The following is a 112,037-nucleotide window of genomic DNA, read 5'->3' as shown; positions in this document are numbered from 1 at the left end:
GGGCCCGGGGCGCCCTGGCTGGCACGCCGAGTGCGCGGCGATGGCGCTCGCCACGTCCGGCGGCGTCGTCGACGTCCTGGCCGGGGGCGCCGACCTGGCCTTCCCGCACCACGCCTACCAGTCCGCGATGGTCGCCGCCGCCACCGGCGCCGGCCTGTTCGCCCGGCGCGGCTTCCGGGCCGGCGTCGTGTCGGTGGACGGCGCGAAGATGGCGAAGTCCACCGGCAACCTGGTGCTGGTGCAGGACCTGCTCGGGACCGCGCCGGGTGCCGCGCTGCGCCTGCTGCTGCTCGACCGCCCGTGGTCGCAGCCGTGGGAGTACCGCGCGGAGGACGTCGACGTGGCGAGCGGGCGGCTGGACGAGCTCTACACCGCCGCCGGTCGCAGGCCCGGGTCGGTCGCGGCGGCCGACGCGGTGCGGGACGCGCTGCTCGCCGACCTGGACGTACCGACGGCGCTGGGGACCGCGCTGGAGGCCGGCGGGGACGCAGCCCGGTCGGTCATCCGGACCCTCGCCCTCCAGTAGCGTCCCCCGGTCCGCACCCCGCGTTGTGGAGCCCTCACGCGAGCTTCGGGCGGGATCAGGCGCCGGCCGGCTGCTCCACCGGGCGGTCGGCGGCCGGCTGGTGCACGGGGCGGTCGCCGGCCGCCCAGGCCGCGAAGCCGCCGAGAAGGTCGTCCACCCGGACGAAGCCCCGCGCGCGCAGCAGTGACGCCGCGATCGACGACCGGTAGCCGCCCGCGCAGTAGACGACGGTCGGTGCGGCCGGGTCGAGCTCGCCGAGCCGGGATGCCAGGGCCGCGAGGGGCACCGATACCGCACCGGGGACCAGGCCGGAGCCGGCGACCTCACCGGGCCCGCGGACGTCGACGACCCGGACCGTGTCACCCAGGCCCGCGAGGCGGTCGGCGGTGATCCGTCCGGCGGCCCGCAGCCGATCCGGCGGTGCAGCGGTCACGCCACCGTCGAGGAAGCCCAGGACCCGGTCGAAACCGATCCGCGCCAGCCGGTTGCGTGCCTCGGTCGCGGTGTCCCCGTCACCGACCAGGACCAGGTCGGTCCCCGCAGCGACGACCTGTCCGGTCATCTCGGCGAACCGTCCGCCGAGACCAACGTTCACCGCGCCCGGCAGGTGTGCGGCCGCGAAGTCCTGCGGGTCCCGGGTGTCGAGCAGCAGGGCGCCGGCCCCGGCCGCCACATCGGCCTCGGCCAGGGTGAGGGCCCGCACCGGGGCCGACTCGTCCAGGACGGGACGGTCCTCCCGGTTGCGGTGCGAGGCGTAGGTGAAGTACGTCGGCGCGGCCGACTGGCCCTCGGTCACGGCCGCGACGAAGGCGTCCTCGGTCATCGGCGCCAGCGCGTAGTTGGTGCGCCGCTGCTCGCCGATCGTGCTCGACGTCTCGGTCGACAGGTTCTTGCCGCAGGCCGATCCGGCGCCGTGCGCGGGGAAGACCCGGGTCGCGTCCGGCAGCGGGAGCAGGCGCTCGCGGGTGGAGCGATAGAGCGCGCGGGCCAGCTCGTCGGCCGACCAGCCGACGCCGCCGAGCAGGTCGGGCCGGCCGACGTCGCCGATGAACAGGGTGTCCCCGGTCAGGACGCCCCACGGTGCGGCGCCGGGCGCATCCCGGATCACCAGGCAGATCGACTCCGGGGTGTGGCCGGGTGTGTACAGCGCCTCCAGGCTCACCGACCCGAGGTCGAGCACCCGGCCGTCGGCGAGCGGCTCGATCGGGAACTCGACCTCGGCCGCGTCACCGTAGGAGATCAGGGCGCCGGTCGCGGCGGCCAGCTCCAGGTGGCCGGACACGAAGTCCGCATGGACGTGTGTCTCCAGCACGCGCTCGATCCGGAGTCCCGCGGTCCCGGCGTCGGCGAGGTACTGCGCGACGTCCCGCTGCGGGTCGACGACGACCGCGCGACCGCTTCCCCGGTCACCGACCAGGTACGAGGCGTGCGACAGGCACCCCAGGTAGTACTGGCGGAACACCAGATCGCCGCTGTACTGCCACGTGCCTGCCTCGACCGGACCCTGCGGCATGACGTCCTCCCGATGGGACGAAGCGACGACATGACGGTATCGGGAGGCGGGTGGCCGGACGAGGGCCGGACGGACGCATTTCGCGCCGTCCGCGCACCCCGAACCGCCGACCGGTCAGACCAGCGACCACGACTCGGTCAGGGTGTGCCGCAGGATCTGCTCCATCTCGTCGAACTCGGCCTGCCCGGCGATCAGCGGCGGCGCGAGCTGGATGACGACGTCGCCCCGGTCGTCCGGGCGGCAGTACAGGCCGTTGCCGAGCAGCGCCCCGGGCAGGAACTGCTTGACCAGCCGCTCGCGGTCGGCGGCGTCGAAGGTCTCCCGGGTCGCGGAGTCGCGGACCAGCTCGACCGCCCAGAAGTACCCGTCGCCGCGGACGTCCCCGACGATCGGCAGGTCCAGCAGCTTCGCGAGGGTCGCGCCGAACGCGTCCTGGTGATCCAGCACCCGCTGGTTGAGCCCCTCGCGCTCCATCAGGTCCAGGTTGGCCAGCGCGACCGCCGCCGAGACCGGGTGCCCGCCCCAGGTGTAGCCGTGCGGGAAGGTCACGCCCGGCTCCAGGAACGGCTCGATCACCTTCTCCGAGGCGATCATCGCCCCGAGCGGCCCGTAGCCCGAGGTCATGCCCTTCGCGCAGGTGATCAGGTCCGGGACGTAGCCGAACTTCTCGCAGGCGAACGTGTGCCCGTGCCGGCCGAACGCGTTGATCACCTCGTCGGAGACCAGCAGCACGTCGTACCGGTCGCAGATCTCCCGCACCCGGGCGAAGTAGGACGCCGGCGCGGTCAGGCAGCCACCCGAGTTCTGCACCGGCTCCAGCACCACCGCGGCGACGGTGTCGGCGCCCTCGAACAGGATCGCCTCCTCGATCCGGTCCGCGGCCCAGCGGCCGAGCGCCTCGGCGTCGCCGTCGAACTCGGGGTGCCGGTAGAGGTTGGTGTTCGGCACCCGGAACCCGCCCGGCGCGAGCGGCTCGAAGTCCTTCTTCATCGCCGGCAGGCCGGTGATCGCCATCGCCCCGTGCGGGGTCCCGTGGTACGCCGTCATCCGGCTGATGACCTTGTGCTTGAGCGGGCGGCCGCGCAGCTTGAAGTACTGCTTGGCCACCTTCCACGCCGACTCGACGGCCTCGCCGCCACCGGAGGTGAAGAAGACCCGGTTCAGGTCACCGGGCGCCAGGTGGGCGAGGCGCTCGGCCAGCTCCGCGGCCGGCGGGGTGGCGTAGCCCCACACCGGGAAGTAGGCCAGCTCGGACGCCTGCTTCGCGGCCGCCTCGGCGAGCTCGCGGCGCCCGTGCCCGGCCTGCACCACGAACAGCCCGGCCAGGCCGTCCAGGATCCGTCGGCCGCGGTCGTCCCACAGGTGCACGCCCTCGCCCCTGGTGATCACCGGGATCGGGTTGTCGCCGTCCCGGCCGTGCATCCGGGCGAAGTGCATCCAGAGGTGCTTGCCGGCGGCCTCGGCAGCCGGTGACCGGGCCCCGTCCGGGGTGCCGCCGGCCTCGCTGCCTGCGGTGACGTCGTCGAGTGCGGTCATGTCCGTCCCCTTCCGGTCCGGGCGTTCAGTGTGGATGTTCGCTCCGCAAGCTCCGCTCAGGAGTTCTGCGGGAAGCCCAGGTCGACACCGCCGTGGCTCGGGTCGAGCCAGCGGGTGGTGACGACCTTGCCCCGGGTGAAGAAGTGCACACCCTCGGTGCCGTGCGCGTGGGTGTCGCCGAACAGCGAGCTCTTCCAGCCGCCGAAGCTGTAGTAGGCCATCGGCACCGGTACCGGCACGTTGATGCCGACCATCCCGACCTCCACCTCGTTGCGGAAGCGGCGGGCGGCGCCGCCGTCGTTGGTGAAGATCGCGGTGCCGTTGCCGTACGGGTTGGCGTTGACCAGGTCGAGCGCCTCGTCGTAGGTATCCACCCGCAGCACCGAGAGGACCGGGCCGAAGATCTCGTCGGTGTAGACGCTCATGCCCGTCCGCACGTGGTCGAACAGCGTGGGGCCGACGAAGAACCCCTCCCCCTCGGCGTCGAACACACCGGTGCGGCCGTCGACGACCAGCGAGGCGCCCTCGTCGACGCCGGCGTCGACGTAGCCGCTGACCCGGTCCCGGGCCGCGGCGGTGACCAGCGGCCCCATGTCGCAGCCGCGCCGCCCGTCCCCGGTGCGCAGTGCGCGGGCCCGCTCGGCGATCTTCTCGACCAGGGTGTCCCCGGCCGCCCCCACCGCGACGACGGCCGAGATCGCCATGCAGCGCTCCCCCGCCGACCCGAACCCGGCGTTGACGGCCTGGTCGGCGGCCAGATCCAGGTCGGCGTCCGGGAGCACGACCATGTGGTTCTTCGCCCCACCCAGGGCCTGCACCCGCTTGCCGTGCGCGGTGCCGGTCTCGTAGACGTGCCGTGCGATCGGGGTGGACCCCACGAAACTCACCGACTTCACGTCGGGGTGGGTCAGCACGGCGTCGACGGCCTCCCCGTCGCCGTGCACCACGTTGAACACGCCGTCCGGCAGCCCGGCCTCGCGCCACAGCTCGGCCATCCACAGCGCGGCCGATGGCACCTTCTCCGAGGGCTTGAGCACCACCGCGTTGCCGGCGGCGATCGCGATCGGGAAGAACCACATCGGGACCATCGCCGGGAAGTTGAACGGGCTCACGATCCCGACGACGCCGAGCGGCTGCCGGATCGAGGCCACGTCCACCCCGGTCGAGGCGTTCTCGGTGGCTGACCCCTTGATCAGGTGCGGGATCCCGCACGCGAACTCGACGACCTCCTGGCCGCGGGCGACCTCGCCGGCGGCGTCACCGAGCACCTTGCCGTGCTCGGCGGTGATCAGCTCGGCCAGCTCCGGGGCACGGGCGTCGAGCAGCTCGCGGAACCGGAACAGGACCTGCGTGCGCCGCGCCAGCGAGGTGTCCCGCCAGCCCGGGAACGCGGCCGAGGCCGCCGCGACGACGTCGCCGACCTCGTCGGCCGACGCGAACGGGACCCGGGCGGTCACCGCGCCGGTGGCCGGATCGGTGACGTCGCCGTACCGGGCGCTGCCGCCGGGACGGGGCGCTCCCGCCGCCCAGTGGTGCAGGGTCCGGACATGGGTGGGCGCGGTCGCGGTCATGGACCGATCGTCGGTGCTGCGCCGTCCACGCGGAGCGATACGATCCGTATCCATAGCCGCCTCGATCAAGACGTTCCGTTCGCAGGAGAGCCGTGTACCCCTCGATCGCCGACGTCCTCGCCCTCCCCGCTGTGCGTGCCGGCGCGCCGGCGGTGCGGGCCGGGCGCCCGGAGCTGGACACCGAGGTGCGCTGGGTGCACGTCAGCGAGCTCGCCGAGCCGGCCGGGACGCTGCCGCCGGGGGTGCTGGTGCTCTCGGTCGGGCTGGCGCTGTCCGACCCGACGACCGACCCGGCCCGCTACCTCGGCGCGCTGCGCGCCGCCGGCGCCGTCGGGCTGCTCGTCGAGCTCGGGCAGCAGCTGACCGCGCTGCCCGCGGACCTGGTCCAGGCCGCGCGCAGCGCCCGGTTCCCGCTGGTCGAGGTCCGCCGCACGGTCCGCTACGCGGAGATCATCGAGACGGTGCTCGGCCGGATCCTGAACTCCCAGCACGACCGGGCGTCGTTCGCCGAGCGCGCCGGCGGTGCCTTCCGCACGCTCGCCCTGCACGGCGCGGGCGCGGACCGGATCGTCGCCGAGGCCGCGGCGCTGCTCGGCCGGCCGGTGGTGCTGGAGGACCTCGCACACCGGGTGCCGGCCGTCGCCGGCGCCGACCCGGAGACCGACCTGCGGGACTGGGCGACCCGGTCCCGGCTCGCCCCGACCGGCGACGACGCCGGTCCCGAGGGCTGGACCGTCCGCCCGGTCGGAACGCCCGAATCGCCATGGGGACGGATCGTCGTCCCGGCCCGGCCGGCGCCGGACCCGGCGGCGCGGGAGGCGACCGTGCTCGCGCTCGCGGCGGACGCGTTGACCCTGAGCGGGCACGCGGACCCGGTCACGCTCCTCGCGGCGGCGCGCGCCGCCCTGCTGCGTGAGCTGGCCGGGGCCACCCAGGCCGACGTGGCCCGGCTCGCGGCCCGGATCCGGGCCGCGGGCGTGGACACCACGGGCACGTTCGAAGTCCTGGCGCTGGCCCAGGCCTCCGGGACACCGGTGGCCGGGCTGCGGGACGCGGTGACCGGGCCGGGCGCCGACGCAGTCGCGGGCGGCGGCCCGGCGCCGGTGGCCGGGGACTGCGGCGACCGGCTGCTCGTGCTCGTCCCGGGATCCGGGCGGGCCGGTGACCTGCTGCGGGAGCTGCCCGCAGCGCTGGTCGGCACGGCCGCGGCGGCCGGGCCGGCCGGGTTCGACCGGGTGCCCGAGCTGATGCGGGAGGCACAGGCGGTGCTCGCGGCCCGGGCCGCGACCACGCCCCCGGGGGAGCGCCCCGGGGTCGCGGTGGCGCCGTCCACCGGGGCGGCACCGCACGCGCACCGGCGGTCGGAGCTCGGTGTCCGGGAGCTGGTGTGGCGACTGCGCGACGACCCCCGGCTGCTCGGCTTCGTCGCCGACCAGCTCGGCCCGGTGCTCGGGCTGGATCCGGCGGAACGCGACCGCGCCCTGACCGGCCTGCGGGCGTGGGCCTGCTCCGGCGGGGTGGTCGCCGACTTCGCCCGCCGGATCGGCGTCGGCCGGCCGGCGGCCTACGCGCGGCTGGCCCGGCTGTCCGAACTGGTCGGCGCCGACCTGACCGACCCCGAGGTCCGGACGTCACTGCACGTGGCACTGCTCGCGGCTCCCGGCTGAACCGGCCACGCCAGGCCGCCGGGACGCGCCGGCGCCGCGGACCCGTCCGACGAGCCGGGACCGCCGGCGGCACCGCTGCGGATCAGGCGTCCGGCAGGTCCGCGCAGAGCAGCTCCACCCGGCCCATGTGGGCCGCGACCTCCGTCGGCAGCGGGCGCCGGTACCCCTCGGCGAGCTCGCGTGCCTGGGTGGACCCGACCGACCAGCCGGTGCGGCGCAGCCGGGCGTCCGGGGTCTCGGGGCGGCGTTCGTCGAAGAACAGCGCCCGCAGGTCGGTGCCCATCAGCCGCTCGGCCATGCCGCGGAACCGCGGGTCGCTCGCGATCGCGTCCACGGCGTCCCCGAAGTGCTCGACGGCGATCCGGCTGCTCGGGGCGGAGAGCTCCTGCACCCGGTCGAACAGCAGGGTCTCGGCGTCGGCGGGCAGGTAGGGCAGCAAGCCCTCGGCGAGCCACACCGTCGGCCGGGACGGGTCGAACCCGGCCGCGCGCAGCGCTCCCGGCCAGTCGTGGCGCAGGTCGACCGGAACCGGGACGCGGTCGGGACCGGGCTCGGCGCCCCACCCCTGCTCGGCGACCACCCGGTCCTTGAAATCGAGCACCTGCGGCTGGTCGACCTCGTACACCGTGGTCCCGCCCGGCCAGTCCAGGCGCAGCCCGCGGACGTCCAGGCCCGCGGCGAGCAGCACGACCTGCCGGACGCCGGTGTCGGCGGCGGCGAGCAGCGCCTCGTCGAAGAAGCGCGAACGGACCCCCAGGTAGGTGGACTGGAGCTGCCAGTCCTCGTCGTCCCACGGGCGTTCGGGCAGCACGTCGCCTCCGGCCGCCTCGACGAAGGCCGCGGCGAGCGGGTCGTCGACGAGACCGTCGTGCCGCCGGGTCTCCACCGCCCGGCCGGCCGCCACCGCGAGTGCCGTCGCGCCGACGCTGCTGGTGATGTCCCACTGGTCGTCGATGGTGCGCATGATCGCGACCGTAGGCGCCACATCATTAGGATTGCTCACTGAAACGCAATGATCACTCGCGCGGCCGAGGACAGACCGGACACCCGGCCGACAACCACGCCGGACGGGCCGGGCCAGGCCGGGCGGATCAGCCGGAGCGCCGCTCCTCGGCGTACATCGCCCTCACCCCGACGACGACGGTCGCCACCGTCGACAGGTTCGACAGCCAGGCCTCCTCGCGCAACGACCGGTCCCGGCGGCTCTCCCAGAAGCTGTTGTCGAAGATCAGGCAGGCGGTCATCCCGGCCATCGCCAGCAACAGCACGACGACCTGGCGGCCGTCCTCCCGGACCCGGTCGGCCACCGGCTCGGGGAGGCGCGCCCACGGCGTCGAATCCCCGACCGTTCGGTCCCGGGACGGGATTGACGGCCGTCCGACCGGGTAGCCGGGGTGACAACAGAACGGAGGCCCCGAGTGTCCACACAGCCCCCACGCGTCGTCGTGCTCGGCGGCGGGTTCGCCGGGTTCCATGCCGCACGCCTGCTCGCCCGCCGGTTGCGCGACAAGGCCGACATCGTGCTGGTGAACTCCACCGACTACTTCCTGTACCTGCCGCTGCTGCCGCAGGTGTCCTCCGGCGTGCTCGACCCGCGCCGGATCACGGTGTCGCTGGCGGCGGCGCTGCGCGGGGTGCGGGTGAAGCTCGGCGAGGTCGGTCGGGTTGACCTGACCGATCACATCGTCTCCTACACCGATCCCGAGGGCGGCGAGCACGAGATCGGCTACGACCGGCTCGTCGTGGCCGTGGGCAGCGTGAACAAGCTGCTCCCGGTGCCCGGCGTCGCCGAACACGCGCACGGTTTCCGCGGCATGCCCGAGGCGCTGTTCCTCCGTGACCACATCGTGGGCCAGCTCGAGATGGCCGGTGACGTTGAGGACCCGGTCGAGCGGGCCGCGCGCTGCACGTTCGTGGTGGTGGGCGCGGGTTACACCGGCACCGAGGTGGCCGCGCAGGGCGCGTTGCTGACCGAGAAGGTGGCCCGGGACCACCCCGAGCTGGAGGGGCAACCGATCCGCTGGCTGCTGCTCGACGTGCAGTCCCGGGTGCTGCCCGAACTCGACGTCCGGCTGGCCCGGACCGCGACGAAGGTGCTGCGCCGGCGCGGGGTGGAGGTCCGCACCGGCACCTCGGTCGCCGAGGCCACCGCCGAGGGGGTACGGCTGAGCACCGGCGAGTCGCTGCCGACCCGCTCGTTGATCTGGTGCGTCGGCGTGCGCCCCGATCCGCTGGTGGAGGACCTCGGCCTGCCGACCGAGCACGGGCGGATCGCGGTGGACTCCGAGCTGCAGGTACAGGGTCACGAGAACGTGTACGCCTGCGGCGACGCCGCTGCGGTGCCCGATCCCGCGCACCCCGGCTCGTCCACACCGATGACCGCTCAGCACGCCGTGCGGCACGGCAAGACGGTCGCGCGAAACGTCGCCGCGTCACTCGGGTACGGCACCCCGGCGTCGTACCGGCACCGGGATCTGGGGTTCGTGGTCGACCTGGGCGGGCGGGACGCCGCCGCCAACCCGCTGCAGGTGCCGCTCGGCGGCGCGCCGGCCCGGGTCGTGACGAGCTGGTACCACCTGATGGCGATGCCGGGCAACCGGATCCGCACCGGCGTCGAGTGGATGCTGGACCGGGTGCTGCCCCGCCAGCGGGTGCAGCTCGGGCTGGTACAGCCGGAGGAGGTGCCGCTGGACACCGCCTCGCCCGAGCTCGCGACCCTGGACGACCGGGGAACGTCCGGGTAACGCGCCGGACGGTGCGGTCGAGTCCGCGGCATGGACCTGCGCCGGGTCACCGGCTACATCGCGCTCGCCCTGCTCGCGGGGTACTGGCTCTGGGTGCTCTCGCGGAGCGCACCCGAGCTGCGCAAGGGTGCCCGGAACCGAGGGGTCCGCGGGCAGGTCCTGCTGGTCAAGACCGCGGCCCTGGCGCTCACCGCGCTGTTCGTCGGAACCGTGCACTTCTGGGCGTCCGCGTGGTGGCAGGTCGTGGTGGCGGTGCCGGTGACGCTGGTGGCCGCGGTCGCGCTGCGCCGCGTGTACCGGCGGCTGGTGGCACCGCCCCGGCACCGGGTCGCGCTCGCCCAGCGGGTGCGCCGGACCGGGCACTTCCAGGTCATCCCGACGCCGGACCCGCCGGCCCCGCACCGGCACGCCGCGACCGGCGACGGCGGGATCCCGGGCACCGTTCCGTTCGTGGTGCCCGGTGCGTTCGTGAAGCCCGATTCGCTCGTGGAGCCGGAGCCGGATGCCGTAGCCGGCACCGGCGGCCCGGCGAGGCTCGACGGCGACCGGAACGAGGGCGGAGACGCCGACCCGGGCGGGGATCCGGCCGCGGACCCGGCCGGCGGACCGATCGTCGGCTCGGGCGAGGACCGGGCCGGGAACGGCGACCGGCCGGACACACCGACGACCTGAGCGCTCGCGACCGGCCCGGTTCAGCCGGGCAGACCGGCGGGCTCGGCCTCGGTGGCGGTCTCCGGGTCGTCCGGACCATCGGCCGCCGCGACCGGGACGAGCTCGGAGTAGACCGCGACCAGCGCGTCAGCGATCCGGGCCCGGTCGAACCGGGAGCAGGCCCGGTCTCGGCCGGCGATCCCGTAACCGATCCGCATCGCGTCGTCGGCGAGCAGCTCCCGCACGGCGGCGGCCAGCTCGACCGGGGTCCCGGGGCGCACGTGCAGTCCGGTGACCCGGTCGACCACCGCGTCCCGGAACCCGCCGACGGCGGCGGCGACCACCGGCCGCGCGCAGGCCATCGCCTGCAGAACCGCGGTGGCGGGAACGTCCCGCTTCGCCGCGGCCACCACGACGTCGGCGGATCGCAGCAGGCGCGGCAGGAGATCGGCCCCGACCGGGCCGAGGAACCGGACCCGACCGGCGACGCCGAGGTCCTCGGCGGCGGCGAACAGCCGCTCCCGGTCCGGGTCGTCGGCCGGGTCGCCACCGGTGATCAGCAGTTCGGCCGCGGGCACCCGGGACAGCGCGACGATCGCACTCGCCACCCCGGACCCGTGCTCCAGCGGGCCGGTCGCCACCAGCCGCGGGTGCTCGCCCCGGCGCAACGAGGGGCCGTCCGGTGCGTACGCGTCGGTGTCCACACCCGCCGGAACGGTGCGTAGCAGCGCCCGCGGGACGCCGTGGCCGAGCAGCGCGGTGTGCTGATCCTCGCTCGCGGCAAGCACCCGGGCCACCCCGGCGGGCAGCGGCGGCCGCGGACCATGCGTCCCCGGCGGGACCGCCACGACGACCGGCACCCCGGTGCCGGCGGCCGCCGCCGTGGCCATCGGGCCGACCGCGTGCACGACGTCGGGGGGCTCGTCGGCCCAGGCGGCGGTCAGGTCCTCCGGGCCGGTCACCGCCGCCGGCTGCACCCGCAGTGCACCGGGGCCGGAGCGCGGCGCCACGAGTTCCGGTGCATCGGGGGCGTCGGTCACCATCCGAACCCGGTGCCCGGCCGCGGCCAGCGCGCTCGCGACGAGCGCGGCACCGCAGCCGATCGGGACGTCGGGGGTACGGATGACGGTGATGCGCAACGCGAGCCTCCTCGTTCGTGCCCCGCGGGGGCGGCACGCGCAAGTGGCTTTACGCGTCTCGTCCAGATCGTACCCCGTTCGGGCACGCCGCGGTATCGGAACGCGGACCGCTCACGCACGTGGGGAAGGCGGGCCCAGTTCGACGGCGTCCTCCTCTCGCGGCGTCTCGGTCGCCGGAGCGCCCGGCGGGTAACGGTAGCGCCCCATCGTCAGCGCGAGAGCACTCGATACGGCCAATCCGACACCGAAGGCGACAAAGGCCGGATTGTACGAGCCGGTGACGTCGTACGTCACCGCGAAGGCGAATGGGCCGAATGCATACCCGAAGGCCAGAACGGCCATGAAGATGCCGTAGATCTGGCCGAAGCACTTGATGCCCATGTACCGCGACACCATGTAGGACACGATGTCGCCTTCTGCACCGAGCGCCGTTCCGATCAACAGCGCACCTGCCACCGCGAAACCGAATCCTCCGTTGGCGAGTAGGAGGAACCCGAGGATCGGCGAGGCGAAGACGATGGCCGCGACCAGCGGAGCCTGCACGAGGTCCAGGACGAATCCGCCGACCAGCCGACCGAGCATCGTCCCGACACTCATCAGGGACACGATGCCGATGGCCGCCTCGACGGAGACACCGCGGTCCGTCAGGAGCGGGGTCATCTGCACCATCACACCCGGGATGGCCGACCCCATCAGCAGCACGGCGACGAAGAGCTGCCAGAACCTCGGCGAGCGCAGGGCTTCGCGCAGCTCCATCCCGGGCACGTCGCCGACCTCGTGGCGACCCTCCGGCTGTGGCAGCTCATGGTGGCGGGGCTCGCGCAGTACGGTGCCGGCGAGGGGCAGGACCACCACGAGCAGCAGGGCGCCGAGCCCGAGGAAGGCGAGGCGCCAGTCTACCCACTGGAGCAGTGCCCCCACGTAGTGCGGCACCAGGGCGATGCCGACGGCACCGCCGGTCCCGATGATGCCCATGGCCAGACCCCGACGGCGGTCCAGCCATTGGGCGGCGAGTTTGTAGTAGGGAACGCCGTTCTGCGGGGTGGTCACGATGCCGAGCAGCCCCATGAGGACGAACCACACCACGATCGACGCGGGTGCGACGGCGAGCAGGCACAACAGGATCCCGCTGATGACGACTCCGGGGATCACGACCTTCCGGAAGCCGTACCTGTCCAGCAGGCCACCCATCAGGGGCATGACCAGTGCCGCGGTGAGCGCGTAGAGGCTCAGGGCAGCCGTGACCGTGGATCGTGACCACCCGAATTCGTCGCCGATGGGCTTGATCAGAATTCCGTACGGTGTCAGGACGAGCGCGTTGACCGACAATGTCATGGCCAGAGTGGATGACCCGACGATGAACCACGCACGACGTTGTGTCGTGGTTGTAGCCATGATCCCTCCCGGGATGATGAGATGGGACCGAACATCCATTCTCGGTTGCTCAGACGTCCGGTTCGTTCGGGTCGGACTTCTGGTGCCCCCACACGCTGGGAACGTCGTAGCGGGACGGGGTCCAGGTCGTGTCGTCGATGAGCTTGCCGCCGTATCCGTACTCGATCTGGAACCCGGACGGCGATACCACGTAGAAGGAGAGCATCTCGTCGTTCGAATGCTTGCCGAAGGTGGATGCCACCGGAGCGGCACCGCCCAACACCTTGTCCCAGGCCCGGCCGACGAAGTCGATGTCGGTGGTCTCGAACATGAGGTGTCCGACGCCCCTCGGCGCGTCCGGCAGCGGCGCCCACGCGAACGAATGGTGCCGCGGGTTCACGTGCGTGAAGGTGCCGTAGGCACCCGGGCCGAAATCGATGTAGTCGCTGATCCGGAACCCCAGGACATCGAGATACAGGGCGCTGTAGGCATCGTCGTCACTGACGAGCTGGAAGGCGTGCCCCAGGCCACCGGTGCCGGTGACGAAGCTGACGCCGTTCGGCGACACGAAGCGATTCCGGTCGTTCTTCATCCCGTAGTAGAGCTCGATGCGCTGCTCGTCCGGATCGTCGAAGGCCACGAGTCCGCTGACCATGCGTTCGCCGACGAGTTCCGCGCTCTCGTGCTTCACGGCGTAGCCGGCGCCCTCGAGGGACGTCGCCAGCTCCGCCAGATCACCCGGCCCCGTGACCTCCCACCCCAGTGCGGACACCTCGTCCCTGTCGCTGCGCCGGATGTCGAGGCGATAGGCCTTCTCGTCCATCCGCAGGAGCAGCCGGTCGTCGGTCTTCTCGGCGATCTGCAGTCCGAGCAGGTCGACCGCGAACTCCTCCCAGGCAACGAGGTCGGTCGCCGACACGATCGCGTATCCCAAGCTTCTTACGGCAGCCATGACAAGCCTTTCGCGTGTAGTGCGCGGTCGCTCAGTTGCTGGTGAGGAAGTTGTCGACGAGCCGGTTGAACTCGTCGGCGTGCTCGAGCTGGGCCCAGTGGCCGCACCGGTTCAGCAGCACCAGCCAGGCATCGGGAAGGCAGGAGACGAGCTTCAACGAGTGCTCGAAGTGCACCACCCGGTCGTCACGTCCGTGGAACAGCAGGGCAGGGATCTCGACGTCCAGCAGCGCGGAGAGGTCGAGGAAGGGACGCCCACGGGACATGCCGGCGATGAAGCTCGCCAGATGGTCGGGCCGGCTGCGGGCGGCGTCCGACCGCTGCTGCGCGAGCGATTCGCTCGCGAATGCCGGATCGAAGGTCATGATGCGGACGAGCTCGAGCATCGTCTCCGGCGACGGGTCGCGGTAACCCTCCTGCAAGATCTTGATGCCCTCGGTCGGGCCGTCCCCGAACCCGAAGAGCAGCGGTCCCGGGGACCCGGCGCCCATCGTGATCAGGTGCGACATGCGGTCCGGGTGTTCCGTGGCGAAGCGCAGGGTCGTCATGCCGCCCATCGAGTTGCCGACGAACGCCGCCTTCTCGATCTCGAGGGCGTCCAGGAGCTGCAGGGTCGCCTCGACGTGATCGCGCTCGTCGAACGAGACCGCATCGGACTTTCCCCATCCGGGCATGTCCACGGCCAGCACCCGGTACTTCTCGGCGAGTGCTCCCATGTTCGGACCGAAGTTGCTCCAGCCGGTTGCGCCCGGGCCGCTTCCGTGCAGCAGCAGCACGGGGTGGCCCTCGCCGGCCTCGTTGTAGTGGATCTTCCAGTCCGTGGTCCGCACCGTGCGGCTGGTGCTCTTCTCGGTGAGGTCGAGTGTCATGTCGTGTCCCTTCGTTTCCGGAGACGGGCGGTTGGTGGACGCGCCGGCGGCGCTCACCAACTGGACGGGTCGGGTTCGAATCCGAAGAGGTCGAGCCCGTAGGCCTGGTACATGGGGTCCGCCACGTTGCAGATGTGGTTCATGCCGGCGTGCAGATCGCGCCAGAAACGCTGCAACGGACGGCTGCGGTGGAGTGATCCGCCCCCGGCGTGGGCGAAGAGCCGGTCGACGGCGTCGACGGAGCGGCGCACCGCACGGACCCCGTTGCGCCGCAGCGCCAGGCGCATCGGGTCGGTGATCATCCCGCCGGCGGCGACGACGTCGTACATCCGGTTCCAGTCGTCGAGGAACTGGGTCCGGCTCGCGGCGATGTCGGCCGCGGCGGCGCCGAGCGCGGACAGGTGCGCCGGGTCCTTGGCGGTCGTCGTGCCCTTCACCGTGACCCGGGTCCGCGAGTACTCCACGAACGCACCGAGCGCGCCTTCGGCCATGGCGAGGGTCGAGCAGTTGATGGCCGACGGGAAGATCGAGTCGAACGGGAGCTGATAGAGCGGCTGGTCCCGGCCGACCACCCGAGCCTGGATCCCGTTCTGGAAGCTCGACTGCTTCTTGACCCGGTAGTCGGGCACGAAGGCGTGGCCGATCGACACGTCCTTGCTCCCCGACCCGGAAAGGCCCATGACCTCCCACGAGTCGTGGTGGATCGTGTAATCCGAGCGCGGAAGCACGAAGTTGTACGGCTCGGGCTCGATCACCTCACCGTTCCCGTCGGCCATGAGTCCACCGAGGATGATCCAGTCGCAGTTGTCGGTCCCGGACGAGAACGGCCAGCGACCGCGGAACCAGTAGCCGCCGTCGCCCCGCCGGGCCCGGCCCATGGGGGCATACGGCGAGGCGATCCAGGTGTCGGGATCCGCGCCCCAGAGCTCCTCCTGCATCCGCTTGTCCCACTGGCCCAGCTGCCAGGGGTGCACGCCGACCACACCGGACACCCAGCCCGCGGATCCGCAGTACGAGCCGATCTCCAGCACCGCCTCGAAGAACTCGACCGGATGCGCCTCGTAGCCGCCGTACTCGACAGGTTGCAGCATCCGGATCACGCCTGCGTCGCGCAGCTTCCGGGCGGTGGCATCCGGCAGCCGTCCCGCCTCCTCGGCCTCGGCGGCGTGGTCGCGGAAGTAGTCCGCCAGCTTCTCGACGCGCTCCAGAACCTTGTGCATCGCTACGTCCTTCCGACGCTGGAAAGCCTTCCGAGTGACTGCAGCCCGATCGTCATGGCGCGCCCGGGCTCGCACCTAGCGATCGGTGCCGGAGACCGGAACAGGCCCGATCGAGAATCAGCGCCGGGGCGAGGCGTACGGCATCGCCTCGGGACCGGGCACGCCGCCGGCTGCCGTGATCTCGTCGAGCTCGGCGACGGTGTCCGCGTCGAGCACCCACGAGCAGCCGGCGACGTTGGACCGCAACTGCTCGACGCTGCTCACGCCGGCGATGACCGAGCAGACGGTGGACCGGCCGGCGAGCCAGGCCAGCGCCAGCTCGCTGAGCGGCCGGCCGAACCGGTCGGCGACCGCCCGAAGCCGGGACACGGCGGCGTGCTGCTCCGGCACGTCCATCGTGTCGATGATCCGGCTGCCTGCGGCTCCCCTCGTGCCGTCGGGACGGGCCCGACCGGCGACGTACTTGCCGCTGAGGAAGCCACCGGCCAGCGGGTGGTAGGGCAGCAGTCCGACCCCGGTCCGCTCCGCGTACGGCACGACCTCGGCCTCCACCGCGCGCGCGAGCAGGTGGTAGTAGTTCTGCACCGTGGCGATGGGCGTGAGGCCGTGCGCGTCGACCAGGTGGAGCGCCTCGCTGAGCCGCCAGGCGCTGACGTTGCACAAGCCCAGCGCCCGCACCTTGCCCTCTCGCGCCAGGTCGTCGAGCACCTGCACCAGATCGCACATCTCGATGTCGTCGCTCGGGAAGTGCAGCTGACAGAGGTCGATGTAGTCGGTGCGCAGCCGACGGAGGCTGTCCTCCACCTGCCGGCGCACGTGCGCCGCCACCGGGGTGCCGCCGAGCTCCCGCAGGTTGAACTTGCTCGCGATGACCATCTGCCCGCGCCGGTGGCCGAGCGCCTCGCCGATGAGGACCTCGGACTGCCCCTGTCCGTACGTGTTCGCCGTGTCGACGAAGGTGACGCCGAGGTCGAGCGCCGCGGCCAGCACCTCCCGGGTGGCAGCCACGTCGAGGCGGGGCGGGCCGAACACGTTCCCACCGAGCCCGCAGAGCGAGACCTCGATGTCGCTGGCACCGAGGCGCCGACGGGGCGGCGAGGAGAGGACGGTCATGGGTGCCTCCGGGCTCTGTATCGATTGCTACGGGCTGTATCGATTGCTACAGTGACGATGCGTGACCGAGTTCACAGACACCCCCGCCGCTGCCGCGTCCGGCCGCTTGTACCGCTCGCAGAGAAGGGATCTGTTCATGTCGACGACGACGAGCGCAGCCGTCTCCCCCACGGTCCCGGCCGTCGCCCCCTCGTCCCCGCCGTCCGGCTCGGACAAGCAGGCCTCGAGCACGTCGGTGAACAAGTCCCTCCAGCTGCTCGACTCGTTCACCTCGGCCGATCTGAGCCTGGGGGTGAGCGAGCTCGCCCGCCGTGCGCACATCCCGAAGTCCACGGCCTTCCGGCTGCTGTCCTACTTGGAGGAGGGCGGCTACGTGGAGCGGGTGGGTACCGACTACCGCCTCGGGTGGCGGCTGTTCGAGCTCGGCAACCGGGTTCAACACTGCCGACCGCAGGGCCTGCGCGACATCGCCCTTCCCTACCTCAGCGAGCTGTACGCCAGTACCCGGCACGTCGCCCACCTCGGCGTGCTGGAAGGGAAGGACGTCGTGTACCTGGAGAAGATCCACGGCCACCACGCGGTCCGGACACCGACCACGGTGGGAAGCCGCCTGCCGGCCGCCTGCGTGGGCCTCGGCAAGGCGATGCTGGCGTTCTCCGCTCCGGACGTCGTCCGCACCGTGCTGACCGCGGGGCTGCAGCGACGTACCCGCTACTCGATCTCCGAGTCCGGCCGCCTGCTCCGGGAACTGGCACGGACACGCTCCGACGGGCTGGCGGTGGACCGCGAGGAGGCCGCCCTGGGACTCACCTGTGTGGCGGCGCCGATCCTCGTCGGCGGACGCCCGGTCGCGGCGATCTCGGTCTCCGGCGGGACGTCCCGCTTCAACTCGAACTCGAACGCGTCGCTCGTGCACCGGGCGGCCACCCAGATCTCCGCCGAGTACCGGAAGAGCCTGGAGCAGGAGTAGCTCCACGTTCGACACTCGACGCTGCTGCGGAACGAGGCTCGGCTCAGGCGTTGACCACGAAGTCGGCGACGAGGCGGTTGAACTCCGCAGCGTGCTCCAGCTGCGCCCAGTGCCCGCAACGGTTGAACAGCACCAGCCGCGCATCGGGGATCATCGCGACCAGCCGCAGCGAGTGCTCGAAATGCACCACACGGTCGTCCCGACCGTGCACGAGCAGGGCCGGCGCGGTGATCGAGGCGACCTGCTCGGGCGTGGCGGCAGTGGGCACCGGTCCGCGGGTACCGAACCCGGCGAGGAAGTTCGCCAGGTGGTCGGGGCGCGCGGCGGCGTTGTCGGCACGCTGCCTGGCGAGCTCGTCCGTGGCGAACTCGGCCGAGAACGTCATGATCTCGACGAGGCGCTTCATGACCTCGGGGGTGGGGTTTCGGTACCCCTCCGCGAGGATCTTCAGCCCCTCGGACGGGCCGTCGCCGGGGCCGAACATGGTCGGCATCTGCGGGAAGCTGCCCGGACCCATCGTGATCAGGTGCGAGATGCGGTCCGGGTAGCGGGCGGCGAAGGTCATCGCCGTCATACCGCCCATCGAGTTGCCGACGAGCGCCGCCTTCTCGATCTCCAGCTCGTCCAGGAACTCCAGAAGGGCCTTCGGGTGGTCGTACACATCGGACGTTGCAGGGTCGGATCGGCCCCAGCCGGGTGCGTCGACGGCGAGCACCCGGAACCGCTCGGACAGCGCACCGATGTTCGGGCGGAAGTTGCTCCACCCGGTCGCACCCGCGCCGCTGCCGTGCAGCAGGACCAGCGGATGGCCCTGCCCGGCCTCGTTGTAGTGGATCTTCCAGCTCCGGGTCTGCACGAACCGGCTGGTGTCCTCGTCGGTCAACTGCGCGGCCATCTCGGCGGCTCCCTGATCTCGGTGACGTGCTACCGGGATGACCCAACCGTCGGGCGATCGAGCGGTAAAGGCTCGCGTGCCGCCGGCCGGGACACCGGCCGGGGCCGGGCCCGACCGCCTTCCGCCCGGCTTCGCGACACTGCCCCGGGCGGCGTCTCCCCTATCCTGGTCCCGGACGCGTCGGCGGCTCGGCGCCGTACGGTCGGGCGTCGACATCGGGCTGGAGAGCATGGGTAGGAAGACGGCGCGCAGGCACGCGCAGGGCGAGGAGTCCCGGCGGCGCATCCTGGAGGCGACGCTGGCCATCGCGGCCCGCCGTGGCTACGACGGCACCACGGTGGCCCAGGTCACCGCGGCGACCGGACTGCCTGCCAGCTCCATCTACTGGCACTTCGGCAGCAAGGACGAGCTCCTCGCCGACGTGCTGGAACACAGCTTCCAGCAGCGGACCGCGATGCCGATCTGGTCGGTGGGTCCCGGCGACGAACCCCGCCGCGAACAGCTCGAGAACCGCCTGCGGCAGGCGATCATCAGCCTCGCCACCCAGCCCGAGTACTGGCGGCTCGGCCTGATGCTCGCGCTCGAGCGTCGCCCACGCGAACCCGCCGCCCGGCGCCGGTTCCTGCAGCTGCGCGCCGAGGCCGAACACCACATCGGCGGCTGGTGGCGGCAGATGCTGGGCCCCGAGCGGCCGCCGTCCGACGTCGACGTGCCGCTGCTGATGGCGCAGTTCACGCTGGCCGGGCTCGACGGATTGTTCGTGGCCTGGCAGTCCGATCCGGACCTCGGGGCGGCGGACCGGCTGGCACGGGTGCTGGCCCACGGGCTCGACGCCATCGCCGACCGCCTGCTCGGTGGCGCCCGGCCCCGTTCGGAGGTGCCGGCACCGGCGCCGGCGCAGGAAGAGGCAGCCGGGTCCGGCCGCGACCGCATCCTGCTCTCGGCCGCCGCCGTCGCTGCGGAGCGGGGATACGACGGCGCGACCATCTCGCGGATCTGCGCCCGGGCCCGCCTGCCCGCGAGCTCGCTCTACTGGTTCTACCGGGACAAGGACGACCTGCTCGCCGCGGTGGTGGAGCACAGCTACCAGGAGTGGCAGTCCCGCCAACCGGGCTGGAAGCCGGTCCCGCCCGGAGCGACCTGGCAGGGCGCGCTGCGATCCCGGCTGACCAGCAGCATCGAGAGCCTCGCCGCGTCGCCGAACTTCCTGCGCATCGGGCACATGCTCGCCCTGGAACGGCGGGAGACCCCGCCCTCCGGCCGCGACCTCTTCCTGCAGGTGCGCAGGCACGCCCGCGGCCTGAGCGGCGACTGGTTCGCCGACGTGCTCGCCGCCGATCTGCCGGCCCGCGGCCCCGACCTGCCAGCATTGCTGTCGCAGCTGCTGATGGCGTTCACCGACGGGCTGTTCCTCGCCCACCAGATGGGCACCCCCGAGTGGGACGCCGATCTCGCCGGCGCCATGCTCGTCGTCCTCCTGGAGGAGGCGGTGCACGATCACCCCAGTCCGAGCACCACGAGCAGCAGCCACGGCACGAGGGAGCCGAACACCAGCATCGCACCCGCGTAGTAGAGCAACTGCCGGAAGTAGACCTGCTTGTCGCGGTTGCGGACGTTCGCCAGCAGCATCGCGCCGGAGGGTGACGTAGGGCTGACGTCGACCACGCTCGCGGCCACCCCGAATCCGGCCACGGCCCCGGGGATGTGCGGGAAGTTCGCGGCCTCCAGCGGCGGGATCAGGATCGGGAAGGTGGCTCCCAGGGTCGCCGTCGTGGAGGCGAAGGCCGACACCACTCCCCCGATCACGAAGGCCAGGAGCGTGGTGATCAGAGGATTGCCCAGGCTGCCGATCGCGGCGGAGGCGTAGTCGATCGCCCCGACCTGCGTCGCGACCCCGACGAAGACGAACAACCCCGAGGTCAGAAGGATCACGCTCCAGGACACTCCCCTGACCGCATCGTCGCCCCGCTGCGGGAAGAGCAGCGTCAGAAGGGCGCCGAGCCCGAAGGCGGTGATCCCCACGTCGAGACCGAAGCCCAGCGCCAGCACCACCAGCGCCCCGATCGCCACCAGGGTCACCTTCTGCTCGCGGGTGACCGCCGACCGCTCGACGACCGCCTCGACGCCGTCGACCTGCGGTTCGCGGCCCCGGCCGTGTCGAATCAGGTGCAGACCGCCGAAGGCGACGTAGACCACGGTCATCAGGAGCGCCTACATCCCGGACCTTCGTGGCGTCAAGCCCACCCGGACGACGCTCCGACCGACGCCGAGACCCGGGCCTTGACCGCCGCACCATCCTGGACAGTATTCTTCGGTATACAGTCGCGTACCGTCCGCCAACGACGATCACCCACGGAGCCGAGCCCATGACCAACCCCAGCTACCGGATGCTCATCGGCGGACAGCGGGTCGGAGCCTCCACCGGAGACGAGCTGCCCGCGGTGAACCCGTTCACGGCACGGCCGTTCGCGAGCGTCCCCGACGCCTCCGCCGCGGACGTCGACGCCGCTGTCACCGCGGCCCGCGACGCGTTCGAGGGCGGGTGGTCGAGCACCCCCGGCCTGCGCCGTGCCGAACTGATGCACCGGCTCGCCACGCTGATGGAGGAGCATGCCGAGGAGCTGGGGCGGCTGGAGTCCACCGACAACGGCAAGCTGCTGCGCGAGACCACCGGCCAGGCCCGCTTCGCCGCCCGCAACTACCGGTTCTTCGCCGGCTACGCCGACAAGCTCTACGGGCGCACCATCCCGCTCGACGCCCCCGAGATCCTCGACTACACGATCGCCGAGCCGGTCGGCGTCGCGGCCCTGGTCACCGCGTGGAACTCGCCGATGCAGCTGCTGGCCAACAAGCTCGCGCCCGCGCTGGCCGCCGGCTGCACCGTCGTCGTCAAGCCATCCGAGCACGCCTCGGCCACCACCCTGCGAATGGCCGAGCTCGTCGAGCAGGCCGGGTTCCCGGCGGGAGTCGTCAACATCGTCACGGGGGGCCCGCAGGCCGGTGTCGCGCTCACCGGGCACCGCGGGCTGGACCGGATCAGCTTCACCGGCAGCGTCGCCACCGGGCAGGCGATCGCCGCCGCGGCGGCCCGGAACCTCGTCCCGGTCACCCTGGAGCTCGGGGGCAAGTCGCCGAACATCGTCTTCGACGACGCCGACCTGGATCGCGCGGTCACCGGCGCCGTCGCGGGGATCTTCGCGGCGGGCGGGCAGACCTGCATCGCCGGAAGCCGCCTCCTGGTGCAGGAGTCGGTCTACGAGCGGGTCGTCGAGGCCGTTGCGGCCCGTGCCGCCCAGATCCGTCTCGGGGACCCGATGGACCCGGCCACCCAGATGGGGCCGGTCGCCAACGAACCCCAGCGCGACCGCATCCGCGACGCCGTCCGGGCCGGGATGGCCGCCGGAGCACGGGGCGTCACCGGAACCGGACCGGTCGACGATCCGACGCTGGGCGACGGCCTGTTCGTGCGCCCCACCGTGTTCGCCGACGTCGCCAACGACTCCGTCCTGGCCCGGGAGGAGATCTTCGGCCCGGTGCTCAGCGCCATCCCGTTCTCGGACGACGACGACGCAGCCGCGATCGCCAACGACAGCGACTTCGGCCTGGCGTCGGGGGTCTGGACCGACGACCTCACCCGTGCACACCGGATGGCGAAGCGACTGCGGGCAGGCACGGTCTGGATCAATACCTACCGGGCCAGTGCGGCCCAGGCACCGTTCGGCGGGACCCGCCGTTCCGGCTACGGCCGTGAGCGGGGCGAGGAGGCACTGCACGAGTACCTCACCACCAAGAACGTCATGGTGGATCTCACCGGCCGCACCCCCGACCCGTTCTCCATCCGTGTCTGAGCCCACGGCCGGGAAGAGCGGCGCCGTCGTTCGAGGAAAGGAAGGCATCCGGTGACCGACACCGTCTCGCTGTGCGGGCTGGGGAACATGGGGGCGGCGCTCGCCGGCCGCCTGGCCCGGCACGGACCGCTCCACGTGTACGACCTCGACGCCGAGCGGGTCGCCGCGGCGACGACCGGCCCCGGGGTGACGGCGGCGACCTCGTCGGCCGAGCTGGCCGACGCGGACGTCGTGCTGCTGTCGCTGCCGAGCCCGAAGGCCTCGCTGCAGGTGATCGCCGAGCTCGCCCCGCGGATGCGGCAGGGCAGCGTGCTGGTGGAGACCGGCACGGTCAACCCGGCGGACGTCCTCGAGGAGCAGAAGCTCTGTGCCGCACACGGTGTGGGGATCGTGGACGCCGCGATCCTGTCCGGCGTCGCGCAGATGGCCGGTGGGACCGCGACCCTGCTGGTCGGCGGCGACGACCGCGACGTGGACGCGGTCGCCGGGGTACTGCACGCGATCAGTGCCTCGGTCCGGCGGTTCGGCGAGGTCGGCAGCGGCATGGCCGCCAAGGTGATCAACAACGCCGTGGCACACGCCGTGATGGTGATCCTCGCCGAGGCCGGGGCGCTGGGGGCTGCCAGCGGGGTCTCCGGCTCGGCGCTGGCCGACCTGCTGTCCGGACCGGAGGCCGGGCTCACCCGCCCGCTGACCCACCGCTTCGCCGAGCGCATCCTGCGTGCCGACTACGAGGGCGGCATGCCCACCGAGGCCGCCCGCAAGGACTCCACGCTGGCGCTGGCGATGGCCCAGGACACCGGAGTTCCGCTGTTCGGCATCCAGGCCACCCACACCGTGTACGAGCTCGCCGTCGCCGACGGCCTCGGCCGCCTCGACTACGCCGCCGTCGCCACGCTCTGGGAACGCTGGACCGGGCGCCCGCTGTCCGAGAACGACGCCGAGGGAGACCGCTGACGTGACCGCCCCCCAGACCGACCGGTTCGACGTCGTGGTCGTCGGCGCGGGCAACGCCGGGTTCGCCGCCGCGCACTCCGCCATCGAGCAGGGTGCCTCGGTCCTGCTGCTGGAGAAGGCCCCCGAGACCGCCGCCGGCGGCAACTCCTTCTACACCGCCGGTGCCTTCCGGTTCGCCTTCGACGACATCGCCGACGTCGCCGACCTGCTCGAACCCGACGAGCGTCATGCCGACTCGGTGGTGCCCGCCTACCCGCAGAGCGCGTTCGAGGCCGACATGCAGCGGGCCACCGACGACCGCTGCGACCCGGCCCTGACCAGGACGCTGGTGTCCCGCTCCGCGGACACCGTGCGTTGGCTGGCCGGCAAGGGCCTGCGGTGGCGGCTGATGTACGAGCGGCAGGCCTACCTCTCGGACGGCAGGTGGGTCTTCTCCGGCGGCCTGTCCGTCGGCACCGTGGACGGCGGAAAGGGCCTCATCGCCGAGCACACCCGCGCGGCACTCGCCGAGGGCGCGGCGATCCGCTACGGCGCCGAGGTCACCGCACTGCACCTGGACGACCCGGCCGGCCGCGGGGTCACCTACCGGGACCCGGACGGCGTCGAGCACCGGGTCGGCGCCGGCGCCGTCGTGCTCTCCGCCGGTGGTTTCGAAGCGGACCCGCAGCGCCGTGCGAAGTACCTGGGACAGGGCTGGGAGCGTGCCCTCGTGCGGGGCACGCCCACCAACACCGGCGACGTCCTGGAGCTGGCCCTGGCGGCCGGTGCGGCCCCGCACGGCGACTGGGGCTCCTGCCACAGCGTCGCGTGGGACGCCGACGGCAGCCCCACCGGCGGCAACCGCACGCTCACGAACCAGCTGACCCGGCAGAGCTACCCGATCGGCATCGTGGTCAACGTCGACGGCGAGCGGTTCGTCGACGAGGGCGCCGACTTCCGCAACTACACCTACGCCAAGTACGGCCGCGAGATCCTGCGCCAGCCCCGGGGCCTGGCGTTCCAGCTGTTCGACGCCACGACCCGGCCGCTGCTGCGCAAGGAGGAGTATGACTCCCGGCCGATCGCCGGTGCGCAGGCCGACAGCCTCACCGAGCTGGCTGCGGCCCTCGGCATCGACGCCACCGGCCTGGAACGCACCGTCGCGGAGTTCAACGCCGCCATCGAGGACACGCCGTTCGATCCCGCTGTCAAAGACGGCCGCGCCGCCCGAGTCGATCCGCCGAAGTCGAACTGGGCGCAGGCGTTGGACACCGCGCCCTACTACGGGTACGCGGTCAGCTGCGGTGTCACCTTCACCTTCGGCGGCCTGCACGTCGACGGGAACGCGCAGGTGCTCGACGGTTCCGGCGACCCGGTCGACGGCCTCTACGCGGCCGGGGAGATGGTCGGCGGCCTGTTCTCCGGGAACTACCCGGGGGGCAGCGGATTGACCTCGGGCGCGGTCTTCGGCCGGTTGGCCGGTGCCGCAGCGGGGCGGGGCGTCCGCCGTGGCTGAGCCCGCCGTGACCGAGCCCGCCGTGATTGAGCCCGCCGTGATTGAGCCCTTCCGGGTCTACGCCCTGCGCTTCGCCCATCGCGAGGCATCGGTGCGCGGCGAGCACTTCTACGGCCACGACCCGTGTGCCCTCGACGCGTACCCGATCTCCTACTACGTCTGGCTCGCGGTTTCGGATGCGCACGCCGTACTGGTCGACGCCGGGTTCACCCCCGGGACCGCGGCGCGCCGGGGCGGCCGCGACTACCTGCGGTCCCCGATGGACACCATGCGCGCGCTCGGCGTCGACCCGGACCGGATCGAGCACCTGGTCCTCAGCCACCTGCACTACGACCACACCGGGCACGTGGCCGACTTCCCTCGAGCCAGGATCGTGGTGCAGGAAGCCGAGCTCGCCTTCTGGACGTCGCGGCACGCCGCGCGCCCTGGCATCGCGCACTTCGTCGAGCCGGCCGACGTGGCCCACCTGGTGGAGCAGAACTTCGCCGGGCAGGTCCGGCAGGTCGACGGGGAGCACGAGGTGGTCCCGGGGGTGACGGTGCACCGGGTCGGCGGGCACACCCCCGGCCTGCAGGTCGTCCGGATCGCGACCGCCGCGGGGCACGTGGTGCTGGCGGCCGACGCGTCCCACTTCTACGAGAACGTGGAACGCGGGCAGCCCTACGGGGTGGTGACCTTCCTGCCCGCCATGTACGACGCGTTCGACACCCTGGCCACGTTGGCTTCCGAGCCCGAGCTGGTCGTGCCCGGGCACGACCCCGCGGTGCTGGACCGCTTCCCCGCGGTCCCCGGCCTGGAGGGGCTCGCCGTACGGGTCGCGTGAGCACAGTGGATACACAGGTATACTGCTGTGTCGCTGTCTGCTATGTCGCTGTCGGAGGAGGTGGTGGCGTTGCTGTCCGAGGTGTACGACCGGCTGCGCGGTGAGATCGTCGACGGCTCGCTCGACGCCGGTGCCCCGCTCGTCGAGCTCACCGTGGCCGAGCGGTACGGCACCAGCCGCACTCCCGTCCGGGAGGCGCTGCGCCGCCTCGAGCAGGACGGGCTCGTCGAGCGCGGCGACCGGGGGATGCGGGTACGCACCCGCAGCCCGGAGGAGATCCTCGAGATCTACGAGGCGCGGATCTCGCTCGAGGCCACCGCCGCCGCGGCGGCCGCGCAACGGCACACCGAGTTCGACCTCATCCGGATCCGGCACGCCCAGACGGCGATGGAGGCCACCCCCGATGACGACCCGCGGGCGATGGCCGCGGCGAACCGCGCGGTCCACGAGGCGATCTGGTCGGCCGGCCACAACGGCACCATCGTCGACCTGCTCACCCGGCTGAACAACCACCTCACCCGCTATCCGGCGACCACCCTGAAGGCGCACGGGCGCTGGGGGGAAGCGCTCAGCGAGCACCGGACGCTGATCGCGGCGATCGAGGCCCGCGACAGCGAACGCGCCCATGACGCCGCCCGCGGCCACATGGCCAAGGCTCGCGAGCTGCGGCTACAGATCTACCAGGACGATCTCACCTCGCCGCCGTGATCCGCGCCCCGGCACCCCGGGGCGCGGTCCCGCGGGACGCCGGCATGTCCGGGCACGGTGCGGGGTATGCCCCGGGGCCCGGCCCGTCACCAGGACGGGACCCGACCGACGCCGCAGGAGGAGCCGATGCGCCCCGAGACCCGACTGCCGGACGACGCCGCCGCGGACCCCGCCGACGCCGCCGAGCAGGACCGGACCGCCGACCCGGCCCACGACGAGCGGCTGCCCGAGGACCTGCCCACCGGCGTCGACGCCGACCCGGCCGACGTGCTGGACCAGTACCGCGACGCACCCCAGGAGGACGACGAGGAACGCTGAGCGGCCCCGCCGCGCTCCCAGGGGCACCCTCGGGGCCCCGCAGAGACGAGGGTGCCCCTCGGGACACCGGGGCGCGGCGGAGGGCGCCGCCGGGCGAGGCGCGGCGCGCGGGGCGCCTACCGGAACGGCACGTCGACGACGACCTTGCCGGTGGTCCCCCGTTCCACCGCCTCGTGCGCGGCGACGACGTCGTCGAGCCCGAAGCGGTGGATCGGCAGCGGGCTGAGGGCACCGTGCCCGGCGGCGGCGGTGATCGCCCGGGCAGTGTCGCCCAGCACGTCCCGCCGCACCCCGTAGAGCAGCACGAACCGCAAGCCCGCGTTGCCGGTCATCAGCCGGCGCACCGGCAGCACGGGATCCTGCGGGGTGGCGGCGTAGGATACGATCCGGCCACCGTCGCTCAGCACCCGCAGGTCCTGCTCCAGGTTCTGGGCGAGCGAGACCTCGACGACCCGGTCCACCGGCCCGGCCGCGTCCAGGATCGCGGCGGCCGGGTCGCCCTCCCGGTAGTTGACGACGTGGTGCGCGCCCGCGGCGCGGGCCAGCTCGGCCTTCTCCGGCCCGGACACCGTGCTCACCACGGTCGCCCCGGCCCAGCGGGCCAGCTCGATCGCGTAGTGGCCGACCGCGCCGGCGCCGCCGGTCACCAGCACCGTCGCCCCGGCGAGCGAGCCGTCCGCGAACAGGCAGTGGTACGCCGTCATGGCCGGGACGCCGAGGCAGGCACCCAGGTCGTCGGGGGCGTCCTCGGGCAGCGCGGTGGCCTGCCGGTCCGGCACCACGGTGTACTCCGCGCAGGTGCCCCACTCGGCGAGCGGGTCACCGCCGTGGCCGCCGGGCGAGGCCAGCCACACCCACACCCGCTGCCCGATCCGGGACGGGTCGACGCCGTCGCCGACCGCGTCGATCTCCCCGACGCCGTCCTGGTGCGGGACCCTGACGTCGTCGAACGGGCGGGAGGTGGTGCCGTCCCGGGTCTTGGTGTCGGTCGGGTTGACCGCCGAGACCCGGATCCGGACCCGCACCTGCCCCGGACCGGGGTCCGGGGTGGCCAGGTCGCCGACGGTCAGGACGTCACGGGCCGCGCCCTCGCGCGGGTAGCTGGCTGCTCGCACACCCGCATCCTGCCTGCGTCGGGGCACCGGCGCACGCCGGTCATACCAGCGTGGACCAGTAGTCCCAGAACCGGTGTAGGGCCAGCCCCGCCACCACGACGAACCACAGCACCACCGCCACGGCGTGGTACCGCGCGAGGAGGCCGTACCCGCGCCGGGCCGGGCCGCCGGATCGCTCCGCGACCAGGTGCAGCACCGCCAGCGCGACGTACCAGAAGATCGGGATCGTCACGGCCCAGACGACCATGCAGTACGGGCACAGCGCCCCGATCTCGTACAGGCTCGCGACGATCAGGTAGTGCACGAACAGCACACCCGCGGCCGCGCCGGCCAGCAGCCCGCCCCAGTACCAGAGTGGGAACCGGGCGCCGGCCAGCAGCGCGACCCCGGTCGTCAGGACGACCGCGAACGCCCCGATGCCGAGCAGCGGGTTCGGGAACCCGAAGACCGCCGCCTGCTCGGTGACCATCACCGAACCGCAGGACAGCACCGGGTTGATGCTGCAGGAGGGACGGTAGGCCGGATCGAGCAGGATCTCGATCCGCTCGACGGTCAGCGTGAACGCGGACAGCAGCCCGAGCGCCCCGCCGAGGGTCAGCAGCCACGGCAGCAGTCGCGGGACCGGGCCGGGCACGGCCGGGGCCGGAACGCCGGCACGGACCGGGGCGATCTCGTCCGTGGGGGCCGCGCCAGTCATTGCCCGAGCGCGCGGTCGAGGGCGTCGGTGATGTCCTGCACCGACTGCGGGTTGAGCTGCTCGCCGTTGACGAAGAACGTCGGCGTCCCTGAGACACCGGCCTCGGCGCCGGCCCGGGTGTCGGCCTTCACCTTCTCCGCGGTGGCCGGGGCGGCGACGGCGGCGTCGTAGGCGGCCATGTCCAGGCCGAGCTCCTCGGCGTACCCGCGGAAGGTCTGCTCGGCGCCCTGCTGCCCGGCCCAGGCCTGCTGGGTCTCGAAGAGCTTCGCGGACATGTCGGGGAACCGGCCCTGCTGGTTGGCGGCCTCCGCGGCCAGCGCGGCCGGCTCGCCGTTCGGGTGCATCGGCAGCGGGAAGTAGCGGACGACGAACTGGACGCGGTCGCCGTACTGCTGGACGAGCTGGTCGACGACCGGGTGCAGCTGCGCGCACGCCGGGCACTCGAAGTCCATGTACTCGATCATGGTGACGGACGCGTTCGGCGCGTTGTTCAGCTTCGCGTCACCGGCGGCGACCTGTTGCGTGGCCGGCGCGGACTCCGGCCCCGACGGCCGGGTGGCGAACAGCAGGGCGGCCACCACGATCGCGAATGCGCCGACGGCGGCCAGGGAGATCTTGACGTTGCGGGTCATGCGGGTGTGCCTCCAGGAGTGGGTACGGCGGAGCCGCTCGTGCGGATGCACGAGCGTGTCGGCGCGCGGTGCTCAGTTCCGGTTCACGCACAGCTGCTCGACCGGCGACGGGGCGAGGATCGCCCGCTCCGGGGGGACGGGGAGCGCGGTCCCGGCGTGCCCGCCGGGGACCCGGCTCACCGGGGATCCGGCGGCGGGCGGGAGGCCGGGCGGGTCGTCGTCGGCCCGCCGAGGAACCTGGTCGAGACCCCCGGCGTGCAGTGCCGTCGGCGGGTGCGTGCAGTCCGGGACGGCGGCGGTCACCCCGGCAGGCGCCGCCGGGGGCACCGAGGCCGACCCGGGCCCGGCACAGAGCAGCACCGCGAGCAGCGTCAGCAGCAGCACGGGCAGCAGGCGCGACGGCCGCACCGGCCTCACCCCGTTCCCGCACCGATCCGGGACGGACCCCTTGACGGACCCGCCCTTCCTGTGCTTTCGACGATACCGGCGGTCCCGAGCGGCCCCCGACCCGGCTACGGTCGGACGTGTGAGCTTCCCGGAACCCGGCGCCGTCTGGCGTCCGCGCACGGACAGCGAACGGGCCGTCACCTCCCGTACCGGCTCGTGGACCCGGTTCGCCGCTCCCGGCGACGCCGTCGGCGGCGGGTTCGGGCTGTTCGAGAGCTGGATCCCGGCGGACGCACCGGGCGCGATGCCGCACTACCACTCCGGGTTCACCGAGAGCTTCTACGTGCTGTCCGGCCGGCTGCGGGTGCTCACCGGTACCGAGTGGACCGAGGCGGGCGAGGGCGACCTGGTGCACGTCCCTGCGCACGGGGTGCACGCCTTCCGGACCGGCCCGGACTCGGACGCCCGGTTCCTGATCCTGTTCGTGCCCGGGGCGCCGCGGGAGCGCTACTTCCGCGGGCTGGCCGAGTTCGCCGCCCGGGCCGAGCCGCCGTCGGCGGAGGAGGTCGACGCGTTCGCGCTGAGCTGCGACCAGGTCAACCTGCGCGAGCACCCCTACTGACCCTCTTGTGCGAGCGTGACCGGGGACACTCTGGATGGACGCACCCCACCGAGGAGGCCCGATGGAGACCAGCCCGTCCCCCGCCACGCAGCTGATCGGCATGGTCCAGGCGCACTGGATCACCGACGCGGTGTGCACCGCCGCCGAGCTGGGTGTCGTCGACGTCCTGGCCCGCGGCCCGGCCCCGACCGCCGAGCTGGCCGCCGAGACCGGCACCCACCCGCCGACGCTGGAACGGCTGCTGCGCGCGCTGGCCTCGCTCGGGTTGTGCACCCGCGAGCCCGACGACCGCTGGGCGGCCACCGAGCTCGGCGAGGCCCTGCGCCGGGACGCACCGGGTGGCGCGCACGCCCGGGCGCTGCTCACCGGGCAGCTGTGGCGCCCGCTGTGGGACGACCTGCCCGAGTCGGTGCGCACCGGGGAGCAGGCCTGCCGGCGGGTCACCGGCCGGCTGCTGTTCGACCAGCTCGCGCACCGCCCGGAGCTCGGTGCGCTCTACGACGTCACCCAGCGCGGCCTGATCGACGACGCCGGCGCGGCGGTCATCGGCGCCTACGACGTGCCGGACGGCAGCACCGTGGTCGACCTCGGTGGCGGCACCGGCGCCATGCTGCGCGACGTGCTCACCGCCCGCCCGGCCTGCCGCGGGATCCTGGTCGACCTGCCGCAGGTGGCGCAGCGCGCGCACGCCGAGCTGTCCGCGGCGGGCGTGGCCGGCCGGTGCGACGTGATGATGGGCGACTTCTTCGAGGCCGTCCCCGGCAACGGCGACGTCTACCTGCTCTCGTTCGTGCTGCACGACTGGAACGACGGGCGGTGCCGCACGTTGCTGCAGAACGTGCGGTCCGCGAGCCACCGGGACGCCCGGCTGCTGGTCGTCGAGCAGGTGCTGCCCGACGACGGACCCGGCGAACCCGGCCCCGCCCTCTACGACCTGCACATGCTCGTCGGGCACGGCGGCCGGGAACGGACCGCGGCCGAGTACACCGCCCTGCTCGCCGACGCCGGGTTCCGGGTCGAGGCCGTCGTCCCGACCGCCGGCCCGCGCAGCGTGATCGACGCCCGCCCGGTCTGATCGCGACCGGGCACCCCGGTGATCGGGCGTCAGCTCACCAGGCCGGCCCGGAACGCCAGCGCGACCAGCTGCACCCGGTCCCGGGACTGCGTCTTGGCCAGCAGGTGTCCGATGTGGGTCTTCACGGTCGCCTCGGACACCACCAGGTGCGCGGCGAGCTCGGCATTGGACAGCCCGTCCCCGACCAGACCCAGCACCTCGCGCTCGCGCGGGGTCAGGTCGGCCAGCGCCGCCGCGGCGTCCGGCGCGGAGGCCTGGTCCGGGCCGGCCGGCTCCGGCGCGGTGAGCAACGGCGCGGTGGCCCGCAACAGCCGCCGGGTGGAGACCGGGTCGACCACCGAGTCGCCGCTGTACACGGTGCGCACCGCCTCGATCAGGTCCTGCGGCTTCACGTCCTTGAGCAGGAACCCGCTGGCCCCGGCCCCGATCGCGGCGGTCACCGACTCGTCCAGGTCGAACGTGGTCAGCACGATCACCCGCAGTCCGGGATGCCCGGCGACGGCGCGGCGGGTGGCCTCGATGCCGTCGAGGCGCGGCATCCGCACGTCCATCAGCACGACGTCGACCGGGGTCCGGTCCAGCTCGGCCAGCGCCTGCTCGCCGTCGGAGGCCTGGGTGACCACGGACAGGTCGTCGCAGGAGTCCAGCACCATGGCGAAGCCGGCCCGGACCAGCTCCTGGTCGTCGACGAGCATCAGGCGTACGGGGTCGGTCACGGTTCGCGGTCTCCTCGGACGGGGGTCAGGGGCAGCCGCAGCCGCACGGCGAAGCCGCCGTCCGGGTGCGGCCCGGTCTCGACGGAACCGCCGTGCAGGGCGGCCCGCTCGCGCATCCCGACCAGGCCGTGCCCGCCGCGCGGCGGCTGCGGGCGGGGGCCCTGCGCGCCCTCGTCGCGGACCCGGACGGTCAGCTCGTCGCCGGTCCAGCCGACGGTGACGTGGGTGGGCGTGGCCGGACCGGCGTGCTTGATCACGTTGGTCAGCGCCTCCTGCACCACCCGGTACGCCGTCAGGCCCGGCCCGGTGCCCGTCTCCCGCGGGCTCCCGGTCACCGACAGGTCGACCGGCAGCCCGCCGGCGCGGACCTGCTCGACCAGGGCGGGGATGTCGTCGGTGCCCGGCTGCGGGCGGCCGGCGTCGTCCGGGGCGTCGTCGGGACCGGTCTCGCGCAGCATGGCGAGCAGGCCACGGACGTCGCCGAGTGCCTCCCGCCCGGTGGTGGCGATCCCGGACAGCACCTCGACGGCCTTCTGCGGGTCGCGCTGCGCGGCGTACTGGCCGCCGTCGGCCTGGGCGATGATCCCGGACAGCGAGTGCGCGACGACGTCGTGCACCTCCCGGGAGATCCGGGACCGCTCGGCCAGCAGCTCGATCCGGACCTCCTGGCGGCGGCCCTCCTCCAGCAGCCGGGCGCGTTCGCGCAACTGCTCGGTCTGCCGGTGGTGGGCGCCGCGCAGCGCCCCGGCCAGCCAGACGCACACGACGACGAGGACGGCGGCCCCGGCGAGGGCGGCCAGGTATCCGGGCGGCGTCGGCAGCCACCCCCGCACCCCGAGGCCCAGGAACGGCCCGAGCATCCCGATCAGCAGTACGGCCGCGGCGGTCGGCCCCGCCCAGCGCGGCCCGTAGGCGACCGCCGAGTAGGCCATGACCAGGGCCGGGAGCAGGTACCCCGCCATGGTCCCGGGCAGCAGGAACGTGCCGGTCGCCGCGACGGCCGCGACGGCGACCGCGGCCGGGACCGGGTAGCGGCGCCGGAACACGACCGGCACGGTCGCCAGGATCGCGACGATCACCGCCGTCACCCGCTGGTCGCTCGGGACCTTGCCCTCCAGCGTCCACTTCAGCGCGACCGCGAACAGCACGGCGGCCAGCACGCCGTCGATCAGCAGCGGGGTCCGCCGGCAGAACGCGACGAACCGCTCGACCACGGTCGGGGTCTGTGCGCGGGTCATCGGGCACCTCCCGCGCGGATCGAGGCCGCGTGCACGCCGGCCTCCAGCGGGCCCCGGCCGGCGAGGTGCCGCCAGCCGGTCGCGAACAGCACGGCCGCGACCACGAAGACCCCGGTGACCGCCCACGGCGCGGCGGCCGCGGTGTCTCCCACCGCCGCGAGCACGGCGATGTGTCCGGCGTAGAGGGTCAGCGCGAGCGCGCCGGTCGCGGCGAGCGGGGTGAGCAGGGCCGGCACCGCGCGGGCGGCGAGCAGGCACAGGCCCAGCACCGCGACCGCCACCCCGGCGGCCCCGACGACATCGAAGGGGCTCCCGCTGTGCCCACCGGCGGTGAGCAGCCAGGCCGGTGTCGTGGTGGACACGACGCCGAACGCTGAGCCGGCGAGCAGGTCGAGCACGGCGTCCGGGGGCAGGGCCAGCTGCCCGGCGGCGGGGGCGACCGAGTCCAGCAGCGTCTGCCGGCCCCCGAGCACGTCCACGGCGAGCCATGATCCCCCGTAGCCGAGCAGTGCGCCGCCCAGCCCCCCGGCGACCAGCCGACCGGCGTAGCGCGGCAGGTCGAGCCGGCCGAGCGCCATGCCCAGCAGCAGGAACGGCATCCAGGTCAGGACCGGGTAGGCGCCGGTGAGCAGCACCCGCACCAGCGCGTCGAGAGCGGACCCGGGCGCGGTCAGGTCGGTGGGCGACACCGTCCCCCCGAGGGTCTGCACCGACATCCCGGAGCGCAGCGCGAACGACAGCAGCGGTCCGGCCATTGCCCACACCGCGGCCGCCGTGGCGAGCGTGCGGGCGCGTGTGCACAACACCGGCAGCACCAGCAGGAACTCGACCCCGTAGACGGCCAGGATCACCATCGGCCCCGAGCTGATCCCGGCGAGCGCCACCCCGAACACGATCAGCAGCACCGCCCGGACGGCCACCCGGCGGCGCAGCGCGGCCCGTGCGTCCGCGGTGCCCGCCCGCAGCGCCGGGCCGGCCATCAGGGCCAGCCCGACGCCGGCGAGCACTCCGAACAGGACGGCGGCCCGGCCGTGCACGGCCTGCCACAGCGGTGCGCCCGGGTCGGCGGCCGCGACGTGCGCGACGATCATTCCGAGCACCGCGAGCCCGCGGGCGGCGTCCACACCGGTCAGCCGGCGACCTGCGCGGGGCGGACGTCCGTCCGGTACGGACCGGGCGGCGGGGACGGCCGGATATCGGCCCGCCGCGGTGAGGGTGGAGGGCCCGGCGGTGCCGGGCCGTTCGGTCGTGGTCATGCCCGGAAGCCTCGTGCCGGGAGGCCTGCCACCGCGTCGGAGCAGGAGACGATTTCCGATCTCCGACCACGGTCGTAGGCTCTGGCCCATGGGTGGAGCCCGGCCGTTCGCCGTGCAGGACGCCGTCGAGCGCGTCCAGCTCGACGCCTTCCTCGACGAGTACCGCGCGCTGCTCGACGCGACCCTGGACGGGCTCACCGAGGAGCAGGCGCGGCGCCGCCTCGTGCCGTCCGCGACGACGCCGCTGGGCCTGCTCAGCCACGTCGCGTTCGTCGAGACGGTCTGGTTCGGCCAGGCCGTGACCGGCGCGTCCCGGGCCGAGCTGGGCATCCCCGAGTCGGTGCAGGACTCGTTCTCCCCCGCCGCGGACGACACGATCACCGACGTCCGGGCCCGCTACCGGGCGGTGTGCGAGCGGTCCCGGGCCGCGGTGGCCGGCCTGGGGCTCGACGACGTCGTCACCGGGCGCGGGCAGCCGATCACCGTGCGCTGGCTGTACCTGCAGGTGCTGCGCGAGCTCGCGCACCACTGCGGGCACGCCGACATCCTGCGCGAGCAGGTCCTCGCGGCGGGCTGAACCCGCTCACCAGGTACCCGCTCACCAGGCGACCGGCAGCTCCTCCAAGCCGAAGATCGCCTTCTGGGTGGCCCAGGCGACCCGGTCCTCGGGTACCGCGAGCCGAAGGTCCGGGAACCGGCGCAGCAGCGCCGGGAACGCCACCCGCATCTCCATCCGGGCCAGCGGCGCGCCGAGGCAGTGGTGGATGCCGTGTCCGAACGCGACGTGGTTGGTGGCGCGGCGGGTGATGTCCAGCCGGTCCGGGTCGTCGGTGATCTCCGGGTCGCGGTTGGCGGCCGGGAGGTTGAACAGCACCAGCTCGCCCGCCCGGATCGTGCTGCCGTCGATCTCGACGTCGCGGGCGGCCAGCCGCGGCGAGCCCGAGTTCACGATGGACAGCCAGCGCAGCAGCTCCTCGACCGCGCCGGGGACGGCGTCCGGATCGTCCCGGACCGTGGCCAGCTGGTCGGGGTGGCGCAGCAGGGCCAGGGTGCCGAGCGCGAGCATGTTCGACGTCGTCTCGTGGCCGGCGACGAGCAGCAGGTTCGCGATCCCGACCAGCTCGGCGTCGGTCAGCGCCCCGTCCTCGCCGGCGGAGCCGTGCTCGCGGATCAGCATCCCGAGCAGGTCCTCGCCGGGCTCGCGGCGGGCGCGGGCGACCAGGTCCTGCATGTAGGCCAGCGCCTCGGCGGCGAGCTCCACCTTCTCCTGCTCGCCGAGGGTGGTGTCGAGCTGGCGCGCGGTGCGGGTCTGGAACTCCTCCTGGTCGGCCGGCGGCACGCCGAGCAGCTCGCAGATCACCAGCGACGGGATCGGCAGCGCGTAGCCGGCGACCAGGTCCGCGGGCGGGCCCTGGCGCTCCAGGGCGTCCAGGTGCTCGTCGACGATCTCGACGATCCGCGGTTCCAGCCGGCGCATCCGGCGCACGGTGAACTCCGGGGTCAGCAGCCGGCGGAGCCGGGTGTGGTCCGGCGGGTCCAGCGAGAGCAGGTTGCCGGTGCGGTCCCCGGAGAGCTGTCGCGGGTCGCGCCGCGGCCCGCCCGGCAGGTTCTCCGGGCCCCAGCCGTTGCGGAACGACTCGGCGTCGCCGAGCATCCGGCGGACGTCGGCGTGCCGGGTGAGCAGGTGCGCCTGCGGGCCGAACGGGGTCGGCACCCGCGCGACGCCCCGTTGCGCGCGCAGTGCCTCGGCGTCCGGGGCCGGGCCGAAGCCGGTGCGGGCGAGCTCGACGGGCCGGGGGTTCTCGGTGGTGGTCACAGTGCGTCCTCCGTCGGGGCCGGGACCCGTAACGTACGTCAGTCGCTTGACTGAGTTCAACCCGGACGGTTCACTGGAAGGCTCGACGCGGGAGGCCAGGCATGGGCGTGCAGGATCGGCGGCACGGCACGGGTGGGCGGGACCAGCAGCACGGCACGGACGGGCGAGCCGAGGGGACCCGGTCGGACCGGGTGTCGGCGACCCGCACCCGCATCCTGGACGCGGCCGAGCGGCTGTTCGCCGAGCACGGCGTGCACGCGGTGTCCAACCGCGCGGTCGCCGAGGCCGCCGGGCAGGGCAACAACACCGTGGTCGGCTACCACTTCGGCACCAAGGCCGACCTGGTCCGCGCGCTGATCCGGCGGTACTCCGCGGCGATGGACACCCGCCGCGAGCGGATGGTCGCCGCGCTCGGGCCGGACCCGGGGGTCCGGGACTGGGTGGACTGCCTGGTGCGCCCCGCCGCCGAGCATCTGGCCGACCTCGGCTCGCCGACCTGGTACGCCCGCTTCGGCGCGCAGGTGATGACCGACCCGGCGTTGCGCGAGATCATGGTCGCCGGCTCGCTGGCCTCGCCGTCGCTGACCACCGTCCTGGACGGACTGAACGACTGCCTCCCGGCGCTGCCGGTGGAGGTCCGGCTCGAGCGCGGCGACATCTGCCGGCAGCTGCTCGTGCACCACTTCGCCCAGCGCGAGCGGGCGCTGGCCGACGGGACCCCGACGCCGCGGGCGAGCTGGGCCGACGCCGCGACCGGGCTGGCGGACGCGATCGTCGGGGTGTGGACGTCGCCGGTGACCGGCCGGGCGGACTGAGCCCGCCCGCCGCTCACCGGAGCCGATCGAACTCCGTGGTGCGCTCGGTGTCGCCGCCGGGATCGTCGGGGGCGCCGCCCCGCTCGTCGGCGCCGGGACCGCCCCGGTCCGGCATCGTGAACACGGTGGTGGCGCGCTCGTCGGGGACGGGAGCGTCGTCGTCACCGGAACCGGCTCCGGCCCAGTCCGCCGGCCCGGTCTCGCCGGCCCGGCGGCGGTAGACCGCGGGGGCACCGGACTCGGGGGCCACGCCGTCCGGGGCCGGGGCACCGCCGCCGATCCCGGCGTGCACCTCCGGCCAGGCGCGGCGCAGGTACCGCTCCCGGGCGATCCCGGCGGCCGCGGCCACGAGCACCGCCCCGGGCAGGATCCAGCGCATCGGCGACGACGGGTCGCTGCCCAGCAACGCGTCGAAGTTGCCGATCAGCGTGACCAGCACCACGAACAGCAGCAGCGCGGACAGCGCCGGCGCGATCAGCCGCGCCCACACCGAGGTCGCGGCGGCGGCCCGGCGGTCCCGCCGGAAGAACCCGATCACCGCGACCGCGGTGCCGGCCATCAGCAGCACGACGCCGACCGCGGACAGCCCGGAGAACCAGCTGAACAGTGCGAGCATCGGGTCCGCGCCGGCGAACACGAACGCCAGCACGAAGACCAGCGCCACCGCGGTCTGGGTGAGCGAGCCGGCCACCGGCCCGCCGGAGCGGGTGCCCACAGTGGCCAGCACCGGGGGCAGCACCCGCTCCCGGCCGAGCGCGAACAGGTAGCGGGCGACGCCGTTGTGGAAGCTCAGCATCGCGGCGAACACGCTGGTCAGCATCAGGACGGCGGCGACGTCGGCGACCAGTGGCCCGAACATCTCCGCCAGCGGGGCGAACACCAGCCCGGGCCCCTCCTCGGTGGCCCGCGCCTGCAGGTCGGCCGGGCCGGCGACGAGCACCATCGCCCAGGCCGAGAGCGCGTAGAACACGCCGGTGAAGGTCACCGCGATGAACGTCGCCCGGGCCACCGTGCGGCGCGGGTCGCGCACCTCCTCGGCGTAGATCGCGCTGGACTCGAACCCGGTGAAGGACGCGACGGTGAAGGCGACGACCGCTCCGATCCCGGGCGCGAGCAGCGTGCTCGGCTCCAGCGGCGCGAGGGTGATGGCACCGTCGACGGGGCGGGTGAACCCGGCGAGGTCGAAACCGACAACCACCAGCACCTCGGCGATCAGGAACACCGCGAGCACCCGGGCGTTGAGGTCCACCCGGAGCATGCCGAGCCAGCCGATCCCGACCATCGCGACCAGCGCCCAGGTCCACCAGGGCAGCCGCAGCCCGACGAGGTCCGCGACGAGATCCGACATCGTCGAGCCGAACAGCCCGTAGAGCGCGACCTGGATCGCGTTGTAGGTCACCAGCGCCACGAACGACCCGGCCACGCCCGCGGACCGGCCGAGACCCTGCGCCAGGTAGGAGTAGAACGCCCCGGCGTTCGTGACGTGCCGGCTCATCGCGGCGTAGCCGACCGCGAACAGCGCCAGCACCGCGGCCACGGCCAGGAAGGCCAGCGCCACCCCCTGGTTGCCGGCGACCGCGTACGCGGTGGTCACCCCACCGGCGAGCACGGTCAGCGGTGCCGATGCGGCCACGGTGAAGAACACCAGGTGCACCACACCGAGGCGGCGGCGCCGCAGTCCCGGGACCTGCCGGTCGGCGGTCGCGTGTGCGGACATGCGGCGCTCCTGATCGAGAGACGGTGGGTGTCGACGCGAAATGCTAACGTCGCGTGACTTTGACCGTCCATCCGGTCGGTCTGTGCTGGCCACGGGCGAGCAGTCGACTACTCAGAGTCACACACGCCGGACGACGCCGGGAGGGACGAGATGGAGCAGGGTGCGCTGACGACCGGCTTCTTCCTGATCGCGCTCGACGAGCCGGCCGGGCGCCCGGCACTGCATCCGGAGCTGCTGGCCTGCGGCCTGGTCGGTGCCCAGCTGGCCGACCTGGTCGTCGCCGGGGCGCTGACCGTGACCGAGGACGAGCGGGTCCACGCCACCCGGTCCGCGGCCCCGCAGGCCACCACCGACGAGGCCGCGGCGCTGGTGCTGGACAGCGTCGTCCACGAGCCGCGGGCCCATCCGGTCCGGGCCTGGGTCGACGCGCTCGGCGCCCCGCTGACCGAGCTCGTGCAGATCGACCTGGTGCGCCGCGGCGTGCTCGCCGTCGAGGAGCGCCGCGGCCTGCTCGGCCGCCGGCACACCCGGCTGGCGGTCACCGACCCGCCCGCCGCGCACGCGCCGGAAACAACGCTGCGATCGATGGTCCGCCACCCCTCGACGTTCACCCTGCACGGCGCGTCCACGCTGGTGCTGGTCGCCGCGCTCGGCGTCGAGCAGCTGCTGGAGCCGGAGATCGACCGGGCGACCGCGCGCGATCGCGCCGGGCAGGCCACCGCCCACCTGCCCGGCGCGATCGCCCGGCTGCGCGACGGGCTCGCCGCGGCCGCCACCGCGGTCGGGGTGGCGGTCCGCCGCTGACGCGGGCCGGCCCCGGTCAGTGACCGGGGGCGACGTCCAGGGTCGGGTTCCGGTCGAAGAAGCCGGACGGCGCCAGCCGGAACCCGCAGGAGGCCACCGGCATCACCGGCCAGTCCTCGGGTCGCGGGAAGTGCGTCACCCCGAACGTGTGCCACAGGGTCAGCTCGGCACCGTCGACGTCGCGGTCCTCGGCGACCCACTCGGGCAGCCCCGCTCCCCCGCCGTGCTGGTTCACCAGCTCGCCTGCCGGGTAGCGCCGCGCCGGGTCGTAGGCGGTGACCCACAGGTGCCGGGTCGCGAACGCGGCGCGGGCGGCGATCGAGGACTCGTCGTCGGCGAGCAGGGTCGGGCCGTCCTCGGGCTCGAGCACGTACGCCGTCGGGTCGCCGAACCGGTTGCGCGCCTCCGCCGAGCCGATCCGCCAGACCCGCCCGACCGTGCGGTCCGCGACCCGCCCGCCGCCGGACTCGCTGCCGATCCGGGTCGCGTCGCGACCGAAGGCGTTGCCGTGCGGGTTGTCCCCGTCCGGCCCGGTCCGTGGCAGCCGCCGCACGTCCAGCTCGTCCACGCTGGCCCGGGGTCCGTCCACGGTGAGATCGAGCCGGGCGCAGAACAGGTGCTGGTGGTAGGGAGCGCCCAGCCCCGGTGCGACCTCGCTCGCCCACCGTGCGGCGCGCTCGTCGTGCACCCCGGTGAACACGACGCCGGTCGAGCGCACCTCCAGCTCCAGCGCGCCGTCCGGGTACAGGTGCCAGTAGAAGCCGTAGTCGTAGTTGCCGATCGTGGCGAAGAACGAGATCACCAGCCGGCGCCGGCGGCGGACCTGCTGCGAGCCGGTGAACACGTCGGTGTGCTTCCACAGCACGCCGTCGTCCTCCTCGTGCAGGCAGATCGCGTTGCGGATCTCGCGCGGCCGCACGTCCGGGTCGGCGACCACCGCGTCGAAGTAGTGGATCTCGCCGACGCAGTCGCAGCCCAGCTCCAGCGAGTTGGCCTGCTGGCCGAGCAGGTACTCGCCGGCGTCGAAGTAGTTCTGCCAGAACCGGATCGGGCCCGGGTCGGCGTACGGGACGACCATCTCGGCCACCGACACCCGGTGCGCCACCGGCCGGCCGGCGATCGACAGCCGGTGCAGGACGAGGCCCTCGCGCGGGTCGTACCCGACCCGGAACCGCCACCCCTCCCACTCGACGACGTCGTCGTCGACGGTGAAGCTCGGTCCCTCGGGCTGGGTGACGTGCAGCGGCCGGCGCGAGGTCCGGTACGGGCCGTCGCCGAAGTTCCCCTCCTCCGCAGGCACCGGCAGCACCCCGGTGTCGACGAGCTCGACGACCCGCTTCTCCAGCAGGTCCACATAGGCCACGACACCGTCGATCGGGTGCGCCCACGGACTGTCGTCCGGGCGGGCTTGAAGGAACGACAGCACCCGCAGCATCCGGCGTCCGCGCTCACCGGGCAGGTCGTAGGACCCGGCCGAGAGCGGGCAGGCCGCCACCAGCGAGACGTCGGTGATCCCCCGCTCGGCCATCGCCGCCAGCCAGCCCGGATCGGCCTTGACGATCGCGTCGACGGCCTCGAACTCCTCCAGCATGATCGGCGGCTGGCCGTCGGTCACCGGGTCGTGCTCGATGCGCTCGTCGATCGCCGAGCGGGTGAGCGAGGCGAGGACCGTGCGGGAGCGGCCGCTGCCACCGTCCAGCAGGACCGCCCGGATCCGGCGGTCGACCGGGCCGCCCGCGCGGTGTGCCGCCACCTCGTCGCGGGTGGGTTCCTCCAACGAGAGAACGGCGCAGCGGACGCCGGGGGCGAGCAGGTCGTGCACCGCGAGCAGCTCGCGTGCGGCGTCGATCTCGGCGGCGGTGAGCCGGGCCAGCGGGTGGACCATCGGGGCCTCCTCCACGTGCAGGGTCGCGCCGCCGACCCTGCCACGCCCCCGCGGCGCCGCACGCGCCGCCCGTCGATCAACGACGGGCGAGCGGTTGAACACTCTGGGTCACACTTGCGAGTGGTGTTCACCCCTTTTCGCAGCTCACTCTCGGAAAGGCTAGACTTACTTCGCTACCATCCGTGATGAACCACCGGGCGAACCCGACCCGGCCCCGCACAGCGCGAGGAGGTCTCCCCGTGGCCACGACCGGTGATCCCGACGGCCTGTTCGCCGGGTCCCCCTTCCTGCGCGAGAGCGCAGCCGTCGACCACCGGGCCGGCGGCGCACGCAGTGCACTGCGCGAGCGGTACGAGCGGGCCGCGACCGCGGTCCGGTCCGGCGACCCGGTCGCCGTGCGGGGCGCGACCCGCCGGCTGGAGCAGGCACTCGCCACCGCGCAACGCGACCTCGGCCCGCGCGACGCCGACACCCTCGTCGTCGAGGGGACGCTGGCGATCGCCTACCTGCTCGGCGACGACGAGGTCCGCGGCCGGGACCTGCTCGCCCGCAACCTCCGGGTGCGCGAGCAGGTGCTCGGGGACGAGCACCCGGCCGCGCTGGCCGGCGCCGACGCGCTCGCCGCGGCGCACCGGGTGACCGGCGCCCCGGACGAGGCGGTGCGCCGCTACGAGGACGTCCTCACCCGCCGGACCCGGGTGCTGGGTACCGCGCACCCGGACACCCTCTCCTCGCAGGCCGGACTGGCGCTGGCCCGGGCCGACGCCGGTGACGTGCGCGGTGCCGCCGGCCTGCTGGCGGCGTCGCTGGAGTCCGCCGAGCGGTTCCTCGGCGCCGACCACCCGGTCACCGCCGGGGTGCGTGACCTGCTGGCCGAGTGCCGCGCCGCGGTCCGGTCCGAGCCGGCGGCCGCCGATGCCATCCCCCGCGAGCCCCCTCCTGCCCCAACCGCAGCCGCCGCGGCGCCGCCGACCCGGCTGCTGCCCCGGATCCCCCGGCGGCGCGACGCGCGGGAGGAGACCCGGCCGCTGTTCGACCGGCCGTCCGGACCGCTGCCCGTCGTCGGGTAGCGGGGCGCCACCCGCGTTCACGCCCCGCCGGGGGGAGTTCCTCCACCCGCTTCGGGGTGACGAGCCGCAGCAGGGTACGGGGTGGTCATCGCCGGAGTGCGGATCGGTGCCACGGATGGCACGGATCGGCACTCGGACGGCGATCTCCGGGTTCGACCGGTCGGCCGCCGGCCACTACCGTCCGGCACTCGGGCGGATCGGACGGGGTGGCAGATGCGGCGGATGGCGATGGCCGGGGTACTGGGCCTGCTCCTGGCACTCGCCTCCGCGGCGCCGGCGCAGGCCGGCGAGGCAGCACCACCCGTGCCGCCGGACCGGCCGGACAAGAGCTTCGCCGTCTACGTCGGCGCGGACCTGACCGCCGACGGGCACCCGTTCCTCGGCGGGTTCGGGCACGAGCCGTCCAGCCACTGGATCGACGTGGTCCCCGACCGGCAGCACCCGCCCGGGGCGACGATGCCGGTCGGGGCGACGGCGGAGGCGGACATCCCGGGCGAGCTGACCCGCATCCCGCAGGCTCCCGAGACCGCCCGCTACCTCACCTCGCACTACTCGGAGTTCGTCGGGTTCCCCGCGCCGCTCACCAACGGCGGCCTGAACGAGCACGGTGTCGCGGCCCGGGACGTGTGGTCGGACTCCCGGCTCGAGCTGGTCGAGCAGACGCCCACCCCGCAGCGCGGACCGACCTACAGCGACCTGTCGCGGATCGCGATGGAACGCGCGCACACCGCCCGGGATGCGGTCGAGATCGTCGGCGGCCTGATCGACCGGTACGGCTACACCACCTACGGCGGCAACTCGCACCTGTTCGCGGACGAGAAGGAGGGCTGGGTGCTGGTCGAGATGGCAGGCGACCAGGGGCTGTGGGCGGCCGAGCGGCTCGGGCCCGACGAGGTCCGCGTCTCCTACCCCGGCTACATCGGCGAGTTCCCCACCACCCCGGACGCCGATCACCTGTCCTCGCCGAACCTGGTGAGCTACGCGGCCGAGCGCGGCTGGTGGCGTCCCGGCACCCCGTTCGACGTGCAGCAGGTCTACGGCATCCCGTTCCCCGGCCGGCCGGTCCCGGCGGGCGGCGTCGCCGACCCGGCGGACCCCTCCCCGTACCGGCACCCGCCGTCGCTGGAGGAGGAGTTCCGCAGGCTCGCCCCGGTCACGCTGCAGGACGTGCAGCGGATCGTGCGGGACCCGCGCTGGTCCGACGACCGCAGCGGGTACGGCCAGGTCGCGCAGCTGGCCGACGACGTGCCCGACCCGGGTCTTCGCACGCTCTGGATGGCGGTGACCGCGGCCGCCACCGCGCCGTACGTCCCGTTCCACATCGGCACCACCGAGGTACCGGTGCAGTACCGCCAGCACCGCTACCTCACCCACGACTCGGCGTCGGAGTACCTGGACCCGCAGTTCGCCGAGCAGGAGGCCACCGAGTACGCGACGCGGACGTTCAAGCGCCTGATGTACGCCACGTGCTCCCGGCCCGAGCAGTACCTCGGCACGGTGACCGCGGCGTTCGAGGGCTTCGAGGCCGGCGAGCTGGAGCAGCTGCCGGACGTGCAGCGCCGGGCCGCCGACCGCTACGCCGCGGGCGACCGGGCCGGGGCCGAGCGGGTGCTCACCGACGCGACGGCCCGGTGGGCAGGCGACGGGCTCGCGCTGGGCAACCGGCTGCTCGACGACGTCCTGGCCCGCAGCCGGGCCGACGGCGGGCTGCGCGAGCCCGAGGTAGCGGTCCCGGCCGGGGAGACCGCGGGTGCGCAGAGCCGGAGCATGGCGCTGCGCAGCGAGGAGTCCGCCCGGGACCGGATGAACTGCGATCTCGGTGGCGGCTGGGCCGAGGGCGGCACGCTGGCCCGCAAGGGCGACTACGGGGACCCGGCGGACGTGCCCGACCTGCGGGACGACGACGGCGGGGTCCCGGCCTGGGCGCCGGTCGCGGCCGGGGCGGGCGGCCTCCTCGTCGGCGCCGCGGTGGCGTGGGCCGTGCTCCGGCGGCGTCGTGGCAAGACCGGAGGCTGAATCGGGCGTCTCGACCTGACACACGCGGGCGGCGGTGCTCCGGGCGCACGGCATGGTGGGATCGGTCGGACCACACGCGAGGAGCCGTCGTGAACAGCACCGTGAGCAGCAACCCCGCGCGCAGCAGCACCATGAGCAGCAGCACCATGAGCAGCAGAGCCGTGAGCAGCAGCGGCGCGGACGGCCGTCCGGCCCCCGGCCTGCACGAGACGCTGGCGGCGGCGGTCCGCCCCGGCGCCGTCCGGACCCGGGCGATCGACCGGCTGGGCATGGCGCACGACGCCTCGCACTTCGCCCGCACCCCGCAGGCGGTCGTCACGGCGGCGTCGGCCGGTGACGTCGCCCGGCTGTTCACCGCGGCGTCCGCGAGCGGCGTCCCGCTGACGTTCCGCGCCGGCGGCACCAGCCTGTCCGGGCAGGCGGTGACCGACGGGATCCTGGTCGACGCCCGCCGGCACTTCCGCGACATCGAGATCCTCGACGACGGTGCCCGCGTCCGGGTCGGGCCCGGCGCCACCGTCCGCGCGGTGAACGCCCGGCTCGCCGCCCGCGGCCGGATGCTCGGCCCGGACCCGGCCAGCGAGGTCGCCTGCACCCTCGGCGGGGTCGTGGCGAACAACTCGTCCGGGATGGCCTGCGGCACCGCCGCGAACAGCTACGCGCTGCTCGACTCGCTCGAGATCGCCCTGCCCTCGGGGACCACACTGGACACCGGCCGGCCCGGCGCCGACGACGAGTTGCGCGCCCGCGAACCCGGGTTGTGGGCGGGGTTGGCCCGGATCCGGGACCGGCTGCGCGGCGACACGACCCTGCGCGCGGCCGTCGAGCGGCAGTTCTCGCTCAAGAACACCATGGGCTACGGCCTCAACTCGTTCCTCGACCACGACCGCCCGGCCGACATCCTCGCCCGCCTGATCGTCGGCTCCGAGGGCACGCTGGCGTTCATCGCCTCGATCACCATGCGCACCGTGCCGGTGCTGGCGCACACCCGCACCGGCCTGCTGATCTTCGACAGCCTCGCCGCGGCGAACCGGGCGCTGCCCGAGCTCGTCGACTCCGATCCCGCCACCATCGAGCTGCTCGACGCCACCTCGCTGCGGGTCGGGCAGGCCGACACCGACGCCGACCCGCGGCTGCGCGCGCTGACCGTCGACGGGCACGCGGGACTGCTGGTCGAGTACCGCGGGCACACCGCGGCCGAGGCCGACGAGCGCGCCGGGGCCGCGGCCGGGCTGCTGGGGCGGCTGCCGCTGCAGGGCCCGCGCGAGCTCTCCGCCGACCCGGTGGCCAAGGCCGGGCTGTGGAAGCTGCGAAAGGGTCTCTACGCCAAGGTCGCCGAAGCGCGCCCGTCGGGCACGGCGGCGTTGCTGGAGGACATCGCCGTCCCGGTGCCGGATCTGCTGCCCACCTGTGAGGGCCTGATCGAGCTGTTCGGCCGCCACGGTTACGACGACGCTGTGATCTTCGGGCACGCCAAGGACGGCAACGTCCACTTCATGCTCACCGAACGGCTCGGCGACGCCGGCGGCGACACCAGTGGCCGGGACCGGTTCGGCCGGTTCACCGACGACATGGTCGACATGGTGCTGGCCCGCGGCGGGACGCTCAAGGCCGAGCACGGGACGGGGCGGATGATGAGCCCGTTCGTCCGCCGCCAGTACGGCGACGAGCTGTACGAGGTGATGGGCGAGATCAAGCGGCTGTGTGACCCGCAGGGTCTGCTCTCCCCCGGCGTGATCCTCGACGACGACCCGGCCGCGCACCTGTCCGATCTCAAGTCCGCGCCGCCGGTGGAGTCCGAGGTGGACCGCTGCGTCGAGTGCGGGTTCTGCGAGCCGGTCTGCCCCAGCCGGGACCTGACGACCACCCCGCGGCAGCGGATCGTGCTGCGCCGCGAGCTGGAGAAGGCACGCGCCGCCGGCGACCGCGCGCTGGTCGCCGAGCTGGAGGCCGACTACGCCTACGACGGCGTCGACACCTGCGCGGTGGACGGCATGTGCGGCACCGCCTGCCCGGTCCTGATCAACACCGGGGACCTGGTGCGGCGGCTGCGCGCCGAACGCCCGCAACCGGTCGCCGCGAAGGGGTGGGCGTTCGCGGCGCGGCACTGGGGCGCCACCACGAAGGTCGCCGGGACCGCGCTCTCGCTGGCCCGCGTGGTCCCCGGCGCCGCGGCGGTCACCGCGGCGGCCCGGCGGGTGGCCGATCCGGAGCAGGTGCCGCAGTGGTCGGCCGACCTGCCGCGCGGCGGCGGTCCCCGGGAGCCGGCCGGCCTGGTCACCACCGACGCCGACCTGATCCTGTTCTCCTCCTGCACCGGCGTCATGTTCGGCTCCGAGGGCGCGGACGGGGGCGCGGGGGCGGCGTCCGCGTTCGTCCGGCTCTGCCACCGGGCCGGGATCCGGGCCGGCGCCCCGGCGGGTCTGGCGTCGCTGTGCTGCGGGACGCCGTGGAAGTCCAAGGGCCTGCGCGACGGCGCGGCCGCCATGGCCGGCCGGGTGCTGCCGGCGCTGTGGGCGGCCACCGACCGGGGCCGGCTGCCGGTGGTGACCGACGCGTCGTCGTGCACCGAGGGCCTGCGGGCGACGGTCTCCGGTGGACCGGCGGAGTACCGCTCGCTGCGGATCCTCGACGCCGTCGACTACGCCGCCGAGCACCTGCTCCCGAGGCTCACCGTGCACGAGCAGCTCGGCCGGATCGTGCTGCACCCGACGTGCTCGGCGACCCAGCTCGGCCTGGTCGAACCGCTGTGGGCGCTGGCCGGCTCGGTGGCGGCCGAGGTCGTCGTACCGGACTCGTGGGGGTGCTGCGGGTTCGCCGGGGACCGCGGTCTGCTGCACCCGGAGCTGACCGCGGCCGCGACCGCTCCGCAGGCCTGGGAGCTCGCGGCGGTCGACGCGGACGCGCACGTCTCCTGCAACCGGACCTGCGAGCTCGGCATGTCCCGCGCGACCGGGCGCAACTATGAACACGTGCTGGAGACACTGGAGCGCGCCACCCGCGGGTGACCCCGATCGGAGCGTCCCACCGCGTTGCGTCACACACCTGTTGCGCGGAACCAGGAGTCCGGGTCGACAATGGGCCCGGGTGCCCGACCGAGGGTGTCGGTGCCCGCCGGAGGGAGCCGTGAACGCCGTGCCCGCACCGAGCACTGCGACACCGAAACACCCCACGACACCGAAACACCCGAGGACACCCAAACACCCGAGGACACCGAAGCCCCCGACGTCGGACCGCGCGAAGATGCAGAAGGACCCGAAGACCGGGGAACACCGGATCCCGGCACCGCGGGCGGCAACACCGAGCACCCGGACGATGGCCGTGGTCCGGGTCGAGACCCCGGCCGGGGTCGAGGCGCACACCGTCGAGGCCGAGCTGACCCGGGCGTTGCACGAGCACGACAAGCGACCGGTGTCGGTGGAACTGTCGCTCGCCGACGGCACCGGGCCGTGGCCGCGCACCGGTCCGACCCGCTACGCCTTCGTCGCCGTCCTGACCACCGTCGGACGTTCGGCGCCGCAGAAGCTCGCCGCCCGGGTCGAGAAGGTTGCCCGCAAGGCCATCCAGCGGCGGTTCGGCCGCCCGGCGTCCGCGCGGGTCCGGACCGAGATCGGCGACGCCGAGGCCGGCGCCTACTGGTACAGCCTGCGCGGCACCCCGCACCGGCCGGGCTGAGCGGTCCACCCGGACGGGTGACACCTGTCCGGGGTAGCCCTGGGCGTTCCCGGTTCCCGACCAGTAGCGTTGTGCTCGTCGTACAGGGCGAGTATCCGGCCGGAGGGCGCGGGAATGGAACGACCGGCATGGGCGCCCGACGAGGTCGACATCAACCGACCGAGCGTGGCGCGGGTCTACGACTACTACCTGGGCGGTTCGCACAACTTCGAGGTCGACCGGCGGTTCGCGACCCAGGTGCTCGACGTGCTGCCCGAGATGGCCGCGGTCGCCCGGCAGAACCGGGCCTTCCTGCGCCGGGTGGTGCACCTGCTGCGCGAGCAGGGCATCGACCAGTTCCTCGACCTCGGGTCGGGGATCCCCACGGCCGGCAACGTGCACGAGATCGCCGCCGGGATCGGCGGGGAGCCGCGCGTGCTCTACGTCGACAACGACCCGATCGCGGTGTCGCACAGCCGCGCCCTGCTCTCCGGTGACGATCGCACCGAGGTGCTGGCGGCCGACCTCACCGACCCGCGCGCGGTGCTGGAGGCCCCGCTCACCCGCCGGCACCTCGACCTGGACCGGCCGCTGGCCGTGCTGCTGGTCTCGGTGCTGCACTTCGTCGGGGACGAGCAGTGCCCGGACGAGATCGTCCGCACCTACATGGACGCCGTCCCGCCGGGCAGCCACGTGGTGATCAGCCACGCCAGCGACGCGGGGCACTCCGGAGCCACCGACGCCCAGACGGTCTACAACCGCGGGCGGTCCCCGAACGCGATGCGGATGCGCGACGTCGCCGAGGTGGAGGCGCTCTTCGGCGACCTGACCCTGCTCGATCCGGGCGTCGTGCGCATCCCGCAGTGGCGGCCGGAACCCGGTGCCGGCACGACGATGGAGAACTACCCCGGGCTCGCCGGCGTCGCGCGGAGCTGAGCCGGAGCCGCCGTGTCCCTCCCCCACCGCCCGGACGACGGCCGGTCCACCGTCGACCGGCTCGCCGACGCCTGGACCGCCGCGATCGACTCGGGCTCGTTCGTCTCGATCGGACGGACGGAGCTGCGGGCGCTGCTGGGCGAGCTGGCCGGCCGGATGGTGGCGGTGGTCGACGGGTACGCGCTGCCCGGCACCGCGAGCGAGGTCGGTTCGGCCCTGGTCGCTGCGCACCTCACCGACCCCGCCGCGCTGCGCAGCTCGCTGGACGTCCTGACCGGACACCTGGTCGTCCCGCAGGCCGGGGCACCGCCGGACGGCGGCCCGGCCCGGATCCGCCGCGCGAGCGCCGCGCTGAACGAGCTGTCGTCCGGATACGCCCGGGCGCTGCAGGAGCGGACCCGCACCGAGCAGGAGCGGATCAGCGCCGCGGCCTTCACGGCCCGCGGCGTCGCCGAGGCCGCGCGGTGGGCCTCCGAGGCCCGCTACGGCGCGGTCTTCGAGCACGCCGTGATCGGGATCAGCGTGTCCGACGTGGAGGGCACGGTCCTGGAGGTCAACCGGTCGCTGTGCCGGATGCTCGGCTACCGGGCCGATGAGCTGCTCGGGCGGTCGGTGTTCGGGTTCATCCACCCCGACGACGACCCCGACGCGTGGCCGCGGATCGCCGCGATGACGGCCGGCGAGATCGACCACGTGCGGCTGGAGAAGGCCTACTTCCGCAAGGACGGGCTGCCGGTCTGGACCGAGCTCGTGGTGTCACTGATCCGCGGTCCGGACGGGGCACCGCAGTACCTGGTCGCGATGGTCGAGGACGTCACCGAGCGGCACGAGCTGCAGTCCCGGCTGCAGTACCAGGCCGAGCACGACCCGCTCACCGGGCTGCCGAACCGGGCCCTGTTCTTCCACCGGCTGAACCGCGCGCTGGAGGCCGGTCCGGACGCCGACGGCGAGGTCGGCGTCTGCTACCTGGACCTGGACGGGTTCAAGGAGATCAACGACACGCTCGGTCACGACGCCGGGGACCGGTTGCTGCACACCGTCGCGACCCGGCTGCACCGCTCGCTGGGTACCGAGGGGCACACCGTCGCGCGGATGGGTGGCGACGAGTTCGTGGTGCTCGTCGAGCACTGCACCGGCGTCGACGAGCTGGTCCCGCTCGCGCGCCGGTCGCTCGAGCTGATCCGTGCCCCGCTGTACCTGGAGGGACGGGAGATCGCCGTGTCGGCCAGCGCCGGGCTCGTCACCCACCCCCGGTCCGGACAGCGTGCCGAACGGCCGGACGGCGCCGTCGAGCTGATGAAGGCCGCGGACACCACGATGTACTGGGCCAAGCGGGACGGCCGGGACCGGTTCGCCGTGTTCGATCCCGGCCGGCACGACCACGACGTCGCGGTGTTCGAGCTGTCCGGCCGGATGCCGGCCGCGCTCGACGCCGGCGAGTTCGAACTGGACTACCAGCCGCTGGTCCGGTTCCGCGACGGCCGGGTGACCGGTGTGGAGGCACTGGCCCGGTGGCGGCCGCCGGACGGGAGCCGGTTCGGCCCGGACGTCTTCATCCCGATCGCCGAGCAGACCGGGCTGATCGTCCCGCTCGGGCTGTACCTGCTGCGCCGCGCCTGCCGGGACGCGGCGGCGTGGCCCGACCCCGACCTCGTCCTGAGCGTGAACGTGTCCGGCAGGCAGCTGCGCGAGCCGGACGCCGTCGAGCGGATCGCCGCGATCCTCTCCGAGACCGGGCGGGCACCGTCGTCGGTGCAGCTGGAACTGACCGAGAGCGATCTGATGGCCGCCGAGGGACGGCCGGTGGAGGCGTTGCAGGAGCTGTCCGCGCTCGGCGTGCGGATCGCGATCGACGACTTCGGCACCGGCTGGTCGAACCTGGCCTACCTGCACCGGCTGCCGGTGGACGTGCTCAAGCTCGCCGGGTCGTTCGTGACGCAGGGATCGGCGTCCGGGGCGGCGGGGCGGGACGTGGACAGCCCGGTCATCCTCTCCGCGGTGATCGACCTGGCGCACACGCTGGGGCTGAGCGCGGTCGCCGAGTCGGTCGAGACCGCCGAGCAGGCGCACCGGCTGCGGGAGCTGGGGTGCGACGTCGGTCAGGGCTGGCACCTGGGCGAGCCGGTGCCCGCCGGGCAGGTACCGGCGATGCTGGACCGCCCCGCACCGGGCTGACCGGCGTCCTTCAGGCCGCGTGGGCCGCCAGCACGACCGGGATCCGGCGCAGCCGCTCCAGCAGCACCGGCATCCGGGACGGCGGCAGTGCCACCGACACCGTCATCCGGGCGCCGCGCCGCTCGACACGCACGTCGACGACGTCGTAGCGGCGGCCGCGCAGCATGGTCAGGATCGCCAGCGGGCCGTCCGGCCCGGGCACCAGCTCGACGACGACGGACCGGCCGTCCGGGCCGGGATCCGCGGCCGCAGGATCGGATGCCGCGGGATCCGGCGGCGTGGGATCGGATGCTGCGGGACGGGCCGCTGCGGGATCGGGTACGGGCGGGGCGTCGCGCACGGATGCGGTCACGGCGGATCTCCTCGAGTGCGGTTCCCGGGGGATCCGGGCCAGGTCCCGGGCTCGGCGGGTGCCGCGGCGGCACGCGAACGGCGCGCCGGCGACCTGGCTCAGCCGGCGCGCCCGATAATGATCCGGCCACGCACGGCGCCGACCATAGCCGATCCGTCCGGCCGCGGGCCAGGACCGGCCCGGCGGCGGGCGGCGCGGTGCCCGGGAGGCAGGATGGGCGCCGAGGCGGTCCGGCCCGGCCCGGCCGCCGTGATCGTCGCGAACGAACGGAGTGGTGGCGTGGGACGTCCGCTGGAAGGCCTGCAGGTCGTGGAGTGCGCGAGCTTCGTCGCGGGGCCGACCGGCGGCATGACCCTGGCCCAGCTCGGCGCCTCGGTGATCCGGATCGACCCGCTCGGCGGCGGCCCGGACCACCTGCGCTGGCCGGCAGCCGGGCACGGCGCCGGCGACTCGTACTACTGGGCGTCGCTGAACAAGGGCAAGCGCTCGATCACCGTCGACATGCGCTCCGACGAGGGCCGCGAGCTCCTCCTCGCGCTGGCCACCGCGCCCGGCCCGGACCGCGGCGTGCTCGTCGACAACGTCGTCGGGCGCCGCTGGATGGCCAACGACGTGCTCGTCGGGCGGCGGGAGGACCTGATCCACATCCGGGTCCAGGGCTACCCGGACGGCCGCCCCGCGGTCGACTACACCGTCAACGCCGAGGTCGGTATCCCGCAGATCACCGGCAGCGAGGAGGGCGCCACCCCGGTCAACCATGTGCTGCCGGCGTGGGACCTGGTCACCGGGCTGAGCGTGTCCACCGCGGTCCTCGCGGCGCTCTACGACCGCTCCCGCACCGGCCGCGGCGTGTACTCCGAGCTGGCCCTGTCCGACGTGGCGCTGGCGGGGGTGGCGAACCTCGGCTGGCTCTCCGAGGCCGAGGAGCGCGGCCACGAGCGGCCGCGGCACGGCAACCACGTCTACGGCAGCTTCGGCGTCGACTTCGCATGCTCGGACGGCGAGCGGGTGATGGTCGTCGCGCTCACCCCGGCCCAGTGGAGCGCGCTGGTCTCCGTCACCGGGACCGAGGCGGTCTTCGAGGCGCTGGAGTCCGCCCTGGACACCGACCTCACCGGGGAGACCGAGCGCTACCGGCTGCGGGACACCATCGCCGCGGTCCTCAAGCCGTGGTTCGGCGCCCGGGACTCGGCCACCGTGGAGCGCGAGCTCAACGCCGCCCGGGTGCTGTGGGGTCGCTACCAGGGCATGACGCGGGTGGCCGGCGAGCACCGCACCGGTCGCGAGCACCCGCTGCTCGCCGACATGACCCTGCCCGGCGGGGAGACCGGCATCACCGCGCGGTCCCCGATGCGCTGGGACGGCGCCTACGGCGACGCCGGCGACGCCCCCGAGCTGGGCCGGGACACCGACGGGGTGCTGGCCGACGTGCTCGGCCTCGGTGCCGGCGAGATCGGCGCCCTGCACGACCGGGGCGTGGTCGGCTGACCGGTGCCGGTCAGGTCCCGGAGTCCGGCCGGTAGGCGGGGGCCCGCTTCGGGCGGCTGCGCGGCGAGCGCTCCAGCAGCGGGACGGTCCGCGGCGGCACGACCACCGAGAGGATCACCACGCTGGTCGACCGGCTGATCGTCGGCGACCGGTTGAGCATCAGCAGTACCTGCTGGAAGTCCTCATAGGACGCGGACGCGATCCGGCACAGCAGGTCGGACGACCCGGTCGTCGCGTAGGCCTCCAGGACGTTCGGCTGGGCGCTCAGCTCGGCCGCGACGTCGTCCAGGGCGCCCTGGGCGATCTCCAGCGTGACGAAGGCCTGCAGCTCGTAACCGGCGGCCGCGACGTCGACGACCGGGCCGAAGCCGGTGATCACCCCGACCTCCTCCAGCCGGTTCAGCCGGGCCGTGACGGTCCCGCGGGCGACGCGCAGCGTGCGGGAGAGCTCCAGGATCCCGACCCGGGAGTGCGCGGGCAGCGCCGTGATGAGGTCGACGTCCAGGGCGTCCAGCTGCACCGTCATGTGGGCGGACTGTACAGCGGGATGCGGGATCGGCCGGGCAGTTCTGACCGCTGCGCCCAGCTCCATCGGGATCGGTTGCCGGTCCCTCCGCGTTCCGGTGTGCTCGTTGCCCGCCACCGGTTCCCGAGAGGAGCGCACCGTGAGCATCGAGCAGACCCTCACCGACTCCGAACGCCTCGCCGACCTCGACCTGGATCGGCTGCGCCGGCTCGTCGGCCTGGTGGAGTACGACAGCGCGGCCGACCCGTTCCCGGTCACCGGCTGGGACGCGGTGGCCTGGGCGGTCGGCAACGCCACCCAGGCCGCCCAGCTGTTCCAGGGCGTCTACGGGATGGAGCAGGTCGCCTACTCCGGACCCGAGACCGGCAACCGCGACCACCACGCCTACGTGCTGCGCTCCGGCGCGATCCGGTTCGAGCTGCGCGGCGCGGTCGACCCGGCGAGCCCGATCGCCGACCACCACCGCGCGCACGGCGACGGCGTCGTCGACATCGCACTCGAGGTCCCCGACGTCGACCGCTGCATCGACCACGCCCGCGCCCAGGGCGCCACGGTCCTGGCCGCACCGCACGACGTCACCGACGAGCACGGCACCGTGCGCACCGCCGCGATCGCCGCCTACGGCGACACCCGGCACACCCTGGTCGACCGCAGCCGCTACACCGGCCCCTACCTGCCCGGCTACGTGGCGCGCGGGTCCTCGGTGCCGCCGGGCCCGCGGCTGTTCGAGGCACTCGACCACGTCGTGGGCAACGTCGAGCTGGGCCGGATGGACTCCTGGGTCGACTTCTACCACCGGATCATGGGCTTCACGAACATGGCCGAGTTCGTCGGGGACGACATCGCCACCGAGTACTCGGCGCTGATGAGCAAGGTCGTGGCCTCCGGCAACCACCGGGTGAAGTTCCCGCTCAACGAGCCCTCCCCCGGCCGGAAGCGCTCGCAGATCGACGAGTTCCTGGACTTCTACGGCGGCCCCGGCGCCCAGCACCTGGCGCTGGCCACCGGCGACATCCTCGACACCGTCGACGTCCTGCGCGCGCGGGGCGTGCAGTTCCTGCCCACCCCGGACGCGTACTACGACGACCCCGACCTGCGGTCCCGGATCGGCGAGGTCCGGGTCCCGATCTCCGAGCTGCGGTCCCGCGGGATCCTGGTCGACCGGGACGAGGACGGCTACCTGCTGCAGATCTTCACGGCGCCGCTCGGCGACCGCCCGACGGTGTTCTTCGAGTTCATCGAGCGGCACGGCTCGCTGGGCTTCGGGAAGGGCAACTTCAAGGCGTTGTTCGAGGCCATCGAGCGCGAGCAGTCCCGGCGCGGAAACTTCTGACCTGCCCGGCCCGCTCAGTCGTCCGAGTAGGCCGAGAGCCCGGGGCGGTAGGTCTTGTCGTCCAGGAACCGGGCCATGCCCTGCTGCCGGCCGCGCTCGCCGTCGAGGAACTGGGACTGCTCGAGCTTGGCGTAGAGGTAGTCCTCGGCCTGCTCCCAGGGCATCTCCTGGGCGAGCTTGTAGCCGACCTTGGCGGCCCGCATGACGACCGGGTTCGTCGACGCCAGCTTGAGTGCCAGCTCGCGGGTCCGTTCACGCAGCCGCGCGGCCGGGACGGCCTCGTTGACCAGCCGCATCCCCGCGGCCCGACGGCCGTCGAACGCTTCGCCGGTCATGATGAAGTACAGCGCGTCGCGTTGGCTGACGGTCGCGGCGAGCGCCCGGCTGACGACCCCGCCGGGCGGGATGCCCCAGTTGATCTCGGACAGCCCGTACTGCGCGTCCTCGTCGGAGATCGCCAGGTCGCACGCCACGAGCGGGGTGAAGGCCCCGCCGAAGCACCAGCCGTTGACCATCGCGACGGTCGGCTTGGACCAGTTCGACAGCCGCTTCCACTGCCACTCCGCCGAGGCGCGGCGGACCCGGGTCTGCAGGGCGGGATCCCCGGACTCGTCGACCTCGCGGAAGTACTCCTTGAGGTCCATCCCGGCCGAGAACGAGTCGCCTGCGCCGGTGAGGACCAGGGCCCGGCAACGCGGGTCGGCCTCGAGCGCGTCCAGGGTGGCGACCATCTCGTCGTTCAGGGCCGGGTTCATCGCATTGCGCTTGTCCGGGCGGTTCAGCGTGACCCAGGCGATGCCCTCGTCGAACTCGACGAGCACGGTGTCGCCCCAGGGACCGTCGGCGGTCGGCGCGGCCATGGCGAGCGTCCCTTCGGTGATCTTCTCATCAGGTTTCCTGATGAGTTTACCTCGTCTCACACACGGCCACCACCGGCGGGCCCGCACCGGTGCCGCCGGCCCGCAGTACGGGGGGACTCCGGTCCGCCGGCCGTCGCCGACCCGTGGGGGCGGCCCGCCACCCGCGGGGCCGCGCCGCGGTACCTGGTGCCGAGCGTGCGGGGCGAGATGCTGCGCGACCACAGCTGGCCGCTGCGGGTCCCGCGGGACGTCAAGGTGCTCGGGGGCGGAATCCGGCGGGCCGGCCGTGACCTCACCCAGCGGCTTGGCGGTGCGCCGCGCCCCTCCGAGATCGCGGTCGAGCTCCGAGCCGGGACCGAGGAGGTCGTCACCGCGCTCAACACCCCGGACGCGTACCGGCCCGAGCCGCTCGACAGGACCGGCCCGGACGACGACCTCACGCTCGGCGATCGGCTCGGCTACGAGGATCCGGCGACAGAGGGTCGTCTCCGGGCGGCAGGACCTGCGGGACGGGATCAACGACCTGCCCGAACGCGAGCGCCGGCTCCTGCTCTTGCGGTTCTACGGCAACCGTACCCAGTCCGGGATCGCCGGGGAGATCGGCATCTCGCAGATGCACGTGCCGCGGCTGCTGTCCCGGACGGCCCAGCGCCTGCCCGCGGCCGTCGAGGACTAATGGGTTCCCCCGCCGGTGCGCAGGCGCGCTCGCCGGTCGCGGCCCCGGGTGGCGCCATGCCCGATGTGATCCGTCGGTTCGGCGCGCCCCGCCCGACACGACCCCGGCGACCGGCGTTTGAACCGGCCGGCGCGGGGGACGCAAGAAGCACCGCGCCGTCCGCGATGCCTGGCATCGCACGTCCATCGTGGAGGACACCTGTGAGGATTCACTCGCGCCCCGCCCGCACGCTCCCACCGGCCGGCCGCGGCACCGCCGCCGGCGCCGGCGCCGGACACGGGATCGTTCCCCGGTGACCACGGTGGCTGGCCTGCCCGGAGTACTCGCCCCCGTCCCGTACCCGGACGGGCCGGCGGCGCCGCCCCGGTTGGGGCCTGCCGCGGAGTTCCGCTCGGCGCTCGCCGACCGGGAGCTGGAGCTGCCGCTGCCCGGCGACGGCGACACGGTGTCCCGCTGGGCGGCGCTGGCCCGGTTCGGGCGCCGAGACCTGTCGCTGGCCCGGCTCGTCGAGGGGCACACCGACGCCGTCGCGATCCTGGCCGAGGCCGGGCGCGCGCCGCAGCCCCACCGCCTCTACGGCGTCTGGGCGTCCCGGGCGGGCGGCGGTGCGCACCTGGCCGGCGGAGCCGGCGGGCTCCGGCTGCGCGGCACCGTCCGGTTCTGCTCCGGCACGCACCTGCTGGACCGCGCCCTCGTCGTCGCGGGGGCCGACGACGGAACCACCCGCACGGTGGACCTGGACCTGGGCGACGTCCACGTCGAGCGGTGCGCCGGGCGGTGGCGGGCTCCGGGGATGGCGGCCGGCGACTCCGACGACGTGGTGCTGCACGACGTCCCGGTCCCGCCCGACACGGTCGTCGGCGGCCCGGACGCCTACACCGACCGGCCCGGGTTCTGGTGGGGCGGCGCCGGCGTGGCCGCGGTGTGGCTGGGCGGCGCGGCGGCGCTCTGCGACGAGGTCGCGGCGGCGCTCGGCCCGGACGCCGAGGACCCGCACCGGCTGGCCGGGCTGGGCACCGCGGTGGTCGCGGTGAGCGCCGCGGACGCGCTGCTCGCCTCGACCGCCCGCGCGATCGACGGCGACCCGGGGAGCTCGCACCGGCGCGCGGTGCAGGTGGCCCGCTCGGCGGTGGAACGGGCCGGCCGTACCGTGCTGGACGAGGCTCCGGCCGTGTCCGGGGTGAGCGCGCTGGCCGGTTCCGCCCGGTTCGGCGTCCGGCTCGCCGACCTGCAGATCTACCTGCGCCAGCACCACGGCGGGCGGGATCTCGCCGACATCGGGCGGGCCCTGCTCGAGCGCGGAGGGCGCTGATGGAGCCGCGTGTGCCGGCCGGCGCCTGGGACGACGCCGTCGCGGTCCGGGCCGCGCGCGAGCTGGACCCGGCCGGGATCGGGCGCCTGGTCGCGGTCTCCGCCCATCCCGACGACGAGACGCTCGGCGCGGCCGGCCTGCTGCGTCGCGTCACCGCCGCGGGTGGCCGGGTCGAACTGGTGCTGGCCACCGACGGCGAGGCGGCGCTACCCGAGGTCGGATCGATGGACCGCGCTGCGCTGGCCCGCACCCGGATCGGCGAGCTGCACGCGGCGCTGGCGGAGCTCGGGGTGGACGCCGAGGTCCACCGGCTCGGACTCCCCGACTCGCGACTGTCCGATCCGGCGTCGTCCGGTTCGGGTCCGTCCGGTTCGGACGGTGGCGAACAGGCGCTGGTCGCCGCGTTGACACCGCTGCTGGCCGGCGCGGACGCCTGGGTGAGCCCGTGGCGCGCCGACCCGCACCCGGATCACGCGGCCATCGGCCGGGCCTGCATCGCGGCGGCACCGGTGACGGCGCACGGCTTCGGGTTTCCGGTGTGGGCCCGGACCCGGATCTCCCCCGACGACCCGGCGGTGCCCTGGGACCGCGCGTTCGGGCTGGCCCTGGGGCCGGACGACCGGACGGCCAAGCGGTGCGCCATCGCGGCGCACGCGTCGCAGACCTCGGTGCCCGCGGGCGGTGACCGGCCGGTGCTCTCTGCCGCCACCCTGGATCACTTCCACGGCGACCGGGAGGTCTACTTCCGGGAGCCACCGCGGGACGGAGCGCCCACCGCGGTCTTCGCGGAGCTCTACAGCGATGGCGCCGATCCCTGGGAGGTCCGCACCTCCTGGTACGAGCGCCGGAAGCGGGACGTGCTGCTGGCGTCGTTGCCCCGCACGGACTACCGGGTCGGCGCGGAGCCCGGGTGCGGGCTGGGCGCCCTCACACGCGACCTGGTCGGCCGGTGCGGGCGCCTGGTGGCCACCGACGCCACCGCCGCGGCGATCCACGCGACCACCGCGGCGGTGGAGGCGGACTCCAAGGTAGAGGTGGCCCGCGCCGACATCGACGACGAGCGCGCGCTCCCGGAGGGCATCGACCTGGCCGTGCTCTCCGAGGTCCTCTACTACCTGCCCGAGGAGCGCGTCGACGCGGTGCTCGAGCGGGTCGCGCGGGCGCTCGTCCCGGGCGGGGACCTGGTGCTGGTGCACTGGCGCGGGTGGCCGGCGGAGGCGCCCACCGACGGTGCGGCGGTGCACCGCAGGGTGCTCGGTGACGACCGCTTCGACACCCTGGTCGAGCACGTCGACGAGGACTTCCTGCTGCACGTGGTCCGGCGGCGGTGAGCCGGCGCCGTATCGACGCGGTCGGGGTCCTGGTACCCGCGCACGACGAGGAGGACCTGGTCGGTCCCTGCGTCCGCTCGGTGCTGGCCGCACTCGCCGTGGCCGGGCGCCCTGCGGCAGTGTGCGTCCTCGCCGACCGCTGCACCGACGCGACGGTGCGGCGCGCCCGGGCCGCCGTCTCCGGTGCCGCGCTGCCGGCCGTGGTGCACGAGGACCGGTCCGGCGGCACGATCGGCGCCTTGCGGAACCGGGCGGCGGAGGCCGCGCTGGCGCGCCTCGACGCCGACCCCGAGCGGACGTGGCTGCTCAGCACGGACGCCGACGGCACCGTCGACCCGGGGTGGGTACGGGCGCATCTCGACCCCGCCGCAGCCGGTGCGGACGCGGTGGCCGGCGGGGTGGCGCTGGACCTGCCCGGCAGGCCGGCACCGCCCGGCGAGCCGCCGCTGCCCGACCATCCGGTGTACGGGGCCAACCTGGGACTGCGGGCCGGGCCGTTCCTGTCGGTCGGCGGTTTCCCGGACATCGCCTGCGGCGAGGACCACGGCATCGTCGCCCGGCTACGGGCCGCCGGCTACCGGGTCGCGCACGGTGCGCCCGGGACGGTGTGCACCAGCGCACGGACGACCGGCCGGGCCCGCGATGGGCTGGCCGACCTGTTGGGTTCACCCGTACGGGCGGATCAACGGGTGGGGGCGTGATCGTCCGAGTGGCGTAGGCCGGTGCGTCCGGGAATGATCCACTGGATCAACCGTCCGGCCCCGATACGCGAGGTGACCGCATGAGTACCCAACTGCATGATCCGCAGGTTCTCCCCATCTCCGACGTGGCCGACCAGTGGGTCGCCCGGTGCGACTGCGGGTGCGGGCTGTTCGAGAAGTTCGCCCGGCGCGACGACGCCGACGCCGCGGCCTCGGCCGCGGCCGACGACGGCACCGCGCCCACGGCCACCGAGCACGGCGTCGACCACACCGACGTCCTCGGTGGGGGCTCCGAACCGATCTGAGCCCATGTCGGACGCGCGTGCGGCGACCGCCTCACCGGTCCCGCGGCAGCAACGGGCCCAGCGGCCCCAGCTCGATGTTCAGGTCCTCCGGGGTCAGCCCGAACCGTTCGGTGAGATCGTCCATGGCCGTCTCCAGATGCATCAGCGCGCTGCCGAGGTCCTCGACCTGCTCGTCCGACAGGTCCCCGTTGTCGACCCGGCGCAGGACCTGCTTCTCCATCAGCTGGCGCAGCAGCTCGACGATGGTCAGGACCAGCTTCATCAGGTCCTGTTCGACCGAGTCGCGGTCGATCTCCACCCGTCCACCCGGCCGGGCACGGCCGGGCGCGGTGTCGTCGTCGGGGTCCCGGGCGCTCACGCGTCGGGTCCCGGGGGGAGGGTGGCCGGGGCCGGCAGGTCGTCGTCGACCGGGGCGATCGAGGTGATCAGTGCCCGCAGCGACACCCGGACGAGGTCCACTCCGGCGAGTGAGATCGTCACATCGCCGACGAGCACGACACCGCCGGCGAGCAACCGGTCGAGCAGGTCGACCAGTGCGACCTCGCGGCCCCCGAACACCCCGGTCCGATCCTCCCCGCCGAACTCCAGGGCGCCGCTCACCGGTCCACCTCCGGCTCCGGCACGGCCGCGAACGAGTACGGCACCCACGGTCCGGTGACCTCCACCAGAAACCCGGTCGGCGCGACCCGCTCCACGGTGGACCGCCACGTCGCGGAGTCCGCGTCGTCGACCAGGAAGGCGGCGTTGAGGACCATCGGCTCGGACCGCCCGGTCAGCGAGCTGTCGTGCACCCGGTGCCGCCGGGCGTCGACCGACACCGTGGCGAGCTCGTCGTACAGGGTGGTGGCCTCCTCCTCGGCCCCGTCGCTGCGTCGGCGGGCCGCATCGACCGCCGCCTTCCGGCGGCGCAGGTACTCGCTGCCGGACGCCGGTCGCTCCTGCTTCTGCTCGGCCGGACGGCTCGGGGCCTCCGGCCGGAACACCTTGATCCCCCACTCGGCCCGGCCCCGCACCCGGTCGAGGACCGCGGCCAGTCCGTCCCGGCGGGCCTCGATCGCCTGCTGCACGCGCGTCCGGTCGTCGAACACCGTCGCCAGCGACAGCGGCGCCACGGCGGTGTGCCGTCCGACCCCGTCGACGACGTCGTGGTGGGCGCGCGCGGTGGCGGCCAGCCACTGCAGGTCCTGCATGGACTCCTCGAGCCGTTCGGCGGAGAACTCCTCGGTCGGCACCTCGCTGACGACGGCCAGCAGGTCCGCGCACGGGAGCACCTCCACCGCCGATCCGGAGATCCCGGTCAGCCCGTCGGCCGCGGGGTCCGGCGCCTCGCCGCAGACCGCGTACACGTAGAACCTCGACATCGCCTGCCCTCACCGCCTCCGCTCGTTCCGAGTGCCGTCACGGGACGGTGACCGGCGCCGGGCCGGTTGCCGCGCGCTCGCGCGTTCGCCCTTCCGGCGGGACGGGGCGGGCTCCTCGTCGACCGTGTCCTCCTGCGGCTCGTCCCGGTCGCCCTCCGGATCCTCCTGCGCCGCAACGTCATCGGCTGAATCGTCGGCCGGTTCGTCGTCGGCCGGCTCGTCGTCGGCCGGTTCGTCGTCGGCCGGTTCGTTGTCGGCCTGGCCCGCGTCGGCCGGGTCGGCGTCCTCGTCCTCGTCGTCGGCGCCCTCGATCTCACCGGGGGCGTCGCGGGCGGGACGCCCGCCCGCCGGTGCGGCGCGCTCCAGGGCCTCGACGCGCTCGCGCAGCCGGGCGTTCTCCGTCTCCAGGTCCTGGCGTCCGGCGGAGAGCGAGGGATCCCGCTCCCACCAGTCGATCCCCATCTCCTTGGCCCGGTCGACGGAAGCGACCACCAGCCTGATCTTGATCGTGAGCAGCTCGATGTCGAGCAGGTTGACCTGCACGTCACCGGCGATCACGATCCCCTTGTCGAGCACCCGTTCGAGGATGTCGGCGAGGTTCGATCCGTCCCCCCGGGACTCCTGTCGCCGCGGCTGTCCCGACGTCCATCGCACCGTGTCGCTCATGTCGGCCCCCTCTTTCCCGGCCGGTTCATCAGTCGTCGCCGCTCCCCCGCATGTAGCGGCGGATCCGGCGGTACGACATCAGTTCGGCCTCCTCGTCGAGCTCGGCCTGATAGACCGCCAGCACATCCGCGGAGTCCGGGATGCGCTGGGTCTCCACGACCTCGACGTCGACCGTCCAGCCGTCGTCGGTGCGCGCCACCGAGGTCACGCCCTCGGGTTGGCGGCCCGTCATCTCGATCACCTGCTCGACCGCGGCACGGGAGACCGCACGGGCACCCCACCGCTTCCGGCGGGCCGGCGGGGACGGGTCCCCGGTGTCCGTGGCGGCCTCGTCGTCGCTGTCGTCCGCATCGGCCCCGTCGTCCTCGTCCGAGTCGGCGTCCTCTCCGGAGTCGGCGTCCTCATCGGAGTCGGCATCCTCGTCGGAGTCGCCATCGACGTCGTCCTCCGCGATGTCCGCTTCCGCGTCCTCGTCGGCCTCATCGGCGGTGTGCTCGGCGACGTCCCCGTCGGCGTCCTCCGCCTCGTCCGTGGCGACCCCCTCGTCGGCCTCGGCCGTCTGGACCGGAGCACCTCGCGGGCGACGCCGTACGGGCCGCCGGGACCGGGTTCCACCCTCGTGGTCGTCCTGCTCGGCCGCGTCGACCGCGTCACCGGCCCGGCCCTCCGGCTCCGCGCGCGGCCGCCGGGCGGGCCGACGGGAGGCCGAATCGTCGGCGGCCCGTCGCGCGGGGCGGCGATCCGAATCGTCGGCGGAGCGACCCTCGCGCGGACGCCGCGGCGCCCGCTCCCCGTCCTCGGCACGCGCGGAGCGGCGCTCGCGGTCCCCATCGGACGTTCCGTTGCGCGACCGCCGGGTCCCGTCCTCAGTCCGCCGCGCGCGCGTGCCGTCGCCGCTCTCCTCCCGGCGGCGGCGCGGGCGCGCGGGACGTTCCGCCCCCGCATCGCCGGATGCCGGCTCGCTCTGCCGGCGCCGGTTCGCCGGGGCCTCTCGGCGGGGACGTTTCGGCTGCTCAGCCACCCCCGCCCCTCCTGTCCCGGCCGGTCATCCGGTCGAGTGCCTCCTCCTGGCGAGCGTCCCGCTCGGCCTCGTCGATCTCTCCGCGCTCGAAGGCGCGTTCCGCGTCGTCGATCTTCTGCCGCAGCACGGCCGGATCGTTCATCTCCCGGTCGACCTGCTCCTCGACCTGTTCGGCGACCCACACGACGCCGCGCACCGGAGCGAGCGGCAACGTCAGCAGCCCGGTGATCAGTCCCATGTCACCCCTGTTCCGGCTCGGCGGGCTCGGGCAGGAAGTCGAACGGGGCGACCGGGCCGACGAGCCGCAGCGCGACCCGGTCGCCCCACTCGTCGCCGAGCGCGTCGACCGCCTGCTCGAAGTCCGAGCGTCGGTCGCGCGGAACCAGGAACGAGATGTTGACGGCCCCGTCCTCGCCGCCGGCCTGTTTCACCAGCACCGCGTCGGCAAACGGCGCGAGGCGCTCCTCGGCATCCTCGGCGTCGGCGGTGCGCTGCTCCTCCAGCTCGGCCGCGATCCGCTCACCGAGCCGGACGCGGTCGTAGTAGGTGGCGTCCGGGTCCTGGCCGCGGATCGACTCGCTGAGCTCGGCGATGTCCGAGTTGTTCCCGACGATGCCGCTCAGCAGCTCGTCCTGGTCGTAGCGCCCGTCCAGGACGAACTGGACGCGTCCCTCGATCGCCCGCAGCGCCTCGACGAAGAAGTCGTGGTTCTCCTCCAGCAGCTCGTCGACGACCGCCTGGTCGTTCTCGACCACACCCCCGAACCGCATCGGCAACACGGTGACCTTCTCGGCGACCGCGTTGACCACCTGCTCGTGTGCCATCAGGTCGTCGCGCCGGCCCAGTGGGCGGTCGACGGGGATGTCGCTGACCACGGCCGCGAGGTCGCGGTGATCGAGCAAGGCGATGTCGGTTCCCTCGGCGCCCACCGCCTGCAGTCCGGTCGGGATGTCGGAGCCCGCCGCGACCACGCCGTAGACGTAGGTGCCGGACTCGGTAGGCCCGCTCATCGGCGCCTCTCCTGCTTCTCCTGCTTGCGCTCCCCACGGAACTCGTCGACCTTCTCCTTGCCGGCCTCCAGCACGCCACGGGTGGTGCCCTTGGCCCCGCCCTCGTAGGCGCCCTCGGTGATCCCCCCGACCATCTCTCCCAGGTCCTTGCCGCCCTTCTGGTGCAGGTCCAGCCGGTTGGTGGCCTCGGCGAACCGCAGATAGGTGTCGACGCTCGCGACGACGACCCGGGCGTCGATCGTCACCAGCTCGATCCCGACCAGCGAGATCTTGACGAACACGTCGATCACCAGTCCCTTGTCGAGGATCAGTTCGACGACCTGGGCGAGATCGCCCAGCTGGGAGCGCTCGACACGGCCGCCCCCCTGGCGCTGGCTCACGGTCACTCGTGATCACTTCCTTCGCTCGGGTGCCGCCCGGGCGAGACCGCCGCGCGAGGGCGGTGGACCCGGAACGGCCGCGCGTCGGTTCGGTCAGGCCCCGCTGGGCTGGCGACGGCGGGCGCGGGTCGTCCGCGTCCCCCCACGGTCGCCGTCGCCCCCCGGGGCCTCGCCCGCATCAGCGTCCTCGTCGGCAGCTTCCTCGTCGGCGGCCTCGTCGGTCGGCTCCCGGTCCTCCTGCTCGACGTCGTCCGGCTCGTCGAGGTCCTCGGCGTCCTCCGGGTAGTCGGTGTCCTCCGCGCGGTCGGCGTCGGCGTCCTCGTCGAGGGGCTCCTCGGTGTCGTCCCGCTCGTCGTACTCGCGCTCGGTGTCGTCCTCGGTGTCGTCCTCGGCCCAGCCGTCCTCGTCGTACTCGTCGCCGTACTCGTCCGCGTACTCGTTGTCGGCGTAGTCGGAGCCCTCCTCCGAGCCCTCCTCGTCCTCCTCGGCGGCGCGCTCCTCCTCCAGCGCCTCCTCGTGCGTCTTGACGACCTCGCTGTCCCGGATCTCGCCCCGCCAGCCCTCCAGGTCCTCCTGGTTCACCAGCGACTCGACCATCACGTGCCGGCGGTAGTGCTTGAACTCCAGGCGTGCGCGCCGACCGACCGCGCGCCAGATGTTGCCGGTCTTCTCGAAGAACCCGACCGGGTAGTACTCCAGGACGAGCAGCACCTTCGTCAGGTTCGGCGTCAGCTCGTGGAAGGAAACGATCCCGTTGACGTAGCCCTTGGCGCCCTGCGACTTCCAGATGATGTGTGTGTCGGGGATCTGCTCGATGATCGTCGCGGTCCACGAGCGCTTCGACCAGAAGACCTGGGCCTGCCAGTTCTGCTTCTCGTCGGCCTCCTGGTCGACGTTGCTCACCTTCTTCATGAAGGTGGGGAAGTCGGCGAACTGGGTCCACTGGTCGTAAGCGACGCGCACCGGCACGCCGACGTCGAGCTCCTCGACGATGTTCATGAACTTGAACTTGCCGCGACCGCCGCCGCCGGACCCGCCGGAGCCACCGCCGTCGCCGCTGCCCTGGTCGTCGCCGCCGAGACCGACGGCGCCCATCACCTTGTCCTTGGCGGCGGACAGGCCACCCTTGATCGCGCCGGTCACCGGGTTACCTCCCTCGGCCGCCTCCTTGCCGCCGGCCAGCGCGGACTTCAGGCCCACGCCGCCGTTGTCCGCGACGTCGGTCAACCGGCCGGTCAGCGAGTCCACCCGCTCCAACGCCATGTTCGCCGCGCGCTCGGCCACCGTGGACAACAGCGTCTGGACCGCGCCCTTGAGCCGGTCCGTGGGCAGGTCGGCCACCGAGGTGGCCGTGTCGGAATCCGAATCAGCCATCGCTACGACCCCCCGTCGTCCGCGTGGACCGGCGCGTGCCGGTGCTCTTCGCCGTGTTCGTGCCGCTGCTCTTGGCGGTGCTCTTGCGTGCGCTCGTGCTCTTGCCGGTGCGAGCCGTGGAGGTTCGCTTCTTCGCCGGCTGGTCCCCTCTCGACGTACGGCTGCTCGCGCCGGAGCCGGACGCACCCGCGCGGGACGACCCGCCGGTGCGCCGGCTCGGTGCCGAGTCGTCATCGGTCGTGCTGCGGGGGTTCGCGCTGCCCGAGCTCGTGCCGGTGGACTTCGCGGCGCGGGAGTTCCGCTTCGCCCCGGAACCCGAGCCCGGCCGGTCCTGGTCGGCCGGTTCCTGGTCGGCCGGTTCCTGGTCGGCTGGTTCCTGGTCGGCCGGTTCCTCGGCGGCTTCCTCGTCCTGCCCGCGGCCGCGCACAGAGGAGGTGGCCGCGTCACGGGCGGAACCGAGCCCGCCCGCCGCGGACTCCGCCGCGGCGCCGGCCGTGTCCCCGACCGTCTCGACGGTCGCCCCCGCCGCCTCCCCAGCGCCACCGGCGACCTGCTCGACGGGCTTGCCGAGGTTCTCCACCCGGCCCACCAGCGAGTCGGTGAGCGACTCCATCCGGTGCGACGCCGCCGAGAGCGCGGCGTCCTTGCCCGCGTCGAGCAGCCGGGTGGTCACCGCATCACGCAGCCGACCGATCTCGGGTGACGCCGAGGCCAGCTTGGCGCCGCGACTCAGGAGCTCCGTCGGCGACAGGTCCAGCTTCCGGCCGGCCAGCGCTCCGCCGAGCATGATCGCCAGCTTCATCTTCTTGGTTCGGCCGAGGACGTACCCCCCGAGGACCGCGAGACCGACTTTCGCGGGTGATCCCATGTGGTCCACCTTTCCATTCCGGTTGTCGTCCGTTCGACCGGCGACGGTCGCCACCGAAGGCCCGACCGAGCCTTCCACGAGAAGCGACCGGCCGCTCACGAATCGGGCGACGTCCGACCTGCCAGTGACCCGGACGCTACATCGATCCGGCATCTTGTGAACCGCCCGAATGGCGCAAAGTTTTTCAGGCCCTTTCGGCCCTCGTCCGTCACTCATTCGATCTGACGCAAAGCCCTGGACTACTACGGCCGGACCAGCAGCGTGGACCATACGACCCTGACGGCCGAGCGCTTACCCGACTGCCCTGGAAAGGCCCCGGAAAGATCTCCGTCGCCCCTTTCCGATCATCGTCCGGGGCGGTCGAAATTCACCTGATGAGACTAGACTACATTCAAGATCACCGGCACGACCTGCACCGATTGCATTCGTTTTCGATCATGTCTCTCGACACCCCACCGAAATGCCTCGTACGGCCCCGGCGCGGCGAACCACGGGTGATCGTTCATCGGGCGGTCGACGCGGTCACGTTGTCCGCGTCCGCCGCTCGATCGTCGATCACCGGGCAGGACCGGCCGCGAGGACTACGCGGTCGCCGCACCAGGTTCCTGACCGGCGGATCCGGGTACCTCTGCCGCATGACGCGCTTGCCGGACACCGCCGTGCCCGCCACTGCCGGCGCCGTGCCCGACCGGACGTGCACCTGCCCGCCGGGCCGGGTGGGGGCGTCGGTCCGGCTGCGGGGAGGTGCCCGATGACCTCGGTCGAACAGGCCGTGCGGCGGTTCCGCGAGATCCCCGCCGCGGGCCGCTCGGAGGGAACCCGCGAGGAGCTGCGCGAGGCGTTGCGCAAGGCCGACCTGCTCGACGACGCGCACGCTTGGAGCGTGATCGAGGGCATCGACGACGACGCGTCGCTGGTCGGCCCGGACGGGCAGGACGTCGGCACCTGGCGCGAGGGGTACCCCTACGCCGAGCGCATGCCGTGGCGGGACTACGAGACGTCCAAGCGGGCGCTGCAGATCGAGCTGCTGAAGCTGCAGTCCTGGGTGAAGGACACCGGCCGGCGGATCGTGATCCTCTTCGAGGGACGGGACGCCGCCGGCAAGGGCGGGACCATCCAACGCTTCACCGAGCACCTCAACCCGCGGGGCGCCCGGGTCGTGGCCCTGGACAAGCCGACCGAGACCGAGCGCGGGCAGTGGTACTTCCAGCGCTACATCGAACGGCTGCCCACCGCCGGCGAGATCGTCCTGTTCGACCGGTCCTGGTACAACCGCGCCGTCGTCGAGCGGGTGATGGGCTTCTGCTCCGACGACGAGTACGAGCGCTTCATGCGGGAGGCCCCCAGCCTGGAGCGCTCACTGGCCGACGACGGCGTGCACCTGGTGAAGCTCTGGTTCTCGGTGTCCCGCCGCGAGCAGCGGACCCGGTTCGTGATCCGGGTGCTGGATCCGTTGCGGCAGTGGAAGCTCAGCCCGCTGGACCTGGCGAGCCTGGAGAAGTGGGACGACTACACCGCTGCCAAGGAGGCGATGTTCGCCCGTACCCACACCGCGTCCGCGCCGTGGACGGTCGTCGACGCCAACGACAAGCGACGCGGCCGTATCGAGGCGCTGCGCTGGGTCCTGTTCGGTCTGGACTACCCGACCAAGGACCCGGACGTCGTCGGGGTCCCCGACCCCCTCATCGTCGGACGCCCGCGGGAGGCGGTCGAGGCGGAGCGGGGACGGGGCGCGTGACCGGGGCTCATCCCGGCCGGCCAGGTACCGCCGCGCCCTCAGGCGGCACCTCCGCGAGGTCCGGGTCCAGCCCGAGGTGGTGCAGGTAGCGGCGCGCCGAGGCGACGACCGCCGGGTGCGCGTCCCCGACGACGACGTGTCCCCACCAGGCGCCGTACAGCGATGCGTAGCGGAACCGGGACAGCACCGCGACCGCCCGGCGGACCGTGTCGGGGTGCTCCGGGATCAGGTTCGGGTAGCTGTACATGAACCCGACCCAGCGGCGGTCCGGCACGACGGTCACGATGTCACCTGCGCAGACCGCGCCGCGCCCGTCGGTCCCGTCGGCCCAGTGCAGGACGGACCCGCCTGCGAAGTGCACGCCCAGGTGCACCAGGGTGCGACCGGGCAGGATCTCGTGTTCGGCCCCGTCCCACGGCGCCGCCTCGACCCCGGGCGGGACCCAGTCCCGGTCGGCGGCGTGCACGTACACGGGGACGTCGCCGAACTCGCGGCTCCAGGCCGCCACCGTCGAGTAGTAGTGCGGGTGCGAGACGGCGATCGCGGCGATGCCGCCGCGCTCGTGCACCCGGGCGACCGTGTCGTCGTCGAGCAGGGCCGTGCAGTCCCACAACACGTTGCCGCCGGGTCCGGGCACCAGCAACGCCCGCTGGCCGATGGCGAACGACGGGGTCGTCCCGATCCCCCAGAGGCCCGGCACCTCCTCGCGAACCTCACCGCGGAGCCCCTCGGCCGCCAGGTCCGCGGGCGTGGTCCAGCGTTGGCCCGCCCAGTCGACGTACTCGCGCTCGTCCTCACAGACCGGGCAGGGCCCGGTTCCGGCCGCGAGCGGGTACTGGACCCCGCACCGCCGGCAGAGCGGGCCGTCCTGCAGGTGCATCTCGTCCTCCGCATGCCGGGCGGGTTCAGCCGGACGACTCCTCGTTGATCCCGGTCGAGGAGTCGTCGTCGACCGGGTCGGCGCGCCCGGGGCCGGGCTGCTCGGCGTCCTGCTCGCGGTCGCCGTCGTCGCCCGGGTCCTCGGCGCGCCGGCCGAGGACCCGGTTCTCGGCCTCGTCCACTGCGCGCTCCGGTTCGATCCGCGGGTCCGCGCCGTGTTCCTCGGGAGCGGTGTGCTGCGGGCCGCCGTTGTCGTGTGTCACGGCCTCCGGGTACCCCACGAAGCGTCCGGGCATACCGCGTCCGGCCGCGTGGTCCGGCCGCGGCGTGGGGGCGGCACGAGCCCCGCCCCCACGCCCCGCGACCGCGGTCGCGGTCCCACCACGAACGGGGCCCGGATGGACGGCCCCGCGCCCACTGCGTACCTCCGGTACGCGGGCTCACACCTACCGTGGCGGATGGACTCATGGAGCCGGCGATGCAGCGGCGGCCGAGGACCCCCTCGCTCCGCGGCACCCACGAGCGCGCCGACACCCCGGGACGCGCCGGTCAGGGGCCCGGTGGGGCCGGCCCCGGGCGCGCAGTCGGGTGTGTCGACGCCTCCGGCGCGGGTAGGCCGACAGCATGAGCACGCACACCGCACCGGTCGGGCTGCTCGTCGTCGGAGGTGGCCCGGCCGCCCACTCCGCGGCGATCGCCTACCGCGAGCAGGGCGGCGAGGGATCGGTCCTGGTCGTCTCCGACGACGACACCCCGCCCTACTTCCGCCCGGCGCTGACCAAGGACCATCTCCGCGGCGAGAGCAGCGAGGCGGAGCTGCTGCTCGCCCCGGACCGGCCGGACGGCGTCGAGATCCGGACCGGGCGGACGGTCGGCACCCTGTCCCCCGCCGAGTACCGCGCCCGGCTCGACGACGGCACGACCATCGACTACCGGCAGTGCGTGCTGGCCACCGGGGCGACGCCGACGCAGCTCCCGGTGCCCGGTGCCGAGAACGGCCTGTACCTGCGCTACCTGGCCGACGCGCGGACGCTGCACGAGCGGATCGGCCCGGCCCGCTCGGTGGTCGTCGTCGGCTCCGGGTTCATCGGGTGCGAGGCCGCGGTGTCCATGGTCCGGCGCGGGCTCGAGGTCACCGTGTGCAGCAACGAGCGGAACCCGCAGGCCACCCGGCTCGGGGACGCGGTCGGCGATCGGCTCGCCGAGTGGCTGCGCGCCGAAGGCGTCCGGTTCCGCAGCGGGGCCGAGGTGACGGGCATCGAGTCCACGACCGACCGGCAGGTCGTGCACGTCCGCGACGGCGACCCGGCCGGCGCCGACGTGGTGCTGGTCGCGGCCGGGATCACGCCGCGGGCCGGCCTTGCGGCCGAGGCCGGGGTGCCGGTCGAGCAGGACCGGGTCGTGGTCGACGAGCACATGCGCAGCACGGTGGACGGGGTGCTCGCCGCCGGGGACGTGGCGCTTGCCCGCAACGCCGCCGCCGGCCGGCACCTGGCCGTCGAGCACTGGGGTGAGGCGGAGGCGATGGGCCGGATCGCCGGGACGACCGCCGCGGGCGGCGACGCCGTGTGGGACTCCCCGCCCGGGTTCTGGACCGAGATCGGCGACCGGGTGCTGAAGTACGCGGCCTGGGGCGACGGGTTCGACGAGGTCGCCCTCGCGACCCACGGGGACGGCGGTTTCACGGCCTGGTACCAGCGCGCCGGCCTGCTCGTCGGCGTCGCGACCCACCTCGCGGACGACGACTTCGAGCGCGGCGCCGACCTCGTCCGCCGTAACGCGACGTCCTCGGCAGGCCCCGGCACCCCGGACACGACGAGCCCGGTGGACGTGCCGGGTTGAGCGTTGGTCGCCCGGGTCCTCCTCGGGCATGGCGACACGCAAGGACTCGCTGAACCGCTACCGGTCCCGCCGCGACCACCGCCGGCACCTACCGCAACCTGGCCGACGAGGACGTGGAGTCGGGGCTGCACCGCGGGTATCTCAAGGTCTGGCTGGACGGGCGGAAACTGCACGGCGGGTGCGCGCTGACCCGGACCGCGGTACGGGCCCGGCCGCTCAGCCGGGCGTTCGACGGGCCCGCGTGCCTGCCGGGCCGACGCCGTCGCCGACCGGGGGGTGCGCACCGGGGCGGGCAAGACCGTGTGGGCGGTCGTCTCCGCCGACGGAACTCGAACGGGGCACGGAGCTCGAACAGGACACGGAGCTCGAACGGGCACGGCCCCGCTCGTCGCACGCCGGCGCCCGTACGGCCCGGTCGGCCGCGCGCTCGTCTCGGGGCCCCGCCGCCGTCCGTTTCCACCCGGGTGGGTGAGGAACCCCGCTCGTGCAGCCACGCGACGAGGCAGTAGCTGGGGAGCGGTGCCCTTGTCGCATTCACGCGGGGCCGGCCCGACCATCGGGGATGGGGCCGGCCCCGCATCGCGTGTACGGGGCCGCCGCCGTCCGCGCGGTGTCGCCGGGTGCGCGACACTGGCGGCATGACACCGCCGGACACCTCGCCCACCGATCCGTGGAGCTGGCCGGACGACTGGAATGCGCAGGCCACGACCGACCTCGCCGACCACCTCGAACAGGCCGCCCGGGCGTTGCGCGACGGCCGCGCGGTCGTCCGGCGGAGCGCGACCAGCCGAGCGTCGAGCGGGCCGAACCAGCTCGCCGTCGACCTGTCCTGGACGCCGGCCCCGCCCGACGGCGGCTGACCCGCGGCCGCGCGCAGCGCCGATCCGACGGGGGCACGACCGGTGCCGCCGGTGGCCCATGCCGATCCGCCGCCGGCATGACCGGCGCCGCCGATGACGCGAGGCAGTGCGGCGTCGAGCCTGCCGCGCTGCCCGCTCATGCCACCCTCGCGTAGTCGGATTGTCGTCGTGGTCGTTGCTGGGGGTCGATCCAGCGGGGTGGGACGAACTCCGGGAGCCCGTCGCGGATCCGCACGATCCAGGCCGAGTGGTGCAGCAGCCGGTGGTGGACCTTGCAGAGCATCACGCAGTTCGCCAGCGAGGTCTCACCCCACAGTTCCCACGGCACGATGTGGTGGACCTCGCACCAGGACGGGGACCGGTCGCAGCCTGGATGGGCGCATCCACGGTCGCGGGCGGTGACCGCCCGCCGGATCCCCTCCGGAACGGTGCGGGTGGCCCGTCCGATGTCAAGGGGCTGGCCGGCGCCGTTCAGCACGATCGGCACGACCGCCGCGTCACAGGCCAGCATCCGCAGGCTCTGCGGGGTGCACCGCCCACCGAAGTCCAGCACCGCGCCACGGGCCCGGCGCTGCAGGTCCTCCAGCCCGATCAGTACCGAGATCACCGGACGCCGCCCGCCGGTCTCGGGCAGCCGGCCGTCGTCGAGGCTGTTCGCGCAGACCTCGGCCAGCGCCTCGGCCTGCCGCTCCTCCGGTGAGCGGTCGTCGGTGGCGGTGCGGGGCGCGGCGAGTGCGTCGACCGCGGTCGCGATCGCGTCGAACAGGACCGGATCGTCGAACCGGCCCCGCAACGTGCCCCCGGAACCATCCCGGTGCGGGACGACTTTCAGGGTGTTGCGTTGTGGTGGCGGGGTGTCGTCGGGGGCCGGGCCGTCCTCGTCGAGGGCGTCGATCAGCCGGGTCGCCCAGGTGTGCAGCTCGGCCGGGGTGAACACGCACGCGTGTTCGGCGATCTCGGCCTCCGCGCCGGCGAGCCGCTCCGGATCGACCCGCCGCGCGGCATGGCTACCGAGCACGGTGGCGATCACGTGCACGTGCCGCAACCCGATCCGGCCCTCGGCGAAGCGCTGCGCGGTCGCCGGCAACACGGCCGGCAACTCGGTGCCGTCCAGGGCGATGCGCGGGTGCACCTGCTCGGCGACCACGGTGCGGCGGCGAGCCTCGGCCCGGTCCCAGTTCAACAGGTCGGCCAACGCCAGAGCCGGGTTGCGGTAGCCGCGCTCGGCGAAGGCACCGTCGCGGTCCAAGGACGCGACCGTGGACACCGTGACCCGGTCCAGCCGGCGCACCGCACCCTCGCACAAGGTCAGCACCGACAGCCGCTCCTCGGCGGTCGCGCCGGGACCGGCGGCCCCGTCCAGCGCAGCGACCGCCTCGACGAGCAGGCGGTTGCGCGGCGGCCAGCCGGTCGGTGGACATACACCCATCGTACTCGAACTAGTGTTCGAGTGCGGGTTCGTCGTCGCAGGTCACCGACCACTCGGCGATGACCTGCATCCGGGTGTTACCGGTCGGCGGCCCGGCTCACAACCGGTGGCCGGCCCGATGTACTGCTGGCCGGGCGCACCTCGTCCGCGAGCCCACCACCGAATCTCCGCGTCCGTGAGGTCGAGGTCCTCCCCCTGCTCCACAGGCCGGGCCCGAGCCGGTTCCCTCCCGGACATGGAGGACCGGGAACCGGGTAGAAGGGTCGGTATGCAGTGGAGCGGGAGTGCGGAGACCGCCGACGCCGTCGTGGTCGGGGCCGGGCACAACGGGCTCGTCGCGGCGAACCTGCTGGCCGACGCCGGCTGGGACGTCCTGGTCTGTGAGGCCGCCGAGGCCCCCGGTGGCGCGGTGCGCTCCGCGGAGATCACCGCGCCCGGGTTCGTCAGCGACCTGGCGAGCGCGTTCCACCCGGTCGGCGCGGCGTCACCGGTGCTGCGCGAACTCGACCTGCCGGCGCACGGACTGCGGTGGCGTCACGCCCCGGCGGTCCTCGCGCACCCGACCCTCGACGGCCGGTGCGCGGTGCTGCACCGCTCGCTCGACGACACCGCCGCGGCCCTGGACCGGGAGCAGCCCGGCGACGGTGCCGCCTGGCGCGCGCTGGCCGCGGAGTGGGACCGGATCGGCGACGCGGTGCTCGACGCGGCCCTGCGGCCTTTCCCACCCGTCCGTCCAGCACTCCGGCTGGCCCACCGGCTCGGCGCCGGGGACACGCTGCGGCTGGCCCGAATGCTGCTCCAGCCGGTCGTCCGGATGGCCGCCGAGCGGTTCGGCGGGTCGGCGCCCGCGCTGCTGCTGGCCGGCAACGCCCTGCACACCGACCTGGGCCCGGACAGCGCGGCCGGCGCCGCCTACGGCTGGCTGCTCACGATGCTGGGCCAGCAGGGCGGGTTCCCGGTCCCCGCCGGCGGGGCCGGTGCGCTGACCGACGCGCTGGTCGCCCGGCTGCACGCACGGGGCGGCCGGCTGGAGTGCCACCGCCCGATCCACACCGTGCAGGTCGACGGGGGCCGCGCCACCGGGGTGGTGGACGCGGCCGGTGGCCGGGTGCGGGCCCGCCGGGCCGTGCTCGCCGACGTCGACGCCCCGCGCCTCTACCGGGAGCTGGTCGGCGAGGCGCACCTGCCGGCCCGGTTCGTCGCCGACCTCGACCGGTTCCAGTGGGACTTCTCCACCGTCAAGCTCGACTGGGCGCTGGACGGGCCGGTGCCCTGGACGGCCGAGGACGCCCGGTCCGCAGGCACCGTGCACCTGGGCGCGGACCTCGACGGCCTGCGCCGCTACACCGCCGACCTCACCGCCGGCCGGCTGCCCGACGACCCGTTCCTGCTGTTCGGCCAGATGACGACGGCCGACCCGGACCGCTCCCCGCCCGGGACGGAGTCGGCGTGGGCGTACACGCACGTGCCGCGCGGGCTGGGCTGGGGCCGCGACGACGTGCTGCGCTGGGCCGATCGGATGGAAGGCGTCATCGAGGCGCACGCCCCGGGCTTCCGGTCCCGGATCCGGGCCCGCGCCGTCGCCGGACCGGCCGACCTGCAGGACCGCGACGGCAACCTGGTCGACGGCGCGATCACCGGCGGCACCTGCGCGCCGCACCAGCAGCTGGTGTTCCGGCCGGTCCCAGGCCTGGGCCGGGCGGACACCCCGGTCGAGCGGCTGTTCCTCTCCGGCGCGTCGGCGCACCCGGGTGGAGCGGTGCACGGCGCGCCCGGCGCGAACGCCGCGCGGGCCGCGCTCGCCGCGACCGGGCGCGCCGGGCCGCTCTACCGGGGCGCCGTGCGGTTCGCGCACCGCCGCCTCTACACCTGACGCGCCCGGCCGGGGGCCGGAGCGGGCCTCAGGCCTTGGCCTGCATGCTCCGCCGGGCCGGGTTGCCCTGCGGCTCGGCCTTCGGGTCCTTCTCGTTCATCTTCTGCTCGACGCCGGTCACGATCCGGTCCCCGACCTCCTGGTCGATCCGCCGCCAGTACTCGAACGCCCGCTCCAGCACCGGCTGCGTGACGCCGTTGAGCAGGTGCCCCACGACGTTGTCCACCAGCCGCTCGCGGGCGGCCTCGTCCATCACCTCGCGGACCAGGGTGTGCGGCTGGACCCAGTCGTCGTCCTCGGCATGGTCGACGTAGGCGGCGCGGGTGATCTCGCCGTCGGTGTGCCAGGACGGCGGCGCCCCGGACCGCTCGGTGTCCGCGTGCGGCCCGCCCTTGGAGTTCGGCGCGTAGACCGGGTCGCTCACCGGGTGGATCCGCATCGCACCGTCCTTGGAGTACGAGTGCACCGGCACCACCGGGGCGTTGACCGGGATCTGCTGGTAGTTACCCCCGAGCCGGTGCCGGTGCGAGTCGGCGTAGGAGAACAGCCGGGCCAGCAGCATCCGGTCCGGGCTGGGCCCGATCCCGGGGACCAGGTTGTTCGGCTGGAACGCCGCCTGCTCGATGTCGGTGTGGTTGTCGGTCGGGTTGCGGTCCAGCGTCATCCGGCCGACCTCGATCAGTGGGTAGTCGCCGTGCGGCCACACCTTGGTCAGGTCGAAGGGGTTGAACCGGTAGGTCGTGGCGTCGGCGAACGGCATGATCTGCACGTACAGCGTCCAGCTCGGGTACTCGCCGTCGCGGATGTGCTCGAACAGGTCACGGGTGTGGTAGTCGGTGTCCGCCGCCGCCATCTGGTCGGCCTCGTGCTGGGTGAAGTGCTCCTGGCCCTGGTCGGTCTTGAAGGTGTACTTCACCCAGGACCGCTCGCCCTCGGAGTTGATCCACATGTAGGTGTGCGACGTGTAGCCGTTCATGTGCCGCCAGGTGCGCGGGATGCCGCGGTCGCCCATCAGCCACGCGACCTGGTGCGCCGACTCCGGCGAGAGCGTCCAGAAGTCCCACTGCATGTCATGGTCGCGCAGGTTCGAGTCGGCGCGCCGCTTCTGGGACCGGATGAAGTGCTGGAACTTCATCGGATCCTTCACGAAGAAGACCGGCGTGTTGTTGCCGACCATGTCGTAGTTGCCCTCGGACGTGTAGAACTTCAGCGCGAAACCGCGCGGGTCGCGCCAGGTGTCGGGGCTGCCGCGCTCGCCGGCGACGGTGGAGAACCGGGCGACCATCTCGGTCGTCGTGCCGGGCTGGAACAGCGCCGCCCTCGTGTACTTCGCGATCTCGGGGTTGGTCACCTCGAACCGGCCGAACGCCCCGCTGCCCTTCGCGTGCGGCTGGCGCTCCGGGATCCGTTCGCGGTTGAACTGCGCCATCTGCTCGATCAGGTAGGCGTCCTGCAGCAGGATGGGACCGTCCGGCCCGACCGTCAGCGAGTGCTCGTCGGACTCGACCGGGGCGCCGGCGTCGTTCGTCGTCGGGATGTGGTTGGCAGCCATCTGCCCTCCTCCGTGGTGGGTGGTCGCGACGACCTCGCGTGCCCGTTCGGGCGGCTCCGAAACCGGGATCCCCGAACCCGGGCCGATCACACGTCCGTGACCCGGTTCCCGGAGCGTCCAGCGGGGTAGACCCACCCCATGAGCCATCCGGAGATCCTGGCGCGCTACCGGCGGGCGTGTGACTACCTGGCCCTGGCGATGATCTACCTGCGGGACGACGTCCTGGTCCGGCGGCCGCTACGCACGGCGGACCTCAAGCCTCGCGTGCTGGGGCACTGGGGAACCTGTCCGGGTCTGAACCTGATCCACACCGGGCTGAACGACGTCGTCGGGCGGACCGGGCGGCGGACCCTGCTGGTGACCGGCCCCGGTCACGGGGCGCCGGCGATCCACGCGAACCTGTGGCTGGAGGGCAGCCACGCCGACCGGGACCCGGCGCTGGCCCGGACCGGCGACGGCCTGGCCGAGCTGGTCCGGCGGTTCTCCTGGCCCGGCGGGTTCCCCAGCCACCTCTCGCCCGAGGTGCCCGGAGTCATCCACGAGGGCGGCGAGCTGGGGTACGCGCTGGCCACCGCCGCCGGTGCCGCGATGGACCGGCCCGACCTGCTGGTCGCCTGTGTCGTCGGCGACGGCGAGGCGGAGACCGGGCCGACCGCCGGGTCCTGGCAGACCAGCGCCTTCCTCGACCCGGACACCGACGGCGCCGTGCTGCCGATCCTGCACCTCAACGGCGCCAAGATCTCCTCCCCCAGCGTCTACGCCTCGATGTCCGACGACGAGCTGCGCGCCTACTTCACCGGGTGCGGCTGGGAGCCGGTCGTCGTGGACGTCACCGGGTACGACGACCCGCACGACCCGCGGGCCGACCGGGCGATGGCCGACGCGCTCGAGGGTGCCTACCGCGATACCGGGCAGCGCCGTCGCGGCGACCGGCTGCCGATGATCGTGCTGCGGAGCCCGAAGGGCATGGGTGCCCCGGACCGCGACGCGGCGGGTGCCCCGCTGGCGGGCACGTTCCGCAGCCACCAGGTGCCGCTCGAGGCCGCGGAGCCGGACAGCATGATGCTGCTGGAGCGCTGGCTGCGCGCCTACCGCCCGGAGGAGCTCTTCGACGCCGACGGCAACCCGGAGCCCGACCTGCTCGGCGTCCCGCCCACCGGGGAGCTGCGCCTGGGGTCCGTTCCGGAGAGCGTCGGCGGTGCGCTGCGGCGTCCGCTGCCGCTGCCCGACCTGGAGCCCTACGCCGTGGACGTCCCGGCGCCGGCCGCGGTGACCGCCTCCCCCACCGGTACGGCAAGCCGGCTGCTCGCCGAGGTGATGCGCCGTACCGAGGATCGCCGGGACTTCCGGGTGGTCTGCCCGGACGAGCTGGACTCGAACCGGCTCGGCGCGGTGCTGGAGGCGACCGGGCGGGCCTTCGCGCGCGACCCCGGGGTGTACTCCGAGCACCTGACGCCGGGCGGCCGGGTCGTCGAGGTGCTGTCCGAGCACCTGTGCCAGGGGTGGTTGCAGGGCTACCTGCTCACCGGCCGGCACGGCGTCTTCCCGTGCTACGAGGCGTTCGCCTCCATCGTCGACAGCATGACGAACCAGTACGCCAAGTTCCTGACGATGTCGCGGTCGGTGCCGTGGCGGGAACCCGTCTCGTCGATGGTGTACCTGCTGACCTCGGACGGCTGGCGCCAGGAGCACAACGGTTACTCGCACCAGGGGGCCGGGTTCCTGTCGAACCTGCTCACCAAGCGCCCGGAGGTCACCGCGGTGCACCTGCCTGCGGACGCGAACTGCATGCTCGTCGTCACCGGGGACGTGCTGGCGGCGACCGACACCGTCGAGCTCGTCGTCACCGGCAAGCAGGACACCCCGGTGTGGCTGAGCCTCGACGAGGCGCGCGCGCACTGCCGGGCCGGCGCCGGGGTGTGGGAGTGGGCCGGTACCGGGACAGGCGACCCGGACGTCGTCCTGGCCTGTGCCGGGACAACCCCGACGATCGAGACGGTGGCGGCCGCCGGCCTGCTGCGCGAGCGCGCACCGGAGCTCGTCGTCCGGGTCGGCAACGTGCTGACACTGCGCGCGATCAGCGATCCGGCCACGGCCGCCGCGGGGATCGGCGCCGCCGAGTTCGAGCACTGTTTCGGCGCGGCGCCGACGCCGGTGGTCTTCGCCTTCCACGGCTACCCGTCCGCGGTGCACGAGCTGTTGCACGGCCGGCCGGACCCGAACCGGTTCCACGTGCACGGCTACCTGGAGGAGGGGACGACCACGACCCCGTACGCCCTGCTCGCCGACAACCGCATGACCCGGCACGACCTCGCCGCCGATGCGCTGCGGCGGGTGCGCGGGCCGGACGACCCCGGCGCCGCCGAGCTGGAACGCGAGCGCGACCGGCTGGTCGAGCACGCCGTCCGGGAGGGGCAGGACGCCCCCGAGGCCACGACCGTGCCGCACCTGGCAAGGGGTGCCGCATGACCCGGGTGCTGACCGTCAACCCCGGTTCGCACAGCCTGCAGCTGCACGTCGTCGACGTCGGTGACGGGGACCGGTTCACCGTGGTCGACGAGCGTTCGCGCAGCACCCGGCCGGGCACCGACGAGGCGCGGGCGGACCTGCAGGCGATACTCGAGCACGAGCCCGAGGTCGTCGCGCAACGGCTCGTGCACGGCGGCACGCAGGTGCGCGAGCCCACGCCGGTGTCCGACGAGCTCGTCGAGGGGCTGCAGTCGCTCGTCCCGCTCGCCCCACAGCACCTTCCGGCGACCCTCGAGATCGTCGAGGTGCTCGGCGAGCTGGCGCCGCAGCTGACCCAGGTGCTGTGCCCGGACACCGGCTTCCACGCGGGCCTCCCGGAGCACGCCGCCGCCTACGCGCTGCCCGGGCCGTGGCGCCGCCGGTACGGGCTGCGCCGATTCGGTTTCCACGGCCTGTCCTGTTCGTGGGCGTTGCGCCGGGCCGCCGAGCGGCTCGGGCGCCCGGCCGGGGACCTGCGGCTGGTCGTCGCGCACCTGGGCGGCGGGTGCTCGGTGACGGCGGTGGACCGGGGCCACAGCGTCGACACCTCGATGGGCTTCACCCCGCTGGAGGGTGCGGCGATGTCCACCCGGTCCGGTTCGGTGGACCCCGGCCTGCTGCTGTGGCTGATCGAGCACGCCGGGCTGGGCGCCGCCGAGGTCCGGGAGCAGCTCTCGACGGCGTCCGGGCTGCTCGGGCTCTCCGACGGGCTGAGCAACGACACCCGCGACCTGGTCGCCGCGGCCGGGTCGGGCGACGACACCGCCGCCTTCGCGCTGTCGGTGTTCGAGCACCGGATCCGCCGCGAGATCGGCGCGGTGGCCGCGGCGCTGCCGCAGCTGGACGCGCTGGTGTTCACCGGCGAGATCGGCGCCGACCAGCCCGAGGTGCGCCAGGCCGTGACGGACGGCCTCGCTGTGCTCGGCCAGGTCGAGGTGGTGGTGGTCGACCCGGCCGAGCACTGCGAGCTGGCCGTGCAGGCCGCCCGGTCCGCCGGCTGAGCAGGGTCAGAGCATCGCGTCCAGCGTCACCGGCAGGTCCCGCACCCGCACGCCGGTGGCGTGCCAGGCCGCGTTCGCCACCGCGGCGGCCGTGCCGACGATCCCGATCTCACCGAGCCCCTTGGTGCCCATCGGGTTGACGTGCGGGTCGTGCTCGTCGATCCAGTCCGCCCGCAGGTCGGCCACGTCCGCCTGGGACGGCAGGTGGTACTCGGCCAGGTCGTGGTTGACCACGTGCCCGGTGCGCGGGTCGAACAGGCTGTGTTCGTGCAGGGCCATGCCCAGGCCCATCGTCATTCCGCCGAGCAGCTGCGAGCGGGCCAGCCGCGGGTTGACCACGCGGCCGACCGCGAACGTGCCGTGGAGGCGGGGCACCCGGATCTCACCGGTGTCGGCGTGCACCGCGACCTCGGCGAACTGGGCCCCGTAGGCCGACATCGCGTACCGCTGCGCGGCGTCGTTCTGCGGCACCTCGCCCCGGGCCGCGTCACCGTCGGCAGGGTCGTCACCGAAGCGCTTGCGGAACTCCTGTGCGGTCACCACGAGCGTCGAGCCCCAGGTGTTGATCCCGGAGGAGCCGCCGGCCACCGATGCCATCGGGTGCTCGGTGTCGCCGATCTGCACGTCGACCTCGTCCACCGCGACGTCGAGCGCGTCCGCGACGATCTGGACCAGCGCCGTCCAGGTGCCGGTGCCGAGGTCGGCGGCGCCGATCCGGGCCACGTAGCGCCCGTCCACCCGGGCGATCTCGGCCTCGGAGGCGGGCATTCGCATCGTCGGGTAGACCGAGGCGGCCACCCCGGTCCCCCACCGCCAGCCGCCGTGCGACCGCACGCCGGGCCGCGGGTCGCGGTCCGGCCAGCCGAAGTCCTCGGCGCCGCGGCGCAGGCAGGCGAGCAGGTTCCGGGACGAGAACGGGAGTCCGGAGTCGGGATCGGTGTCCGGCTCGTTGCGCACCCGCAGCTCGATCGGGTCGATGCCGAGTTCGTGGGCGAGCTCGTCCATCGCGACCTCGGGCCCGAACATGCCCGGACACTCGCCCGGGGCCCGCATCCAGGACGGGATCGGCACGTCGAGCGCGGCGAGGCGGGTGGTGGTCCGCCGGTTCGGCGCGGCGTACATGGTGCGGGCCGGCAGCACGGTCTGCTCGGCGAACTCCTTGATCCGTGACGTCTGCTCGACGACGTCGTTCGCGATCGCGGTGAGCCGCCCGTCGTCCCCGGCGGCCAGCGCCACCTGCTGGATGATCGGCGGACGGTAGCCGGCGAGGGAGAACATCTGCTGCCGGGTCAGCGCCAGGCGCACCGGCCGGCCCGGCACGGCACGGGCCGCCAGAGCCGCGGTGACCACGTTCTGGTGCGGGATGCCCTTGGAGCCGAACCCGCCGCCGACGTAGGGGCAGACGACCCGGACCTGTTCGGGCTCCAGGCCGAGCACGGTGCACATCGTGTCGCGGACGGTGTGCACGCCCTGGGTGGAGTCCCACAGTGTCAGCGACCCGGATCCGCCGTGGCCGTCCGGCTCCCACAGAGCCGTCGTGGCGTGCGGCTCCATCGGGTTGTTGTGCAACATCGGGGTCCTGTAGACGCGCTCGATCCGCACCGGTCCGGCCGCCACGGCGGCGTCCACGTCGCCCTCGGCGGAGTCCGGCGGGTCGCCGGTCTCGACCTGCTCGGGGCGGTAGAGATCGGAGCGGTCCGCCGAGAAGTGCGTGTCCCCCGGCTGCTCGTCGTAGCCGAGGTCGACGAGGTCGGCGGCGTACCGCGCCTGCTCGAAGGTCTCGGCGACCACGACCGCGACGACCTGGCCGCGGAAGTGCACCTCGTCGTCCTGCAGGATCGCGTACTCGGCGTCGCCGGTGTCGGCCAGGCGTTCGGCCGTGGCCGGGGTCAGCACCGCGAGCACGCCGCCTGCCGTCCGTGCGACCGCCGGATCCACGCCGGTGATCCGACCGCGGGCGATCGAGGCCTGCACGATCCGGCAGTACACCGGGTCGGCGGCCGGTGTGTCGTCGGCGTAGGTCGCGGTGCCGAGGACCTTCTGCGGCCCGTCCCGCCGCTCCAGACCGGCGCCGATGGCGCGCGGTTCGAGTGTCCCGGTCATTGCTCAGGCCTCCTGTCGGGCGAGATCGCGCAGCGTGCCGGTCAGCGTCCGGGTCAGCAGCGGGATCTTGAACGCGTTCCCGCCGTCGAACCCGTCCTGCGGGCGGGCGTCGGCGAGCTCCGCCTCGGCGGCCGCCCGGAACGTGTCGTCGGACGGGGTCGCGCCGCGCAGCACCTGCTCGGCGCGGTGCGCCCGCCACGGCCGGTGCGCCACTCCCCCGAACGCCACCCGGGCATCGGTCACGCGGGAGTCGGTGACCTCCAGGGCGGCCGCGACCGAGACCAGCGCGAACGCGTACGACGCGCGATCGCGGACCTTGCGGTAGTCCGAGCGGGCGGCGATCGGGAGATCGGGCAGCACGATCGCGGTGATCAGCTCACCGTGCTCGAGCACGGTGTCGCGTTCGGGCGTGTCCCCGGGCAGCCGGTGCAGCTCGCCGAACGGCACGTTGCGTTCCCCGTCCGGGCCGAGCACCTCCACCTGCGCGTCGAGGGCGGTCAGGGCGACCGCCATGTCCGACGGGTGGGTGGCGATGCAGTGCTCGGAGGCGCCGAGGATCGCGTGCTGGCGGGTGGCGCCGCCGATCGCCGAGCAGCCGCTGCCGGGGCTGCGCTTGTTGCACGGCGTGGTGACGTCCTGGAAGTACACGCACCGGGTGCGCTGCAACGGGTTGCCACCGGTGGTCGCCATGTTGCGCAGCTGACCGGACGCCCCGGACAGCAGCGCCCTGGCGAGCATCGGGTAGCGCTCACGGACCCGGTCGTCGGCGGCCAGGTCGGCGTTCGCCACGCCCGCGCCGACGCGCAGCCCGCCGCCGTCGTCGCTGATCCCGGCCGGGAGCAGCCCGGTCACATCGACGAGCAGGCCCGGCTCCGCGACGCCGAGCCGCAGGTGGTCGACGAGGTTGGTGCCGCCGCCGAGGAACGCCGCGTCCGGTCGTTCGGCGACCGTGGCCACCGCGGTCGCGGCGTCGTCGGGTGCGCGGTAGTCGAACGGCCTCATCGCCGGCCCTCCCGCTCGTGGGCGGCCCGGGCCACGGCGGCGCGGATGCCGAGGTAGGCACCGCATCGGCAGAGGTTCCCGCTCATCCGCTCGGCGATCTCGGCGTCGTCGAGCTCGGGGGTGCCGGTGAGGTCCCCGGTGACCGCGCTGGGGCGACCGCGGTCGAGCTCGTCGAGCATGCCGACCGCGGAGCACACCTGCCCGGGGGTGCAGAAGCCGCACTGGAAGCCGTCCTCGCCGACGAGCGCGCGCTGCACCGGGTGCTCCCGGCCGGTGGCGATCCCGCCCCGGGCCCCGGCGAGGCCGTCGGCGGTGACGACCTCCGCACCGTCGCGGGTCACGGCGAGGGTCAGGCAGGACAGCACCCGGATCCCGTCGACGAGCACGGTGCAGCTGCCGCACTGGCCGTGGTCGCACCCCTTCTTCGGACTGGTGACGCCGAGGCGCTGGCGCAGCGCGTCGAGCAACGAGGCGCGGGGGTCGACGCTCAGCCGCCGCTGCGCCCCGTCGACGTGCAGGGTCAGTTCGTGGTCCATACGCCCTCGACTTCCCGGGACGGCGGAGGTCAACCCTCCGGATCGCCGCCGCCGGGCCGGAGTTCGTCGAGCGCGATCGCGGTCTGGGCGTAGGCGTTGCGGTCGGTGTCGAGGAAGATCCGGTTGCCGCGGGCGGCGATCCGCTGCTCGACGGTGAGCGCGTCCGGGTCGTCCGCGGCGAGCCGCTCGGCCATCGCCCGGCTCAGCGCGCGGACGTCGTCGAAGCCGGCGCCGCGCTCCAGCGGGCGAGGACGTGGTAGCCGCTGCCCCCGGTCGCCTCAGGTGCGGCACCAGCCCGACCGCGTCGAACAGGTCGCGGGCGGCCCGCACGGCGCGGCGCAGCTCGCCCAGGTCGCCGCGTTCCGGCGGGTCCAGGTCGAGCACCAGCAGGTCCGCCGACGTCGAGGTCGTCGGTGTGCGAGAGCCACCGGTGCAGCTCCAGGCACGCCTGGTCGGCCAGGTAGCGCAGGTCCCCGACGTTGCCGGCGACCACGTGCTCGACGTGCCCGCGCCGGGTGTCGGCAGCCACGTCGACGGTCTCGACGGAGTCGGGCGGGTCGGCGGTCATGTGCACCGACTACCCGCGGGCACCGCGGACCAACGGGGTGACCCGGAGCCGGTGATGCGGTCGTCCGCGCGGACCGGTGTGGACCCGGTCCTGCCGGGAACCCACCCGTCATGACCGCACACGAGAAGCCGGAACCGGAGGACCGCCACGTACCGGGGGTCGGCGGCCCCGGAGCGACCGACACCGGAGCCGACGGACGGTCGGCGTTGCGGCTGCACGCGGGCATCTCGGTACTCGCGGTGTTGCTCACGGCGTTCGTCACGGTGCTGTTCGCGACCATGCTCGACGCACCCGTGCTGGCAGTGGTGTTCGGAGTGGTCACGCTGGCCTGCCTCGCCTGGGGGCTGCGTGCGGTGCAGCGGCTGCGCGCCGGGGACCGCCCCCGGGGAACCGATCGGGCCGGCTGACTCCTGTGGTGCCGCCCGGTGTCCCAGGGGCAGCCTCGGGGCCCCGCGGAGACGAGGGGGAACGGCCCGCCGGGCCGCGGCCGCGGGCAGGACGGGATCGGCGAGGATCCCCACCACGATCCGCTGCGCCTCGCCGACGGTGTCGCCGACCCGTCCGGCGGCGCGTCGCCGGAGTGCTCCGCCGACGCCCCGCCGTCGTCGACGGAGGCATGTGGGGTGTACCCGTCCCCGCCTGCCCGTCGTGCCGGGACCGGAACGGGCGACCTCGTCACACCAGGTCGCGCGGGACCGAGGTGTTGTGGTCGATCGAGGCGATCCGGGTCTCCCCGCGGTAGGCGTCCAACGTGGCGCGCAGGTGGAAGTCCTCAGTGTCCGAGGTCTGCACGGTGCGAGTGACCGCGCTGGCCTCGTGCTGACCGCGGCGGAACGTCACGGTCGCCCGGACCTCACCGCGGACCGACGAGATGTCGTCCCCGCGGGCCGAGTACCGCTCCTCCACACGCTGGTCGACCTCCAGCCCGTCCGGGTACCGCACGCAGCCGAGGTCCTTGACCACCAGCAGCTCCGAGACGTACTCGACGAGGTCACGGCGCACCTCCCAGCGCTGGTCGCCCGGACGCACCTGCACCGCCGTGAGCGGGGTGACGCCCTCCGCGGGCCCGAACGGGTCCACCTCGGCGCCGTCCGGCGCGTCGGCGTCGCGCACCGGCAGCACCACCTCCGACTCCCCGGCCACGACGGTCAGCTGCACCGGCTCGGGCGGCGGCCAGGCCAGCGGCCAGTACGACGTGGACAGCGACACCCGGATCCGGTGCCCGGCCGGGAAGTGCTGGGCCACACCGTTGAGCGGGACCCGCACCCGGTAGCGGCGGCCGGGCTCGAGCGGTTCCGGCTCCGCGTTCGACTCGCGGTGGGTCAGGTTCAGCAACCCGTAGGTGACTCGGGTGGCCGCGCCGTCCGGAGCCACGTCGGAGAGCCGGGCGGCGACCATCGCGACCGGGGCGTTGGAGGCGACCACCAGATCGACCGCAGGCGCACCCAGGATCTCCAGCGGCTCGGCGAGCGGGCCGGTCTCGAACACCAGCGAGCCGCCATCCTCCTCCCGCTGGTCGTAGGGCAGGTCCGGCGGGGCGTTGTAGGAACACCACTTCCCGGCGAACTGGCCCACCGACAGCGGCGAGCTCACCGTGAGCTCCTCCTCCGGCCCGGTGTCCTCCGGCCCGCCGATCCGGCCCGGCAGCAGCGTCCGCCGTTCGGCCTCGACCTGCGGGGACGGCCAGGACGACTCGCCGACCCAACGGCCGGGCCGGTCCTCATAGGCCGTCGACGGCGGGACGCTGTCCTGCATCCAGGTGTACAGGCTCGGCCCCTCGTCGACGCCGTTGTCGGCGCCGGCCAGCCAGTGGTCGAACCAGCGCACGAGCTCCTGCAGGAACCCGATGGCCGGCCCCGGGTTCCCCAGGTGCGGGTAGGTGTGTGACCAGGGCCCGATCAGGCCACGGCGGGGCACGTCGAGGCGTTCGACGAGCCGGAACACCGAGTTCGAGTAGCCGTCGGCCCACCCGCTCACGGCCAGCACCGGGCACTCGATCGCCGAGTAGTCCTCGCAGACCGACCCGTGGCGCCAGTAGTCGTCCCGGCGCTGGTGCTGCAGCCACTTCTCGGCCCAGAGGCCGCTGCCGTGCAGGCGCTGCAGCCACGCGTCCTCCCAGCCCTCCCCGAACGCGTCCGGGTCGGGCGGGCAGGCGTTGAACGAGAACATCGTCGACGCCCAGGACAGGTTGTCCCCGAGCAGGCAGCCGCCCATGTAGTGGACGTCGTCGGCGTAGCGGTCGTCGGTGGAGCAGACGCTGGCGATCGCGCCCAACGACTCCGGCCGGCGGGCGGCGACCTGCAGCGCGTTGAACCCGCCCCACGAGATCCCCATCATCCCGGTCCGGCCCGAGCACCAGGGCTGCGCGGCGAGCCAGGCGAGCACCTCCTCGGCGTCGTCGAACTCCTCGTGGAGGTACTCGTCGGTCAGCACGCCGTCCGAGTCACCGCTGCCGCGCAGGTCCACCCGCACCCCGGCGATGCCGTGACCGGCCAGGTACGGGTGGTGCACCGAGTCGCGGATCGCGGTGAGGTCCCGCAGCCGGTACGGGATGAACTCGAGCACGGCCGGGACCGGCGTCCCGCTCTCCGGTCGCCAGATCCGCGCGGACAGCCGGGTGCCGTCGGCGAGCGGGATCCAGGTGTCCTCGCACTCCACCTTGAGCGGCAGGTCCTCCGGGTCGATGGTGCGCAACCGCGCTCCTCTCACTCGTCGAACTCGAACGGGAGCGCTTCGGCGCACCGGTGGAACCGGTCCGCCAGCTCCTGCTCGTCGCTTCCGCCGACGTAGATGTTGGCGATCTTGTAGCTGTAGCTGTCCTGGTCCGGGAGCTCGGAGAGCCGCTCCCCGGTGTTCACGATGACGTCCACCGTGACGCCCGGCACCGCACGCGTCACCTCGGCCACCTCGGCCACGGTCGGGACCCGGCGGGCCACGCCGTCGTCGAAACGGCGCAGGAACCACTTGGCCGCCATGGCGTGCCGACCCTCCCGGCGCGGCATCGCCGGGTCCTCACCGACCGCCAGCCGGACCATGGCGAGGTGGTTCGCGGCGCCGTCGACGTCGGCGAACAGCTCGGCGTGCGACTGCGAGTGCCGGGGGTTCACCTCCAGCACGGTGAGCCGGTCGGCGTCGGGGTTCCAGAAGAACTCCACGTTGACCGTGGTGTGGTCCAGCCCGATCCGGCGCACGATCTTCCCGGTCACCGACGCCATCCGTTCCACGACGCTCGACGGCACGGTCGACGGATAGACGAACCGGTCCTGGCTGGGCACGTCGGAACGGTTGACCGTGTCCACCACGCCGAGCACGTGCAGCTCCCCGTCGCGGGCCCAGCCCTCCAGGGTCACCTGCTGTCCCTCGACGGCCTCCTCCACCACGCAGGTCCGCCCGCCCCACTCGGCGAGCTCCGGCGGCGGGTGGTCCAGCGCCATCAGGTCGGAGAAGGGCTCGCCGACCCGACCGATGTCCTCGGCGATCCGGGTGAGGGCGTCGTGGAACCCTTCGGCGTCGGTGACCCGGAACGCCAGGTCGGAGGAGAACGCCTTGATCGGTTTCACCCACATCGGGAACGGCACGTTCTCCGGCGGCTCGGTGTCCCGGTCCGGGTCGACCAGCGCGAACACCGGGTACTCGTCGTCGAGCACGGCCTGCTGCTCGAGCCGGCTCCAGTACTTGTGCTCGCAGCGCAGCACCGCGTCCAGGGACGGGCCGGGGGTGCCGGCGTGCGCACACAGGAACGGCAGCATCGTGCTGACCGGGAAGTCCCAGAACCCGATGACGCCGTGCACCGGGCCGGCCGCGTCCAGCTCGGCCTTCGCCTTCGCGAGGAGGTCCAGCACGGGGATCTCGTCCCCGTACTGCAGCTCGTCGATGGTGAGCAGCGGCAGGAACCGGTACCGGTCGGCATCCGGCAGCCGATCGAGAACCTCCTGGTTGTGCTCGTCCAGTCCCAGGACCGCCACGGTCCGCTTCTCGTCGCTCACGAAGTCCCCCCGTCCGGCCCGGAGCCCGTACGGGCCCGCTCGATGGTCACCCGTCCGGTGCCGGCGGGGCAGGGCACGCCGCGGGCGGCGCGTGGGATGCGACTCGGCTGCGTTCTCATCGCCCTCCCAGTACCCGCCTCCACACGCGACAATCGCGGTGTGTGGCGTCAGTAACCCAACGCCGACCGCAGCTGGTCCTTGGTCATCGACGACCGGCCGCTGATCCCGGCGCGCTTCGCGTCGTCGTAGAGCTGCTGTCTGGTCTCGCCCTGCGGTCCGGTGCGCCGGCCGGAGCGCTTGCCGCCACGGTGCTCCGGCGAGACGTCCTTCGTGGACGTCGAGCTGGCCTGCCGCGACTCGCCCTCCTGGGCACGGTCCTTGTTGACCGTGCGCGAGGCGATCTCCTTCGCGCGCTGCTCGGAGCTGCCGCGCTCCTCGGTCTGCTCCTTGATGTGCTGGTACTGGCGTTCGCGCTTGCCGTTCCACTCCTGCGGCACCGTGCACCTCCGTGGTCGACGGGTGTCCCCGTCGCCGTACCCCGTGTGCCGAGCCCCACACCCGCGCCGTCGTGCGGCCGGGCGGGTCAGCGGTGGAGGAAGTCGACCAGGTGCCGGCGCGCCACGGCGGCCTCGCGTAGCGGTTGCATGATCCAGTTGTGGAACATGCCGGGGTACTCGTGCAGTTCGATCTCCTGCCCGACCCGCTCGGCGTCGCGGCGCAGCCGGCGCGCGTCGGCCAGCAGCAGGTCCCGGGTCCCGACGAACGCCGCGATCCGCCCCAGTCCGCGCAGGTCGGCGTGTACCGGACTGATCTCCGGGTCGTCGAGGGCGGTGCCGGCCGCGTACCAGCGTCCGGCCTGCCGAAGTCCCTCGATCCCCAGGGCCGGGTCGTGCGGCGCGATCTCGGTCGAGAGCGGGTCGCGCACGGCCAGGTCGAGCCACGGGGAGAACAGCCCGATCCGCGCCGGGACCGGCTCGTCGCGATCCCGCAGCAGCTGGGCCAGCGCGAGCGACAGCGCGCCGCCGCACGAGTCACCGAGCACGACCCGGTCCTCGGCCCGGTGCGCCGAGAGGAAGTGCTCGTAGCTGTGCTGCACCATCGGCCAGATGCTGCGGTGGTCGTGTCCGGGTGCCAGCGGGTACATCGGCAACGTGACGGTCGCGCCGAGCCGCCGGGCCAGCCAGCGGGCGAACAGCCAGTGGTGGGTTCCGGTCTGCTCCACGAAGCCGCCGCCGTGCAGGTGCAGCACGTGCAGGCCGGAGCCCTCGTCCCGCGGGGGCCGCAGGGTCCAGCAGTCGTGGCCGTCGACCCGGTCGTGCGCGATCCGGGCCGTCAGGCGCAGCCACTGCGGGGGGCCGGCCAGCGCCGGGTCCTGGTGCTCGTCGAGCCGGGCGCGCATCGTCGCGGCGCTGTCGTAGAACTCCGACACCCCCCGCCACCGCATGAGGTCGACGGCGACGCGAGCACGCAGGCTGATCCGCACCGGCTGCGGCGCGACCGGCGGGGTACCGGCTTCGGTTCGCGTCATGGCTCGGCGGTACCCGATGTACTCGCCGGGTACACGGTCGCGGCCCGGCGCCCGTCGCCGCGGGCCGGCGTGCGGCGCCACGTGGTCACCAGCGCGAAGGCCAGCAGCAGCTCGGCGATGTCCCCGCCGTAGTACATGAGCTCGGCGCCGCCGCGGCGCTGCTCCGGCGGCACCGGCAGGTCCACAGCCACCCCGGCGTAGATCAGCTGGGACAGCACGGCGTGCACGGTGATCGCCACCCCCAGCACGACCAGCCGGGCCGGCACCGAGGGCCGGCGCGGCGCGGGGTCCGGCCCCGCGATCGCCCAGGCGAACAGGCACCCGGACACCAGGAAGTGCGCGTGCACGCCGTGGTGCAGCGGCGGGTGGACGGTGGTGAGCGCGTAGAGCCCGGTCGTGTAGAGCACCACCATCCCGCCGACGGAGAGCACGAGCGCGGTCACCGGATGCGCGAGGACGTGCACCGGGGCACTGTTCAGCACCCGCCCGATCCGCCGTCCCGCCCACGCCGGGACCGACCGCAGCAGCAGGGTCACCGGGGCGCCGAGCACCAGCCCGAGCGGGGCGAGCATCGCGACGAGCAGGTGACCGAGCATGTGCTCCCTGAAGTCCCCGGTGGGGTAGGGCAACCACGCCGGGGTCAGGCCGAACGCGAGGGCCAGGCATCCCGCGAGGAAGGCGAGGGTCCGCCGGACGTCCCAGCGCCGGGCGTCGTGCCGGCGGGCGTGCGCCAGCCACAGGTAGCCGGCCGCCACGGCCACCGGGACGAGCAGCAACCACCCGGACGGCGCCACCCCCTGCCCGTGCACGGCATGCCCGGCCGGGGTCATCCGGCCGGACGGGACGTGGCCGGGCGGGATGCGCTGCGCTGCAACAGCCACCCGCCGGCGACCAGCACCGCCCCGAGCGCGAGGAAGCCGAGATCCCACCACAGCTGGTGCGGCCCGCCCCGCACGTGGTGGATGCCGAGCAGGTGGTGGTCGATCACGCCCTCGACGAGGTTGAACCCGCCCCAGCCCACGAGCACCCAGCCCCACAGCTCCCGCGAGCGCCACACCCGGCCCGGCGACCCGGTGATCCGCGAGTAGAGCAGTCCGAGCCCGATCAGGACGGCGAGCCAGGTGACCGTGTGGAACAACCCGTCCCAGACGGTGTTCATCTCCAGCCCGGGCACGGTGTCGACCGGATACTCGGGCAGGCCGAGGCTGTCGTCGCCGCTGCTGGAGAGCATGTGATGCCACTGCAGCAGCTGGTGCAGCAGGATCCCGTCGACGAACCCGCCCAGCCCGACCCCGAGGATCACCGAGGGCGTCGCGATCCCGGCCGGGCGGGCGGGGCCGCGTCGCGCTCGCTCTGTCATGCGTGCCTCATCCGGGCATGGTCTCCCCGCCGGTCGGGGCCAGCACCTCGCCGGTGTAGTACGACGAGAGCCGCTCCGCGGCGAAGAAGACGTACGAGGGAGCCAGCTCGTCCGGGTCGGCCGCCCGCCCGATCGGGGCCTGCTCGCCGAATCCCTCGACCTTGCCCTCCGGCATCGTGGCCGGGATCAACGGCGTCCACACCGGACCGGGCGCGACGCAGTTCACCCGGATCCCGCGCCCGATCAGCGACTGCGCCAGCGAGTACGTCAGCGACTGCACGGCCCCCTTTGTCGCCGCGTAGTCGAGGAGCGACTTGTTGCCGCGCAACCCGTTCACCGAACCTGTGTTGATCACTGCCGATCCGTTGCCGAGGTGCGGCAGCGCCGCCCGGGTGACCCGGAAGAAGCTGTGCACGTTGACGTCGAAGGTGCGCAGCCACTGCTCGTCGGTGATCTCCCCGAGGCCGTCGTAGGGCTTCTGGGTGGCGATGTTGTTCACCACCACGTCGAGCCGGCCCAGTTCCCGCACGGTCCGGTCCACGACGTCGGCACAGTGCCCGGCCTCGCCCAGGTCGCCGCGCAGCGTCAGGCAGCGCCGTCCCTGCTCGCGGACCAGCGACGCGGTGTGCTCGGCGTCGCCGTCCTCGGACAGGTAGGCCAGCGCGACGTCCGCGCCCTCCTTGGCGAAGGCGACGCAGACCGCCCGACCGATCCCGGAGTCGCCGCCGGTGACCAGGGCGGCCTTGCCCGCGAGCAGGTCGCGGCCCACCCAGCCGCGCATCTCGTCACGTGGCTGCGGGTCCAGTCCCCCGGTGCCTCCGGGCGGGTCCTGCTGCTGGGGCGGCGGCGCGTCACCGGCGTTCGGGTTCATGCGGCCGCCTCCGGACGGAACAACACCTTCACCGCTCCGTCGTGCTTCTGCTGGAACATCGCGTAGGCGTGCGGCGCGGTCTCGAGCGGGACGTGATGGGTGGCGAACCGCTCGGTGCCCAGCGGGTCGTCGTCGGTGAGCAGCGGCAGGATGCTCGGCACCCAGTGCCACACGTTGGCCTGGCCCATCCGCAGCTGGACCTGCTTGTCGAACAGGGTCAGCATCGGCATCGGATCGGCCATGCCGCCGTACACCCCGGACAACGAGATGGTCCCGCCGCGCCGGACCAGATCGATGGCCAGGCGCAGCGCGCCCATCCGGTCGGTCCCGGCCAGGGACATGACCTTCTCCCCCACGGCCGCGGGCAGCAGCCCGACCGCGTCGTGGGCGAGCTTGCCCACCGGGGAACCGTGGGCCTCCATCCCGACGGCGTCGATCACCGCGTCGGCGCCCCGGCCGGCGGTGCTCGCACGCACCGACTCGACGACGTGGTCGTGGCCGCCGTTCGCGTCGACCGTGGTGATCCCGTTCTGCCCGGCCCGGACCAGGCGCTGGGCGACCAGGTCGACGCCGATCACCTGCTCGACACCCTGGTGGCGAGCGATCCGCGTGCACATGTCGCCGATCGGGCCCAGCCCGAGGACCACCAGCGTCCCGCCCGGCGGGGTGGCGGCGTACTCCACCGCCTGCCAGGCCGTGGGCAGCACGTCGGACAGGAACACGAACCGGTCATCCGGCGGGCCCTCCGGGACCTTGATCGGCAACCGGTTCCCGAACGGCACCCGCAGGTACTCGGCCTGCCCGCCGGGCACCTGCCCGTAGAGCTTCGTGTAGCCGAACAGCGAGGCACCCGTGCCCTGCTCGCGGTTCTGGGTGGTCTCGCACTGGGACTGCAGGCCCCGGTCGCACATCCAGCAGTTCCCGCAGGACACGTTGAACGGGACGACGACCCGATCACCGGCCCGCAGCTCGGTGGCGTCCGGGCCGGTCTCCACGACCACGCCCATCGGCTCGTGCCCGAGGACGTCGCCCTCGGACAGGAACGGGCCCATCACCTCGTACAGGTGCAGGTCGGAGCCGCACAGCCCGGACGACGTGACCTGCACGACCACGTCGTCCGGTGCCTCGATCGTCGGGTCGGGCACGGTGTCCACCCGCACGTCGCGCCGCCCGTGATAGGTCAACGCCCGCATTCGGGCCTCCTCCTCGTCCGCCGTCGGTGCCGAGGCCGCCGGGGCGCTCGGGTCACCGGTGCGGCAGCGGCCGCACGGTCACCGGGCTACCCGGTGCGGGCCGCGTGAATCCCTCCCGCGCCGTCGTGCGGGGCGTGTCCTGCGGCCCCTATCGTCGGGAATGCCCGCGGCACGGTGCCGGTTGACCGGGTCGTGCACACCGGACGAGTGCGACGCGCGCCGGGGCCGCCGGCGTGAGCGGCCGGCAGCCCGGCGCGTTCCGGGTGGCCGTGGTGGCCCCGCTGCAGGGGCCGGAGGCGATCTACGGGCCGTCCTGCGTGCTGTGCGCCCGCCTGGCGGCCGAGGAGATCGACGACGCCGGTGGCGTGCTCGCCCGGCCGGTGCGGCTGCGGATCGTCGACGGCGGCGCGGACCCGCACCGGGTCGCCGCCGAGGTCGACCGGCTGATCTCCGCCGGGCAGGTGGACGCCGTGGTCGGCTGGCACCTGTCGGGCGTGCGTCGGCAGCTCGCCCGGCGGACCCGCGGCCGGGTGCCCTATGTCTACACCGCGCTCTACGAGGGCGGGGAGGTCACGCCGGGGGTGTTCGCGATCGGCGAGACCCCGGAGATCCAGCTGCGTCCGGCGCTGGACTGGATGGCGGACGAGATCGGGGTGCGGCGCTGGTTCGTCATCGGGAACGACTACGTCTGGCCGGCCCGGTCGACCGCGCTGGTCCGCCGGTTCCTGCGCGAACGCGACGACGTCCGGCTCGACGACGCGCAGTTCGTGCAGCTCGGGCGGTCCGACTTCGACCCGGTGCTGCGACGGATCGAGAGCAGCGGCTGCGACGGGGTGCTGACGTTCCTGGTCGGGCACGACGCCGTCGAGTTCCACCGCCAGTTCGCCCGGCGCGGCCTGGAGGACCAGTGCGCCCGGTTCTCCACGCTGATGGACGAGAGCATGCTCCGCGCGACGGGGGCCGCCGCCACCCGGGACGTGTTCGTCGCCTCCGGCTACTTCGAGGCGCTGCCCACCCCGGAGAGCCTGCAGTTCGGTGCCCGCTACGTCCGGCGCTTCGGGCCCGGTGCTCCGGTGCTCAACGGGCCCGGCGAGTCCTGCTACGAGGGCCTCTGGATGCTGGCGGACCTGGTGAACCGGACCGGCTCCGACGACGTCGCACGGCTGTGCGCGACCGCGGAGCACGCCCGCTACCACAGCCCGCGGGGCACCGTCCTGGTCGACGGGGCCCGCACCGAGCAGCGGATCTACCTCGCGACCGCCGACGACACCGGCTTCGACATCCTCGCCGGCCTCTGACCCACCCCTCCCCGCGTTGTGGAGCCCTCACGCGCCGGAGAGGCGCCCCGGAGAACCGGCCCTCCGCCTGCGCCGCCGCCACCCGCCCGATCGCCGGCGCGTCCATCGTCGGACAGCGGTTCCCCAGCAACACGTCGTCCACCGCAGACGGATCGAGCCCGGTCCGCCCCATCAGGGCCGCGACCCTCGTCGACGCCAGGGTGCGCCGGGACGTCGCGCAGCCCGCCCCCGAACCGGTCTTCCGGTGTCCGTCTCAGCTCCTGATGGCGCCGACCGACGCCAGGTGCTCGACCAGCAGGGCGTTGACCTGCCCGGGCTTCTCGGCATTGAGCAGGTGCGCGGAGTCCGCGACGGTCTCGAACCGCCCGTCCGCGGCGCCGTCGGCGATCAGCCGGACCATCTCCGGTGGGGTCGCGGGGTCCTCGGTGCCGGCGATCGCGAGCACTGGCACCCCGATGCCGCCCAGCCGGTCCCGGACGTCGTACGTCGCGATCGCCTCGCAGCAACCGGCGTAGCCCTCGTCGCGGGTGGCGCGCAGCATCGCCAGCAGGCGCTCCGCATCGTCGGTCCCGGCGAAGGACTCCACGAACCAGGTCCCGGGGCGCCCGGCGACCATGGCCTCGGTGCCCTGCTCCCGGACGGTCGCGGCGCGCTGCGGCCAGGTGTCCGGGTCGGCGAACCGGGCCGCTGAGGCGACCGCGGTCAGGCTGATCACCCGGTTCGGGTGGTCGAGGGTGAGCTGCTGGGCGATCGCCCCACCGATCGACACCCCCGCGTGGTGAGCGCGGTCGATGCCGAGCCGGTCCAGCAGCGCGACGACGGAGTCGGCGAGTCCGCGCATCGTGTACGGGCCGTCCGGGGTGGGGCTCTCGCCGTGCCCCGGCAGGTCGTAGCGCACGATCCGGTAACGGTCGGCGAGGGCGGCGACCTGGGCGTCGAACAGGTGCAGGTCGGTGCCCAGCGACGGGCCGAGCACCAGGACGGGCGCGCCGTCCGGGCCGTCGATCCGGTGGTGCAGGGCGATGCCGGCGGTCATGCGAAGGGCCTTCCGGGGTAGGTGGCGGCGGCCGAGGCGACGGTGAAGCGACCGTGGTCCCAGCCGTCGGCCAGCGGGACGAAGTAGTCGAACGAGACCTGCTTGGTGACGTAGCGCCAGTGGCCGTCCACCCGGCGCAGCGCGTCGGTGTAGCGGCCGGCAGCGATGTGCGGGACGCCGTCCTGCACGCACGGCTGCCACAGGAAGGACCGCGCCCGGGCGCTGTCCGGGCCGTCGAGGGTGATCTCGAGGTTGGTGACATGGTGCCAGAACGCGGTCAGCCCGGCGTCGGCCAGGCCGGAGAAGAAGCTGCGCAGCCCGGCGGGCCCGCTGGCTCGGGACAGTCCGACGAACTCGCCGTCCTCGGTGAACAGCGAGACCAGGGTGTCCCAGTCGCCGTCGTCGAGGGCCCGGCAGTAGCGGGCGTCCAGGTCACGGATCGCCTCCAGGGCCTCCAGCCGGGCGATCCGCTGCTCGAGGTCGCTCATCGTGCCTCCGTTCCAGGGTGGAAGGCCACCGCGACCGGGCCGTCGCCGGCCGGACCGGCCTCGACCCGCAGGGTGTCCGCACCGGTCACCTCGACGACGCCCGGGTACCCGGCCACGGTGCCGGGGTAACGGCCGCATGGGGGCAGGGCGGTGTCCGCGGCGAGCGCCACGTGGTCACCGGTGCGATACCCGTCGACCCGGTGCGGGCGGCCCAGCGCGCGGGCCGCCGCGGCCAGGTCCCCGGCGCGCAGGCAGCGCCGCGTGTAGCTCGACGAGCACGGCACGTCCACCGCCTGCAGCAGCGGCACCGGGTGCGCGCTGAAGCCCAGGTCCCGCCCCAGCTCGCGCAGGGTCGCGACGTCGCCGGCGGCCCGGGCACCGAAGGTGAAGTTCGCCCCGACGACGACCGCGCGCGCCCCGAGCCCGCCCGCCAGTACGTGCCGGGCGAAGTCGTCCGCGCTCAGTCCGGCCAGGTCGCGGGTGAAGCGCAGCACGCACACCGCGTCCGCACCGGCGGCACCGGCGAGCTCGGCGCGGTGCTCGACCGTGCTCAACGTCGCGGTGTCCTTGTCGAGCCCGAGGACCCGGGCCGGGTGCGGATCGAAGGTCACCAGGACCAGCGGCAGGCCGCGCGCGTCGGCGACCGCGCCGGCCCGGTCGATCAACCGGACGAGCCCTGGGCACATCGAGCGCTACATCGTCCCGGTCCTGACCCGGATCGCGCAGGAGCTCAGCACCGATCTCGGCGGCTGACCCGGGTCGAAGTCGGGGCGGTCTACCGGCGCAGCCGGCGCCGGGCGATCTCCAGCTCGGTAGCGACGACGATGGCGCCGGCTCGCGCCGAGCCGGGCCGGACACGGCCGAGCCGCTCGAAGATCGCGTCGAGCCTGCGGTACAACCCCTGCCGGCCGAGATGCAGGTCCGCGGCCGTGTCGACCTTGCGGCCCCAGTGCCGGATGTAGCTGCTCAGGGTCGGCAGGAGGCCGTGGCCGTTGCGGGCGTCGGCGAGCAGCTCGCCGAGCTGCTCGCCGATGAAGGTGTCGACGGCGTCGCCGTCGAGGCGCAGCAGCAGTGCCTCGACGGCGAAGTCGGCGCTGTCGGCGACCGGCGGGCCGGCTCGACGGCAGTCCATGTCCTGCACCGTGACCGCCTCGCGCAGCGACCGCGGGACACCGGTGAGCCGGTGCGCGAGCGGGCCGACGGTGATCCGGAGCTCGGCCGCCGGCGCGTCCTGCTCGAGGTCGGCGAGCAGCGCCGCGCGCCCGTCGGGCGGGTCCACGGACACGATGCTCAGGTGCCGCACGTCCCGAACCTGGGCCACGACGGTGCGTCCCCGGCGGCCCAGCACCGTCTCGACCCCGCTGGTCGACGCCGAGTGCACGAGGTCGGTGACCACGGCGACGAAGCACTGCTCCGGGGCCAGCCCCAGGCGGCGCCCGACCTCCGCGAACCGCCCGGGATCGGGCTCGCCCTCGAGGGCGAGCCCGATGAGGTCGTGCACCGCGTGGTCCCGGGCCGAGGGCGGACGGCTGCGCAGCAGCGCCAGGGCCAGCACCTCCGGCGCCTTCTCCAGCGCGACCTCGAGCAGGGTCACGTCGGTCGCCTGCCGCGGGCTGATCGTCAGCACCGCCATCGTCAGCCCGGTCACCACGACCGGCGCCGACCACCCCCCGACACCGAGATCGGGTCCGTCCCGGTCGGCGGGCGCCGTGGCCGAGGCGATCGCGGTGCCGTCGAGCCCGCGCAGCTCGACGTCCGAGGCGACCTGGTCGGCGAGCACCGTGAGCAGCTCGGGCAGCTCGGCGCCGCCGGACAGCGCGTCGACCAGGGCGTGCGAGATGCGGTCGCCGACCTGCAGCCGGCGCACCGACTGGTGGGCCAGCTGGCCGTTGACGCTCTGGCACACCTCGACGAACCGGACGACCCGGCGGAGCTCGATCAGCGGCAGGCCGACCTCGTCGGCCGTCTCACACATCTCCGGCGGCATCGCCGGCAGCCCCGCACCGCACTCGACGGCCAGCGCCGCCACCGACCGGTCGGCCAGCTCGCGGACGTAACGGCGGCGGCCCGCGGCGTCGACCTCGCGGAGCACGACCCCGCCGACGAGCAACAGCTCACCACCGCGCAGCAGCGTGGCCACGTGCAGCACCTCGCTGGTGTGCACCCAGCTCACCGGACGGTCCAGGGCCGCCACCGAGGCCCCGGCGCCGGCGACGACGCACGGCTCGGCCGCGGCCAGCAGCGGCTCCCGGAGCAGCTCCCGCAACGCGATCGACACGAAAAGTCGCCTCCCATCCTGGATCGGTGGACATTCTGACCCTTCTGGTCCGGCGACGCCCCGGGTGACGCTGGTCGACGGCCCCGTCCGCCCCGTAGACAGAAGGGATCGCTGTGGACTCACCGTTCGGTTCAGCCTCCGGCCCGGACTTCGAGCAGGCGACCCGACACGTTCCCGACGCGGAACGGACGTCGAGCGTCTCGAGCCAGTTCTGGATCTGGGCCGGCGCGAACATCGCCCCGATCAACTGGGTCCTCGGCGCGCTGGGCATCACGCTCGGCCTGTCGCTGCGGGACACCCTGATCGTGCTGATCGCGGGCAACGTCGTCGGCATGGCCGGGTTCGGCGTCTTCGTCCTGCTCGGGCAGAAGACCGGCGTCACCGGGATGGTCCTGTCCCGGGGAGCCTTCGGACGGCGCGGCGCGTACGTTCCCGCCGCGATCCAGGCCTGCCTGGCCATCGGCTGGTGCGCGATCAACACCTGGATCGTGCTGGACCTGGTGATGGCACTGCTCGGCCGGATCGGCCTGATCGACCCGGCCGCCGGCAACGACGGCTGGCGGATCGCCGTCGCCGCGGCGATCATGGCGACCCAGGTGGCGATCTCCTGGGCCGGGTACCGGGCGATCGCGAACTTCGAGCGGTGGACGGTCCCGCCGACGGTGCTCGTCCTGATCGTCATGTCGGTCGCGGCATGGTTCTTCATCGGGGTCGACTGGAGCTACCCCGGCCCGCCCGGGGAGATCCTCACCGGCACCGACCGCGTCGTGGCGATGTCCGGCGTGATGACCGCGATCGGCATCGGGTGGGGCATCACCTGGTTCACCTACGCCGCCGACTACTCGCGGTTCGTCAGCACCGCGATGCCGCGGTGGCGCCTCTACACCGCGAGCGTGCTCGGGCAGTTCATCCCGGTCGTCTGGCTGGGCGTGCTCGGCGCGACGCTGGCCACCCGCAACGGCTCGATCGACCCGGGCCAGCTCATCGTCGAGAACTTCGGGGCGCTGGCGATCCCGGTGCTGCTGCTCGTGGTGCACGGGCCGATCGCCACCAACATCCTCAACATCTACACGTTCTCGGTGGCCGTGCAGGCGCTGGACATCAAGATCTCGCGACGCGCGCTGAGCCTGGGCGTCGGCGTGGTCGCGATGGCCGCCGTGGTCGTGTTCATCTACCTCGAGGACCTGGCGACCGTGCTGGACACCTGGCTGGTCGGGATCGTCGCCTGGATCGCCTCCTGGGCGGGCGTGATGCTGGTGCACTACTTCGTGATCCAGCGCGGCCCGGTCGACACCGACCGGCTGCTCGCCGCGCCCGCCGAGCGCCGGCTCCCCGCGTTCAACGGCCCCGGCCTGCTGTCCTTCGCGGTCGGCGTCGTGGCGACGTGGATGTTCCTGCACGGCGAGGTCTCGCTGCTGCAGGGACCGATCTCCACCGCGCTCGGCGGCCTGGACCTGTCCTGGCTGGCCGGCGGCCTGGTCTCGGCCGGCCTCTACCTGGCCACCGCCCGGCGCCCGGCGCGGGTCCCCTCCGGCCCCGCTCCGGCCGGACCGGCGGCCCGCCCGATCGAGAAACCCGACGAAGCAGTGAGTGGATGATGAGCGAGTCCGAGATCACCTGGCCCGACGGCGTGCGGGCCGCGGCGGCGTTCACCTTCGACGTCGACGCCGAGTCCTGCGCCCTGGCCCACGACCCGGCCATGACCGAGCGCATGTCGGTGATGTCCCACCAGTCCTACGGGCCCCGGGTGGCCGTGCCGCGGATCCTCGACATCCTCGACGACCACCGGGTGCCCGCGACGTTCTTCGTGCCCGGCTACACCGCGGAGCTCTACCCGGACACGGTCCGCGCGATCGCCGAGCGCGGGCACGAGATCGCCCACCACGGCTACCTGCACGAGAACGTGCTCGGCCTGAGCGAGGCCGAGGAGCTGGCCGTGCTCGACCGCGGCCTGGCCGTGCTGCGCGACGTGGCCGGCGTCGGCCCCACCGGCTACCGGGCCCCGTGGTGGGAGATGAACTGGCAGACGCCGCGGCTGCTCGCCGACCGCGGGTTCCGCTACGACTCCAGCCTGCTCGACGGCGACCGCCCCTACCGCTTCGCCACCGGTTCCGGGTCCGGTTCCGGGGATCTGATCGAGATCCCGGTCGACTGGGCCCTCGACGACTGGGAGCAGTACGCGTTCTTCACCGGCTGGACCGGTAGCGGGGTGATCGAGAGCCCGACCAAGGTGCTCGAGATGTGGCACCACGAGGCCCTCGCCCACCACCGCTGGGGCGGGTGCTTCGTGCTGACCAACCACCCGTTCCTGTCCGGACGGCCTGGCCGGGCCGCCGCGCTCGACGAGCTCATCGGCCGGGTGGCCGCCCTCGACGGCATGTGGGTCAGCACGCTCGCAGAGATCGCCGAGCAGGCCTGGGCCACCTGCACCGCGACGTTCACCCACACCCGGCCGGCGGTACCCGCCCCCACCTCCCCCGCCGCGACCTGACGCGGCGAGCACACCGGTAACCGCACACCCGCACCATCCGAAGGGAATCGACACGTGGCGCTCGAGCGGCTGAAGGACATCCAGAACGGGGAGAAGGTCACCCCGACCTTCTCCCGCGAGGAGATGGACCGCCGGCTGGGACAGCTGCGCACGCACATGGCCGACGCCGGCCTGGACGCCGTCCTGTTCACCAGCTACCACAACGTCAACTACTACAGCGACTTCCTCTACACCACGTTCGGCCGCAACTACGGCCTCGTCGTCACCCCGGACTCGCACACCACGATCTCGGCCAACATCGACGCCGGGCAGCCGTGGCGGCGCAGTACGCATGACAACGTCGTCTACACCGACTGGCGGCGGGACAACTACTTCCACGCCGTCCGCACCGTCCTGGCGGACAACGGGCTGACCGCGGGCCGGCTCGGCATCGAGGACGACACCGTGCCGCTGCGCACCCGCGAGCAGCTGGCCGACGCCCTGCCCGGATTCGGCTTCGTCGACGTCTCGCAGGCCGTCATGCGGCACCGGATGATCAAGTCCCCGGAGGAGATCGCACTGATCACCCAGGGCGCGCGGATCGCGGACGTCGGCGGGGCGGCCGTCACCGCCGCCGTCGTCGAGGGGGTGGCCGAGTACGAGGTCGCCCTGGCCGGCACCGAGGCCATGACTCGCGAGATCGCCGCCACCTACCCGCACGCCGAGCTGCGCGACACCTGGGTCTGGTTCCAGTCCGGGATCAACACCGACGGCGCGCACAACTGGGCGACGTCGCGGCGGGTCCGGCGCGGCGACATCCTGTCCCTGAACTGCTTCCCGATGATCGCGGGCTACTACACCGCGCTGGAACGCACGCAGTTCCTCGGAGAGCCGAGCGCCGAGCACCGGCGCCTGTGGGACATCAACGTGCGGGTGCACCGCCGCGGCCTCGAGCTGCTGCGGCCGGACGCGGTGTGCCGGGACATCGCCGCGGAGCTCAACGAGATCTACGACGCCGAGGGGCTGCTGCCGAGCCGCACGTTCGGCTACGGCCACTCCTTCGGCGTGCTGTCGCACTACTACGGGCGCGAGGCGGGCCTGGAGCTGCGCGAGGACATCGACACCGTCCTGGAGCCCGGCATGGTCGTCTCGATGGAGCCGATGATCATGATTCCGGAGGGGCGGCCCGGCGCGGGCGGCTACCGCGAGCACGACATCCTGGTGATCGAGGAGAACGGCGCCCGCAACATCACCGGCTTCCCGTTCGGGCCCGAGCACAACGTCCTCGGCGGCTGATCCGGTTCACCGGCGCCGCGTGGCGGCCCCCGTCGTCGATCACGGCGCCGGCGCGACGGAACGCATCACTCCCAGCCGAGCAGCGCGGCCCGCAGCAGGCCGGCGAGCGACCGTCGTTGCTCCGGGGTCAGCACCTCCAGCAGCGCCGCGTCGGCCTCGAGCTGGCGTGGGAGGAGCTCGTCGACCAGCCGTTCCCCCGACGGCGTCAGCGACACCCGAACCGCCCGCCCGTCCTGCGGGTCGACGGCCCGCCGCACCAGGCCGGCGTCGAGGAGCTTGTGCAGCCGCTTGGTGGTGGCCGCCGGGGAGCCGACCACCCCGGCGGTGAGCTCGCCCGGGCGCAGCGGGGCATCGCTACGCCGGAGCTGGCTCAGCACGTCGAACTCGGTCCGGGTCAGTCCCGCATCGGCCAGCCGCTCGTCCGCGGCCTCCTGCAGGAACCGGGCGGCCCGCAGGATCCGCCCGACGACCGCGACCGGCTCGGTGTCGAGCTCGGGGAACCGCCGTGCCCAGGCATCCTGGATGTCGTCGACGACGTCACGTCCGGTCATCGTGAACTCCTTTCACCAGTGAACTATACTGGTTCACTGGTGAAAGGAGTATCCGTGCCGCAGGTACTGACCCGCGAGCTCGTCCGGTTCGCCCCGCACGACGGGGCGCACCGCCCCGCCCTGCGGTGTGCGATCTCGGTCGCGGTCCCGATGCTGACCCTGCTCGCGATCGGACGGATCGACCTCGTCGGCGCAACGGCGTTCGGCGCGTTCACGGCGATCTTCGCCCGTGACCTGACCGTTCCGGCCCGCACCGCGGTGCAGGCCGTCTGCGGTCTCGGGCTCACCGCGAGCGTCGCGATCGGGGTGGCTGCCGCGCACCTCCCCGCCACCCCGTGGCTGCAACTCCTGGTCGTCGTCGCGGTCGCCGCGGTGGCGACCGTCGGCGGCGAGATGATCGCCTGGAAGCCGCGTGGCCCGCTGTTCTTCGTCTTCGCCGCCGGAGCGTTCGCCGGGTCGGCCCCGATGCCGGCCGGCTGGGGTGTGCAGGCCGTCGTGACGACGGCAGCGACCGCACTGTTCGCGACCCTGGTCGGCAGTGCAGGCAGGCTCCTGCCCTCGCACGCGCCCTCCCGCAGGCCACTGGTCGTGACCGGGTTCCGGAAGGCGCTGTCGCAACGGCCGGTCACCGACATCATCGTGGCCTGCGCGCTCACCGTGCCGCTGACGGTCGCGCTCGGCATCGAGCACCACTACTGGGCGCTGGTCGCGGCCGTCGTCCCGCTGACGGTCGTGGGCACCACCGGCCAGGCGGCGCGGGCCGTCATGCGGATCGGCGGGACGGTCGGCGGCCTCGGTGTCGCCGCCGCACTGCTGGTCCCGGAGCTGCCGATGTGGGGTGTCGTGCTGGTGGTGATCGTCCTGCAGGGCGTCGCCGAGCTGCTGGTACTGCGCAACTACACGGTCGCGTTGCTGTTCATCACACCGCTCGCGTTGCTGGTCTCACACGTCATGCACCCGGGCCCGGAGGTGGCGCTGCTGCTGGACCGGCTCGTGTCGACGTCGATCGGGGTCGTCGTCGCGCTGCTCGTGCTCGCCGCCCGGATCGCCGCGGACCGGATCGCCGCCGACCGGTTCCGGCGCTCTGCCGACCGGGCCCACTGACCTGCGGCTCGCGGACAGGAACCGACCGCATCGGGTGCGACCGTCGCACCGTGCCCACCACCCGCACCACGACGCCCAGGCTGAGCTCCCGGGCCCTCAACCGCGCCGCCCTCGCCCGCCAGCACCTGCTCGAACGCTCCGACGCCGCGGTCCGGGACACCGTGGCGCACCTCGGCGGCCTGCAGGCCCAGGAACCCCAGGAACCGTTCGCGGCACTCTGGTCCCGGCTGCGCGGGTTCGACCCGGCCGAGCTGTCGGACCTGCTGACCGCACGCCGGGTGGTGCGCATCCACCTGATGCGCGGGACCGTGCACCTGATGACCGCCGCGGACGCCCTGGCCTGGCGGCCCCGGCACCAGGCGATGCTGCGGCAGCGGATGCTCGGCGTGGCGCGCCGCGAGCTGGCCGGCATCGACCTCGACGCGCTCGCGGCGGCCGCTCGCGCCGAGCTCGCCGGCGGGGCGACGCGCACGACCGGGGAGATCGGCCGGGCACTGGCGCACCGGTGGCCCGGGCCCGACCCGCGGACCCTCGGGCAGACCGCGGTGGCGCTGGTGCCGATGGTGCAGGTCCCGCCGCGCGGGCTGTGGCGCGGCACCGGACCGGCCCGGTACGCGCTGCTGCCGACCTGGCTGGGCCGCGAGCACGTCGTCGCGCACGCCTCCGGGGACGCCGACGGTGCCGACTCCGTCGGCCGGGCGCTGGTACGCCGCTACCTCGCCGCGTTCGGGCCGGCCGCGACGGCCGACCTGCGCGCCTGGTGCGGCCTCGCCGGGCTCCCGGCGGCCGTGGCGGCGGTGCGCGACGAGCTCGTCGCCTTCCGCGACGACCGCGGACGCGAGCTGCTCGACCTCCCGGACGCGCCACGCCCCGATCCCGACACCCCGGCCCCGGTGCGGTACCTGCCCGCGTTCGACAACGCGATCCTCGGCTACGACGACCGCAGCCGGATCATCGACACCCGGCACCGGTGGCTGTCGGTGGCCGGGAAACGGGCCGTGCTCGTCGACGGGCGGGTGGCCGCGACCTGGACCGTCGACGCGGGCACGGTCACGGTCACACCGCTGCGGCGGTTCACCCGAGCGGAGCGGGGCGCGGTCGCCGAGGAGGGCCGCGAGCTGGTCGGGTTCCTCTCCGGCGGGAAGCGCCGGCGGGTGCGGGTGAGCGCCTCCCCACGGTGACCGGTTCCGCGGAACCGGCCCGTGCTCAGACCCCGGTCACCTGATGCTGCGCAGCCCGCTCCGCGGTGTGCGCGGCGATGTCTCGCCCCACCCGGTAGACGGTGGCCGAGCCCACCGGGTCGGGCAGCTGCCGCTGACCGGCCTGGTCCGGACCTGCGGCGGCGACCTGATGCGGGTGGTCGGCTGCTCGCTCTTCGCGGTGTTCCAGTCTCTCTTCGCGGTGTTCGGCCTGGCCTACGCGACGTCCCCCGAGGTCGGGATGGACCGCGCCGCGATGCTCTGGGTGTCGATGGTCGCCAACGCGGTCGCGATCCTCGCCTGGGCTCTGGTGGCGGATCGGATCGGGCGTCGCCCGGTCTGGGTGTTCGGAGCCCTCGGTTCGGCCGGCGCGGGCGCGCTCTACCTGTGGGCGGTGTCCACCGGCGACCTGGCACTGGTCTTCGGTACCGGAGTACTGTTCGCCGGCCTCGTCTACAGCGCGGTCAACGGTTTGTGGCCGGCGTTCTTCACCGAGATGTTCGACGCCCGGGTCCGCTATACCGGCTTCGCGGTAGGCACGCAGATCGGGTTCCTGATCGCGGGGTTCGCGCCCTCGATCGGTTTCGCGATCACGGGTGAGGGGCCGACGGCATGGGTGCCGGTGGCCGTGTTCGCCGCCGGCTGCGGGGTGGTGTCGGCCGTCGCCGCACTCACTGCCCGTGAGACCCACCGGACACCGGTGCGCGAGCTCGGCATGCGGTGAGCCTGCCGCTCACACCCCCGACACGAAACCGTCCGGGTAGTGCCGCTCCCCGCCGAGCTCCTTGCCGAGTGCGTAGGTCGCCTCGGCCAACGCTCGATGGGACTCGTGCGGCGCGTGCACCGGAAGGGTCCGAGCGGTGCCGATGACGGCGACCGTCGCGCAGAGGCCCGCCTCGTCGAACACCGGCGCACCGACGGCGGTGATGTCGGACTCGGCGATGTGCGTGGTGGCGATGCCGGTCCGCCGGACGCACGCGACGCGGGCGGCGAGGCCGTCGTCCCCGTCGAGCAGCCGTTCAGCGCGAGCGCGGTCGTCCATGAACGCGAGGAACACCTGGTTCTGCGCCGAGTCCGCTGGGAGCTGGTGTCCGACCCGGACCGAGACGACGACCGCGCTAGTACCGTCCTCCTCGACCCGCGTGACCACGGGGCCGGTCGACCCCCACAGGCTCAGCGCCGCCGAGAGGCGGGTCGCGCGGGCGAGCCGGGCCAGGTGCGCCGGCGCGAGATCGACGACGGCCCGGCGGCCGAGCGCGAACGTACCGAGCTGGACCAACAGCCCGCCCGGCCCGAACGACACACCGTCCCGTCCCCGCTCGAGGAGCCCGCAGGACACCAGCGAGGCGAAGTAGCGGTGGGTCGTCGTCCGGTTCAGGCCCAGCTCCGTGGCCGCCGTGGTGACGGTCAGGTGCGGCCGGTCCGGGCGGAACAGCGCGAGGATCTGGCTCGCCCTGGTGACGGCCTGGATCTCCGACGACGCGCCGTCGGCTCCGCGCTGTGCGGGCTCGTTCATCCGAATACCTTTCGCTCCCCGACCGGTCGCTCGACCGTAGCCGCTCGCCCGCCACGACCGTCTTGACGCGGCCGGGCGTCGGTGCCACCTTGTTCACATCACGAACTTGTATATCACTATGTGAACACCGACAGGAGCAGCATGTCCTACGGAGCGAAGGACCCGCGGTCGGCCATCGCCGCCGGTCGGCAGGCCCCGGAGCGGCCGAACATCCCAGCCCAATACCTGGACCTCACCGAGCTGGAGCCGGACGAGGTCAGCGCGCTGGGCAGCCGGACGTGGTGGGCGCGCGGGCAGAACGTCGTCGTCGCGCACTCCGTGGTTCGTGCCGGGGAGCGGCTCGAGCGCACCGGGCAGCCCGACGAGTACGTGGTGCTGTTCCCCGAGCCGGGCGCCGCCGCGCAGGTCACGTCCCGATCGGATACGGGCTCGGACAAGGGCACGGTCGCCGACCGGTCGGTCGTCGTGGTCCCGGCCGGTGACAGCCACGTCGAGGTGCAGGTGGACACGACCGTCGTGCGGGTGTTCTCGTCGCGGTCGGCCGATCTGCAGCAGCGTTGCCGCAACGGGGCTGCCTACACCGAGCCCGACCCGAACGTCGCCCCGTTCGCACCGTGGCCCGACCCCGTGGACGGCCCCCGCGTCCGCGTCTATCCGATCGACGACCATCCCTACGAGCAGGGGCGCTTCGGCAGGCTCTTCCGGTGCAGCACCGTCATGGTGAACGTTTTCGACGCCGACCTCGGCCCTCGGGACACTGCGAACCTCTCGCCGCACCACCACGACGACTTCGAACAGTGCTCGCTGACCGTCACAGGCCGATGGGTCCACCACATCCGAACCCCGTGGACCCGGGACCTGGCCGACTGGCGGGACGACGAGCACGTCGAGGTGTCCAGCCCGTCGGTGACAATCATCCCGCCGCCTGCCGTGCACACCAGCCGCTCGGTCGGGCAGGGCCGCAACCAGCTGATCGACGTCTTCTGCCCGCCCCGGCTGGACTTCTCCGAGCGTCCCGGCTGGGTGCTCAATGCGGCCGAGTACCCGATGCCGCCCGGTGGCGCGTCGTGAGCCACGACTTCCGCGCCCTGTTGGCCGGCGACACGGCCCGGTACGGAACCTGGATCAAGCTGCCGGTGTCCGACAGCGTGGAGCTCGCGGCCGCAGCCGGGTTCGACTTCATCGCCGTCGACATGGAGCACGCACCGCTGGACGTGGCGACGGCGCACCAGCTGATCGGTGCCGCGCGCGGCTGCGGACTCCCGGCGCTGGTCCGCGTTCCGGACCGGACGGCCTCGACGATCGGGCGGGTGCTGGACTCCGGAGCCGCCGGCGTCCTGGTTCCGCATGTGGACGACGTGTCCGACGCCCGGGCCGTCGTCGCGCACGCCCGGTTCCCGCCGCACGGCAGTCGGGGTTACGGCCCGACGGTGCGGGCGGGCAGTTGGGGTGCGGACCCTGCGGGCTACCTCGCCTCCGGCGAACGCGTCGTCACCGTCGCCCAGCTCGAGAGCCCGGACGCCGTCGCCCGGGTAGAGGGCATCGCGCAGGTCCCAGGCCTCGGGGCACTGTTCGTCGGCCCGGCCGACCTCGCGGTCGCGACCGGTCTGTCCGCGGATTCGGCCGAGTTCGGTCACCTGCTCGGCCGCGTCCGCAAGGCTGCCGACGCCCATGCCGTCCCCCTCGGTACGGCCGTCGGCTCCGTCGCGGCGGCCCGGGCCCTGCGCCACCAGTACGACTTCGTCCTCGTCGGCAACGACGCAACGATGCTCGGCCAGGCCGCCCGCGGCATCGTCCGAGACCTGCGGACGCCCGCAGGCGCCCCAGCGAAGGACCAGCCATGACCTCCTCGACCCACGACGACGCACCGGACGCCACCGATACCGAGCAGCGGCCCGACCGATCCACGGACCGTCGCCGCGCACTCGCCGGCGGTGTCATCGGCTACTTCGTCGACCAGTTCGACATCTACGTACCGGTCATCGCCCTCGCCCCTGCGATGGCCTACTTCGTCCCACCGGACCTCGGGGCGGGCACCCGCACGGTCATCGCCGCGTTCATCTTCACGGCGACCCTGCTCGGACGCCCGATCGGCGCGGTGATCTTCGGGGTGCTCGCCGACCGCACCGGACGACGCAAGGCCACCATCATCGCGATCGCCGGCATCGCGGTGACCACGATGCTCATCGCGTTGCTGCCGGGATACGCGAGTGTCGGGCTCTGGGCGGTGGCCCTGCTGATCGCGCTGCGCCTGCTCGACGGCGTGTTCCTCGGCGGCGAGTACACCGCGGCGATCCCGCTCGCGATGGAGTGGACCCCGAAGCGCCGACGTGGGCTCGCCAGCGGCCTCATCACCATGACCTCGCCGCTGGCACTGTGCCTGATCTCGTTGCTCACCCTGTTGCTTCTGCAGATCTTCCCCGCGGGTTCGCCGGATTCGGCGTACGCGATCTGGGGCTGGCGCGTCCCGTTCGCACTGGGGTCCTTGCTCGCGGTCGCCGTGCTCGTCTACTTCGTCCGGTACGTGCCCGAGTCCGAGGGCCGTCGACAGGAGCCCTCCGAGCAGCAGGCCTCCCCGCTGCGGGAGCTCTTCCTCGGCGCACACCGACGCAGCCTGTTGCAGGTCTTCGTGCTGATGACGGGCATCTGGACCGTCCTGAACGTCACCGTCACCACTCTCCCGGAACTGGCGTCGGCGGCCGGCGGCATGACCTCGACCCAGCTGACGTTCGCGCTGGTGATCGCCTCCCTGATCAGTGCCGCGACCTATCCGGCCGCCGGGCTGGTCAGCCAGCGGTTCGGCCGCCGCCCCTTCTACATCGGCACCGGAGTGCTCGTCGCCGTGGTCGGCGGCGGGACCCTCGCGGTCCTCGGCAACGCCGCCGGGCTCGGATTCTGGACGACCGTCGCGCTGCTGAGCGTCGCGTTCACCGTCGGGATCCTCGCGTTCGGCCCGGTCGCCGCCTACATGACCGAGCGGTTCCCCACGTCGATGCGGGCGACCGGCTACGGCATCGGGTACAGCCTGGCGCTGGTCCTGCCGGCCTTCTTCGCCTACTACCTGCTCGGGCTCGGAGCACTTGTCGGACCGGAGCTCGCCCCCGCCGCCCTGACCGTGGTCGGCGGGCTGCTCGCCGCTCTCGGTGGCTGGCTCGGGCCCGAGACCCGCGACGTCGACATGCACGGCGCCTGACCCGCATACCCACGTCCCACGCCACATCTTGCGCCTTACGGCTCACGTCTTCGAGGAGACACCATGACCACCGATGCGATCGACGCGATCCTCGACGGACTCGTCGACATGCACTGCCACTCCGGCCCTTCCCCGATGCCCCGCGAGTTCGACCACGCCGGCGGTGCCCGCGACGGCTGGGAACGGCTGCGCATGCGAGCGATGGTCGCCAAGTGCCACCATCACAACACACAGATGGACGTCCTGGCCCAGCGCCCGCTGCTCGCCGACATCCCGACCGAGGTGATCGGCGCGGTCGCCCTCAACACCACGGTCGGCGGCCTCAACCTCGCCCAGGTCCAGCTCTGCCTCGGGCTCGGCGGCAAGATCGTCTACCTGCCGACCGTCTCGTCCGGCCGGCACATCGACTGCCATGCCGAGAATCTCGGCTTCCCCACCCCCACGGTGAAGCTGACCGCCGAACGGATCGAGGTCGTCCGCGACGGCCAGGTCGTCCCGGAGCTGCTCCCGATCTTCGACCTGATCGCCGAACACGACGCCGTTCTCAACGGAGGACACCTCCACCCCGAGGACATCACCGCGTGCTTCGCCGCCGCCCGTGAGCGCGGAGTGCGGAAGTTCGTCGTGTCCCACCCGGACTTCGTCATCGGTGCCGACCCGAAGCAGTGCTCCGGATACATCGAGGGGGGCGCATTGATCGAGCACGAACTCCACATGTACGACCCCGGCGCCCGGATGCGCTGGCCGGTCGAGCAGCTCATGGAGTGGATCTCGGCCTTGGGACCGGAGAACACCCTGATCGGGTCGGACCTCGGGCAGGCCGGTTTTCCCCGGCCGGTCGACGCGTTCCGGCGGGTCGCGGCAGCGCTGCTGGATCTCGGGCTGGCGGAGAAGGACCTGCGCCGGATCGTGCACGACAACCCTCGGGACCTGCTCTCGCTCAACGGCTGAGAACGCGTTCTGTGGGGTCCCGGGCCGTTCAGCAGGGCGGATCCCGGCGGACCGATCCGGGACCCACCGCCGAGGACCAGACCCGGGGCGAGGACGCAGTTCGTTCCCCGCGGCGGACACGAACCTCGGACCGGTCGCCGGTCGCCGGTCGCCGGTCGCCGGTCGCCGGTCGCCGGTCGCCGGTCGCCGGTCGCCGACCCATGATCGAATCCTCGGTTGCGTGCGGTGCCGTCGGTGGCACCTGGCGCAGCCGAGGATCCGATCACCGGCTCGACGCAGGGGCTTTCCTGGCTGGCCTGCGCTCCACAGGACGTTCCTGGCGGGCCATAACTGTCGGGGGTCGAAGGTACGTTCGAACCATGGTGATCGGGCAGGCAGTTCCGGAAGGGCTCGCGGTGTTGCCGCCCGGCCCGGAACTGTCCGCCCTGCTCGCCGGCCTGGATCTGTCCCAGGTGCCGAACGATGACATCGTCGAGGTGCTGACCGCCCGGTCCCGCCAGCTCGCCCATGAGCAGGCGGGGATGTTCGCGGCGTTGGCGGAGGTCGTGTGCCGGCGACCGTTCGCCGGGCCGCTGGAGGTCCGTCGCGGGGACCGGGCCGACATCTGCGGCTCCGACGAGGTGCGGGCGGCGCTGTCCTGGACCCGCCGCGCCGCAGAATCCGAAACCGCCCTCGCCCTCGAACTGGTGCAGGCGCTACCGCAGGTACTCGCCGCCCTCGAGCAGGGCCTGATCGACCGGGTCAAGGCCA

107 protein-coding genes and 1 pseudogene (1 of these 108 running past the window's edge) are annotated in these 112,037 nt (G+C 73.6%); 50 read left to right on the top strand and 58 right to left on the bottom strand.

Going from position 1 to position 112,037, the window contains the following annotated elements; translation table 11 throughout:
* Positions 1-526: the end of a cysteine--tRNA ligase gene (locus ACLFMI_RS20365; RefSeq protein ID WP_410949508.1), read on the top strand. Its footprint begins 575 nt before the window's first position; the window shows 526 of its 1,101 coding nt (coding positions 576-1,101); its start codon lies beyond the left edge, outside the window; the stop codon is at positions 524-526.
* A 55-nt stretch (positions 527-581) separates the two neighbouring features.
* Here ACLFMI_RS20365 and ACLFMI_RS20360 read toward each other — a convergent pair whose 3' ends face one another.
* The 3 genes from ACLFMI_RS20360 to ACLFMI_RS20350 form a co-directional block, all read right to left on the bottom strand.
* Positions 582-2,039 carry an MBL fold metallo-hydrolase gene (locus ACLFMI_RS20360; RefSeq protein WP_410949507.1) on the bottom strand — a complete coding sequence of 486 codons (1,458 nt, stop codon included), beginning with the start codon at positions 2,037-2,039 and terminating at the stop codon, positions 582-584.
* Positions 2,040-2,153: 114 nt separating this feature from the next.
* Positions 2,154-3,575 (bottom strand): aspartate aminotransferase family protein, encoded by a 1,422-nt coding sequence (locus ACLFMI_RS20355; protein WP_410949506.1) that lies wholly within the window; start codon positions 3,573-3,575, stop codon positions 2,154-2,156.
* 56 nt (positions 3,576-3,631) lie between these two features.
* A complete protein-coding gene (locus tag ACLFMI_RS20350; protein ID WP_410949505.1) occupies positions 3,632-5,146 on the bottom strand; it encodes a CoA-acylating methylmalonate-semialdehyde dehydrogenase in 1,515 nt (504 codons plus the stop codon).
* Positions 5,147-5,238: 92 nt separating this feature from the next.
* Here ACLFMI_RS20350 and ACLFMI_RS20345 point away from each other — a divergent pair, with 92 nt between their 5' ends.
* On the top strand, positions 5,239-6,813 hold the full coding sequence (locus ACLFMI_RS20345) for a PucR family transcriptional regulator (protein ID WP_410949504.1): 1,575 nt from the start codon (positions 5,239-5,241) through the stop codon (positions 6,811-6,813).
* An 82-nt stretch (positions 6,814-6,895) separates the two neighbouring features.
* Here the strand turns inward: ACLFMI_RS20345 and ACLFMI_RS20340 are convergent, their stop codons facing one another.
* Positions 6,896-7,777: an SAM-dependent methyltransferase gene (locus ACLFMI_RS20340; protein ID WP_410949503.1), complete on the bottom strand. Its 882-nt coding sequence runs from the start codon at positions 7,775-7,777 to the stop codon at positions 6,896-6,898.
* Positions 7,778-7,904: 127 nt separating this feature from the next.
* Positions 7,905-8,120 carry a hypothetical protein gene (locus ACLFMI_RS20335; protein ID WP_410949502.1) on the bottom strand — a complete coding sequence of 72 codons (216 nt, stop codon included), beginning with the start codon at positions 8,118-8,120 and terminating at the stop codon, positions 7,905-7,907.
* Positions 8,121-8,231: 111 nt separating this feature from the next.
* Between ACLFMI_RS20335 and ACLFMI_RS20330 the strand changes: the two genes are divergently transcribed.
* The gene (locus tag ACLFMI_RS20330) at positions 8,232-9,557 is read left to right on the top strand and encodes an NAD(P)/FAD-dependent oxidoreductase (protein ID WP_410949501.1); all 1,326 of its coding nucleotides are present in this window, start codon (positions 8,232-8,234) and stop codon (positions 9,555-9,557) included.
* A 30-nt stretch (positions 9,558-9,587) separates the two neighbouring features.
* Complete coding sequence (locus tag ACLFMI_RS20325) at positions 9,588-10,229, top strand: hypothetical protein (protein ID WP_410949500.1); 642 nt, start codon at positions 9,588-9,590, stop codon at positions 10,227-10,229.
* Between the two features lie 20 nt (positions 10,230-10,249).
* Here ACLFMI_RS20325 and ACLFMI_RS20320 read toward each other — a convergent pair whose 3' ends face one another.
* From ACLFMI_RS20320 to ACLFMI_RS20295, 6 genes are all read right to left on the bottom strand, one after another.
* Complete coding sequence (locus tag ACLFMI_RS20320) at positions 10,250-11,347, bottom strand: glycosyltransferase family 4 protein (RefSeq protein WP_410949499.1); 1,098 nt, start codon at positions 11,345-11,347, stop codon at positions 10,250-10,252.
* Positions 11,348-11,458: 111 nt separating this feature from the next.
* The gene (locus ACLFMI_RS20315) at positions 11,459-12,742 is read right to left on the bottom strand and encodes an MFS transporter (RefSeq protein WP_410949498.1); all 1,284 of its coding nucleotides are present in this window, start codon (positions 12,740-12,742) and stop codon (positions 11,459-11,461) included.
* 49 nt (positions 12,743-12,791) lie between these two features.
* Positions 12,792-13,655 carry a VOC family protein gene (locus ACLFMI_RS20310; RefSeq protein WP_410949497.1) on the bottom strand — a complete coding sequence of 288 codons (864 nt, stop codon included), beginning with the start codon at positions 13,653-13,655 and terminating at the stop codon, positions 12,792-12,794.
* A 49-nt stretch (positions 13,656-13,704) separates the two neighbouring features.
* Positions 13,705-14,541: an alpha/beta fold hydrolase gene (locus ACLFMI_RS20305; RefSeq protein WP_410949496.1), complete on the bottom strand. Its 837-nt coding sequence runs from the start codon at positions 14,539-14,541 to the stop codon at positions 13,705-13,707.
* Between the two features lie 53 nt (positions 14,542-14,594).
* Positions 14,595-15,761 (bottom strand): acyl-CoA dehydrogenase family protein, encoded by a 1,167-nt coding sequence (locus ACLFMI_RS20300; protein WP_410949495.1) that lies wholly within the window; start codon positions 15,759-15,761, stop codon positions 14,595-14,597.
* 117 nt (positions 15,762-15,878) lie between these two features.
* Positions 15,879-16,874: an aldo/keto reductase gene (locus ACLFMI_RS20295; RefSeq protein WP_410949494.1), complete on the bottom strand. Its 996-nt coding sequence runs from the start codon at positions 16,872-16,874 to the stop codon at positions 15,879-15,881.
* Positions 16,875-17,010: 136 nt separating this feature from the next.
* On the opposite strand from ACLFMI_RS20295, the gene ACLFMI_RS20290 reads away from it, so the two are divergent.
* A complete protein-coding gene (locus ACLFMI_RS20290; protein ID WP_410949493.1) occupies positions 17,011-17,844 on the top strand; it encodes an IclR family transcriptional regulator in 834 nt (277 codons plus the stop codon).
* A gap of 43 nt (positions 17,845-17,887) precedes the next feature.
* Here ACLFMI_RS20290 and ACLFMI_RS20285 read toward each other — a convergent pair whose 3' ends face one another.
* A complete protein-coding gene (locus ACLFMI_RS20285; RefSeq protein ID WP_410949492.1) occupies positions 17,888-18,739 on the bottom strand; it encodes an alpha/beta fold hydrolase in 852 nt (283 codons plus the stop codon).
* Between the two features lie 229 nt (positions 18,740-18,968).
* On the opposite strand from ACLFMI_RS20285, the gene ACLFMI_RS20280 reads away from it, so the two are divergent.
* Entirely contained in the window at positions 18,969-20,309 is a 1,341-nt protein-coding gene (locus ACLFMI_RS20280) for a TetR/AcrR family transcriptional regulator (RefSeq protein WP_410949491.1), read from the top strand.
* Here ACLFMI_RS20280 and ACLFMI_RS20275 read toward each other — a convergent pair.
* Positions 20,237-20,941, bottom strand: a complete 705-nt coding sequence (locus ACLFMI_RS20275) for an SLC13 family permease (RefSeq protein ID WP_410949490.1) — start codon at positions 20,939-20,941, stop codon at positions 20,237-20,239. The genes ACLFMI_RS20280 and ACLFMI_RS20275 overlap by 73 nt on opposite strands.
* A gap of 164 nt (positions 20,942-21,105) precedes the next feature.
* Between ACLFMI_RS20275 and ACLFMI_RS20270 the strand changes: the two genes are divergently transcribed.
* From ACLFMI_RS20270 to ACLFMI_RS20240, 7 genes and pseudogenes are all read left to right on the top strand, one after another.
* Positions 21,106-22,587, top strand: a complete 1,482-nt coding sequence (locus ACLFMI_RS20270) for an aldehyde dehydrogenase family protein (RefSeq protein WP_410949489.1) — start codon at positions 21,106-21,108, stop codon at positions 22,585-22,587.
* A gap of 33 nt (positions 22,588-22,620) precedes the next feature.
* Positions 22,621-23,094, top strand: a pseudogene (locus ACLFMI_RS20265) (NAD(P)-binding domain-containing protein); the annotation flags it as partial.
* Between the two features lie 36 nt (positions 23,095-23,130).
* Positions 23,131-23,544 carry an NAD-binding protein gene (locus ACLFMI_RS20260; RefSeq protein WP_410949542.1) on the top strand — a complete coding sequence of 138 codons (414 nt, stop codon included), beginning with the start codon at positions 23,131-23,133 and terminating at the stop codon, positions 23,542-23,544.
* A gap of 1 nt (position 23,545) precedes the next feature.
* Complete coding sequence (gene tcuA, locus ACLFMI_RS20255) at positions 23,546-25,039, top strand: FAD-dependent tricarballylate dehydrogenase TcuA (protein ID WP_410949488.1); 1,494 nt, start codon at positions 23,546-23,548, stop codon at positions 25,037-25,039.
* A 37-nt stretch (positions 25,040-25,076) separates the two neighbouring features.
* Positions 25,077-25,862: an N-acyl homoserine lactonase family protein gene (locus tag ACLFMI_RS20250; protein WP_410949487.1), complete on the top strand. Its 786-nt coding sequence runs from the start codon at positions 25,077-25,079 to the stop codon at positions 25,860-25,862.
* 27 nt (positions 25,863-25,889) lie between these two features.
* On the top strand, positions 25,890-26,570 hold the full coding sequence (locus tag ACLFMI_RS20245; RefSeq protein WP_410949486.1) for a GntR family transcriptional regulator: 681 nt from the start codon (positions 25,890-25,892) through the stop codon (positions 26,568-26,570).
* A 126-nt stretch (positions 26,571-26,696) separates the two neighbouring features.
* Complete coding sequence (locus ACLFMI_RS20240) at positions 26,697-26,888, top strand: hypothetical protein (RefSeq protein WP_410949485.1); 192 nt, start codon at positions 26,697-26,699, stop codon at positions 26,886-26,888.
* A gap of 116 nt (positions 26,889-27,004) precedes the next feature.
* Here ACLFMI_RS20240 and ACLFMI_RS20235 read toward each other — a convergent pair whose 3' ends face one another.
* From ACLFMI_RS20235 to ACLFMI_RS20220, 4 genes are all read right to left on the bottom strand, one after another.
* Complete coding sequence (locus ACLFMI_RS20235) at positions 27,005-28,003, bottom strand: NADPH:quinone reductase (protein ID WP_410949484.1); 999 nt, start codon at positions 28,001-28,003, stop codon at positions 27,005-27,007.
* A 40-nt stretch (positions 28,004-28,043) separates the two neighbouring features.
* Positions 28,044-28,700, bottom strand: coding sequence for a vitamin K epoxide reductase family protein (locus tag ACLFMI_RS20230; protein WP_410949483.1), 657 nt, complete (start codon positions 28,698-28,700; stop codon positions 28,044-28,046).
* Positions 28,697-29,332 (bottom strand): DsbA family protein, encoded by a 636-nt coding sequence (locus tag ACLFMI_RS20225; protein ID WP_410949482.1) that lies wholly within the window; start codon positions 29,330-29,332, stop codon positions 28,697-28,699. Before ACLFMI_RS20225 ends, ACLFMI_RS20230 begins: the two co-directional genes overlap by 4 nt.
* Before the next feature lie 72 nt (positions 29,333-29,404).
* The gene (locus ACLFMI_RS20220; RefSeq protein ID WP_410949481.1) at positions 29,405-29,740 is read right to left on the bottom strand and encodes a hypothetical protein; all 336 of its coding nucleotides are present in this window, start codon (positions 29,738-29,740) and stop codon (positions 29,405-29,407) included.
* Positions 29,741-29,858: 118 nt separating this feature from the next.
* Between ACLFMI_RS20220 and ACLFMI_RS20215 the strand changes: the two genes are divergently transcribed.
* Both ACLFMI_RS20215 and ACLFMI_RS20210 read left to right on the top strand, forming a co-directional pair.
* Entirely contained in the window at positions 29,859-30,341 is a 483-nt protein-coding gene (locus tag ACLFMI_RS20215; protein ID WP_410949480.1) for a cupin domain-containing protein, read from the top strand.
* A gap of 61 nt (positions 30,342-30,402) precedes the next feature.
* On the top strand, positions 30,403-31,416 hold the full coding sequence (locus ACLFMI_RS20210) for a methyltransferase (RefSeq protein ID WP_410949479.1): 1,014 nt from the start codon (positions 30,403-30,405) through the stop codon (positions 31,414-31,416).
* Positions 31,417-31,445: 29 nt separating this feature from the next.
* Here the strand turns inward: ACLFMI_RS20210 and ACLFMI_RS20205 are convergent, their stop codons facing one another.
* The 3 genes from ACLFMI_RS20205 to ACLFMI_RS20195 are packed head-to-tail and all read right to left on the bottom strand — an operon-like array spanning position 31,446 to position 34,626.
* Complete coding sequence (locus ACLFMI_RS20205; protein ID WP_410949478.1) at positions 31,446-32,132, bottom strand: response regulator; 687 nt, start codon at positions 32,130-32,132, stop codon at positions 31,446-31,448.
* Positions 32,129-33,370: a sensor histidine kinase gene (locus ACLFMI_RS20200; RefSeq protein ID WP_410949477.1), complete on the bottom strand. Its 1,242-nt coding sequence runs from the start codon at positions 33,368-33,370 to the stop codon at positions 32,129-32,131. The genes ACLFMI_RS20205 and ACLFMI_RS20200 overlap by 4 nt, the downstream gene beginning before the upstream one ends.
* Positions 33,367-34,626 carry a heparan-alpha-glucosaminide N-acetyltransferase domain-containing protein gene (locus tag ACLFMI_RS20195; RefSeq protein WP_410949476.1) on the bottom strand — a complete coding sequence of 420 codons (1,260 nt, stop codon included), beginning with the start codon at positions 34,624-34,626 and terminating at the stop codon, positions 33,367-33,369. Before ACLFMI_RS20195 ends, ACLFMI_RS20200 begins: the two co-directional genes overlap by 4 nt.
* Before the next feature lie 88 nt (positions 34,627-34,714).
* Here ACLFMI_RS20195 and ACLFMI_RS20190 point away from each other — a divergent pair, with 88 nt between their 5' ends.
* A complete protein-coding gene (locus ACLFMI_RS20190) occupies positions 34,715-35,203 on the top strand; it encodes a DinB family protein (protein WP_410949475.1) in 489 nt (162 codons plus the stop codon).
* 21 nt (positions 35,204-35,224) lie between these two features.
* Here ACLFMI_RS20190 and ACLFMI_RS20185 read toward each other — a convergent pair whose 3' ends face one another.
* Positions 35,225-36,442: a cytochrome P450 gene (locus ACLFMI_RS20185; RefSeq protein WP_410949474.1), complete on the bottom strand. Its 1,218-nt coding sequence runs from the start codon at positions 36,440-36,442 to the stop codon at positions 35,225-35,227.
* A 101-nt stretch (positions 36,443-36,543) separates the two neighbouring features.
* Between ACLFMI_RS20185 and ACLFMI_RS20180 the strand changes: the two genes are divergently transcribed.
* Entirely contained in the window at positions 36,544-37,257 is a 714-nt protein-coding gene (locus ACLFMI_RS20180; protein ID WP_410949473.1) for a TetR/AcrR family transcriptional regulator, read from the top strand.
* 13 nt (positions 37,258-37,270) lie between these two features.
* On the opposite strand, the gene ACLFMI_RS20175 is transcribed toward ACLFMI_RS20180, so the two are convergent.
* Positions 37,271-38,974, bottom strand: a complete 1,704-nt coding sequence (locus ACLFMI_RS20175; protein WP_410949472.1) for an APC family permease — start codon at positions 38,972-38,974, stop codon at positions 37,271-37,273.
* Positions 38,975-39,124: 150 nt separating this feature from the next.
* Between ACLFMI_RS20175 and ACLFMI_RS20170 the strand changes: the two genes are divergently transcribed.
* Positions 39,125-39,778 carry a GOLPH3/VPS74 family protein gene (locus ACLFMI_RS20170; protein ID WP_410949471.1) on the top strand — a complete coding sequence of 218 codons (654 nt, stop codon included), beginning with the start codon at positions 39,125-39,127 and terminating at the stop codon, positions 39,776-39,778.
* 16 nt (positions 39,779-39,794) lie between these two features.
* Here ACLFMI_RS20170 and ACLFMI_RS20165 read toward each other — a convergent pair whose 3' ends face one another.
* On the bottom strand, positions 39,795-41,663 hold the full coding sequence (locus ACLFMI_RS20165) for a primary-amine oxidase (protein WP_410949470.1): 1,869 nt from the start codon (positions 41,661-41,663) through the stop codon (positions 39,795-39,797).
* Positions 41,664-41,902: 239 nt separating this feature from the next.
* Here ACLFMI_RS20165 and ACLFMI_RS20160 point away from each other — a divergent pair, with 239 nt between their 5' ends.
* From ACLFMI_RS20160 to ACLFMI_RS20135, 6 genes are all read left to right on the top strand, one after another.
* Entirely contained in the window at positions 41,903-42,733 is an 831-nt protein-coding gene (locus ACLFMI_RS20160; protein ID WP_410949469.1) for a tetratricopeptide repeat protein, read from the top strand.
* Positions 42,734-42,946: 213 nt separating this feature from the next.
* Positions 42,947-44,749, top strand: coding sequence for a C69 family dipeptidase (locus ACLFMI_RS20155; protein WP_410949468.1), 1,803 nt, complete (start codon positions 42,947-42,949; stop codon positions 44,747-44,749).
* Between the two features lie 89 nt (positions 44,750-44,838).
* A complete protein-coding gene (locus ACLFMI_RS20150; RefSeq protein WP_410949467.1) occupies positions 44,839-47,757 on the top strand; it encodes an FAD-binding and (Fe-S)-binding domain-containing protein in 2,919 nt (972 codons plus the stop codon).
* Between the two features lie 235 nt (positions 47,758-47,992).
* The gene (locus ACLFMI_RS20145) at positions 47,993-48,424 is read left to right on the top strand and encodes a hypothetical protein (RefSeq protein ID WP_410949466.1); all 432 of its coding nucleotides are present in this window, start codon (positions 47,993-47,995) and stop codon (positions 48,422-48,424) included.
* Positions 48,425-48,538: 114 nt separating this feature from the next.
* Entirely contained in the window at positions 48,539-49,339 is an 801-nt protein-coding gene (locus ACLFMI_RS20140; RefSeq protein WP_410949465.1) for an SAM-dependent methyltransferase, read from the top strand.
* A 12-nt stretch (positions 49,340-49,351) separates the two neighbouring features.
* Entirely contained in the window at positions 49,352-51,514 is a 2,163-nt protein-coding gene (locus ACLFMI_RS20135) for a putative bifunctional diguanylate cyclase/phosphodiesterase (protein ID WP_410949464.1), read from the top strand.
* Positions 51,515-51,524: 10 nt separating this feature from the next.
* Here ACLFMI_RS20135 and ACLFMI_RS20130 read toward each other — a convergent pair whose 3' ends face one another.
* Positions 51,525-51,866: a hypothetical protein gene (locus tag ACLFMI_RS20130; RefSeq protein WP_410949463.1), complete on the bottom strand. Its 342-nt coding sequence runs from the start codon at positions 51,864-51,866 to the stop codon at positions 51,525-51,527.
* Between the two features lie 213 nt (positions 51,867-52,079).
* Between ACLFMI_RS20130 and ACLFMI_RS20125 the strand changes: the two genes are divergently transcribed.
* Positions 52,080-53,354: a CoA transferase gene (locus tag ACLFMI_RS20125; RefSeq protein ID WP_410949462.1), complete on the top strand. Its 1,275-nt coding sequence runs from the start codon at positions 52,080-52,082 to the stop codon at positions 53,352-53,354.
* A gap of 10 nt (positions 53,355-53,364) precedes the next feature.
* Here the strand turns inward: ACLFMI_RS20125 and ACLFMI_RS20120 are convergent, their stop codons facing one another.
* Positions 53,365-53,880: an Lrp/AsnC family transcriptional regulator gene (locus ACLFMI_RS20120; RefSeq protein WP_410949461.1), complete on the bottom strand. Its 516-nt coding sequence runs from the start codon at positions 53,878-53,880 to the stop codon at positions 53,365-53,367.
* Between the two features lie 139 nt (positions 53,881-54,019).
* Between ACLFMI_RS20120 and hppD the strand changes: the two genes are divergently transcribed.
* Complete coding sequence (gene hppD, locus ACLFMI_RS20115; RefSeq protein WP_410949460.1) at positions 54,020-55,213, top strand: 4-hydroxyphenylpyruvate dioxygenase; 1,194 nt, start codon at positions 54,020-54,022, stop codon at positions 55,211-55,213.
* A 14-nt stretch (positions 55,214-55,227) separates the two neighbouring features.
* Here hppD and ACLFMI_RS20110 read toward each other — a convergent pair whose 3' ends face one another.
* The gene (locus ACLFMI_RS20110; protein ID WP_410949459.1) at positions 55,228-56,073 is read right to left on the bottom strand and encodes a p-hydroxycinnamoyl CoA hydratase/lyase; all 846 of its coding nucleotides are present in this window, start codon (positions 56,071-56,073) and stop codon (positions 55,228-55,230) included.
* Between ACLFMI_RS20110 and ACLFMI_RS20105 the strand changes: the two genes are divergently transcribed.
* From ACLFMI_RS20105 to ACLFMI_RS20085, 5 genes are all read left to right on the top strand, one after another.
* A complete protein-coding gene (locus ACLFMI_RS20105; protein ID WP_410949458.1) occupies positions 56,009-56,749 on the top strand; it encodes a sigma factor-like helix-turn-helix DNA-binding protein in 741 nt (246 codons plus the stop codon). The two genes, ACLFMI_RS20110 and ACLFMI_RS20105, sit on opposite strands and share 65 nt — an antisense overlap.
* A gap of 292 nt (positions 56,750-57,041) precedes the next feature.
* The gene (locus ACLFMI_RS20100) at positions 57,042-58,061 is read left to right on the top strand and encodes an acyl-CoA dehydrogenase (protein WP_410949457.1); all 1,020 of its coding nucleotides are present in this window, start codon (positions 57,042-57,044) and stop codon (positions 58,059-58,061) included.
* On the top strand, positions 58,061-59,392 hold the full coding sequence (locus tag ACLFMI_RS20095) for a bifunctional PIG-L family deacetylase/class I SAM-dependent methyltransferase (protein WP_410949456.1): 1,332 nt from the start codon (positions 58,061-58,063) through the stop codon (positions 59,390-59,392). Before ACLFMI_RS20100 ends, ACLFMI_RS20095 begins: the two co-directional genes overlap by 1 nt.
* The gene (locus tag ACLFMI_RS20090; protein WP_410949455.1) at positions 59,389-60,093 is read left to right on the top strand and encodes a glycosyltransferase family 2 protein; all 705 of its coding nucleotides are present in this window, start codon (positions 59,389-59,391) and stop codon (positions 60,091-60,093) included. The genes ACLFMI_RS20095 and ACLFMI_RS20090 overlap by 4 nt, the downstream gene beginning before the upstream one ends.
* Before the next feature lie 80 nt (positions 60,094-60,173).
* Entirely contained in the window at positions 60,174-60,398 is a 225-nt protein-coding gene (locus ACLFMI_RS20085) for a hypothetical protein (protein WP_410949454.1), read from the top strand.
* 31 nt (positions 60,399-60,429) lie between these two features.
* Here ACLFMI_RS20085 and ACLFMI_RS20080 read toward each other — a convergent pair whose 3' ends face one another.
* The 10 genes from ACLFMI_RS20080 to ACLFMI_RS20035 all read right to left on the bottom strand — a co-directional run bounded on the left by ACLFMI_RS20080 (position 60,430) and on the right by ACLFMI_RS20035 (position 67,078).
* Positions 60,430-60,756 (bottom strand): gas vesicle protein K, encoded by a 327-nt coding sequence (locus ACLFMI_RS20080; RefSeq protein WP_410949453.1) that lies wholly within the window; start codon positions 60,754-60,756, stop codon positions 60,430-60,432.
* Positions 60,753-60,998: a gas vesicle protein gene (locus tag ACLFMI_RS20075; protein WP_410949452.1), complete on the bottom strand. Its 246-nt coding sequence runs from the start codon at positions 60,996-60,998 to the stop codon at positions 60,753-60,755. The genes ACLFMI_RS20080 and ACLFMI_RS20075 overlap by 4 nt, the downstream gene beginning before the upstream one ends.
* Complete coding sequence (locus tag ACLFMI_RS20070; protein WP_410949451.1) at positions 60,995-61,759, bottom strand: GvpL/GvpF family gas vesicle protein; 765 nt, start codon at positions 61,757-61,759, stop codon at positions 60,995-60,997. Before ACLFMI_RS20070 ends, ACLFMI_RS20075 begins: the two co-directional genes overlap by 4 nt.
* A 9-nt stretch (positions 61,760-61,768) precedes the next feature.
* The gene (locus ACLFMI_RS20065) at positions 61,769-62,425 is read right to left on the bottom strand and encodes a gas vesicle protein GvpJ (RefSeq protein WP_410949450.1); all 657 of its coding nucleotides are present in this window, start codon (positions 62,423-62,425) and stop codon (positions 61,769-61,771) included.
* Positions 62,426-62,453: 28 nt separating this feature from the next.
* Positions 62,454-63,446, bottom strand: coding sequence for a gas vesicle protein GvpO (locus ACLFMI_RS20060; RefSeq protein ID WP_410949449.1), 993 nt, complete (start codon positions 63,444-63,446; stop codon positions 62,454-62,456).
* Positions 63,439-63,684: a gas vesicle protein GvpG gene (locus tag ACLFMI_RS20055; RefSeq protein WP_410949448.1), complete on the bottom strand. Its 246-nt coding sequence runs from the start codon at positions 63,682-63,684 to the stop codon at positions 63,439-63,441. The genes ACLFMI_RS20060 and ACLFMI_RS20055 overlap by 8 nt, the downstream gene beginning before the upstream one ends.
* A 1-nt stretch (position 63,685) precedes the next feature.
* Positions 63,686-64,456 carry a GvpL/GvpF family gas vesicle protein gene (locus tag ACLFMI_RS20050; RefSeq protein WP_410949447.1) on the bottom strand — a complete coding sequence of 257 codons (771 nt, stop codon included), beginning with the start codon at positions 64,454-64,456 and terminating at the stop codon, positions 63,686-63,688.
* Positions 64,453-64,842 carry a gas vesicle protein GvpJ gene (gene gvpJ / locus ACLFMI_RS20045; protein ID WP_410949446.1) on the bottom strand — a complete coding sequence of 130 codons (390 nt, stop codon included), beginning with the start codon at positions 64,840-64,842 and terminating at the stop codon, positions 64,453-64,455. The genes ACLFMI_RS20050 and gvpJ overlap by 4 nt, the downstream gene beginning before the upstream one ends.
* An 87-nt stretch (positions 64,843-64,929) precedes the next feature.
* A complete protein-coding gene (locus ACLFMI_RS20040) occupies positions 64,930-66,210 on the bottom strand; it encodes an SRPBCC family protein (protein WP_410949445.1) in 1,281 nt (426 codons plus the stop codon).
* Positions 66,203-67,078 (bottom strand): hypothetical protein, encoded by an 876-nt coding sequence (locus ACLFMI_RS20035; RefSeq protein WP_410949444.1) that lies wholly within the window; start codon positions 67,076-67,078, stop codon positions 66,203-66,205. Before ACLFMI_RS20035 ends, ACLFMI_RS20040 begins: the two co-directional genes overlap by 8 nt.
* Before the next feature lie 751 nt (positions 67,079-67,829).
* Between ACLFMI_RS20035 and ppk2 the strand changes: the two genes are divergently transcribed.
* Positions 67,830-68,816 (top strand): polyphosphate kinase 2, encoded by a 987-nt coding sequence (gene ppk2 / locus ACLFMI_RS20030; protein WP_410949443.1) that lies wholly within the window; start codon positions 67,830-67,832, stop codon positions 68,814-68,816.
* Between the two features lie 7 nt (positions 68,817-68,823).
* On the opposite strand, the gene ACLFMI_RS20025 is transcribed toward ppk2, so the two are convergent.
* Together ACLFMI_RS20025 and ACLFMI_RS20020 are read right to left on the bottom strand one after the other, a co-directional pair.
* Positions 68,824-69,696: an MBL fold metallo-hydrolase gene (locus ACLFMI_RS20025; protein WP_410949442.1), complete on the bottom strand. Its 873-nt coding sequence runs from the start codon at positions 69,694-69,696 to the stop codon at positions 68,824-68,826.
* Positions 69,697-69,721: 25 nt separating this feature from the next.
* Complete coding sequence (locus ACLFMI_RS20020; RefSeq protein ID WP_410949441.1) at positions 69,722-69,958, bottom strand: hypothetical protein; 237 nt, start codon at positions 69,956-69,958, stop codon at positions 69,722-69,724.
* A gap of 361 nt (positions 69,959-70,319) precedes the next feature.
* On the opposite strand from ACLFMI_RS20020, the gene ACLFMI_RS20015 reads away from it, so the two are divergent.
* Both ACLFMI_RS20015 and ACLFMI_RS20010 read left to right on the top strand, forming a co-directional pair.
* Complete coding sequence (locus ACLFMI_RS20015; protein WP_410949440.1) at positions 70,320-71,537, top strand: NAD(P)/FAD-dependent oxidoreductase; 1,218 nt, start codon at positions 70,320-70,322, stop codon at positions 71,535-71,537.
* 638 nt (positions 71,538-72,175) lie between these two features.
* Entirely contained in the window at positions 72,176-72,397 is a 222-nt protein-coding gene (locus ACLFMI_RS20010; protein WP_410949439.1) for a hypothetical protein, read from the top strand.
* Positions 72,398-72,533: 136 nt separating this feature from the next.
* Here the strand turns inward: ACLFMI_RS20010 and ACLFMI_RS20005 are convergent, their stop codons facing one another.
* Entirely contained in the window at positions 72,534-73,826 is a 1,293-nt protein-coding gene (locus ACLFMI_RS20005; RefSeq protein ID WP_410949438.1) for an HNH endonuclease signature motif containing protein, read from the bottom strand.
* Between the two features lie 268 nt (positions 73,827-74,094).
* Here ACLFMI_RS20005 and ACLFMI_RS20000 point away from each other — a divergent pair, with 268 nt between their 5' ends.
* The gene (locus tag ACLFMI_RS20000; RefSeq protein WP_410949437.1) at positions 74,095-75,699 is read left to right on the top strand and encodes a phytoene desaturase family protein; all 1,605 of its coding nucleotides are present in this window, start codon (positions 74,095-74,097) and stop codon (positions 75,697-75,699) included.
* Between the two features lie 28 nt (positions 75,700-75,727).
* Here ACLFMI_RS20000 and ACLFMI_RS19995 read toward each other — a convergent pair whose 3' ends face one another.
* Positions 75,728-77,251, bottom strand: coding sequence for a catalase (locus tag ACLFMI_RS19995; protein WP_410949436.1), 1,524 nt, complete (start codon positions 77,249-77,251; stop codon positions 75,728-75,730).
* Between the two features lie 138 nt (positions 77,252-77,389).
* On the opposite strand from ACLFMI_RS19995, the gene ACLFMI_RS19990 reads away from it, so the two are divergent.
* Together ACLFMI_RS19990 and ACLFMI_RS19985 are read left to right on the top strand one after the other, a co-directional pair.
* Complete coding sequence (locus ACLFMI_RS19990; RefSeq protein ID WP_410949435.1) at positions 77,390-79,720, top strand: phosphoketolase family protein; 2,331 nt, start codon at positions 77,390-77,392, stop codon at positions 79,718-79,720.
* The gene (locus ACLFMI_RS19985; RefSeq protein WP_410949434.1) at positions 79,717-80,760 is read left to right on the top strand and encodes an acetate/propionate family kinase; all 1,044 of its coding nucleotides are present in this window, start codon (positions 79,717-79,719) and stop codon (positions 80,758-80,760) included. Before ACLFMI_RS19990 ends, ACLFMI_RS19985 begins: the two co-directional genes overlap by 4 nt.
* A gap of 6 nt (positions 80,761-80,766) precedes the next feature.
* Here the strand turns inward: ACLFMI_RS19985 and ACLFMI_RS19980 are convergent, their stop codons facing one another.
* From ACLFMI_RS19980 to ligD, 4 genes are read right to left on the bottom strand one after another with little or no spacing between them, the layout of a single operon-like run.
* Entirely contained in the window at positions 80,767-82,863 is a 2,097-nt protein-coding gene (locus ACLFMI_RS19980; protein WP_410949433.1) for a xanthine dehydrogenase family protein molybdopterin-binding subunit, read from the bottom strand.
* A 3-nt stretch (positions 82,864-82,866) separates the two neighbouring features.
* Complete coding sequence (locus ACLFMI_RS19975) at positions 82,867-83,865, bottom strand: FAD binding domain-containing protein (protein WP_410949432.1); 999 nt, start codon at positions 83,863-83,865, stop codon at positions 82,867-82,869.
* The gene (locus tag ACLFMI_RS19970) at positions 83,862-84,401 is read right to left on the bottom strand and encodes a (2Fe-2S)-binding protein (RefSeq protein ID WP_410949431.1); all 540 of its coding nucleotides are present in this window, start codon (positions 84,399-84,401) and stop codon (positions 83,862-83,864) included. The genes ACLFMI_RS19975 and ACLFMI_RS19970 overlap by 4 nt, the downstream gene beginning before the upstream one ends.
* A 29-nt stretch (positions 84,402-84,430) precedes the next feature.
* The gene (gene ligD, locus ACLFMI_RS19965; RefSeq protein WP_410949430.1) at positions 84,431-84,595 is read right to left on the bottom strand and encodes a non-homologous end-joining DNA ligase LigD; all 165 of its coding nucleotides are present in this window, start codon (positions 84,593-84,595) and stop codon (positions 84,431-84,433) included.
* Positions 84,596-85,079: 484 nt separating this feature from the next.
* Here ligD and ACLFMI_RS19960 point away from each other — a divergent pair, with 484 nt between their 5' ends.
* Complete coding sequence (locus ACLFMI_RS19960; RefSeq protein ID WP_410949429.1) at positions 85,080-85,376, top strand: hypothetical protein; 297 nt, start codon at positions 85,080-85,082, stop codon at positions 85,374-85,376.
* A gap of 268 nt (positions 85,377-85,644) precedes the next feature.
* On the opposite strand, the gene ACLFMI_RS19955 is transcribed toward ACLFMI_RS19960, so the two are convergent.
* The 8 genes from ACLFMI_RS19955 to ACLFMI_RS19920 all read right to left on the bottom strand — a co-directional run bounded on the left by ACLFMI_RS19955 (position 85,645) and on the right by ACLFMI_RS19920 (position 93,907).
* Positions 85,645-87,663, bottom strand: a complete 2,019-nt coding sequence (locus ACLFMI_RS19955; protein WP_410949428.1) for a CocE/NonD family hydrolase — start codon at positions 87,661-87,663, stop codon at positions 85,645-85,647.
* 11 nt (positions 87,664-87,674) lie between these two features.
* A complete protein-coding gene (locus ACLFMI_RS19950) occupies positions 87,675-88,955 on the bottom strand; it encodes an ATP-grasp domain-containing protein (protein ID WP_410949427.1) in 1,281 nt (426 codons plus the stop codon).
* Between the two features lie 167 nt (positions 88,956-89,122).
* Positions 89,123-89,452, bottom strand: a complete 330-nt coding sequence (locus ACLFMI_RS19945) for a plasmid stabilization protein (protein ID WP_410949426.1) — start codon at positions 89,450-89,452, stop codon at positions 89,123-89,125.
* A gap of 86 nt (positions 89,453-89,538) precedes the next feature.
* The gene (locus ACLFMI_RS19940; RefSeq protein WP_410949425.1) at positions 89,539-90,483 is read right to left on the bottom strand and encodes an alpha/beta hydrolase fold domain-containing protein; all 945 of its coding nucleotides are present in this window, start codon (positions 90,481-90,483) and stop codon (positions 89,539-89,541) included.
* Positions 90,480-91,313 carry a cytochrome c oxidase assembly protein gene (locus tag ACLFMI_RS19935; RefSeq protein ID WP_410949424.1) on the bottom strand — a complete coding sequence of 278 codons (834 nt, stop codon included), beginning with the start codon at positions 91,311-91,313 and terminating at the stop codon, positions 90,480-90,482. The genes ACLFMI_RS19940 and ACLFMI_RS19935 overlap by 4 nt, the downstream gene beginning before the upstream one ends.
* Positions 91,310-91,843: a DUF2243 domain-containing protein gene (locus tag ACLFMI_RS19930; protein WP_410949423.1), complete on the bottom strand. Its 534-nt coding sequence runs from the start codon at positions 91,841-91,843 to the stop codon at positions 91,310-91,312. Before ACLFMI_RS19930 ends, ACLFMI_RS19935 begins: the two co-directional genes overlap by 4 nt.
* Positions 91,844-91,850: 7 nt before the next feature.
* Positions 91,851-92,714 (bottom strand): SDR family oxidoreductase, encoded by an 864-nt coding sequence (locus ACLFMI_RS19925; protein WP_410949422.1) that lies wholly within the window; start codon positions 92,712-92,714, stop codon positions 91,851-91,853.
* Positions 92,711-93,907: an alcohol dehydrogenase catalytic domain-containing protein gene (locus ACLFMI_RS19920; RefSeq protein WP_410949421.1), complete on the bottom strand. Its 1,197-nt coding sequence runs from the start codon at positions 93,905-93,907 to the stop codon at positions 92,711-92,713. Before ACLFMI_RS19920 ends, ACLFMI_RS19925 begins: the two co-directional genes overlap by 4 nt.
* Before the next feature lie 233 nt (positions 93,908-94,140).
* Between ACLFMI_RS19920 and ACLFMI_RS19915 the strand changes: the two genes are divergently transcribed.
* Positions 94,141-95,205: a substrate-binding domain-containing protein gene (locus ACLFMI_RS19915; protein ID WP_410949420.1), complete on the top strand. Its 1,065-nt coding sequence runs from the start codon at positions 94,141-94,143 to the stop codon at positions 95,203-95,205.
* A 253-nt stretch (positions 95,206-95,458) separates the two neighbouring features.
* Here ACLFMI_RS19915 and pcaD read toward each other — a convergent pair whose 3' ends face one another.
* From pcaD to ACLFMI_RS19895, 4 genes are all read right to left on the bottom strand, one after another.
* On the bottom strand, positions 95,459-96,241 hold the full coding sequence (pcaD, locus tag ACLFMI_RS19910; protein WP_410949419.1) for a 3-oxoadipate enol-lactonase: 783 nt from the start codon (positions 96,239-96,241) through the stop codon (positions 95,459-95,461).
* On the bottom strand, positions 96,238-96,729 hold the full coding sequence (locus ACLFMI_RS19905) for a nuclear transport factor 2 family protein (protein WP_410949418.1): 492 nt from the start codon (positions 96,727-96,729) through the stop codon (positions 96,238-96,240). Before ACLFMI_RS19905 ends, pcaD begins: the two co-directional genes overlap by 4 nt.
* Positions 96,726-97,415, bottom strand: coding sequence for a cytidyltransferase (locus ACLFMI_RS19900; protein ID WP_410949417.1), 690 nt, complete (start codon positions 97,413-97,415; stop codon positions 96,726-96,728). The genes ACLFMI_RS19905 and ACLFMI_RS19900 overlap by 4 nt, the downstream gene beginning before the upstream one ends.
* Before the next feature lie 89 nt (positions 97,416-97,504).
* Complete coding sequence (locus tag ACLFMI_RS19895) at positions 97,505-99,007, bottom strand: PucR family transcriptional regulator (RefSeq protein ID WP_410949416.1); 1,503 nt, start codon at positions 99,005-99,007, stop codon at positions 97,505-97,507.
* Between the two features lie 113 nt (positions 99,008-99,120).
* Between ACLFMI_RS19895 and ACLFMI_RS19890 the strand changes: the two genes are divergently transcribed.
* From ACLFMI_RS19890 to ACLFMI_RS19880, 3 genes are read left to right on the top strand one after another with little or no spacing between them, the layout of a single operon-like run.
* A complete protein-coding gene (locus tag ACLFMI_RS19890; RefSeq protein ID WP_410949415.1) occupies positions 99,121-100,605 on the top strand; it encodes a purine-cytosine permease family protein in 1,485 nt (494 codons plus the stop codon).
* Positions 100,605-101,498: a polysaccharide deacetylase family protein gene (locus ACLFMI_RS19885; RefSeq protein WP_410949414.1), complete on the top strand. Its 894-nt coding sequence runs from the start codon at positions 100,605-100,607 to the stop codon at positions 101,496-101,498. The genes ACLFMI_RS19890 and ACLFMI_RS19885 overlap by 1 nt, the downstream gene beginning before the upstream one ends.
* A 54-nt stretch (positions 101,499-101,552) precedes the next feature.
* On the top strand, positions 101,553-102,773 hold the full coding sequence (locus ACLFMI_RS19880; protein ID WP_410949413.1) for an aminopeptidase P family protein: 1,221 nt from the start codon (positions 101,553-101,555) through the stop codon (positions 102,771-102,773).
* A gap of 65 nt (positions 102,774-102,838) precedes the next feature.
* Here ACLFMI_RS19880 and ACLFMI_RS19875 read toward each other — a convergent pair whose 3' ends face one another.
* Positions 102,839-103,324 (bottom strand): MarR family winged helix-turn-helix transcriptional regulator, encoded by a 486-nt coding sequence (locus ACLFMI_RS19875; protein WP_410949412.1) that lies wholly within the window; start codon positions 103,322-103,324, stop codon positions 102,839-102,841.
* A 54-nt stretch (positions 103,325-103,378) separates the two neighbouring features.
* Here ACLFMI_RS19875 and ACLFMI_RS19870 point away from each other — a divergent pair, with 54 nt between their 5' ends.
* Genes ACLFMI_RS19870 through ACLFMI_RS19860 form a run of 3 tightly spaced genes read left to right on the top strand, consistent with a single transcriptional unit; the run spans position 103,379 to position 106,351 of the window.
* The gene (locus tag ACLFMI_RS19870; RefSeq protein ID WP_410949411.1) at positions 103,379-104,428 is read left to right on the top strand and encodes an FUSC family protein; all 1,050 of its coding nucleotides are present in this window, start codon (positions 103,379-103,381) and stop codon (positions 104,426-104,428) included.
* 50 nt (positions 104,429-104,478) lie between these two features.
* Entirely contained in the window at positions 104,479-105,609 is a 1,131-nt protein-coding gene (locus ACLFMI_RS19865; RefSeq protein ID WP_410949410.1) for a winged helix DNA-binding domain-containing protein, read from the top strand.
* 43 nt (positions 105,610-105,652) lie between these two features.
* Complete coding sequence (locus tag ACLFMI_RS19860; RefSeq protein WP_410949409.1) at positions 105,653-106,351, top strand: MFS transporter; 699 nt, start codon at positions 105,653-105,655, stop codon at positions 106,349-106,351.
* A 9-nt stretch (positions 106,352-106,360) separates the two neighbouring features.
* On the opposite strand, the gene ACLFMI_RS19855 is transcribed toward ACLFMI_RS19860, so the two are convergent.
* The gene (locus tag ACLFMI_RS19855; protein ID WP_410949408.1) at positions 106,361-107,143 is read right to left on the bottom strand and encodes an IclR family transcriptional regulator; all 783 of its coding nucleotides are present in this window, start codon (positions 107,141-107,143) and stop codon (positions 106,361-106,363) included.
* Between the two features lie 141 nt (positions 107,144-107,284).
* On the opposite strand from ACLFMI_RS19855, the gene ACLFMI_RS19850 reads away from it, so the two are divergent.
* From ACLFMI_RS19850 to ACLFMI_RS19830, 5 genes are all read left to right on the top strand, one after another.
* Positions 107,285-108,214 carry a cupin domain-containing protein gene (locus ACLFMI_RS19850; protein ID WP_410949407.1) on the top strand — a complete coding sequence of 310 codons (930 nt, stop codon included), beginning with the start codon at positions 107,285-107,287 and terminating at the stop codon, positions 108,212-108,214.
* A complete protein-coding gene (locus tag ACLFMI_RS19845; RefSeq protein ID WP_410949406.1) occupies positions 108,211-108,987 on the top strand; it encodes an HpcH/HpaI aldolase family protein in 777 nt (258 codons plus the stop codon). Before ACLFMI_RS19850 ends, ACLFMI_RS19845 begins: the two co-directional genes overlap by 4 nt.
* Positions 108,984-110,336 carry an MFS transporter gene (locus ACLFMI_RS19840; RefSeq protein WP_410949405.1) on the top strand — a complete coding sequence of 451 codons (1,353 nt, stop codon included), beginning with the start codon at positions 108,984-108,986 and terminating at the stop codon, positions 110,334-110,336. The genes ACLFMI_RS19845 and ACLFMI_RS19840 overlap by 4 nt, the downstream gene beginning before the upstream one ends.
* A gap of 63 nt (positions 110,337-110,399) precedes the next feature.
* Complete coding sequence (locus ACLFMI_RS19835) at positions 110,400-111,287, top strand: DUF6282 family protein (RefSeq protein ID WP_410949404.1); 888 nt, start codon at positions 110,400-110,402, stop codon at positions 111,285-111,287.
* Positions 111,288-111,646: 359 nt separating this feature from the next.
* On the top strand, positions 111,647-112,037 hold a 391-nt coding region (locus ACLFMI_RS19830), incomplete at its 3' end, for a hypothetical protein (RefSeq protein WP_410949403.1).

The organism is Pseudonocardia nantongensis (genome assembly GCF_046546495.1).
Lineage (GTDB): Bacteria > Actinomycetota > Actinomycetes > Mycobacteriales > Pseudonocardiaceae > Pseudonocardia > Pseudonocardia nantongensis.
The sequence above is the reverse complement of the archived record's forward strand: the minus strand, read 5'-3'. Positions and strand labels throughout refer to the sequence as shown.

What these genes read in the sequence shown, in the direction of transcription:
- ACLFMI_RS20360 (WP_410949507.1), bottom strand. Translation starts at nt 2,039, where the DNA reads ATGCCGCAGGGTCCGGTCGAGGCAGGCACGTGGCAGTACAGCGGCGAT.
- ACLFMI_RS20355 (WP_410949506.1), bottom strand. Translation starts at nt 3,575, where the DNA reads ATGACCGCACTCGACGACGTCACCGCAGGCAGCGAGGCCGGCGGCACC.
- ACLFMI_RS20350 (WP_410949505.1), bottom strand. Translation starts at nt 5,146, where the DNA reads ATGACCGCGACCGCGCCCACCCATGTCCGGACCCTGCACCACTGGGCG.
- ACLFMI_RS20340 (WP_410949503.1), bottom strand. Translation starts at nt 7,777, where the DNA reads ATGCGCACCATCGACGACCAGTGGGACATCACCAGCAGCGTCGGCGCG.
- ACLFMI_RS20325 (WP_410949500.1), top strand. Translation starts at nt 9,588, where the DNA reads ATGGACCTGCGCCGGGTCACCGGCTACATCGCGCTCGCCCTGCTCGCG.
- ACLFMI_RS20315 (WP_410949498.1), bottom strand. Translation starts at nt 12,742, where the DNA reads ATGGCTACAACCACGACACAACGTCGTGCGTGGTTCATCGTCGGGTCA.
- ACLFMI_RS20305 (WP_410949496.1), bottom strand. Translation starts at nt 14,541, where the DNA reads ATGACACTCGACCTCACCGAGAAGAGCACCAGCCGCACGGTGCGGACC.
- ACLFMI_RS20300 (WP_410949495.1), bottom strand. Translation starts at nt 15,761, where the DNA reads ATGCACAAGGTTCTGGAGCGCGTCGAGAAGCTGGCGGACTACTTCCGC.
- ACLFMI_RS20295 (WP_410949494.1), bottom strand. Translation starts at nt 16,874, where the DNA reads ATGACCGTCCTCTCCTCGCCGCCCCGTCGGCGCCTCGGTGCCAGCGAC.
- ACLFMI_RS20290 (WP_410949493.1), top strand. Translation starts at nt 17,011, where the DNA reads ATGTCGACGACGACGAGCGCAGCCGTCTCCCCCACGGTCCCGGCCGTC.
- ACLFMI_RS20285 (WP_410949492.1), bottom strand. Translation starts at nt 18,739, where the DNA reads ATGGCCGCGCAGTTGACCGACGAGGACACCAGCCGGTTCGTGCAGACC.
- ACLFMI_RS20280 (WP_410949491.1), top strand. Translation starts at nt 18,969, where the DNA reads ATGGGTAGGAAGACGGCGCGCAGGCACGCGCAGGGCGAGGAGTCCCGG.
- ACLFMI_RS20275 (WP_410949490.1), bottom strand. Translation starts at nt 20,941, where the DNA reads ATGACCGTGGTCTACGTCGCCTTCGGCGGTCTGCACCTGATTCGACAC.
- ACLFMI_RS20270 (WP_410949489.1), top strand. Translation starts at nt 21,106, where the DNA reads ATGACCAACCCCAGCTACCGGATGCTCATCGGCGGACAGCGGGTCGGA.
- ACLFMI_RS20260 (WP_410949542.1), top strand. Translation starts at nt 23,131, where the DNA reads ATGGCCGCCAAGGTGATCAACAACGCCGTGGCACACGCCGTGATGGTG.
- ACLFMI_RS20240 (WP_410949485.1), top strand. Translation starts at nt 26,697, where the DNA reads ATGCGCCCCGAGACCCGACTGCCGGACGACGCCGCCGCGGACCCCGCC.
- ACLFMI_RS20230 (WP_410949483.1), bottom strand. Translation starts at nt 28,700, where the DNA reads ATGACTGGCGCGGCCCCCACGGACGAGATCGCCCCGGTCCGTGCCGGC.
- ACLFMI_RS20225 (WP_410949482.1), bottom strand. Translation starts at nt 29,332, where the DNA reads ATGACCCGCAACGTCAAGATCTCCCTGGCCGCCGTCGGCGCATTCGCG.
- ACLFMI_RS20210 (WP_410949479.1), top strand. Translation starts at nt 30,403, where the DNA reads ATGGAGACCAGCCCGTCCCCCGCCACGCAGCTGATCGGCATGGTCCAG.
- ACLFMI_RS20200 (WP_410949477.1), bottom strand. Translation starts at nt 33,370, where the DNA reads ATGACCCGCGCACAGACCCCGACCGTGGTCGAGCGGTTCGTCGCGTTC.
- ACLFMI_RS20195 (WP_410949476.1), bottom strand. Translation starts at nt 34,626, where the DNA reads ATGACCACGACCGAACGGCCCGGCACCGCCGGGCCCTCCACCCTCACC.
- ACLFMI_RS20190 (WP_410949475.1), top strand. Translation starts at nt 34,715, where the DNA reads ATGGGTGGAGCCCGGCCGTTCGCCGTGCAGGACGCCGTCGAGCGCGTC.
- ACLFMI_RS20180 (WP_410949473.1), top strand. Translation starts at nt 36,544, where the DNA reads ATGGGCGTGCAGGATCGGCGGCACGGCACGGGTGGGCGGGACCAGCAG.
- ACLFMI_RS20175 (WP_410949472.1), bottom strand. Translation starts at nt 38,974, where the DNA reads ATGTCCGCACACGCGACCGCCGACCGGCAGGTCCCGGGACTGCGGCGC.
- ACLFMI_RS20170 (WP_410949471.1), top strand. Translation starts at nt 39,125, where the DNA reads ATGGAGCAGGGTGCGCTGACGACCGGCTTCTTCCTGATCGCGCTCGAC.
- ACLFMI_RS20165 (WP_410949470.1), bottom strand. Translation starts at nt 41,663, where the DNA reads ATGGTCCACCCGCTGGCCCGGCTCACCGCCGCCGAGATCGACGCCGCA.
- ACLFMI_RS20155 (WP_410949468.1), top strand. Translation starts at nt 42,947, where the DNA reads ATGCGGCGGATGGCGATGGCCGGGGTACTGGGCCTGCTCCTGGCACTC.
- ACLFMI_RS20145 (WP_410949466.1), top strand. Translation starts at nt 47,993, where the DNA reads ATGCAGAAGGACCCGAAGACCGGGGAACACCGGATCCCGGCACCGCGG.
- ACLFMI_RS20140 (WP_410949465.1), top strand. Translation starts at nt 48,539, where the DNA reads ATGGAACGACCGGCATGGGCGCCCGACGAGGTCGACATCAACCGACCG.
- ACLFMI_RS20125 (WP_410949462.1), top strand. Translation starts at nt 52,080, where the DNA reads ATGGGCGCCGAGGCGGTCCGGCCCGGCCCGGCCGCCGTGATCGTCGCG.
- ACLFMI_RS20120 (WP_410949461.1), bottom strand. Translation starts at nt 53,880, where the DNA reads ATGACGGTGCAGCTGGACGCCCTGGACGTCGACCTCATCACGGCGCTG.
- ACLFMI_RS20105 (WP_410949458.1), top strand. Translation starts at nt 56,009, where the DNA reads ATGCCCTCGTCGAACTCGACGAGCACGGTGTCGCCCCAGGGACCGTCG.
- ACLFMI_RS20110 (WP_410949459.1), bottom strand. Translation starts at nt 56,073, where the DNA reads ATGGCCGCGCCGACCGCCGACGGTCCCTGGGGCGACACCGTGCTCGTC.
- ACLFMI_RS20095 (WP_410949456.1), top strand. Translation starts at nt 58,061, where the DNA reads ATGGAGCCGCGTGTGCCGGCCGGCGCCTGGGACGACGCCGTCGCGGTC.
- ACLFMI_RS20085 (WP_410949454.1), top strand. Translation starts at nt 60,174, where the DNA reads ATGAGTACCCAACTGCATGATCCGCAGGTTCTCCCCATCTCCGACGTG.
- ACLFMI_RS20070 (WP_410949451.1), bottom strand. Translation starts at nt 61,759, where the DNA reads ATGTCGAGGTTCTACGTGTACGCGGTCTGCGGCGAGGCGCCGGACCCC.
- ACLFMI_RS20065 (WP_410949450.1), bottom strand. Translation starts at nt 62,425, where the DNA reads ATGAGCGACACGGTGCGATGGACGTCGGGACAGCCGCGGCGACAGGAG.
- ACLFMI_RS20055 (WP_410949448.1), bottom strand. Translation starts at nt 63,684, where the DNA reads ATGGGACTGATCACCGGGCTGCTGACGTTGCCGCTCGCTCCGGTGCGC.
- ACLFMI_RS20050 (WP_410949447.1), bottom strand. Translation starts at nt 64,456, where the DNA reads ATGAGCGGGCCTACCGAGTCCGGCACCTACGTCTACGGCGTGGTCGCG.
- ACLFMI_RS20040 (WP_410949445.1), bottom strand. Translation starts at nt 66,210, where the DNA reads ATGGCTGATTCGGATTCCGACACGGCCACCTCGGTGGCCGACCTGCCC.
- ACLFMI_RS20035 (WP_410949444.1), bottom strand. Translation starts at nt 67,078, where the DNA reads ATGGGATCACCCGCGAAAGTCGGTCTCGCGGTCCTCGGGGGGTACGTC.
- ppk2 (WP_410949443.1), top strand. Translation starts at nt 67,830, where the DNA reads ATGACCTCGGTCGAACAGGCCGTGCGGCGGTTCCGCGAGATCCCCGCC.
- ACLFMI_RS20025 (WP_410949442.1), bottom strand. Translation starts at nt 69,696, where the DNA reads ATGCACCTGCAGGACGGCCCGCTCTGCCGGCGGTGCGGGGTCCAGTAC.
- ACLFMI_RS20015 (WP_410949440.1), top strand. Translation starts at nt 70,320, where the DNA reads ATGAGCACGCACACCGCACCGGTCGGGCTGCTCGTCGTCGGAGGTGGC.
- ACLFMI_RS20010 (WP_410949439.1), top strand. Translation starts at nt 72,176, where the DNA reads ATGACACCGCCGGACACCTCGCCCACCGATCCGTGGAGCTGGCCGGAC.
- ACLFMI_RS20005 (WP_410949438.1), bottom strand. Translation starts at nt 73,826, where the DNA reads ATGGGTGTATGTCCACCGACCGGCTGGCCGCCGCGCAACCGCCTGCTC.
- ACLFMI_RS20000 (WP_410949437.1), top strand. Translation starts at nt 74,095, where the DNA reads ATGCAGTGGAGCGGGAGTGCGGAGACCGCCGACGCCGTCGTGGTCGGG.
- ACLFMI_RS19995 (WP_410949436.1), bottom strand. Translation starts at nt 77,251, where the DNA reads ATGGCTGCCAACCACATCCCGACGACGAACGACGCCGGCGCCCCGGTC.
- ACLFMI_RS19990 (WP_410949435.1), top strand. Translation starts at nt 77,390, where the DNA reads ATGAGCCATCCGGAGATCCTGGCGCGCTACCGGCGGGCGTGTGACTAC.
- ACLFMI_RS19985 (WP_410949434.1), top strand. Translation starts at nt 79,717, where the DNA reads ATGACCCGGGTGCTGACCGTCAACCCCGGTTCGCACAGCCTGCAGCTG.
- ACLFMI_RS19980 (WP_410949433.1), bottom strand. Translation starts at nt 82,863, where the DNA reads ATGACCGGGACACTCGAACCGCGCGCCATCGGCGCCGGTCTGGAGCGG.
- ACLFMI_RS19975 (WP_410949432.1), bottom strand. Translation starts at nt 83,865, where the DNA reads ATGAGGCCGTTCGACTACCGCGCACCCGACGACGCCGCGACCGCGGTG.
- ACLFMI_RS19970 (WP_410949431.1), bottom strand. Translation starts at nt 84,401, where the DNA reads ATGGACCACGAACTGACCCTGCACGTCGACGGGGCGCAGCGGCGGCTG.
- ligD (WP_410949430.1), bottom strand. Translation starts at nt 84,595, where the DNA reads ATGGCCGAGCGGCTCGCCGCGGACGACCCGGACGCGCTCACCGTCGAG.
- ACLFMI_RS19960 (WP_410949429.1), top strand. Translation starts at nt 85,080, where the DNA reads ATGACCGCACACGAGAAGCCGGAACCGGAGGACCGCCACGTACCGGGG.
- ACLFMI_RS19940 (WP_410949425.1), bottom strand. Translation starts at nt 90,483, where the DNA reads ATGACGCGAACCGAAGCCGGTACCCCGCCGGTCGCGCCGCAGCCGGTG.
- ACLFMI_RS19935 (WP_410949424.1), bottom strand. Translation starts at nt 91,313, where the DNA reads ATGACCCCGGCCGGGCATGCCGTGCACGGGCAGGGGGTGGCGCCGTCC.
- ACLFMI_RS19930 (WP_410949423.1), bottom strand. Translation starts at nt 91,843, where the DNA reads ATGACAGAGCGAGCGCGACGCGGCCCCGCCCGCCCGGCCGGGATCGCG.
- ACLFMI_RS19925 (WP_410949422.1), bottom strand. Translation starts at nt 92,714, where the DNA reads ATGAACCCGAACGCCGGTGACGCGCCGCCGCCCCAGCAGCAGGACCCG.
- ACLFMI_RS19920 (WP_410949421.1), bottom strand. Translation starts at nt 93,907, where the DNA reads ATGCGGGCGTTGACCTATCACGGGCGGCGCGACGTGCGGGTGGACACC.
- pcaD (WP_410949419.1), bottom strand. Translation starts at nt 96,241, where the DNA reads ATGACCGCCGGCATCGCCCTGCACCACCGGATCGACGGCCCGGACGGC.
- ACLFMI_RS19905 (WP_410949418.1), bottom strand. Translation starts at nt 96,729, where the DNA reads ATGAGCGACCTCGAGCAGCGGATCGCCCGGCTGGAGGCCCTGGAGGCG.
- ACLFMI_RS19900 (WP_410949417.1), bottom strand. Translation starts at nt 97,415, where the DNA reads ATGTGCCCAGGGCTCGTCCGGTTGATCGACCGGGCCGGCGCGGTCGCC.
- ACLFMI_RS19885 (WP_410949414.1), top strand. Translation starts at nt 100,605, where the DNA reads ATGAGCGAGTCCGAGATCACCTGGCCCGACGGCGTGCGGGCCGCGGCG.
- ACLFMI_RS19875 (WP_410949412.1), bottom strand. Translation starts at nt 103,324, where the DNA reads ATGACCGGACGTGACGTCGTCGACGACATCCAGGATGCCTGGGCACGG.
- ACLFMI_RS19860 (WP_410949409.1), top strand. Translation starts at nt 105,653, where the DNA reads ATGCTGCGCAGCCCGCTCCGCGGTGTGCGCGGCGATGTCTCGCCCCAC.
- ACLFMI_RS19855 (WP_410949408.1), bottom strand. Translation starts at nt 107,143, where the DNA reads ATGAACGAGCCCGCACAGCGCGGAGCCGACGGCGCGTCGTCGGAGATC.
- ACLFMI_RS19850 (WP_410949407.1), top strand. Translation starts at nt 107,285, where the DNA reads ATGTCCTACGGAGCGAAGGACCCGCGGTCGGCCATCGCCGCCGGTCGG.
- ACLFMI_RS19840 (WP_410949405.1), top strand. Translation starts at nt 108,984, where the DNA reads ATGACCTCCTCGACCCACGACGACGCACCGGACGCCACCGATACCGAG.
- ACLFMI_RS19835 (WP_410949404.1), top strand. Translation starts at nt 110,400, where the DNA reads ATGACCACCGATGCGATCGACGCGATCCTCGACGGACTCGTCGACATG.